Origin of the sequence: Akkermansia sp. BCRC 18949 (assembly GCF_045011645.1) — a bacterium.
GTDB classification, from domain to species: Bacteria; Verrucomicrobiota; Verrucomicrobiia; order Verrucomicrobiales; family Akkermansiaceae; genus Akkermansia; species Akkermansia massiliensis.
Window position 1 is genome coordinate 2817593 of the sequence record NZ_CP123619.1, and the last position, 113559, is coordinate 2931151.

Annotated in this window: 107 protein-coding genes and 1 tRNA gene (2 of these 108 only partly in view); 42 read left to right on the forward strand and 66 right to left on the reverse strand. The window is 58.5% G+C overall.

The window, feature by feature from the left end; all coding sequences use genetic code 11:
* The 8 genes from P8A25_RS11820 to P8A25_RS11855 form a co-directional block, all read left to right on the forward strand.
* A protein-coding gene (locus tag P8A25_RS11820; protein WP_102737141.1) for a hypothetical protein crosses the window boundary here: on the forward strand, positions 1-323 show its 3' portion. It extends 247 nt beyond the left edge of the window; 323 of the gene's 570 nt are visible here — the last part of the coding sequence; the start codon falls outside the window, past its left edge; the stop codon is at positions 321-323.
* Positions 320-1378: a hypothetical protein gene (locus P8A25_RS11825; protein WP_215442378.1), complete on the forward strand. Its 1059-nt coding sequence runs from the start codon at positions 320-322 to the stop codon at positions 1376-1378. The genes P8A25_RS11820 and P8A25_RS11825 overlap by 4 nt, the downstream gene beginning before the upstream one ends.
* The gene (locus tag P8A25_RS11830; RefSeq protein ID WP_215442379.1) at positions 1375-2340 is read left to right on the forward strand and encodes a GDSL-type esterase/lipase family protein; all 966 of its coding nucleotides are present in this window, start codon (positions 1375-1377) and stop codon (positions 2338-2340) included. The genes P8A25_RS11825 and P8A25_RS11830 overlap by 4 nt, the downstream gene beginning before the upstream one ends.
* 67 nt (positions 2341-2407) lie before the next feature.
* Positions 2408-2815, forward strand: a complete 408-nt coding sequence (locus P8A25_RS11835; protein ID WP_102721163.1) for a hypothetical protein — start codon at positions 2408-2410, stop codon at positions 2813-2815.
* Positions 2816-3017: 202 nt separating this feature from the next.
* Positions 3018-3158, forward strand: a complete 141-nt coding sequence (locus tag P8A25_RS11840; protein ID WP_022397897.1) for a hypothetical protein — start codon at positions 3018-3020, stop codon at positions 3156-3158.
* 36 nt (positions 3159-3194) lie between these two features.
* Positions 3195-3800 carry a MarC family protein gene (locus P8A25_RS11845; RefSeq protein WP_022397896.1) on the forward strand — a complete coding sequence of 202 codons (606 nt, stop codon included), beginning with the start codon at positions 3195-3197 and terminating at the stop codon, positions 3798-3800.
* A gap of 15 nt (positions 3801-3815) precedes the next feature.
* Positions 3816-4520 (forward strand): alpha/beta fold hydrolase, encoded by a 705-nt coding sequence (locus P8A25_RS11850; protein ID WP_102737143.1) that lies wholly within the window; start codon positions 3816-3818, stop codon positions 4518-4520.
* Positions 4517-4837 (forward strand): DUF3820 family protein, encoded by a 321-nt coding sequence (locus tag P8A25_RS11855; protein WP_102721160.1) that lies wholly within the window; start codon positions 4517-4519, stop codon positions 4835-4837. Before P8A25_RS11850 ends, P8A25_RS11855 begins: the two co-directional genes overlap by 4 nt.
* Positions 4838-4873: 36 nt before the next feature.
* On the opposite strand, the gene P8A25_RS11860 is transcribed toward P8A25_RS11855, so the two are convergent.
* The 16 genes from P8A25_RS11860 to P8A25_RS11935 form a co-directional block, all read right to left on the reverse strand.
* Entirely contained in the window at positions 4874-5227 is a 354-nt protein-coding gene (locus P8A25_RS11860; RefSeq protein ID WP_215442380.1) for a hypothetical protein, read from the reverse strand.
* The gene (locus P8A25_RS11865) at positions 5224-5454 is read right to left on the reverse strand and encodes a hypothetical protein (protein WP_022397892.1); all 231 of its coding nucleotides are present in this window, start codon (positions 5452-5454) and stop codon (positions 5224-5226) included. The genes P8A25_RS11860 and P8A25_RS11865 overlap by 4 nt, the downstream gene beginning before the upstream one ends.
* 15 nt (positions 5455-5469) lie before the next feature.
* A complete protein-coding gene (locus tag P8A25_RS11870) occupies positions 5470-6063 on the reverse strand; it encodes a DUF2589 domain-containing protein (RefSeq protein WP_215442381.1) in 594 nt (197 codons plus the stop codon).
* 10 nt (positions 6064-6073) lie between these two features.
* Entirely contained in the window at positions 6074-6880 is an 807-nt protein-coding gene (locus P8A25_RS11875; RefSeq protein ID WP_022397890.1) for a hypothetical protein, read from the reverse strand.
* A gap of 35 nt (positions 6881-6915) precedes the next feature.
* Positions 6916-7767: a DUF2589 domain-containing protein gene (locus tag P8A25_RS11880; RefSeq protein WP_022397889.1), complete on the reverse strand. Its 852-nt coding sequence runs from the start codon at positions 7765-7767 to the stop codon at positions 6916-6918.
* A gap of 146 nt (positions 7768-7913) precedes the next feature.
* A complete protein-coding gene (locus tag P8A25_RS11885) occupies positions 7914-8399 on the reverse strand; it encodes a LytR/AlgR family response regulator transcription factor (RefSeq protein WP_404838709.1) in 486 nt (161 codons plus the stop codon).
* Positions 8400-8582: 183 nt separating this feature from the next.
* On the reverse strand, positions 8583-9554 hold the full coding sequence (locus P8A25_RS11890) for an extracellular solute-binding protein (RefSeq protein WP_215442382.1): 972 nt from the start codon (positions 9552-9554) through the stop codon (positions 8583-8585).
* 9 nt (positions 9555-9563) lie between these two features.
* Complete coding sequence (locus P8A25_RS11895; protein ID WP_215442383.1) at positions 9564-11189, reverse strand: ABC transporter permease subunit; 1626 nt, start codon at positions 11187-11189, stop codon at positions 9564-9566.
* Positions 11182-11934: an ABC transporter ATP-binding protein gene (locus P8A25_RS11900; protein WP_215442384.1), complete on the reverse strand. Its 753-nt coding sequence runs from the start codon at positions 11932-11934 to the stop codon at positions 11182-11184. Before P8A25_RS11900 ends, P8A25_RS11895 begins: the two co-directional genes overlap by 8 nt.
* 54 nt (positions 11935-11988) lie before the next feature.
* Positions 11989-13080: a 2-aminoethylphosphonate--pyruvate transaminase gene (gene phnW / locus P8A25_RS11905; RefSeq protein WP_215442385.1), complete on the reverse strand. Its 1092-nt coding sequence runs from the start codon at positions 13078-13080 to the stop codon at positions 11989-11991.
* A gap of 21 nt (positions 13081-13101) precedes the next feature.
* Complete coding sequence (phnX, locus tag P8A25_RS11910; protein WP_215442386.1) at positions 13102-13893, reverse strand: phosphonoacetaldehyde hydrolase; 792 nt, start codon at positions 13891-13893, stop codon at positions 13102-13104.
* A 136-nt stretch (positions 13894-14029) separates the two neighbouring features.
* Positions 14030-15298, reverse strand: a complete 1269-nt coding sequence (locus P8A25_RS11915) for a hypothetical protein (RefSeq protein ID WP_215442387.1) — start codon at positions 15296-15298, stop codon at positions 14030-14032.
* Positions 15299-15491: 193 nt separating this feature from the next.
* Positions 15492-16922, reverse strand: coding sequence for a hypothetical protein (locus tag P8A25_RS11920; protein WP_215442388.1), 1431 nt, complete (start codon positions 16920-16922; stop codon positions 15492-15494).
* Positions 16923-16933: 11 nt separating this feature from the next.
* Entirely contained in the window at positions 16934-18244 is a 1311-nt protein-coding gene (locus P8A25_RS11925) for a 4Fe-4S binding protein (protein WP_215442389.1), read from the reverse strand.
* 288 nt (positions 18245-18532) lie between these two features.
* On the reverse strand, positions 18533-22468 hold the full coding sequence (locus P8A25_RS11930) for a TIM-barrel domain-containing protein (RefSeq protein ID WP_215442390.1): 3936 nt from the start codon (positions 22466-22468) through the stop codon (positions 18533-18535).
* Positions 22469-22788: 320 nt separating this feature from the next.
* Positions 22789-22865 (reverse strand) — tRNA-Met (locus P8A25_RS11935).
* Positions 22866-23216: 351 nt separating this feature from the next.
* On the opposite strand from P8A25_RS11935, the gene hpf reads away from it, so the two are divergent.
* Together hpf and P8A25_RS11945 are read left to right on the forward strand one after the other, a co-directional pair.
* Positions 23217-23810 (forward strand): ribosome hibernation-promoting factor, HPF/YfiA family, encoded by a 594-nt coding sequence (hpf, locus tag P8A25_RS11940; RefSeq protein WP_022397875.1) that lies wholly within the window; start codon positions 23217-23219, stop codon positions 23808-23810.
* 213 nt (positions 23811-24023) lie between these two features.
* A complete protein-coding gene (locus P8A25_RS11945; RefSeq protein ID WP_012420041.1) occupies positions 24024-24152 on the forward strand; it encodes a hypothetical protein in 129 nt (42 codons plus the stop codon).
* Between the two features lie 248 nt (positions 24153-24400).
* Here P8A25_RS11945 and P8A25_RS11950 read toward each other — a convergent pair whose 3' ends face one another.
* Positions 24401-25162 (reverse strand): hypothetical protein, encoded by a 762-nt coding sequence (locus P8A25_RS11950; RefSeq protein WP_102749281.1) that lies wholly within the window; start codon positions 25160-25162, stop codon positions 24401-24403.
* A 122-nt stretch (positions 25163-25284) separates the two neighbouring features.
* Here P8A25_RS11950 and P8A25_RS11955 point away from each other — a divergent pair, with 122 nt between their 5' ends.
* From P8A25_RS11955 to P8A25_RS11975, 5 genes are all read left to right on the forward strand, one after another.
* Positions 25285-26895 carry an ABC-F family ATP-binding cassette domain-containing protein gene (locus tag P8A25_RS11955; protein WP_102721317.1) on the forward strand — a complete coding sequence of 537 codons (1611 nt, stop codon included), beginning with the start codon at positions 25285-25287 and terminating at the stop codon, positions 26893-26895.
* A gap of 67 nt (positions 26896-26962) precedes the next feature.
* Complete coding sequence (locus tag P8A25_RS11960; protein ID WP_215442391.1) at positions 26963-27520, forward strand: hypothetical protein; 558 nt, start codon at positions 26963-26965, stop codon at positions 27518-27520.
* A gap of 106 nt (positions 27521-27626) precedes the next feature.
* Entirely contained in the window at positions 27627-28373 is a 747-nt protein-coding gene (gene fabG / locus P8A25_RS11965) for a 3-oxoacyl-[acyl-carrier-protein] reductase (RefSeq protein WP_102721145.1), read from the forward strand.
* A gap of 24 nt (positions 28374-28397) precedes the next feature.
* On the forward strand, positions 28398-29600 hold the full coding sequence (locus P8A25_RS11970) for an SUMF1/EgtB/PvdO family nonheme iron enzyme (protein WP_022397870.1): 1203 nt from the start codon (positions 28398-28400) through the stop codon (positions 29598-29600).
* Between the two features lie 13 nt (positions 29601-29613).
* A complete protein-coding gene (locus P8A25_RS11975) occupies positions 29614-30270 on the forward strand; it encodes a GNAT family N-acetyltransferase (protein ID WP_102721144.1) in 657 nt (218 codons plus the stop codon).
* A gap of 142 nt (positions 30271-30412) precedes the next feature.
* Here the strand turns inward: P8A25_RS11975 and P8A25_RS11980 are convergent, their stop codons facing one another.
* Complete coding sequence (locus P8A25_RS11980; RefSeq protein WP_022397868.1) at positions 30413-31159, reverse strand: PEP-CTERM sorting domain-containing protein; 747 nt, start codon at positions 31157-31159, stop codon at positions 30413-30415.
* Between the two features lie 287 nt (positions 31160-31446).
* Here P8A25_RS11980 and P8A25_RS11985 point away from each other — a divergent pair, with 287 nt between their 5' ends.
* Both P8A25_RS11985 and P8A25_RS11990 read left to right on the forward strand, forming a co-directional pair.
* The gene (locus tag P8A25_RS11985; protein WP_404838710.1) at positions 31447-32160 is read left to right on the forward strand and encodes a PEP-CTERM sorting domain-containing protein; all 714 of its coding nucleotides are present in this window, start codon (positions 31447-31449) and stop codon (positions 32158-32160) included.
* Positions 32161-32585: 425 nt separating this feature from the next.
* Positions 32586-32819 carry a YkvA family protein gene (locus P8A25_RS11990; RefSeq protein ID WP_022395926.1) on the forward strand — a complete coding sequence of 78 codons (234 nt, stop codon included), beginning with the start codon at positions 32586-32588 and terminating at the stop codon, positions 32817-32819.
* A 22-nt stretch (positions 32820-32841) separates the two neighbouring features.
* Here the strand turns inward: P8A25_RS11990 and P8A25_RS11995 are convergent, their stop codons facing one another.
* Together P8A25_RS11995 and P8A25_RS12000 are read right to left on the reverse strand one after the other, a co-directional pair.
* Complete coding sequence (locus P8A25_RS11995) at positions 32842-33654, reverse strand: TatD family hydrolase (RefSeq protein ID WP_180973007.1); 813 nt, start codon at positions 33652-33654, stop codon at positions 32842-32844.
* Positions 33655-33659: 5 nt separating this feature from the next.
* A complete protein-coding gene (locus P8A25_RS12000; protein WP_022395924.1) occupies positions 33660-33932 on the reverse strand; it encodes a hypothetical protein in 273 nt (90 codons plus the stop codon).
* 200 nt (positions 33933-34132) lie between these two features.
* Here P8A25_RS12000 and P8A25_RS12005 point away from each other — a divergent pair, with 200 nt between their 5' ends.
* From P8A25_RS12005 to P8A25_RS12015, 3 genes are read left to right on the forward strand one after another with little or no spacing between them, the layout of a single operon-like run.
* The gene (locus tag P8A25_RS12005; protein ID WP_102721140.1) at positions 34133-34834 is read left to right on the forward strand and encodes a succinate dehydrogenase cytochrome b subunit; all 702 of its coding nucleotides are present in this window, start codon (positions 34133-34135) and stop codon (positions 34832-34834) included.
* Between the two features lie 21 nt (positions 34835-34855).
* Positions 34856-36814, forward strand: coding sequence for a fumarate reductase/succinate dehydrogenase flavoprotein subunit (locus tag P8A25_RS12010; protein WP_215442394.1), 1959 nt, complete (start codon positions 34856-34858; stop codon positions 36812-36814).
* A gap of 40 nt (positions 36815-36854) precedes the next feature.
* Positions 36855-37622, forward strand: coding sequence for a succinate dehydrogenase/fumarate reductase iron-sulfur subunit (locus P8A25_RS12015; protein WP_022395921.1), 768 nt, complete (start codon positions 36855-36857; stop codon positions 37620-37622).
* A 543-nt stretch (positions 37623-38165) separates the two neighbouring features.
* Here P8A25_RS12015 and dtd read toward each other — a convergent pair.
* The 6 genes from dtd to P8A25_RS12045 all read right to left on the reverse strand — a co-directional run bounded on the left by dtd (position 38166) and on the right by P8A25_RS12045 (position 42222).
* A complete protein-coding gene (dtd, locus tag P8A25_RS12020; protein ID WP_102728607.1) occupies positions 38166-38618 on the reverse strand; it encodes a D-aminoacyl-tRNA deacylase in 453 nt (150 codons plus the stop codon).
* Complete coding sequence (locus tag P8A25_RS12025; RefSeq protein WP_102721137.1) at positions 38615-39376, reverse strand: LysM domain-containing protein; 762 nt, start codon at positions 39374-39376, stop codon at positions 38615-38617. Before P8A25_RS12025 ends, dtd begins: the two co-directional genes overlap by 4 nt.
* Entirely contained in the window at positions 39348-39890 is a 543-nt protein-coding gene (locus P8A25_RS12030) for a hypothetical protein (protein WP_022396892.1), read from the reverse strand. Before P8A25_RS12030 ends, P8A25_RS12025 begins: the two co-directional genes overlap by 29 nt.
* Before the next feature lie 94 nt (positions 39891-39984).
* The gene (locus P8A25_RS12035) at positions 39985-40227 is read right to left on the reverse strand and encodes an acyl carrier protein (RefSeq protein WP_022396893.1); all 243 of its coding nucleotides are present in this window, start codon (positions 40225-40227) and stop codon (positions 39985-39987) included.
* Positions 40228-40360: 133 nt separating this feature from the next.
* A complete protein-coding gene (locus tag P8A25_RS12040; RefSeq protein ID WP_022396894.1) occupies positions 40361-41089 on the reverse strand; it encodes a type III pantothenate kinase in 729 nt (242 codons plus the stop codon).
* 5 nt (positions 41090-41094) lie between these two features.
* The gene (locus P8A25_RS12045; RefSeq protein WP_215442395.1) at positions 41095-42222 is read right to left on the reverse strand and encodes an MGDG synthase family glycosyltransferase; all 1128 of its coding nucleotides are present in this window, start codon (positions 42220-42222) and stop codon (positions 41095-41097) included.
* Positions 42223-42544: 322 nt separating this feature from the next.
* On the opposite strand from P8A25_RS12045, the gene fmt reads away from it, so the two are divergent.
* Positions 42545-43564: a methionyl-tRNA formyltransferase gene (gene fmt, locus P8A25_RS12050; RefSeq protein WP_240454377.1), complete on the forward strand. Its 1020-nt coding sequence runs from the start codon at positions 42545-42547 to the stop codon at positions 43562-43564.
* Entirely contained in the window at positions 43565-45571 is a 2007-nt protein-coding gene (locus P8A25_RS12055) for an ATP-dependent helicase (protein ID WP_022396897.1), read from the forward strand.
* 62 nt (positions 45572-45633) lie between these two features.
* On the opposite strand, the gene P8A25_RS12060 is transcribed toward P8A25_RS12055, so the two are convergent.
* The 4 genes from P8A25_RS12060 to P8A25_RS12075 form a co-directional block, all read right to left on the reverse strand.
* Positions 45634-46320, reverse strand: a complete 687-nt coding sequence (locus tag P8A25_RS12060; RefSeq protein WP_180973005.1) for a PEP-CTERM sorting domain-containing protein — start codon at positions 46318-46320, stop codon at positions 45634-45636.
* A gap of 477 nt (positions 46321-46797) precedes the next feature.
* Entirely contained in the window at positions 46798-49092 is a 2295-nt protein-coding gene (locus P8A25_RS12065) for a sodium:solute symporter family transporter (protein ID WP_022396899.1), read from the reverse strand.
* A gap of 12 nt (positions 49093-49104) precedes the next feature.
* Positions 49105-50247 (reverse strand): galactokinase, encoded by a 1143-nt coding sequence (gene galK, locus P8A25_RS12070; RefSeq protein ID WP_180971117.1) that lies wholly within the window; start codon positions 50245-50247, stop codon positions 49105-49107.
* A 266-nt stretch (positions 50248-50513) separates the two neighbouring features.
* Positions 50514-51890, reverse strand: coding sequence for a sugar transferase (locus P8A25_RS12075; protein WP_102721131.1), 1377 nt, complete (start codon positions 51888-51890; stop codon positions 50514-50516).
* A gap of 402 nt (positions 51891-52292) precedes the next feature.
* Between P8A25_RS12075 and P8A25_RS12080 the strand changes: the two genes are divergently transcribed.
* Entirely contained in the window at positions 52293-52958 is a 666-nt protein-coding gene (locus P8A25_RS12080; protein ID WP_022396903.1) for an RNA-binding protein, read from the forward strand.
* A 258-nt stretch (positions 52959-53216) separates the two neighbouring features.
* Here the strand turns inward: P8A25_RS12080 and P8A25_RS12085 are convergent, their stop codons facing one another.
* From P8A25_RS12085 to P8A25_RS12100, 4 genes are all read right to left on the reverse strand, one after another.
* Positions 53217-53951, reverse strand: a complete 735-nt coding sequence (locus P8A25_RS12085) for a L,D-transpeptidase family protein (RefSeq protein WP_215442396.1) — start codon at positions 53949-53951, stop codon at positions 53217-53219.
* Between the two features lie 81 nt (positions 53952-54032).
* Positions 54033-55928: a hypothetical protein gene (locus P8A25_RS12090; protein WP_146019374.1), complete on the reverse strand. Its 1896-nt coding sequence runs from the start codon at positions 55926-55928 to the stop codon at positions 54033-54035.
* Positions 55929-55945: 17 nt separating this feature from the next.
* Positions 55946-56377 (reverse strand): hypothetical protein, encoded by a 432-nt coding sequence (locus tag P8A25_RS12095; RefSeq protein WP_146018274.1) that lies wholly within the window; start codon positions 56375-56377, stop codon positions 55946-55948.
* Positions 56378-56430: 53 nt separating this feature from the next.
* Entirely contained in the window at positions 56431-58260 is a 1830-nt protein-coding gene (locus P8A25_RS12100; RefSeq protein WP_215442397.1) for an ATP-binding cassette domain-containing protein, read from the reverse strand.
* A gap of 132 nt (positions 58261-58392) precedes the next feature.
* Between P8A25_RS12100 and P8A25_RS12105 the strand changes: the two genes are divergently transcribed.
* Both P8A25_RS12105 and P8A25_RS12110 read left to right on the forward strand, forming a co-directional pair.
* On the forward strand, positions 58393-60054 hold the full coding sequence (locus P8A25_RS12105) for a hypothetical protein (RefSeq protein ID WP_215442398.1): 1662 nt from the start codon (positions 58393-58395) through the stop codon (positions 60052-60054).
* 52 nt (positions 60055-60106) lie between these two features.
* Complete coding sequence (locus P8A25_RS12110; protein WP_180971116.1) at positions 60107-60559, forward strand: GNAT family N-acetyltransferase; 453 nt, start codon at positions 60107-60109, stop codon at positions 60557-60559.
* Between the two features lie 15 nt (positions 60560-60574).
* Here the strand turns inward: P8A25_RS12110 and P8A25_RS12115 are convergent, their stop codons facing one another.
* The 3 genes from P8A25_RS12115 to P8A25_RS12125 form a co-directional block, all read right to left on the reverse strand.
* Complete coding sequence (locus P8A25_RS12115; RefSeq protein ID WP_215442399.1) at positions 60575-60811, reverse strand: hypothetical protein; 237 nt, start codon at positions 60809-60811, stop codon at positions 60575-60577.
* 217 nt (positions 60812-61028) lie between these two features.
* Complete coding sequence (locus P8A25_RS12120) at positions 61029-62786, reverse strand: 4Fe-4S binding protein (RefSeq protein ID WP_215442400.1); 1758 nt, start codon at positions 62784-62786, stop codon at positions 61029-61031.
* A gap of 69 nt (positions 62787-62855) precedes the next feature.
* On the reverse strand, positions 62856-63770 hold the full coding sequence (locus tag P8A25_RS12125; RefSeq protein WP_022396912.1) for a DUF362 domain-containing protein: 915 nt from the start codon (positions 63768-63770) through the stop codon (positions 62856-62858).
* Positions 63771-63934: 164 nt separating this feature from the next.
* Between P8A25_RS12125 and P8A25_RS12130 the strand changes: the two genes are divergently transcribed.
* A complete protein-coding gene (locus tag P8A25_RS12130; protein ID WP_102728599.1) occupies positions 63935-64510 on the forward strand; it encodes a class I SAM-dependent methyltransferase in 576 nt (191 codons plus the stop codon).
* 59 nt (positions 64511-64569) lie between these two features.
* On the opposite strand, the gene P8A25_RS12135 is transcribed toward P8A25_RS12130, so the two are convergent.
* Together P8A25_RS12135 and P8A25_RS12140 are read right to left on the reverse strand one after the other, a co-directional pair.
* Positions 64570-65190: a non-canonical purine NTP pyrophosphatase gene (locus P8A25_RS12135; protein ID WP_215442401.1), complete on the reverse strand. Its 621-nt coding sequence runs from the start codon at positions 65188-65190 to the stop codon at positions 64570-64572.
* 38 nt (positions 65191-65228) lie between these two features.
* A complete protein-coding gene (locus P8A25_RS12140; RefSeq protein ID WP_022396915.1) occupies positions 65229-65990 on the reverse strand; it encodes an exodeoxyribonuclease III in 762 nt (253 codons plus the stop codon).
* Between the two features lie 254 nt (positions 65991-66244).
* Here P8A25_RS12140 and nusA point away from each other — a divergent pair, with 254 nt between their 5' ends.
* The 3 genes from nusA to rbfA all read left to right on the forward strand — a co-directional run bounded on the left by nusA (position 66245) and on the right by rbfA (position 70162).
* The gene (gene nusA / locus P8A25_RS12145) at positions 66245-67540 is read left to right on the forward strand and encodes a transcription termination factor NusA (protein WP_022396916.1); all 1296 of its coding nucleotides are present in this window, start codon (positions 66245-66247) and stop codon (positions 67538-67540) included.
* Between the two features lie 42 nt (positions 67541-67582).
* Positions 67583-69640: a translation initiation factor IF-2 gene (gene infB, locus P8A25_RS12150; RefSeq protein WP_102729692.1), complete on the forward strand. Its 2058-nt coding sequence runs from the start codon at positions 67583-67585 to the stop codon at positions 69638-69640.
* 144 nt (positions 69641-69784) lie between these two features.
* Entirely contained in the window at positions 69785-70162 is a 378-nt protein-coding gene (gene rbfA / locus P8A25_RS12155; RefSeq protein WP_102721122.1) for a 30S ribosome-binding factor RbfA, read from the forward strand.
* Between the two features lie 233 nt (positions 70163-70395).
* Here rbfA and P8A25_RS12160 read toward each other — a convergent pair whose 3' ends face one another.
* From P8A25_RS12160 to P8A25_RS12170, 3 genes are all read right to left on the reverse strand, one after another.
* The gene (locus tag P8A25_RS12160; RefSeq protein ID WP_215442402.1) at positions 70396-74433 is read right to left on the reverse strand and encodes a sulfatase-like hydrolase/transferase; all 4038 of its coding nucleotides are present in this window, start codon (positions 74431-74433) and stop codon (positions 70396-70398) included.
* 396 nt (positions 74434-74829) lie between these two features.
* Entirely contained in the window at positions 74830-75591 is a 762-nt protein-coding gene (locus P8A25_RS12165) for a PEP-CTERM sorting domain-containing protein (protein ID WP_022396919.1), read from the reverse strand.
* Between the two features lie 29 nt (positions 75592-75620).
* A complete protein-coding gene (locus P8A25_RS12170; protein ID WP_404838711.1) occupies positions 75621-75923 on the reverse strand; it encodes a hypothetical protein in 303 nt (100 codons plus the stop codon).
* On the opposite strand from P8A25_RS12170, the gene P8A25_RS12175 reads away from it, so the two are divergent.
* The 7 genes from P8A25_RS12175 to P8A25_RS12205 all read left to right on the forward strand — a co-directional run bounded on the left by P8A25_RS12175 (position 75922) and on the right by P8A25_RS12205 (position 82726).
* Positions 75922-77394, forward strand: coding sequence for a carbon starvation CstA family protein (locus P8A25_RS12175; RefSeq protein ID WP_215442403.1), 1473 nt, complete (start codon positions 75922-75924; stop codon positions 77392-77394). The genes P8A25_RS12170 and P8A25_RS12175 overlap by 2 nt on opposite strands.
* Before the next feature lie 4 nt (positions 77395-77398).
* Positions 77399-78742, forward strand: a complete 1344-nt coding sequence (locus tag P8A25_RS12180) for an MFS transporter (RefSeq protein ID WP_180975213.1) — start codon at positions 77399-77401, stop codon at positions 78740-78742.
* A gap of 158 nt (positions 78743-78900) precedes the next feature.
* Positions 78901-79494 carry a peptidylprolyl isomerase gene (locus P8A25_RS12185; protein WP_022396922.1) on the forward strand — a complete coding sequence of 198 codons (594 nt, stop codon included), beginning with the start codon at positions 78901-78903 and terminating at the stop codon, positions 79492-79494.
* A 19-nt stretch (positions 79495-79513) separates the two neighbouring features.
* Complete coding sequence (locus P8A25_RS12190; RefSeq protein WP_102721118.1) at positions 79514-79762, forward strand: hypothetical protein; 249 nt, start codon at positions 79514-79516, stop codon at positions 79760-79762.
* A gap of 60 nt (positions 79763-79822) precedes the next feature.
* Positions 79823-80971 (forward strand): N-acetylglucosamine-6-phosphate deacetylase, encoded by a 1149-nt coding sequence (gene nagA / locus P8A25_RS12195; protein WP_102721117.1) that lies wholly within the window; start codon positions 79823-79825, stop codon positions 80969-80971.
* An 87-nt stretch (positions 80972-81058) separates the two neighbouring features.
* On the forward strand, positions 81059-82099 hold the full coding sequence (locus tag P8A25_RS12200) for a biotin/lipoyl-containing protein (protein WP_102721116.1): 1041 nt from the start codon (positions 81059-81061) through the stop codon (positions 82097-82099).
* A 63-nt stretch (positions 82100-82162) separates the two neighbouring features.
* The gene (locus P8A25_RS12205; RefSeq protein ID WP_102721115.1) at positions 82163-82726 is read left to right on the forward strand and encodes a DJ-1 family glyoxalase III; all 564 of its coding nucleotides are present in this window, start codon (positions 82163-82165) and stop codon (positions 82724-82726) included.
* A 75-nt stretch (positions 82727-82801) separates the two neighbouring features.
* Here P8A25_RS12205 and P8A25_RS12210 read toward each other — a convergent pair whose 3' ends face one another.
* From P8A25_RS12210 to P8A25_RS12225, 4 genes are all read right to left on the reverse strand, one after another.
* Entirely contained in the window at positions 82802-83878 is a 1077-nt protein-coding gene (locus P8A25_RS12210; protein ID WP_215442404.1) for a glycosyltransferase, read from the reverse strand.
* Positions 83875-84960, reverse strand: coding sequence for a glycosyltransferase (locus P8A25_RS12215; RefSeq protein ID WP_180973307.1), 1086 nt, complete (start codon positions 84958-84960; stop codon positions 83875-83877). Before P8A25_RS12215 ends, P8A25_RS12210 begins: the two co-directional genes overlap by 4 nt.
* Positions 84961-85122: 162 nt before the next feature.
* A complete protein-coding gene (locus P8A25_RS12220; RefSeq protein WP_102721112.1) occupies positions 85123-86211 on the reverse strand; it encodes a glycosyltransferase family 2 protein in 1089 nt (362 codons plus the stop codon).
* 6 nt (positions 86212-86217) lie between these two features.
* Complete coding sequence (locus P8A25_RS12225) at positions 86218-87318, reverse strand: glycosyltransferase (RefSeq protein WP_102721111.1); 1101 nt, start codon at positions 87316-87318, stop codon at positions 86218-86220.
* Between the two features lie 584 nt (positions 87319-87902).
* Between P8A25_RS12225 and P8A25_RS12230 the strand changes: the two genes are divergently transcribed.
* Together P8A25_RS12230 and P8A25_RS12235 are read left to right on the forward strand one after the other, a co-directional pair.
* On the forward strand, positions 87903-88964 hold the full coding sequence (locus P8A25_RS12230; protein WP_180973654.1) for a glycosyltransferase family 8 protein: 1062 nt from the start codon (positions 87903-87905) through the stop codon (positions 88962-88964).
* 22 nt (positions 88965-88986) lie between these two features.
* Complete coding sequence (locus tag P8A25_RS12235; RefSeq protein ID WP_215442406.1) at positions 88987-90087, forward strand: glycosyltransferase family 8 protein; 1101 nt, start codon at positions 88987-88989, stop codon at positions 90085-90087.
* Between the two features lie 45 nt (positions 90088-90132).
* Here P8A25_RS12235 and P8A25_RS12240 read toward each other — a convergent pair whose 3' ends face one another.
* From P8A25_RS12240 to P8A25_RS12325, 18 genes are all read right to left on the reverse strand, one after another.
* Positions 90133-93849 carry a VIT domain-containing protein gene (locus P8A25_RS12240; RefSeq protein WP_215442407.1) on the reverse strand — a complete coding sequence of 1239 codons (3717 nt, stop codon included), beginning with the start codon at positions 93847-93849 and terminating at the stop codon, positions 90133-90135.
* A gap of 163 nt (positions 93850-94012) precedes the next feature.
* A complete protein-coding gene (locus P8A25_RS12245; RefSeq protein WP_404838712.1) occupies positions 94013-95308 on the reverse strand; it encodes a hypothetical protein in 1296 nt (431 codons plus the stop codon).
* Between the two features lie 87 nt (positions 95309-95395).
* Positions 95396-97483 carry a polyphosphate kinase 1 gene (gene ppk1, locus P8A25_RS12250; RefSeq protein ID WP_046434442.1) on the reverse strand — a complete coding sequence of 696 codons (2088 nt, stop codon included), beginning with the start codon at positions 97481-97483 and terminating at the stop codon, positions 95396-95398.
* A 35-nt stretch (positions 97484-97518) separates the two neighbouring features.
* On the reverse strand, positions 97519-99081 hold the full coding sequence (locus P8A25_RS12255) for an HD domain-containing protein (protein WP_102721107.1): 1563 nt from the start codon (positions 99079-99081) through the stop codon (positions 97519-97521).
* 159 nt (positions 99082-99240) lie between these two features.
* Positions 99241-100314: an acyltransferase gene (locus P8A25_RS12260; protein ID WP_102729677.1), complete on the reverse strand. Its 1074-nt coding sequence runs from the start codon at positions 100312-100314 to the stop codon at positions 99241-99243.
* An 18-nt stretch (positions 100315-100332) separates the two neighbouring features.
* A complete protein-coding gene (map, locus tag P8A25_RS12265) occupies positions 100333-101130 on the reverse strand; it encodes a type I methionyl aminopeptidase (protein WP_022396882.1) in 798 nt (265 codons plus the stop codon).
* A 13-nt stretch (positions 101131-101143) separates the two neighbouring features.
* On the reverse strand, positions 101144-101794 hold the full coding sequence (locus tag P8A25_RS12270) for a nucleoside monophosphate kinase (RefSeq protein WP_022396881.1): 651 nt from the start codon (positions 101792-101794) through the stop codon (positions 101144-101146).
* Between the two features lie 32 nt (positions 101795-101826).
* Complete coding sequence (gene secY, locus P8A25_RS12275; protein WP_102721105.1) at positions 101827-103329, reverse strand: preprotein translocase subunit SecY; 1503 nt, start codon at positions 103327-103329, stop codon at positions 101827-101829.
* Positions 103330-103469: 140 nt separating this feature from the next.
* Positions 103470-103928, reverse strand: coding sequence for a 50S ribosomal protein L15 (gene rplO, locus P8A25_RS12280; protein WP_022396878.1), 459 nt, complete (start codon positions 103926-103928; stop codon positions 103470-103472).
* Between the two features lie 62 nt (positions 103929-103990).
* Complete coding sequence (gene rpsE / locus P8A25_RS12285; protein ID WP_102721104.1) at positions 103991-104662, reverse strand: 30S ribosomal protein S5; 672 nt, start codon at positions 104660-104662, stop codon at positions 103991-103993.
* Positions 104663-104678: 16 nt separating this feature from the next.
* On the reverse strand, positions 104679-105041 hold the full coding sequence (rplR, locus tag P8A25_RS12290; protein WP_102728585.1) for a 50S ribosomal protein L18: 363 nt from the start codon (positions 105039-105041) through the stop codon (positions 104679-104681).
* Positions 105042-105076: 35 nt separating this feature from the next.
* Positions 105077-105616, reverse strand: a complete 540-nt coding sequence (gene rplF / locus P8A25_RS12295; RefSeq protein WP_102721103.1) for a 50S ribosomal protein L6 — start codon at positions 105614-105616, stop codon at positions 105077-105079.
* Between the two features lie 21 nt (positions 105617-105637).
* On the reverse strand, positions 105638-106039 hold the full coding sequence (rpsH, locus tag P8A25_RS12300) for a 30S ribosomal protein S8 (RefSeq protein ID WP_215428584.1): 402 nt from the start codon (positions 106037-106039) through the stop codon (positions 105638-105640).
* Between the two features lie 12 nt (positions 106040-106051).
* On the reverse strand, positions 106052-106633 hold the full coding sequence (rplE, locus tag P8A25_RS12305; RefSeq protein ID WP_022396873.1) for a 50S ribosomal protein L5: 582 nt from the start codon (positions 106631-106633) through the stop codon (positions 106052-106054).
* A 65-nt stretch (positions 106634-106698) separates the two neighbouring features.
* The gene (gene rplX, locus P8A25_RS12310; protein ID WP_022396872.1) at positions 106699-106926 is read right to left on the reverse strand and encodes a 50S ribosomal protein L24; all 228 of its coding nucleotides are present in this window, start codon (positions 106924-106926) and stop codon (positions 106699-106701) included.
* A gap of 210 nt (positions 106927-107136) precedes the next feature.
* The gene (locus tag P8A25_RS12315) at positions 107137-108009 is read right to left on the reverse strand and encodes an NAD(+)/NADH kinase (RefSeq protein WP_404838713.1); all 873 of its coding nucleotides are present in this window, start codon (positions 108007-108009) and stop codon (positions 107137-107139) included.
* Positions 108010-108319: 310 nt separating this feature from the next.
* The gene (locus P8A25_RS12320) at positions 108320-109114 is read right to left on the reverse strand and encodes a hypothetical protein (RefSeq protein ID WP_215442241.1); all 795 of its coding nucleotides are present in this window, start codon (positions 109112-109114) and stop codon (positions 108320-108322) included.
* Positions 109115-109126: 12 nt separating this feature from the next.
* Positions 109127-109696: a hypothetical protein gene (locus P8A25_RS12325; protein ID WP_154301762.1), complete on the reverse strand. Its 570-nt coding sequence runs from the start codon at positions 109694-109696 to the stop codon at positions 109127-109129.
* A 236-nt stretch (positions 109697-109932) separates the two neighbouring features.
* Between P8A25_RS12325 and P8A25_RS12330 the strand changes: the two genes are divergently transcribed.
* Complete coding sequence (locus P8A25_RS12330; RefSeq protein ID WP_215442314.1) at positions 109933-110856, forward strand: IS1595 family transposase; 924 nt, start codon at positions 109933-109935, stop codon at positions 110854-110856.
* A 255-nt stretch (positions 110857-111111) separates the two neighbouring features.
* Here the strand turns inward: P8A25_RS12330 and P8A25_RS12335 are convergent, their stop codons facing one another.
* On the reverse strand, positions 111112-111378 hold the full coding sequence (locus P8A25_RS12335; protein WP_215442242.1) for a hypothetical protein: 267 nt from the start codon (positions 111376-111378) through the stop codon (positions 111112-111114).
* Positions 111379-111640: 262 nt separating this feature from the next.
* A complete protein-coding gene (locus P8A25_RS12340; RefSeq protein ID WP_287159448.1) occupies positions 111641-111883 on the reverse strand; it encodes a helix-turn-helix domain-containing protein in 243 nt (80 codons plus the stop codon).
* Positions 111884-112006: 123 nt separating this feature from the next.
* Between P8A25_RS12340 and P8A25_RS12345 the strand changes: the two genes are divergently transcribed.
* The 3 genes from P8A25_RS12345 to P8A25_RS12355 all read left to right on the forward strand — a co-directional run.
* Complete coding sequence (locus tag P8A25_RS12345; RefSeq protein ID WP_215442244.1) at positions 112007-112450, forward strand: hypothetical protein; 444 nt, start codon at positions 112007-112009, stop codon at positions 112448-112450.
* 183 nt (positions 112451-112633) lie between these two features.
* On the forward strand, positions 112634-112984 hold the full coding sequence (locus P8A25_RS12350) for a septal ring lytic transglycosylase RlpA family protein (RefSeq protein WP_257229053.1): 351 nt from the start codon (positions 112634-112636) through the stop codon (positions 112982-112984).
* A gap of 39 nt (positions 112985-113023) precedes the next feature.
* On the forward strand, positions 113024-113559 hold the 5' end (the start) of the coding sequence (locus P8A25_RS12355) for a bifunctional metallophosphatase/5'-nucleotidase (RefSeq protein ID WP_404838714.1). 922 nt of this gene lie beyond the right edge of the window; only the first 536 of its 1458 coding nucleotides appear in the window; it begins with the start codon at positions 113024-113026; its stop codon lies beyond the right edge, outside the window.

The following is a 113559-nucleotide window of genomic DNA, read 5'->3' on the forward strand; positions in this document are numbered from 1 at the left end:
TGGACGAAGCCGGCTTCCCCAACCACCAGGGCCCGCTGGACCCCCAGTGGCTCCTGATTCTGGTACTGGACGTGCGGACGGACACGGCCTGCTTCATGTGGGGGTATGAACTGGATCCCTACGTAGAGCCGGACCTGATCAACAAATCCATCATGAAGGCCCGCATCCCCCTGCGGGAAAGCATGCTGCTCCAGGCCGTGGGCTCTATCATGAAAGACGCCGTCCAGCTCGTGGCCCGGAAGGCGCGCTCCAAGGTCAGGCACCCCATGCGCTACGGGTTGACGCCCCCTCCCCCCGCAAACCGGAAAGGAGGCGGCCTATGAGATTCCTGCTGTTCCCCTTCATGCTGGCGGCGGCCATGTGCGTGGCCCCGGCGCAGGAACTCCCCGCCCTTAAATGGAACGCCCGTGACCAGCAATCCCTGATGAAGGGCACCTGGTGGGAAGCCAACGCACCCCTTCTGCCCCCTGTGGATGCGGCTGTGGCCTCTTCCGCCTCCGTCCCGGAACCCTCCGCCAATGCAGACTCCCCCGCTGTGGACCCTGTTCCGGAGGATTTCACGGACGTCAACGAATACTTCCTTCCAGACTACATCCGCACCTCCACGGGCCTGATCGACCCCCAGAAGCTTCTCACGGAAGTGGAGAGCAATGACGTCATTGAACTCATCAAGCTCATCAAATCCCGTTACAACGTCAACCTGTTCGTCAGCATCTTCGCGGCCGGGCAGAAAGTCCCCCCTTCCGTCAACGCCCCCACAATCGCCCGCCAGATATTCAAAAACAAGGAACGGAACCTGCTCCTCCACTTCCACATGGGGGACATTAAAAGCGCCCAGATCGCGCTGGATCCGGAGTTGAGCGCCCAGCTCGGGGATGCGGGGCGGCGGGACCTCCTGTACCAGGTGAAGCAGGACGCCTCCCGGTTCACCAACCCGCAGGACGAGCTTGTTGAAGCCATGATTTCCCTGGCGCGGAGGACAGAGGCGGACATGGCCTCCGCCCCCAAGCCTTCCCTGCCCGCGCTGGACCCGGACAACCCCGCCAGCATCCCGGAAGCCAACATCACCATCCAGGAACCGGAGGAAGCGCGTGAATCCCATCTGCACGCCATGATGAAGGCCTGGATGTCCTTTGCCCTGGCCAATGTGGCCGGCATCATCCTGCACGCCTCCGCACTGGTGGCCGTAGTGGCGCTCTGGCTGGTCTGGAAAAACAAAAGAGTGGTGCGTCTGCTGCCGTCGGAACCGGACAAGCGCCTGGGCGCTCCGCACGGCGCCTCCCAGAGCCGTCCCGTAAACTACTGCATGCAGGACGGCCGGGGACCGGACTCCATCGGCCGCAGGCAGATGCGCCAGCACATGCGCGACGTCTCATGACAGAACCATCTCCAACCCCCGGCATCCGCGCCTCCCTGAACGGCGCAGGAGAACTGGAACTCACCATGGTGAACGCCCCTGCGGGAGCCGTCATCCGGATGGACGTTAATGCGACTTCCCCCCGCATGCTCTGCACGCAGGGCCGCTACCTGGCTCCGGTGCAGGCCCCGCCCGGCACGCGCATCCGCTTCCGCCTGTTCCAGGGGAAGCGCGGTCTGACGGCCCCGGAAACCTTCATCATGCCCGGAGCTCCTCCCGCCCAGCCCGTTCCTTCCACGCTGATTCCCTGCACCCAGAACAGGGACTTCATGATTTACGACTGGGCGGCCCGGCACGAAGCCGCTTGCCGCGCGGTGAGGAAAACGCATCCGGACCTCCTCTTCATCGGAGACTCCATCACGCATTTCTGGGGAGGGCCTCCCGTGGACGAACCGCACCGGGACATCCTCCAGAAATCTCCGGAAACCTGGAGCCTGTGCACGGAGGGAATGAGGGCGGTCAATCTGGGCTTCGGCTATGACCGGGTGGAAAACGCCCTGTGGCGGCTCCGCCACGGCGAACTGGACGGAGCGGCGGGCGATGCCGTCTGCGTGGTGCTCCTCGGCACGAACAACCTCGCGGAAAACACGGACGGGGAAATACTCCAGGGCATCCGCGCCGTTTGCGGGGAAATTACCGGAAGGCTGAAAAAGGCCGTCATCATCCTCCAGGGCTTCTACCCGCGCAACAGCGCCCGTAAAGATACCGCGGAACGCATTGCCGCCATCAATCTCCTCCTGAACCGTCTGGCCGCAGAACAGGGCTTCCTGTACACGGAACCGGGCCGCGTCATGGCGGACGCCGCAGGACACGTTCCGGAAAAACTCTCCAGCGACGGGCTGCATCCCTCCGCGGCCGGCTATGAGCGCATCGCCGCCGTGCTGGCCCCCGTCATCAGGCAGGCGGCGGAACGGAAAAAATGACGCCGCCAAGAAACCGGACCCGCTTTCCGGTGTTTTTATTCATGGAAACCTCAGCAGAAACACCACAATGAACGAACAGGACGATACAAAGCTCTGGCAGATTCTGGGCCATGCCTCCCAGCCTGCGCCGGGGGATGATTTTGCCCGCAGGGTCATGATGCGTATTGCCGGGGAAGAACACGCCACCGCCGTTCCGGCGGAATCCATCCACCACTTCAAGCGGAACTCCTTCCGCATCTGGGGCGCCGCGGCGGCGGCCCTGGTGGCTGCCGTCATCGGCATTGCAGCCCTGATGGAACCCTCTGCTCCGCAAACGCCCCCCCTCTCCATCGCCACCCTGAACATTGACGATGTGCTGGTGGAAGAAGCCGGTCTGGCTCTGGGCCAGGAAAACCTGGTGGACGCTCTCTGCGTGCTGTCCTCCACGGAAACGGGCGTCATCTCCTCAGACAACATCCAGGACCTCCTTCTGTAACTCCGGAAACGGAAGCATTCTTCGTTCCCGGCCCAGGGAGCGGAAACTCTTCGCCGGGCAAACCGGATTTCTTTCCTCCCCGTCCCGAATCCGCCTTCCTGAAAACCGGTTTTCTCCGCAAACGGGAACATCGGACACCGGAACCGTAGGAACGCCGCGCTGCCCCGGCCCCCACTGTTATAAAGCCTTTTCTCTTCCGGCCATGGCTGTGCCTCCCCCGGTCTTTCCAGTCTCCATCCGGAACGGAAGGCAGAGTTTCCAAACCTTCTACCTGGCCCCGGAACTGGTGGAGAAAACGGCCATCCGGACGGGGAAAATTTCCGCTGCCGACGGTTCCCTTTGACGTGCACGCCCGTATCGTTTACAACGGGCTTACTCCATGCAGGACTTCCTTTCCACCGTTATTCTCCTGTTCATCGTCATTGATCCCGTGGGACTGGCCCCGATGATTCAGGGAATGCTGAAGAAATATTCGCCCGCCCAGCAGAAGGCCATTCTGATGCGGGAGCTTGTGTTTGCCCTGAGCCTGCTGCTCCTGTTCTTCTTCTCCGGGAAATTCCTGCTGGACCTGCTGGGGCTGGAACCGTCCACCCTGAATATTTCCGGGGGCATCCTGCTGTTCCTCGTGGCGCTGGGCATGGTCTTTCCCGCCAAGGACATGCTCTCTTCCGCCGGACGCACGACCGGACAGGACGAACCTTTCATCGTTCCCATCGCCATGCCCCTGATGGCCGGCCCCTCCTCCCTGGCCATCATCATGCTGCACGCCTCCCAGAGCCCGGACAGCATTTCCCAGATGACCTATGCCGGCGCCATCGTGACTGCCTGGTTCCTCTCCGGACTGGTGCTTTTCATCGCGCAGAAGTTCCTGCGCCTGCTGGGGGAAAAAGGGACGATCGCCCTGGAACGGATGATGGGCATGGTGCTTATCATGATTTCCGTCCAGATGTTTATGAACGGACTCGCCGGGTACGGCGTGAAATAGGAAGTTGCGCCGACCATGCTTTGGCTCCTGCACGGTAACCTGGGCTCTCCGGCGGACTGGAAACCCGTGATGGAAGTCCTGCGCGCCGGGGGAGTGGAAGCCCGCGCCCTGAACCTCTGGAAGTACCTGGAATGCTGCCCCAAGAGCCTGAAGGACATGGGGCGCGTGCTGTGCTCTGAAATAGCCGCCCAGGACAAGCACCCCTGGCTCTGCGGTTATTCCCTGGGAGGCAGGCTGGCCATGCAGGCCGTTCTGGCCCATCCCCCCCTCTGGAAAGGCGCCGTATTCGTCAGCGCCAATCCCGGCATGGAGGATGAAACGGCAAAAGCGGCGCGGCGCGCGAAGGACGCAGAATGGGCCGTCAAGTGCCTCTCCGCGCCATGGGAGGATTTTTTGAAGGAATGGGACGCGCAGGGCGTATTTGAAGGCGGCCCGCCGCCTCCGGACCGTTCTTCCCTGAAACCGTGGCGCAAATCCATCTCCCGCGCTTTCATCGACTGGTCCGTGGGCGCCCAGGAAAACCTGGCCCCGCTCCTGAAGCAGTCCCCTGTTCCCCAGTTATGGATAGCCGGGGAGCGTGATCCCAAATTCACTGCCCTGGCCCGCCGGGCGGCGGGGGAACAAGCCGTCATCATCCCCCGCGCCGGCCACCGCCTCCCCCTGGAAGCTCCGGCGCGGCTGGCGGAAAGCCTTCAACAATTCATCCTGCAAAACCCATGAACGATCCCAAAATACCGGATGCGGAAGATTTGAGAAAACTGGTGGAGGAAATCGCGCAGACGCACGTCCCCTTCGGCATGTACGGCCCCGCCAAGTACCCTCCCAAGGGCTGCCCGCTGATGGACGTGCCCCAGGAATATCTGGCGTGGTTCCAGGCCAAGGGCTTTCCCAAGGGAAAACTTGGCCGCCTGATGGAACAGTGCCTGCTGCTGAAAGGTAACGGGCTGGACCCGCTTTTTGACCCCTTCCGCAAAGCCAACGGCGGACGGACGAAGAAAAACGCCCGCCGCCGCGTGTGGGATTTTGAGAGCGAATAACCTTCCCCCCGGAAGGAACGCATTCTTCCCGCGTCATCAGGAGGAGGGAACGAGCTTCACTTCCCGCCTTGTCCCGTCCTCTTCCGTAACGGCCAGCACATAAAACACCCGGTCCTCCTTCTTCCCGCGCGTGACGGTAATGGTCAGGCTGCCGCGGGACAGCTTCACGCCATCCTCCGGAACGGAGAAAACGCCCAGCTCTTCCAGCAGTTCAAGCGCCCTGGCGCCGTCCCTCACACGGATGGACTGGCCGTCGCCTGAAATTTGCTTCTTCACCTCCTGCCATGCGGCGGCCAGCTGGCGCGGTTCCCGCTGCTGCATCTCCGCCTGGGAAAGAGGGGGCAGAGCCATGCAGAGCACGGCGGACAGCATGATCAATAGTCTCTTCATGACAGGGAGGCGGCGGGAAGTTGCTTGTTAATGGTGGCCTGGAACTTTTCCAGGGCCTGCATGGCGTGGTCGGAAGCCTTCCGGTCAATGGAAAGCTTCAGCCCGCAGTGGGGGCATTCAATGCCGCCGGACAACAGGTCCGGAATGGTCGTGGGGAAATACACTCCGCATTTGGGACAGTCAAGCCCCGGAGTGCGCTGGTAGGAATAAGTGGTTTTCTGGTCCATGTTTTTTTCTTTCAATTAGTTATTTTTTTCCCGGGAGGGAGAATCTTCATAATGCGGCCTGGAGGTCAGCTGGAGGAATTGGGACAAGCCGGAAGGCATGTCCGCCTGCTGCATGGTGACATGGATTTTCATGTTCGCCTGCAGGGAGGAAGAGGAGGAACCCCTCCCGGACTGGGGCGCCAGGGAAGCGCGGAAGTTCAGGCCGTCATCCTGCCCCTTTCCGGCGGAGGAATCCACCTCGCCCTTGTTCAGGGAAAAGCGTTCATCCGGAGCGGAGGCGACCGCGTCAATGATGTTGATGTCAAAGTCAAAGTCCGCCTGCTTGATTTGCAGCAGAGGCAGCGTCACCAGGCTGATGAGCGGCACGCTGACTTTCTTCTCCGCTCCGCCGGAAGCGTCGCTGTCCGTAAAATTGAAGCTGATGAGCCTCAGCGCCCCCGTGGAACCGTCCGCAGGATTGTAGGACTCGAAAGCCAGGGACATGAAATGCTTCATGTAGCGTTCCGTGGACATCGCGTCCGCATCAATCGTCGCGACCAGCGGGGCCGAGATCAATTGCTGCAGGCTCATGATGTGCCCGTTCACCTTGTTGTTTGTAGAATCACTCATAATATAATCACTATTGTGCGGCCAGTCCGGAAACGTCGTTCTGCTCCGCCAGGACGGCGGGAACGGCGGCGGGCGCGATGTTGAGGTGAAGCGTCTGGATGGAATTCTCCGGCATCTTTTTGAGCTTCTCCGTCTCCACCTCCACGTCCACCACCACATTGCTTACCTGCCGGGTGAACGCATACTTTTCCGCAAGCACGTCAATGAAGGAGGAGAGGCCTTCCCGGAGGTTCGTGCGGCACTCCTGCCTGAGGGCGTCCCCCTGGGCACCCTGGAACAGGTCGGCCAGATCGGGATTGTCCATGAATTCCTTCTCCGCCACATCCGCCAGAAGCTCCGCCAGCAATCCCTTGTCCAGTCCGGAGTCCGCCCGCAGGAGGGCCCCCTCATGGCCGGAAACAGCCGCAGTGATCTTCTTCCCCAGGTAGAGGCAGAAATTCCTTTTCCACTGTTCCTCCCTGGCAAGCAGGGAGGAAAAATCACTTCTCGCCTCATCCGCCGGGAGATTGGAGTGCACCACGGCCATCACAATGGAACGGATGGCATACGCAGGCACCCGCTCCGCCAGTTCCTGCTGGAACAGGCTGCACTGCTCCGCATCCAGCACCTGCCTCTCCTCCACCCCGGAGGTTCCCGTCACCGCATACTTCAAATCGAATTCCAGGGACCCTATCTGGGCGCTGGGAAGCTGGAAGCCACGCACACCACCGTGCTTCCCGTACTGGCGCGCCAGCCCCGCCGCATGGCAGTTCGCCGCGTGCTGCGCTTCGATAATGTCCCTAAGCAGGGATTCGACAATCAGATTCAGACGAGACATGGCTCTGGGATGGAAGAGAAATCGTTATGCTCCGGTTATTGTGCAGGCGTGGCGGCCACGGCCACCTTCCTCTTGAGCTCTCCGGCGCTCACCGTGCAGTTCCTGGCGTCTTCCTTGGAAATCGTGTATTCCTTGCCGGAATCCGTTTTCACAATCTTGGCTTCATTCCCCGCACCGTTATCAAACGGGTCCGTGGCGTCCCCTATCCGGAGAGTGATAGCATCCGGCTCAAACAGGCCTTCCTTGTTCTTGTAGGAGGTCATCAGCTTCACGCTTCCATCGTCCTGGATGGCATGCTGAACCTCCAGGGAACCGGTGGGAGATACCACGGAAATGCTGTTGTTCAGCATTTCCAGCACCTTGGCCATCCCGGCGGGCATGCTGTCCTGTCCGGCATGAACGGCCACGTCCATCGTGTACTCCACGCTGTACTTGGAGTCCTTCGTGGCGGAGGAGTCCTTCTTGCTGGAATAGCTGGCGTTCATGCTGCCGCGCGCCCAGAAGCATCTTGCAGAGGCGGAAACACTGGTATCTACGGAGCTGGAGGAATTCTCCGTCTCCGTACTGGCGGCGGAAGCGCTGATATTCGCCTTGAAGTTGATGTCAATGGAGTTGATGGCGATGTAGGGAATGGGAACGATGGTCAGAAGGGGAACCGTAATCTGGGCCATGTGGCCGTCCTTGATGAACTGGAAGGAGACATTCACCGTCTTCTTCTCTTCTCCTTCCGTGTACAGACCCACATTTTGGATGAATTCCCAGGAGGTCCGGGCCGCCTGGGCCTGGGCTTCCACACAGGCGACCAGGGGACCGCCGATGATGTTGCCGAAAGGCAGCGACTTGAGGGAGGAGGTCGCCACATCTGCTGCTGATTTGTCAATTGCCATATTATTTTATTTTCTGGTTGAGGTTAATATGAGGTGCCGCCTTTTGGCGACGTTGTGATCATGGGGTCATTCCGGCGCTTTTTCCATCCCGCCTGTCCGGAAGAACTGTTCCGCTTTCCCGCGGCGCCGGCGGCCATGGCCGGGGTCTATTTGGAAAACGACAGCATGTTCAGGCTTCCCAGCACTTTCTTTTTCATGAACTTGCTGACGGGGATGGAAACATTCCCCACCTGAAGGAAATTACCCGCAATGGACTCTATGTGTAATTTATTAACCAGATAGGAACGGTGCACGCGGATGAAATATTCCCCGTCCAGGTGCTCGGCCACCCGCGCCAGCGGGGCGGATACCAGAATGGACGACATGCCGTGCACGTGCAGCGTGCAGTAGCTTCCCCCCGCCTCCACATACAGGATATGCTTCATCAGGACGCGCTGGAACCCGTCGTTCATTTTGACGAACACCATGGGGTTTCTGGACAGGGAAAATCCGGCGGGCCTCCCCAACAGCGGCGTAAGGGAGTCATCCTTCATTTCCATGATTTCCAGCTTGTCTCCGTGCTCCACCGGTTCCGGCGCCGGGGCATAACAGATCCTATCTTTTTTAGTGACTTTAATAAATTTAATGGTCATTCAAAAATCATAGCAAAAACTTTAAATACTCAATAAATTCATCAATGAACAGCAGAAATGACCTTCTGAAACCAAATTTATCTCTTCTGAACGGCCATTGGAAACCGTGCCTTACCAACGCATTCAGGCCGCGGAAACCGTATTCCGCGGCCTGAATGGCACCCGTCTCTGCCGGGAAAAAACCTAATTCATCAGCGCCTGGTGCCTTTTCAGCAAGTCTACCGTCAGCGGTTCGGGAAAGGCCTTCACGTTGGACGATCTGGCATCCTCCCTAAAGTTTTCCCCCTCATACAGCGGCACGGGGTAGACCTTGAGGATGCCGGGGCGGGCGGTCCGGACAAGCGTCTCCGCCATCTTCATCGCCAGGGGATTGCCCCCCGCGCCCTTGTCCGTCACGCAGACGGACTCCGTTAGCATGAAGTTGCCTTCCGCCGGGTCCACGTAATCAATGGGGAGGCCGGCCTTCCTGTCCGCTACGGCCTGGTGGCGCAGGCCGAAGGCAATCGCCACCTCCCCGGCGCGCACCTTTTTCAGCGGTCCGGAACCGGAATTTTCCAGATGGGGCCCCGCGTTCTCCATCATGCCGTGCAGCAGGCACCCCGCCTCCTGTTCTCCGTACGCGCTGACCAGGGCCTGGACCATCAGCCATGCCGTGGAGGAACTGCGGATATTGGGAATGGAGATGAATCCCTTGTACGCCGGGCTTGCAAGGTCTTTCAGGGAGGCGGGCCGGGGCAGCCCGTTCTCCTGAAGCGCCCTCGTATTGATGAAAATGGCCCCTTCCTGCGCCGTAAGGGGCGCGCAGAAACCGGGCGTCTTTTCCAGGGCATGGAACGTGAAGGAGAGGGGGGCGAACATCCGGTGGGCCTGCTGGGCGCTTTCCAGGTAGTAGGTGGAGGCGGTAATCACGTCCGCCTCAATGTTGCTGCCCTCCGCCATGATCTTTCCGCCCAGCTCCGAGGTGCTGAAGGAGGAAAAAATGTACTGTCCGGAAAATCCGGCCCTGTCCAGGGCGTCCTGCATGGCTAGCCGGGATTCTTCGTCCGCGTTGGAGTAAATCACTACCTCCGGGCTCTGATTGCAGCCGCCCAGGCACAGAAGGACTCCGGAAACGACGGCAAGCGCGCAGGCAATCATGGTGGACTGTTTTTTCATGACGGTATTTTATTGTTTTTTGGTGCATCGGGCGGCAATGCCGCCCAGAATGACCCGGACCAGGATATTCGTGGCCAGAATCAGGAGGGACATCACAAAGATGGAATCAAACTGCGCGTAATGCTGCAATTCCTTGATCTTGGTGGTCAGCACGGCCGTTCTGGCGCCCACCAGGAAGATGACGGCGCTGATCGTGATCATGCTGTTGATGAAATAATAGCTGAACATTTCCAGCACGGTTCCCAGCGAATTGGGCACCACAACCCGGCACAGGGTTTTCAGCCAGGAATCACCCATCAGGGCGGCTGTGGCCTCCCAGCCCTTGTTCATTTTCTCCAGGGAGCTCTTGCCCATCAGGTAGGGCGTGGTGAAGAAATGGACCACGTTGCAGAGCACCAGAATCAGGAAGGTGTTTTGCAGGCTGGTTCCCGTGAAGGCGAACAGGAATGCCAGGCCGAGCACCATGCCCGGAATGGTGTTGGTCACCACGGCTATCCCATCAATCGCGCCGCGGGCCACCCGCCCCAGCCCGGAGCGCGCGGATGCCAGCGCGGCGCCGTAGGAAAGCAGGGTGCCCAGCAGCGCGGTCAGCAGCGCCACCCACAGGGAATTGCCGTAAATGGAAAGCAGGCCGCGGGAAGAGAGGATGCGCATGAAGCGTTCCAGGGAAAATTCCACCTCATAAGGCCAGTTTCTGACGAAAGGCACCACGAACATGACCGCAAAAACCGCCGCAATGGTTCCGATGACGGCCAGGGACCCGGCGCCGCACACGGCGTCCCTCAGGCGGCTTTTGACGATGTCCTGGCGGCAAATCCTGTTGTACCGGAAATTGTACCGTTCCAGGTAATTGATCAGCAGGATGCTGATGATGGACGGCAGCAGCATGGAAACGGCGACCGCCGCGCCGCCGCCGAAGTTCGGGATGGCCCCCAGCATTTCATTGTACAAATGGATGGCCACCACGTCAAAACTGCCTCCGATGGAGGCGGGAATGCCGAAGTCCGTAAAACTCAGCGTGAACGACTGGATCAGCGCCGCCCCCAGCGTACCCACCAGCGGCCTCACGGCCGTTCCCAGGAAGGTGCGAACGGGGCCGTCCCCCATCACCTTGGAAACGATGGCGAAGTTCTTGTCTACATATTTGAAGGTATTGTTGATCAGCAGGAAGGCGACCGGCAGCGTGTAAATGGTGTAGCCCAGCAGCATTCCCTGGAACCCGTAAATGTCCAGCACCTGGAACCCCAGCAGCCGCGTCAGCAGCCCTTCCCTGCCAAAGGAATAGATGATGACAAAGCCGTACGTGATGGTGGGCAGGAACATGGGCGCCACCGTCATTCCGGCAATGAACTTGCGGAACAAGGGCGGCAGCCCCGTATTGTTCACGGCATACGCCAGGAAAAAGGCCAGCGCGGTGGTCAGCGCCGCGGAAACCCCGGAAATCAGAAAACTGTTCCGGAAGGATTCCAGGAATGCCGGGCTGGCCAGCATGGCCGTGTAATTCCCCAGGCCGGATTCCCCGCCTACCAGGAAGGATTTGCCCAGCAGCAGCGCCATGGGCAGGACCAGGAAGACGGAGAACACCAGGGCAACCGCCCAGAAAACGCCCCTGATTTCTATCTGGGTTTTATGCATAGGAGCCCTCAAAGAGGGAAAGAATGTTATTCCTCTTGATCTCCAGCTGATTCAGGATGAACTGCTTCACAAAGCTGTTGCTGGGGCTGGAAATGATTTCCCGCGGCGTGGAATACTGGGAAATGCCTCCTTCGTTCAGGATCAGCACCCGGTCGGACAGGGTAAGGGCCTCCTCCGGGTCATGCGTCACGATGATCGTGGTCAGGTTGTACTCCCGGGCAATCGTCTTGATGCGGGACTTGATGGACTCCTTGATGACGCCGTCCAGGGCGCTCAGCGGTTCGTCCAGCAGCAGGATGCGGGGCTTCATCACCAGCGTGCGGGCCAGGGCCACGCGCTGCTTCTGGCCGCCGGAAAGCTGGTCGATGCGCTTGTCCAGATGTTCGCTCAGGCCCAGCAGCTCCACCAGCTCCCGCACCTCACGGGGGGAGCTGACCCCCGGCTTGTTCTTCAGGCCGTACGTGATGTTCCGGTAGGCGTTCAGGTTGGGAAACAGGGCGTAATCCTGGAACACGATGTTGAAGCCGCGCCGCTGCATGGGCGTGCCGCTCACGTCCTCCCCGTCAAAGAGGATCTGGCCGCCGTCCAGTTCCGCCAGCCCCAGGATGACGTTCAGCAGCGTGGTCTTTCCGCTGCCGGACGGCCCCAGGATGGAGACGATCTCCCCTTTCCGGATGTCCAGGCTGATGCCGTTCAGAATGGGAACTCCGTTATAGACTTTCTTGATATTTTTCAACTGTAGCATGGTAAACTCCTGGCCGCCGCAGCGGCCCGCTGGGATTGATGGATGGGAAGGGAACTATTTGTTCCGGCGGATATCCGCCACGGCCTCCGCCAGGCGGCGGAAATCGTCCGGGAATACGTCCCCGATATTGCCGATGCGGAAGGTAGGGGCTTCCGAAATCTTGCCGGGGTAAATGACGAAGCCCCGTTCCTTCAAGGCCTCATAAAACTTCTGGAAATCAAAATCCTCCTCCGGGTACAGGAAGGACGTGATGATGGGGGACTGGAGCTCGTCCGGCAGCAGGGTCCGGAACCCGCTCCGGCGCATCCCCTCCACCAGCTCCGCATGGTTTTCCCGGTACCGGTCATGGCGGGCTTCCACGCCGCCCTCATCTTCCAGCTCCTTCACGGCCTGGAAGAAGGCGCGCACCACATGGGTGGGGGAGGTAAAGCGCCACTTGCCGCGGCCTTTTTCCATCTCCGCCCACTGGTCGTACAAATCCAGGGACAGGGAACGGGAGACCCCCTCGCACCGGGACAGGGAGGAGCGTCTGGCAATGACGAAGCCGAAGCCCGGAACGCCCTGGATGCACTTGTTCGCGCTGCTGACCAGGAAGTCGATTCCCAGCTTGCGGATGTCAATGGGAATGCCGCCGAAGCTGCTCATGGCGTCCACGATGAACGTCAGGCCGCGGCCGCGGATCGCCCTGGCGACGGCCTCCACCGGATTCAGAATGCCGGTGGTGGTCTCGCAGTGCACCATGGCCAGGTGGGAGATGTCCGGGTGTTCCTCCAGCGCGCGCCGCACGGCCTCCGGCGTCACGGGCGCCGTCTCCTTCAGGGAAACGAGGACGTGATTCAGGCCATGGCGGCGGGCGATGTCCCCCATGCGCTTGCCGTACGCACCGTTGGCGACGATCAGCAGCTTGTCCTGCGGCCTGACGGCGCAGCTCAGCGTGGCTTCCACGGCATAAGTGCCGCTTCCCTGTAAAAGAACGGTGGTGTATTCGCCGTCCAGCCCGGCCAGCTTCAAAAGCTGTTCCCGGATGACGGTGACCACGCCCTCGTTGTAATCCTTGTCCCAGGTGCACCAGTCCTGAAGCATGGCCTGGCGGACGGATTCGGAAGTGCTCAGCGGGCCGGGGGTAAGAAGAAGGTAATTTCTCATGGTTAATGGATGGTTGAAAGGCTAGCGGTTCATGGAGGCGTTGATCTCCTCAATGCAGGCGGGCAGTTCACGAATGGAATCCAGCACGTAATGCGCTCCCGCGTCCAGCATGCGGCGGCGCACTTCCTCCTTCATTCTGTTCAATTCTGCGGCGGGCATGGCCTCATATTCCTCCTCGCTCAGGCCCAGTTCATTGCTGCCCGTGATGATGCCCACGGTGTGCACTTTCGCACTCAATCCTTCCCGGATATCCGCCATCGTATCGCCCACCTTCACCACCTGGTCCACGGAGGGGATCTCCAGGTCAATCATGTTCCGGTAAACCATGTACGGCGCGGGACGGCCCGCGGGCACTTCGTCCGGCGTCACCAGGTTGTCCACCACGTAACCCCGGGCGGCGGCTCCGGGGCGCACGATGTCCATCATCTCCGCCGTGTAGCCCGTGGTGGACCCGACTTTGATGCCCCGGGCCTTCAGGCCCTCCAGCGTTTCCACCACGCCGGGAATGGGTGTGGTGAAATCCTTCAGGGAGGCGAACAGGTGCGTTTCAAAACCGGCGTAAAGCTCCTGCACGTCGGCCTCATTCCAGGAACGGCCGTACTTCCTCTCAAACTGTTCGCGAACCGGATCCATTTCCAGAATGGCGCGGATGTGGTCCACTTTCAGCAACCCCATGGGTTCCCGCGCCTGCCTGTAGGTGATATCCAGGCCCTTTTCCCTGAACACGCTCAAAAAAACGTTCAAAGGGGCGAAACAGCCGAAGTCCACGGCCGTACCGGCCCAATCCATGATGATGCAACTGACTTTATTCATAATCTGTAATGTCTGGTCGTTGAAGGAGCAGCAGCGGCGGCTTTCCTCCGGGAACGGAGCCAACCTAAAACCTTCCCCGCCGCCGGACAAGAGCCGCCTGGTTGCAATGTTGTCACATAAACGGCGCTGGACACGGTCAGAAATTCGTGTACGCGCCGCAGATAAACGTCCACCCCGTAAACCCGGCGGAACGGCCTCCGCGGGAATGCCCGTACTCCGCCATCGTCATGATCTTCAGCCGCGCGGGATCGTCCCGGTACACAAAGAAATTCAACCCGGCGGCCACGGCCTGGTAGCAATCCACGCGGTTCCCTCCCCTTTCCGCCAGGGAGGCATAGCGCTTGTTCGGCTTCACGGCGTCCGGACCGAATGCGAGCTGGTAGCGGGCGACCGCCTGCACATGCCCCGTCAGGTTGAAGGACGGCATGACGGTCAGCCCCGCCAGGCCGGACGGAGCTATCACGCCGCCGCCGGAGGAATACTCCCGCAGCCGGGAAGCCCAAACCGCCTGGGCCATCAGCTCAAATGCGCCCTGTTTCCCGTAATAATACACGGCCAGCACGTTCCGCGCCCCGGTGCCCGTGTAATTGCCGTCGTAGGGGCGGTCCTTCATGTCGCCCCAATTGTAAATCCAGTCGCAGTACAGCCGCCCTTCCTTCAGCAGCAGGCCGTCCGCGCGCGCGGACAGGCCCAGGCTCATGTTCACGGACTCCCAAGTGCCCCAGGTTCCGCGGCTTCTCTCGTCCGTGTTGGACCACAGGCCCGCGTAATACCCCAGCGGCTCCTTCTTTTCGTCATTATAGCTCCAGACGCCGAAGGAACTGTCGCTGACCAGCATGTTCTCCACGGCGGAAATCTCCGGCAGTTTGTACTTGGAACTGGAAATGCGGTTCTCCGCCAGAATGACGGGAAGCACCTTCCCCGCACCCACAACAGCGCCCGGCAGGGAATATTCCAGATTGGCCTCATAAAGGTTGCCGCGGGTCATTTTGTGGTCGTTCCAGCGTCCGCCCTTGTAATAGCCCAGACTGTCCACGCCGCCCATGTTCCAGATATTAGCCACTTTCAAGTCCCGGAGCACCCTGGCGTTCCAGCCCAGCCTCAGCCGCCGCCATTCCTCCGTGCGCCCGTGGGAGCCGGGGTACGTCCCGGAACCGCTGGGGGACACGGCCGCCGCCTGGTACTGGGCCCGCAGGGACACGTTGAACTCCTGAAGCCACGGATTCGCGTCATTCCTGTACAAATGCACGTTGCCGGGACGGTCTCCGTAGCTTTGCGCCCAGAGTCCGGACAGGGAGGACACGCCGGCCGCCGTTCCGTTCCAGGAGGAAAAACCTTCCGCGCCACACGCAAAGCCGGCGGCGCAGCCAAAACAGGCGGCATAGAAAAAAGAGGCCAGGGACATGATTCCCCACCATATCCGTTCCGGAACCCGCCTGAACCATTTTCAGGTCAAAAAATCGCCACACAACAACATACCGGAAAAAGGAAAAACGCGGCTTTCATCTTCGCGCCTCCTAATGCATGCCCATGAAAAAACAGGGAGGTCCCGGCGCGCCCCCTGAAGCTTCCCGTGGAATTCACGGACGGTGCAGCCGTCACGGCTCTGTCTCTCCGGAAAGCAGGCGGTCAAAGACCCACTCCCCGAACGTCCACTCCTCATTCTCCCCTTTGGCAAGGGCGAACTGCCGGAAGAGTTCCCGGAACAGCTCCCTCACTTCGCCAAGGGGAACGGCGCGGCGCAGCAGGAACGCCGTCCTGTCGCCCTGGGCGCGCCCTCCGGCAAAAACATCGTAAACGCCCTCGCTGCGGCCCACCATGGCCAGCTCTGCAAACAAGGGGCGGGAGCAGCCGTTGGGACAGCCGGAAATCCGGAACACCACGGGTTCGTCATCCAGCCCGAATTCATGCAGAATTTCTTCCAGCCATCCGTTGAGCTCCCGGTGGACCAGGGAAGAAGCGGCGCGGGCGCGGCGGCAGCCCGGCAAGCCGCGGCAGGAGCAGGATTCAATGGAGAGCGGGGGAAAATGCCTGGACCCGCGCAGCAGTACCTTGATGCGTTCCGCCACGCACCTGTCCGCCGGATGAAGCCTCAAATTGCCCCGCGGCGTGATGCGCACCGGAGAAGTCAAAAAAGGGACCACGCGCCGCCATGCCGACGCCACGGCATATTCCGGCGTATCCTCCAGACTGCCGGAAGGGAGCGCCACCAGCAGCCCGTTATAGAAATCATTGCGGCTCCACTCCCCGGAAGAGGAAAACTCAGGTTGCTCCCCCTCTCCCGGGTACAAGCCGGCGTTTTTCAATTCATTCAGAACCCAGTCCAGGCTGCGGGAGGCGAACAGCGACTTCAATCTCCTCTTGCGCGGATTGTCCGGTTCCCCGAACTGTTCATTCAGGGCCGTCAGCACCCCCGCCGCCTTCACGGCCTCCGGCAGGGAATACCGCCCCAGCCAGGATGCCGCCCGCGGCGCCAGGGCCGCACTGCCCCCCTGAATGCCGCCCCCGCCTCCGGCAAACAAATGCACGCCGCCCTCCGGATGGCCGCCCTTGGGAACCACAAAGCCCAGGTCACAGGAAAACAGCCCGAATTCATGGTGCGGAGCCTCTTCCAGACAAATACGGGCGCGCTTGTGCAGGGCGGAAAAACGTTCTTCAGGCTGCGGGTCCGAGGAAAAAAGACGTTCGCGGTTTTTGCGTATTTCATACGCGGGGAAGGAAACGGGAGCGGAAAACCTGTTCAACTTTCCGGCGAACTCCAGCCATGCGTCCCGGTTTTCCCCCCAGCAGAGGGAGGAACCTACATCCACGGCCTGTTCCGTATAGGGAACCAGGCGGGAAAGCTTTTCCGCCAGGGCAATGCCCTTCTCCACGCATTCCCGCTCATCCACCCCGTCCAGAGGAATGGACAGGGTGGAAAAGGAAACAAGGCGGCATCCCCCGTCCACGGCGTCCAGAACGGCCTGCCACTGGGCGGGTTTCATCCATCCTCCGCAAAACGGATATTCCAGGGTGTAGGTATTTCTCATGATGAATAAAATCAGACTCGCGCCGTCGCCAGGAACACCACGTGCATGACGGAAACCAGCGTTACAAAATACATGTCCGCCCGCGCGGACGGCACAGAGGAGAAGGGACCGGCCATGCCGAGGCCCAGAGCGCCGTGGGAACACCGGGAAATGCAGTCCCGGCAAAGGGTGCAGCGCCTGGAAATGCGGCAGGCCCCGCCCTCGCGCGAGATGGCGAGGTCACGGCAGGCGGCGGCGCACTGCATGCACCCGGTGCACGTCTCCTTCACGCGCATGCGCCAGGGGGACAGCCTGCCCAGCAAACCGGCGGCCAGCCCCATGGGGCAAAACCTGCTGCAATATTCCCTCACGCCGCCCGCGGCGCTCATTCTCCAGGCCAGGGGAGCCAGGAAAGCCGCGGCAAGCGCAACCGCCAGGGCGTATTCCACCGGGAGTCCCCACAGGGACAGGAGCAGCGGCGTTCCCACCGCTGCGGCGAGGGCCGCCCATCTCCAGTCCCGGAGGCCCTTGCCTCCCTTCACCGGACGCCCCTTTCTGCGGGAGGAGGCGGCGGACAGGCAGTCCCACACCCCGAAGTAGCACAGATGGCTGCACCACGCGCTCCCGACCAGAAGGACGGATACGCTGAACAGCGCCAGCATGAAGATGCCTTCTCCCCGGTAAACCGGGCCGGAAATCATCATGAACGGCACGGGAACATGCAGCCTGCCCGTCATCAGCAGGGAGGAAGCCACCGTCACGCCCAGCAGAAACTGAAGAAAAAACACGGAGGCGAATACGGTCCACATCAGCCGCCGCCTGCGGGGAGACGCCTGCGGATTCAGCAGCCCCTCCGCACAATAGCCTCCCCACCAGGCCAGAAGAAGAATCACGAATCCGTTGACGCCCTGCCACGGCAGAACACGCTCTCCCAGCAGCAGGCGGAAAGGGGCCAGCGCATCCAGCAGAAACAGAAATAGCACGGAGGCGGAAAACACGCGGCTGCGCGCCAGCTCCGGAACAGGCAAATCCTTCTCCCCGCGCCTGCGCCACAGGATGGCCGCCGCATGAAGCAGCAGTACGCCCGCCAGAATGGCGGCCAGCCGCAGAAACGGCAGTCCCTCCATCATCCGCAGCCTGGCCAGATGCCAGGTTTCCGCCCCCCAGAAAAGCAGGGAGGCCAGCAGCAGGAACGTGACGCTCCTGCGGAGCCAGCCGCGCCGGGAAAACGAAAGCGCCGCCAGCCCCATGCACAAAATGACGCCCGCATGCATCCCGCCGCGCAAAAAATGGGCGGCCGTCATCAGAAAGCAGAACAAGGAGATGAGTCCGGGGCCGGTCATGGCATCGTGGGCGCCTGTCTGGCACCCCCAACATAAGTGAAAAGACCGGGCGCTCCAGAAAAAAACGGTTCATCCGCCCGTGAAGGGAGCCTCATTGCGTCACCCCTCCGCCGGAACAGCAACGCAGGGAAATATTTCCCCTCCGCCGCTCCGTCCGGAAGCCTCCGGAACATGCGGAAGGGCGCCGTTCCACGGCGGCGAAAGCCGCGGGGGCGCCCTGCCGGAAACGGCGGCCTCCATGCGTGGACGCTGTCCAGCCGCGCATGGAGCCGCATCAGGATGTTAAAATTACAATTTCCTGGTGTTCAGCTTTTTATCCACCACCATGCCGTCCGTGAGCTTCGGCTGGAACTTCACGTCGCGACGGGCCTTGAACTTCAGCACAAACAGCTCGGAGGTTCCCTCCACAGGTTCCTTGTCCCCGATATTGACGAAGGTGGGATACAGGGCCTTGGTTCCGTTCGTATGAAGCCTGTCGTTCGTCAGGTTCTCCATCTTCTTCATGTTCTTAACCTCCACGCCCACGAATTCCAAATCCTTGGGATCGTACGGGAGGGCAAAGCTCAGGGCATTCACCAGCCGGAGGTTCCGGCCCTTCACGGTCACCTTGACGGCGTCTCCCTTGGCGTACCTCTTCTTATCGGCGCTGAGCAGGAGCTTTCCGTCCAAGCGGGCTTTCTTCTTTGCCTCCTCGGCGGCTTTCTTCTTCTCGCCGTCCCCTTCCTTCTTATCCCCTTCCTCGTCCTTCCTGGCGGCTTCTTCCTGCGGCTGGTCGGCTTCGTCTTCCAGCTGGGTGGCTACCACGGAAATATCGTAAGCGTCAATAAGGCCATTCTTGTTGATGTCTCCGTTGCTGATGTAGCCTTCAAAGTCGGAATCGCCTTTCCGCAGGCCCGTGTAGTTGATGTAGGAGGTCAGGTCGTTCCGGTCGATCTTGCCGTCATTATTGATGTCGCCCGGCAGATAGCTTTCCGTGCCCGGCACCTTGAAGACGTAGATTTCCCTGCCGGAGCCGTAGTCGCCCACGCCTTCCGTGACATTCAGCTTGATGTAGCGCGCCGTGGGGGCGTCCTTGAAGTTGAAGATCTTCACGTCGCCATTCTTGTCCCACTGGAACGTTCCGGCCTTCGTCCAGTTTTCCCGGTCCATGCTGTAGGAAACGGAGCCCTTCAGGAGCGTTCCGTTGCCGCCGTCCTCACGCGGAACGTAATGGAACTTCTCAAGCTTGTTGATGGTCTTCAGGTCCAGAACCAGGTCAAACGGCACGGCCTTCTCGTTGTACTTCGTGTGCCACGCGTCCTTTTCCTTGAAGTCAAAGAGTTTCGTCAGGGAATTGCCCTGGTTTTCCACGCTCGTTTCACCTTCGATTCCCGGAATGGCGAACTCAAGCGGGTTGGCCTTGGTCTTCGCGCTGATGGCCGTCCAGGCGGAATGGCCGTCCTTGTTGACGGCGCGTACATTGAAGGAATAGGGCGTTTCCGCCTCCAAATCCTCAAACAGGAACTCCGTCCCCTTGATGGTGGTATACAGCATTCCGCCGAATTCGATTTCATAAAAATCAGCGTTCGGAACAGCATCCCATGAAGGAGTCAAGGTATATGCGGCCGCGTTTTCCTCCGTCACCCTGGCATTAGCGGGAGCGGTCAGGGCGCCGGAAGAGACACGGTATTTTTCCGCGGGTTCAAAGCGGAAGCCTTCCACGGAAAGCACGGTGGGGACAGCCGTAATATCCGCCGGGGCCAGCTTCACCAGCAGCTGCGGGTTTTTGGCAATCACCTTCTTCTCAAAATCGCTTCCCTTGGTCGCAAACCTGTTCAGGTTGGGAGTCTGGTCATAGAAATACACGTTCTCCCGGGACTTGAAATCCTCCATGGAATTCGTTTCCGCCAGGTTGACGCTGTTTTCCCCGACTTTGGCGGAAACGCTGGACGGCTTCTGCGTCACATTGATGCGGAACTCCGTGGCCTTCTTCTTCTGGAAGCCGTTGAAATCCCCCACCGCCGGATGAACGGTGACGGTCACGTTGTTCTTGTCGTCCGCCCGGGATTCAACCAGGGTGCGGACACCCTTGCCGGCCCTGTATTCCTCCGTCACGCCGTCGTCGTCATACGCGGTAAAGGAAGTGCTGCCGTGCGGGTAAAGCTCGTAAATGCGCAGGTTAGGATTGATTTCCGAGACATTGTTGCTCGGATTGGCCATGGGAATGATCGCGCCGTTCTTGACAAACACGGGCAGTTTCCACAGGGGAGCGTCAACGTCATTGTAAATCTTGCCGCCTTCATACAAATCCCCGGTGAAATAATCGATCCATTGTCCTTCCGGCAGGTAAATGCCGTGGCGCACGTCATTCCCCTCCTTGTCCGCCCTGGTTTCCTGGTAAACGGGCGCCACCAGAAAATAGGGGCCGTACAGGAACTGGTACTGCGTGGCCTTCCCCAGCGTGTAGGGATTGGGGTATTCCAGGAACATGGCCCGGATCATGGGCAGGCCGGAAACGGATTCCTCCGCGATGCTGTAGGCGTACGGAAGCAATTCCGACTTGAGCTTGAGGTACCACCGGTTGATGGAGGTATAGGGTTCCCCGAAGGCGTGGGGATACTTTTCATTGGCTCCCCAGCCGTCCATGTTCAGCTCCATGGGAGTGAAGGTCTTCCACTGGAAATCGCGGACGTTCACCAGCGGATTCTTCCCGCCGAAAATGCCGTCCATGTCCGAACAGATGTTGGGCTGGCCGGAGAGGCCGGAGCCGATGTAGGTGGGAATATGGAAACGGATGTACTCCCAGACGCCGCCCGTCTGGTCGCCCGACCAGATGCCGGCATAACGCTGGGTTCCGGCCCAGCCGTCCAGGGAAATGATGAACGGTCGGCTGTTGTTACCGTAATAGGTCATGATCTGGGCCACGTCCGTAATGCCGTTCAGGCCGAAGGAATAGCCGGCGCCCACCCAGGCGACGTCCGTCTTCAGCACGCGCACTCCGGCGTCCCTCACCTCTTTCACGATGTCGCGCTGGAGCAGGGCGCTGATTTCCGGCTTGGGATGCAGGTCGGACTGGGTCCACAGGCCTATTTCCACGCCGTTCTTCCTGGCGTAGTCCGCCAGGCTCTTCAAATTCGCGATATTGCCGTCCAGGGTATCCGTCTGGCCGTAGCCGGCTCCGTAGCCGTCGTTCGGCAGGAGCCATCCCAGCGGCATGTCATGGGCCTTGTAGCGGTCCACCACGGCGCGGCCGGAAAACTGGTAATTGTTCAACTCCCCGTTCAGGGATTCCTTAATGCCTCCGTTATCCTTCTGGCTTTCCTTGTACCGTTTTCCGTCCTCAAACAGGATGCCCTTCTCGTCTTCCTTCCAGTAATCCCGGTTGTAGGCGTTCAGGTGGCCCTGGTAAAAGGCGAACTTGGGCAGCAGGACGGGGGCGCCGGTAAGCTGGTAGAAATCCCCCAGCAGGCTGACGGGCCCGTCGTTGACCATGAAAAAGACGTCCAGGTAATTTTCATCATGCGAAAGGCTGACCAGGTTCTTCTCCCTGGAGCCGAAATCATACTGGCCCTTCTTGAAGGTATGCCACATGACGCCGTAGCCGCCGGTGGACCAGTAGAAGGGAGTGGGGGAAGCCACGCCGCCATCCGTCCAGCTGTTCTGGTTCTCAATGGAAATCACCTTCCCCTTGTGGGAAAAACGGCCGTTCTGCACGCCGCCGCCGTAAAAATATTCATCCGGCTTCGCTTTCAGGGAAAAGCTGGTCCTGCCCTTTTCAAAAAGGACGGGGGCCGCCTGTTCCACCACCACGGAATTGTCCTTCAGGTTGATGATCTTGAGAAGAGAGGTCTTTTTGTCTATTTCAATCCTGATCTTCCCTGTGGTGATGGTGACCACATCTCCCTGCTGGTCCACGTCCAGGCGGGAAACCGGCTTCCGGGGGTTGTCCGCCAGGATGCGGGCTTCCGGCTCCGCCTTGGGGTCGCGGATAATGCCGCCCTTGTCATCCCGGAAAATCCGGAAAACGTTGTCCCCGTAAAAATCGAATGTCATCCGGTGGTTCTTGCCAAGCAGCACTTCCACGGCGGCAGGGTTGATTTTCCTGGCGCCTTCAACGGGCTGGACCTGTTGTTCCGGGGTCAGTTCTCCCGATGCGGCAACGGCGAGACCGGAGAAGGAAAAAGACAATCCGAAAGCCAGCAGGACGGACTTCCGGAACATGCCATGGTCAATTGAGTTTCCCATTATTGTAGTGTTTTATATTATTCAGCCGGAGCGGCGCCACGGAAGGGATGCAAACGATCGTTTCCGGCCGGGCAACGGGCCGTTTTCCTTCGTCATGCCGTCCAGTGGCGCAGATTATCTTGCTGCACCATACCCTTTGTCCGTAATCGCCACAAGGCCAAAGACGGCAGTAACGGCGCACCATTGCTCCACACGGCCATAAAATACTCGTTCACCGCCACTTCCCTTTCAAGGATGACCTTCTTAAAAGAATTACTTCCGCCCCATGGCGCAGGGGCACGAAAAAGCCCTGCAAGCTTTTGACTTGCAGGGCTTTCAAATGGTTACGGGAGCAGGATTTGAACCTGCGACCTTCAGGTTATGAGCCTGACGAGCTACCTGGCTGCTCCATCCCGCGATTTAAAGAGCATCCGTAGAGGAGTGCGGAATTGTTATAACCTACTTCCGCAGCATGTCAAGTACTTTCAAATAAAAATTTTCATGGCTGCGACCGTATGACAGAGGTCCGGAAACGCTTTCCGGGGGCGGCGGAAGGGAAAGGAAAAACGCAGGCCCCTTCCGGCGGCTTGGCTCACAACAGGTAGGAGAGTTGCCCGGCCCCGGCATGAGGGAACAAGAGCGGAAAAATCCCCTTCCCCGCACACGGAAAAAAAGAAAGGATTCCTCGACAAACATTGTCAAATCTGTATATCTTGAAAGGTGCGGACTGGGTTCCGCGCATTAACATCAACTAGAAAGAGGTACGACAATGCAAAAGGTAAACGTAAACACACCCATTACGATCACGGGGCGCCACGTGGAAGTCACAGACGCGATTCGGGAATTCGTAACGAAAAAGATTGAGGGGATCCGCCTGGACTTCCCACGCATTATGGAGGTTAAAGTATTGCTTGATGTGCAACGCGACCGCAAGATTTCCCAGGTGATTCTGTTCTGCTCGGACCACATCACCATTGACGCTTCCACGGAAGGGACGGACATGTACGCCTGCATCGACGAAACGATCACCAAAATCATGCGCCGCATGCGCAAGCACAAGACGCGCCTGATGAAAAATTTCCGCCCCCATCACCAGGAAACCATCCGCAAGCTGGATGAAACGGTATATGACGATTCCGTACTGGATTACCCCGGAGATTCCAAGGAAGACCCGGAACCCCTCCTCATTCACAGAGAAAGCTACAATCTCAAGAAGCTTTACAAGGAGGAAGCCATCATGGAACTGGAACTTTCCGACAAGCCCTTCGTGCTCTACAGGAATGCGCGACGCGACGTGCTCCAGATCGTGTACCGGAGGCCGGACGGGGACTACTCCATTATTGAACTAGGCACCAGCCTGTGACCGTAAAAAACGGTTTTGAAACAAACCGTTTTCCATAACGCATCAAAAAGAGCAGGACTCCTGAAACCGGGGGTCCTGCTCTTTTCTGTAATGCCGTGACATGGAACAAGAAAATCTCTTGATTTCTACTTGCCACCATTTACATTGGTCCCAGCAAACCTCCGTGGATGCGGAGGTTCCAGTAGTTAACAAACACTGTATTTAATTCGAATTATGAAGAACATCGCTATCCTCGCCATCGCCGGCGCCGCTTGCCTGGTCGCTTCTTGCTCCCAGCAGCAGCAGCAACAGCAAACCACCGCTCCTGCTCCCGCTCCGGTTGTGCAGGCCAAGGGCAAGTAAGTTTGCAGCAGGGCCTCGCCCTGCAACATTAGCAAATCATCCAATTAATCCGCACTCGGTGTACGCACTGAGTGCGTTTTTATTTGCCCGGAACCCGGTTTTCAGCCGTCATTTGCCGGTTCACCGGGATTTTCCTTAAAAACGGCGGACGCCGTAGCAAACGCAGGCATTCCCCGCACATGCAGGCGTCACCCGCCATCAAGCAGGGACGTGCACAAGCTCCGGCCTCGTTAAACGGCCTTTTACATTCAGGCAGCCTTGGAAGCTCCGCCGCCGGAAGCGCCAGCTTCTTTATGGACAGCAGCGGAACCGCTTGCCTTCGCCTCCTCCTGCTGACCGGACTGGAATATCCTCTGGATCAGCAGGGGGCGTTTCCTGGCCCATCCGGGCCAGACCAGGTGATGGTCCATTCCGTAGGAATGCCCTTCAGGAAAGGCCTTGGACACGAACGGTTCCCGCCAGTCCTCCTCCCATTTGCCCCCTTCCCGGTCCTTCTGGGTCAGCACCACCAGATGCCCGCAGTTCTTCCAGGCGTCCAGGACGATGGAACCCTGCAATCCCCCTCCGGCAGCGTTCACGTACACGCAGCTGTGCTCCCTGCCCGTTCCATGGTCGCGGATGGTCAACCCCACACGGAAAAACTTCACGGGGCGGCGGCGCATGTCACGGTACAAATCCTGCTGCACCTGCCAGCAGAGCCCCCTGTCGCGCAGGTTGGAATTGACCAGGATGTTGTTCAGCCAGCCGAACAGCACAATCCTGTTATTCCGGGCAATCGCCGCGGACTGGACTACCGCCGTGTCCGCCAGCCACTTGGCTTCCGCCCTGGCGGCGGGAAGAGCGGCCTTCTCCGGCGGCAGCAGCCCCAGGAAAGCATTCGCCAATCCGGACATCTGCTGCTGCACGTAAGGTCTCTGTATATAATCCTCAGCCGGAGGAGTGCAGCAGGAACTCCATCCGCACAGGAGGGCGGCAGCAAGCAAAAGCCTGAATGTCTGCATGGTCGGCATGGCGCGCCAAGGCTAGCAGATTACGCGTAAAAATCCAGTAAAGCTTTCAAAAATGACCGTCCCTGCCCTGACGGCTCTTGCCTTCCCCCTCCCTCCCCGGTAGAATGCCGCCCCTCTTCACCATGCTGACGATCAAAAACCTCACGAAATCCCACGCCGGACGCACCCTGTTCCGGGAAACGGAAATGACCATTAACTGGGGGGAACGGGTTGCCCTGGTAGGCCCCAACGGCGCGGGCAAGTCCACCCTGTTCCGCATGATTCTGGGAGAAGATACGCCGGACGAAGGCTCTATCAACATGGATGAATACGCCATGGTGGGCTATCTTCCGCAGGAAGCCAGCGAACCGAAGGATGAAACCGTGCTGGAAATAGCCATGGGCATCACGCCGGAAATGGAACGCGCCATCCACGTCATCCGGACGGCGGAAAACGCCAACAAGACGGATACGCCGGAGTATGCGGAGGCCATTGACACCTTTAACGCCGCCAACGGCTACCAGCTGGAACCCAAGGCCAAGAAAATCCTCAAGGGGCTGGCCTTCCGGGAAAGCGACTTCCACCGCCCCGCTCGGGAAATGTCCGGCGGCTGGATCATGCGCGCGTACCTGGCCAAACTGCTCGTCCTGGAACCGGACCTCCTGATGCTGGACGAACCCACCAACCACCTGGACCTCCTTTCCCTGCTGTGGCTCCAGCGCTACCTGAAAAACTACCCCGGCGCCATCCTGATGATTTCCCACGACCGGGATTTCATGGACGAACTGGTGGAAAGCGTGTACGACATCGACAACGAGGAACTGGTGGAATACCGCGGCAACTACTCGGATTTCCTGAAACAAAGGGACATGCGCTTTGAACAGCTTCAGGCCGCCTACCGCAACCAGCAGAAGGAAATCGCGCACATCCAGGAATTCATCGACCGCTTCCGCTCCATCAACTCCAAGGCCGGGCAGGTCCAGAGCCGCATCAAGCAACTGGAAAAGATGAAGCTCATCCAAAAACCCGTGGCCCGCAGGAAGGTGTTCAAATTCAACTTTCCCCAGCCTCCGCGCAGCACCCAGAAGGTCATTGAGCTGGAAAAAATCTGCCAGTCCTACGGCGACCACAAGGTTTATGAAAACCTGGACCTGCTGGTGGAACGGGGAGAACGCACCGTGCTGGTGGGCCCCAACGGCGCGGGCAAGTCCACCCTGCTGAAAATCCTGGCGGGCATCATCCCCATTGACTCGGGAAAACGCACTCCCGGCACCACCACGCGCATCGGCTACTTCTCCCAGGCACGCACGGAAAACCTGAATACGGAAAACACCGTCCTGGAGGAAATCATGAAGTGCAACGCTGAAATCCGGGAGGAGGAGGCCCGATCCATCCTGGGCTCCTTCCTGTTCCGGAGGCTGGATGTGGAAAAACGCGTCAGCGTGCTTTCCGGCGGAGAAAAATCACGGCTCAGCCTGGTCAAGTTCCTGGTGGACCCGCCCAACCTCCTGCTGATGGACGAACCGACCACCCACCTGGACCTCCTGTCCGTGGAAGCCCTGGTGCAGGCCCTGAAACATTATGAGGGGACCCTGGTCTTCATCTCCCACGACGTGCACTTCATCCGCTCCCTGGCGGAAAAAACCCTGCACGTGAACCGGGGAACCATCACCACCTATGCGGGCGGGTACGATTATTACCTGGAAAAGTCAGGCATTCTGGACGACGAAAAAGGCGGCATCACGGCGGAATAACCGTCCTCCCCTTTTCAGCTGCCCTTTTCTCCTTGCCTTGGGTCTCATCCTGCCTTAGAAAGACAGGATGAAGACTTTCCTCGTCCCCGTCCTGGCCTCCGCCCTGGTGGCCGGAGTTCCGCTCGCCTTTGGTGAAACGGCTGCCCCGGCGGCTTCACCCGCGCCGGCAGCCCCGGCGGAAAAAACTCCGTCCGCGGATTCCCTCCTCAACCAGGCCTTTTCCGTAGCCATTGATGTCCAGCAGACGCTGGCGGCAGTACAGGACAAGGAAAGCGGGGACAAGGCCGTCAAGAAATTGCAGGGCATTCAGAAGGACATTCAGCGTCTCATGGGCTTCCGGGAGAAATTGAGCGATGCGGAAAAGGAAAAAATGGACGCCCTGTCAGAAAAAATGGAGGAACGGATGGACATGCTGAGCGAACGCTGTGAAAAGGAGGGCCAGCGGCTGCTGGAAGCCCGCTATTACGGCTCCTCCGCCCTGAAGGACATCCTGGAAAACTCGGATGAATTCAGCGATCTCGTCGAGCCGGATGAAGATGTGGCGGAACCGGAGGAGGATAATACGCCAGCCACAGCCGGAAACGTTCTTTCTCCCAACCCTGAAGACCTCCTCCCGCCGAATTGACCGGAAAAAGGCGCCCATACAGGAAAAGCCGTGGAGAACAACCGCCCTTTCCCGCTTCCATTTCAAGCTTGCCGGAACCATGAAAAACGGGTTTACTGTGGGCAGCATGCAAAAGTTAGCAGGTAAAACAGCCATCGTTACCGGGGCAGGCCGCGGCATCGGCAATGCCATCGCCCGCCGCTTCGCTTCAGAAGGAGCCAAAGTCATCCTGATCAGCCGCAGCCCGTCAAGCTGTGGAGGAGCCGCAGAAGAGATTAACAAGGAATTCCCGGACTCCTGCAAGGCCTATCCCTGCGACGTGGCGGATTACGCCGCCGTTCAGGAAACCGTCTCCGCCATCCTGAAGGACTTTCCGCAGATCGACATTCTGGTGAACAACGCCGGCATTACCCGTGACTCCCTGATGCTTCGCATGAAGGAGGAAGACTGGGACGCCGTCATGGATACCAACCTGAAAAGCGCGTTCAATACGGTGAAAGCCCTGCAGCGCGTGCTGATGAAGTCCCCTGCCGGACGCATCATTAACATGAGTTCCGTCATCGGCCTCGTGGGCAACATCGGGCAGGCCAACTACGCCGCCTCCAAGGCGGGCCTCATCGGTTTCACCAAATCCCTGGCCCTGGAATTCGCCCCGCGCAAGGTGACGTGCAACGCCATTGCCCCCGGCTTCATTTCCACGGAAATGTCCAACGCCATTCCGGACAACCTCAAGGAAGAAATCGTCAAGAAAATTCCCCTGAAGGAACAGGGCTCCGTGGAAGACATCGCCGCCCTGACGGCCTTCCTCGCCTCTGACGATGCCCGTTACATCACCGGACAGGTCATCGCCTGTGACGGGGGCATGACGATGTAAGGCTTTCCCGGTCTTCACCATCCCATGCGCGGCATTTTCCTTGTTTCCTGCTTTCTGGGAGGAAGCGCCCTGCTGGCCGGGTGCCGGGACGACGGCTCCCCCCGCCCGGCCACGGAGGATGCCGCGCGCATTACCGGCGCGCGCCAGTGGGGAGAGAGCCGCTCCGCACTGCAAAAACGGGAGCTGGACCGCGCCGCCGGACCCGCCCTCCCTATTCCGGACGATCTGCCCGCCAGGGAGCTGGTCGGCACCACACGCCAAATCCACCAGCTCATTGAAGCTTCCGGGATCCCCTCACGTTTTGAATCCTATACGGAAGCGGTGCCCGCAGCGGGGGCATCCCTGCGCATGGCCGCCATTCCCGGCGGAACCTTTCTCATGGGGAGCCCTGCGGAGGAGCCGGGCCGCAAGCCGGACGAAGGCCCGCGGCATGAAGTGAACGTCTCTCCGTTCTGGATCTCGGAAACGGAAATTCCCTGGGAGCTCTATACGGCCTTCATGGAAAATGGACGTCCGCGCGCCAAGGACGGCCAGCTTCTGGAGGAACAGCCGGACGATGAACTGTGGGACTCCGTCACGCAGCCCACAGCCCCCTACACCGCCATGAACCTGGGCATGGGCCACGGCTATGAACACGGCCTGCCGGCCATCTCCATGTCCCATCACGCCGCCAGCAAATTCTGCGAATGGCTGAGCGCCCAGACCGGGCATTACTACCGCCTGCCGACGGAAGCGGAATGGGAATACGCCTGCCGTGCCGGGAACCCCGGAGCCTACTCTTACGGAAACGGGGAGGAAGCCCTGGACCAGTACGCCTGGTACTGGGACAATTCCAACGACCGCTACCAAAAAACAGGCTCCAAAAAGCCGAATAAGTGGGGCCTCCGGGACATGCACGGAAACGTGGCGGAATGGGTTCTGGATTCCTACCTTCCGGATGCCTACGGCAAGCGGGACGGCCAGCCCGCCAAAGACCCCCTGGTCATCGCGCCCAAGGCTCCCCACGTCGTTCGCGGCGGCTCCTGGGAAGACGATCCGGACCGCCTGCGGAGCGCCGCGCGCCGCGCCAGCTCCCCCGCCTGGAACCGGCAGGATCCCCAGAACCCCAAAAGCATCTGGTACCTGACGGACGGCGGCATGATCGGCTTCCGCGTGGTACGCCCCATGAACATTCCGGACGTCATCACCATGCACCGCCTCTGGAACTTCTCCAAGGGGGAGCCGTGAAGAGAGACCTTCTATGACCATCAAATTAAGAACGGAACAGCCCGCAGACTATGCCGAAACGGAACATGTCACGCGGGAAGCGTTCTGGAACCATTATTCCCCCGGCTGCAATGAGCATTACCTGCTCCATATCATGCGCGGCAGCCCCTCCTTCATCCCGGAACTGGATGTGGTCGCCGTCCACGGCGGCCGCATTGTCGGGAACATCGTTTATGCAAAATCCGTCATCAGGACAGATGACGGGAAGGAATGCGAGGTGCTGGGCATGGGGCCCATTTCCGTTCTTCCGGAATACCAGCGCCGGGGAATTGGACGGCAAATGATCGAACATACCAAAATGAAGGCCCGTGAAATGGGGTTCCGGGCCATTCTGCTGTACGGCGACCCGGACTACTATTCACGCCACGGGTTCGTGGCCGCGGAAACGCTGGGCATCAGAACGGCGGATGACATGTACGCGGCAGCCCTCCAGGTCTGCGAACTGCAGGAAGAGGCCTTATCCGGCATGAAAGGCCGTTACGTGGAAGCTGCCGTGTATGATCTTGATGAAAAGTGCGCCGCCGAATTTGACCTGCATTTTCCGGCAAAGGAGATGGTCTCCGGAACTCCGTCGCAAAAGCGCTTTGAGAAAATTGCCGCCATGCGGAGAAAAGCGGATACGGGAACCTGAAACCGGAAATCCTTGCACCCTCCGGATGTCATGAATCCCGCATCCGGATACGTTACATTCGCAGCCCTTTTTTCCAGGGGTAAAAAATAAGGGCCGTTCCATGAGAACAGCCCTTATCCGTCAAAAGCCTGTCATCAAGGGCTCAGGCCCTGCGGCGGCGCATCATCAGGGCAGCCAGCCCCAGCAGGCTCAGCGTGGCCGTAGCGGGTTCCGGAACCACTTCCCCGCGGATCTCCGTAAAAATGGGGGATAATTGAGCGAAGGTATTGGTTCCATTGGCTCCTGTAATGACAATGGAATCATCGGGCGCTCCCGCGCTGTCATGATGGCCGCGAATGCCGGGAGCAGTCAATCCGTTGCTGATGGTTACCGTATCTCCATCCGTGGAAGAAGTAGGCGCGCCTGTCCCTCCCGCAGCATACAAGTACGTTTTTGACGTATCTCCGTTGATCATGTCCATCACGGCCTGGCTTACGGTCAGGTAGCGGTACGTCGTGCCGGCGTCAAGAATCAGGGAAGAACCGTCCACAGCTGAGAAATTGAACGTCAGATTGACCCCGTTGCCGGAGGTTCCCATATTGGTGCTCAGGCCGATGACCGAATTGTCGGAAGCGTTCAGCACCAGAAAACCGTAAGTGACGTTAGCGCCCGTATTGCCGCTGGGCCCGCGCAGAGTAAAACTGTCCAGCCGGATATCTCCGGACAGGGAGGCGGGAGAGCCGGAACCAGAGACGGGGGCCAGGGCGGAAGAATCCAGCCCCAGATAGAACCCATGAATGGTACTGTTGTAATTGTCTGCTCCAGGAGTGTAATAATTAAAAACAGTCGCGGCTTCTGAGGAAACGGCGAAGGTTCCAAGTGCGGCTAAAATTGTTAGTGTTTTCTTCATGTCTATTGTCCTGTTCCTTTTAGGCTTTGTAGCGGATTTGGAATCCGCAAACAATTAAAAATATTAAAGGTTAATATATTGCATTCATAATTCGTTGGAAATAATGATTTTTTGATGCCTCTGGTTCTTTTATTAACGTGGTGGAGCGGTCTTTGTTATTCATTGATTTCCCTATTGCTTTGGTCTCTTTTTCATACTTGCCGGATTCCAAATCCGTTATTTAGTTATTTACGCAGAAGCCCTGCTTGTGCATGCGCATGCGTACCGTTCACCCCAGAACATTGATCATGAAGAAAATACTATACGCCTTAATGCTTGCAGCCGGCATGAGCCTGAGCGCCACCGCGGCGACCACGCTTCTGGACAGCTCCATCGTAGGGTATTCCGACTTCGCCTCCCGTCTGGCGGATTTCGGCACCCGGAAGGATTCCGTTGCCATCACGACCGATGGCGGCAATCTGGTGTTGTCCGGCACGACCTTTAGCCAGCCCGTTTCCGGGGGAAACACGCGCAACAACATGACCGTGACCATGGTTCTGGATCTGTCCAAAATCAACACTCCGGAAGCCTATACCGCCCTGTTTAACGCCAAGGGAGGAAGTACCAGCTGGGGTGCGGGCCTGAATACGGACCGTACTCTCCAGGGATTATGGAATAATGCCGCATACAGCGGCGGCCCTACCACCTCCGCTCTGGGCACGGAAGGCACCCTGACCATTTCCGTGGTCACCGGGGAACTCGGCACCCGCATCTACCTGGGCGACAGTGCCACGTACCATACTGCCAGCGGCCTGAAATTCGGCAGCGTGGATATCACCCAAATTCTGATGGACGCGGGACTGGCTGACGCCGTTGAACAGCTCTACGTTCATGACTCCGCTCTTTCCCAGGAGCAGATCGGCCAGTTGATGAGTGAAATCGCCAGCGTTCCGGAACCCGCAACGGCAACCCTGGGCCTGCTGGGACTGGCCGCGCTGATGATGCGCCGCCGCAGGGCATAAAACCGCACCGGTTCTCCGTTTTTCTTTCAGGGCTGCCTCGCGACTCCGTGAGGCGGCCCTTTCTGCATCCGCACAACGCGCCTACCCTACCGGAGGCAGATACTTCTTCCTTCCCTCCCCTGAAAAACGATGTTCAAGGCAGCCTCCGGCTGAAACGCTTCACGGGGCGTCCGCGTCACCCCACCTTACGCACAAATCCTTTTCCCCCACGCCGGAACAGCCGGAACCGGATACGGAAAAAACCGTCTTCCTTCTGCGGGCGGCGCGCCTCATCCTTGCAGCCGTCCTACCCCTGCGCAGACCGGCCATTCAGGCTCTGCCGGGAGCAGCACACCCCCACGTTCCGGGAAGGGCGCCTGTTTCAAGCTGCTCCTTCCGCCTGAAAGGGGGAAACGTTTTTAACCTGCATACCCCACATCCTGATCATGAATCTCCAGAAACAGCAATTGCTCCTGCGCCTTTTCCGGTATTTCAAAAGCAAAAAAGGAGAACCGCGGTTTTTCAACAAGCGGAATATATGGCTGCTCGCCATTGCCGCCGCCTACATCCTGACTCCTGACGAATTCCTGTTTGACGGAATCGGCAAGCTGGGTCTCCTGGATGACGCCGCAGTCATCCTGGGAGCCGTCTTCACCGTCTTCTTTCCGGACGGGGACTAGCGGCCCGCGGCCAGGGATGCGGCTAGACGGACGATACCTTCCGGAACTTCGGGGACTGTCCCATGAACGTCTCCGGATTGCCTAAAAGAAGCTTCTCCGCCTCCTGCCGGGAAAAACCGCGCTTGTAAAGCTCGCAGGCTAGGGCCGTAAGCGCCAGGGGGTCGGAATCTCCCCAGTCCGCCGCGGAATTGGCCCAGACGCGATCCATTCCGTACAGCTCCAGAATATCCGCCGCCCGCTTGGGGTTCAGCTTGCTGGTGGGGTAAAGGGTCAGCCCGGCCCAGTAGCCGGCCTCCTTCACCAGCGGGAAGGTGTGCTCCTCGCAATGGTCCACCAGCACCCGGCCGGGGTCCAGCTCCGGACGGTTTTTCAGGGCGGAAAGAATCATTCTGGTCCCTTTCAGCTTGTCTTCCAGATGGGGGGTGTGAATCAGGACAAGCTGGTTCAGGCGTATTGCCATGTCCAGATGCTCTTCAAAAATAGTCATTTCATGGGAGGTATTCCGGTTCAGCCCGATCTCCCCGATGCCGAGGACATTCGGACGGTCAATGAATTCCGGGATGAGCTTCATCACTTCCCGGGCAAAGGCCACGTCCTGCGCCTCCTTGGGGTTGATGCACAGCCACGTGTAATGGTCCATGCCGAACTTGGCCGCCCTGGCCGGTTCGCATTCCGTAAGCTGCACGAAGTAATCCCGGAAACCGTCCGCGGAGGAACGGTCATAGCCGGCCCAGAACGCCGGTTCTCCTACCGCCAGGCAGCCTGCCTGCGCCATGGCCCGGTATTCGTCCGTGGTGCGGCACACCATGTGTATATGAGGTTCTATGAAAGCCATGATTCTTATTTGCTGAAGTTCGGGGCTCCGCAGGCCGCCTTGGCGGCGGCGGTTTCCGGCACGGCGTCATCCCGGTAGGAAAGGGCTTCCAGAATGGCCCGTACGCGCCCGGCGCCGGAGGCGGACAGGAGGGGGAGCGCTTCCATCAGGGCGCGGTAGCGGAAATCCGCCTCCCCTTCCCCCCGGTCCACCCGGTCCAGAAACGCGGCTATATCCAGCACCCCGGCGCGCGCCGCCGCAAAATCGGCGTCCAATACCTCTTTTTTACTCCTTTTCATACGCAGACGATACGCCCATGCGGAAAGCCTCGTCAAGCCGGAACAGGTAACAAAATTATAACTATTCCAAACTAGTGAACTGCAATGCCTTTCCGCGTCTTTTCAAAAATCCAAAAAGCGCCGGGAATTCAAGAAGAGGCTTGCCATCCGGTTTTGAACCGGGCATCCTGTGGAGACGCATTTATTTCATTAGAGCGCCTATGAATGCACTAGTAAAAACCATATGTACATTCGTGACATCCTCCATCGGCCGCAAAATCATTGTGGCTCTGACGGGGTTATGTTTGGTCTTGTTCCTCGCGGGACACCTGGCAGGCAACCTTCTTATCTTCGGAGGCCCTGAATGGATCAACACCTACGCCCACGGCCTGCACTCCATGCCGGAAGCAGCCCTCTGGGGCATCCGCGCGGGGCTTGCGGTGATCTTCATCATCCACATCTGGCTGACCATCCAGCTGAAGCTGGAAAACCACGCCGCCCGCGAACCCTACGTGTTCAAGAACACGATCAAGGCAACGCTCTCCTCCCGCTACATGATCTACACCGGCCTGACTATCCTGGTGTTCCTGATCTACCACCTGTACCAGTACACCCTGCGCGTGGGCTACGATCCCGCCCAGTACACCGCCTTCATTTCCGACGGCAAGGTGGAAACCTTTGACGTGTACAAGATGATCGTGGCCGGATTCTCCAACGTATGGTGCTCCGCCTTCTACATCCTGGCCATCCTGATGCTGTTCAGCCACCTGCGCCACGGCGTGCAGTCCATCTTCCAGACGGTGGGCGCTGATTCCCGCAAAATCCGGCCCTTCTACAACTTTGTCGCCATCGCCTACGGCGCAGTGATCTGCCTGGGCTTCATTTCCGTGCCGGTCTCGGTTCTTCTGGGTATCATCAAATAACCATCAACTCCTCTCAAAGTCATGATTAATTTTCCCGTAAGCGACTGGATGCCGGATGCCAAGATTCCTTCCGGCCCGATTCAGGACAAATGGTCCAAGTACAAGCTTGAGTCCAAACTGATCAACCCGAACAACAAGCGCAAGTACACCGTGCTCGTGGTAGGGTCCGGCCTGGCCGGCGCCTCCGCCGCCGCCACGCTTGCCGAGCTTGGCTACAACGTCAAGTGCTTCTGCTACCAGGACAGCCCCCGCCGCGCCCACTCCATTGCGGCCCAGGGCGGCATCAACGCGGCCAAGAACTACCAGAACGACGGCGACTCCGTCTACCGCCTGTTCTATGACACCGTGAAGGGCGGCGACTTCCGCGCCCGTGAAGCCAACGTCTACCGCCTGGCGGAAGTTTCCTCCAACATCATTGACCAGTGCGTGGCCCAGGGCGTTCCCTTCGGCCGTGAATACGGCGGCCTGCTGGACAACCGCTCCTTCGGCGGCGCCCAGCTCAAGCGCACCTTCTACGCACGCGGCCAGACGGGCCAGCAGCTCCTGCTGGGCGCCTACCAGGCCCTGGAAAAGGAAGTGGCCAAGGGACACATTGAAATGTTCTCCCGCCATGAAATGATGGACCTGGTGCTGGTGGACGGCGAAGCCAGGGGCATCGTCACCCGCAACCTGATCACCGGTGAAATCCAGTCCTACGCAGGGGACACCGTCCTGCTCTGCACGGGCGGCTACGGCAACGTCTTCTTCCTGTCCACCAACGCGATGGGCTGCAACGTCACCGCCGCCTACAAGGCCTACAAGCGCGGCGCCTTCTTCGCCAACCCCTGCTTCACGCAGATTCACCCCACCTGCATTCCGGTCAAGGGCGACTACCAGTCCAAGCTGACGCTGATGTCGGAATCCCTCCGCAACAGCGGCCGCATCTGGGTGCCCAAGTCCCGTGAAACCGCGGAAAAAATCCGCAAGAAGGAAATCAAGCCTTCCGACGTTCCCGAAGAAGAACGCGACTACTACCTGGAACGCAAGTACCCCTCCTTCGGCAACCTGGCTCCGCGCGACATCTCCTCCCGCGCCGCCAAGGAAGCCTGCGACGACGGCCGCGGCGTAGCCATCACCGGCAAGGGCGTCTTCCTGGACTTTGCGGATGAAATCAAGCGCATGGGCCGCGAATGGATTGACGGCCAGTACGGCAACCTGTTCGACATGTACGAGGAAATCACGGACGACGATCCCCATGAAACGCCCATGATGATCTATCCCGCATCCCACTACACGATGGGCGGCCTGTGGGTGGACTACAACCTCATGTCCAGCGTGAAGGGCCTGCACGTCCTCGGTGAAGCCAACTTCTCCGACCACGGCGCCAACCGCCTGGGCGCTTCCGCCCTGATGCAGGGCCTGTCCGACGGCTACTTCGTCATTCCCGCCACGCTGCCCGCCTACCTCACGACCATCAAGCCCGGCTCCGTCACCACCGCCTCCCCGGAATTCAAGGCCGCGGAAGACGAAGTGAAGGAACGCATCAACAAGCTCCTGAACGTGAAGGGCACCAAGACGGTGGACTCCTTCCACCGGGAACTGGGCCTCATCATGTGGGAAGACTGCGGCATGGCCCGTACGGAAGAAAGCCTCATGAACGCCATCGAACGCATTCCCCAGCTCCGCAAGGAATTCTGGGAAAACGTGCGTGTGACCGGAACGGCGAACGGCATCAATGCGGAACTGGAAAAAGCCTGCCGCGTGGCGGACTTCCTGGAATTCGCCCAGCTGCTCTGCTATGACGCCCTGAACCGCCAGGAATCCTGCGGCGCCCACTTCCGCGTGGAATACCAGCTGCCGGACGGCGAAGCCAAGCGCAACGACGAAGAATACGCCTACGTGGCCGCCTGGGAATACACCGGCGTGGACAGCCTGCCCATTCTTCACAAGGAACCGCTGACCTTCGAGAACGTGCACCTTGCCATCCGCAGCTACAAGTAAAGATAGCCAATACATTAACACTTAAAAGAAAGATTATAACATGGCTAAAACACTCAATCTCACTCTCAAGGTCTGGCGCCAGGAAAACCGGGAAGCCAAGGGCCGCATTGAGACCTATGCCGCCAAGGACATTCCGGTGGACGCCTCCTTCCTGGAAATGCTGGACATCGTCAATGAAGGCCTGGTCAAGGAAGGCAAGGATCCGATCCACTTTGACCACGACTGCCGGGAAGGCATCTGCGGCATGTGCTCCCTGACCATCAACGGCATCCCACACGGCCCGGAACGCCAGGTGACCACTTGCCAGCTCCACATGCGCAAGTTCAAGGACGGCGATACCATCTGGATCGAACCCTTCCGCGCGAAAGCCTTCCCGATCCTGCGGGACCTGATGGTGGACCGCTCCGCCCTGGACCGCATCATCGCCTCCGGCGGCTACATCGACGTGCGCACCGGCTCCGCGCCGAATGCCAACAACATCGCCGTGGAAAAAGTGAAGGCGGAAGCCGCCTTTGACGCCGCCGCCTGCATCGGCTGCGGCGCCTGCGTGGCCTCCTGCAAAAATGCCTCTGCCATGCTGTTCACGTCCGCCAAGATCGCCCACCTCAATCTGCTGCCGCAGGGCCAGCCGGAACGCACCAAGCGCGTCCTGGCCATGATGAAGCAGATGGAAGCGGAAGGCTTCGGCAACTGCACGAACCAGTATGAATGTGAGGCCGCCTGCCCGAAGGGCATCAGCGTGGACAACATTGCCCGCCTCAACCGCGACTTCATCGTGGCCAACACCAAGGAAGGCCTCGCCTACTAAGGCGGGCCCCCTTTTCAAAACGTTAATCAGAACTCCCGGCGGCGCTCGTGCCCGCCGGGAGTTTTTTATTGCTCCGGGAAACGCCGCAAACCTGTGCAACAGACAGAAACCGGGGCAAGTGAAGCATTCCCGCTTTCCGCAAGACGGCGCTGCAACCAACCATAAATGGACGGAAGAATAGGCCCTTAAATGGCTGAAAAGATCAGGAAGGGGAAAGAAAAGGGTGAAGTGTCCCCAATGGGACAAATGCCCCTTTCAATTATTCAAGACGGCCCCTTTCAGGCATTTATTTCTTCAATTGCCCCGTGGCCCTTCCATTCCGGAGCGGAAGCCTGTATTTTCAAGCTTCCTCAACCAACTTCAACCCTTTTCAAGTATTCATGGCTGGTCACAGCGCGCCTTATACGCGCCAAACGCAAAAGCGGTACGGCTTCCCTTTATTGGCCCTGTCACTTCCGGATGGAGGCAGTCCCCATTCCGCAAGGCCGCTCCACTCTCCACTCTCCACTCTCCACTCTCCACTCTCCACTCTCACCCCTCCCGTCACTCCCTGTTACGGGAATCCATGAAAATGGTCACCGGGCCGTCGTTGACCAGGGAAACCTGCATATCCGCGCCGAATTCGCCGCTTTCCACCCTGCCTTCCAGCAAGGACGCCAGTTCCCTCTTGAACAGTTCATACAGGGGAACGGCCTGCTCCGGCCTTGCGGCGCGGATGAAGGAGGGCCTGTTGCCCTTCCTGGTGGAGGCGTGCAGCGTAAACTGGCTCACCACCAGGGCACTCCCCCCCATTTCCTTCACGGAAAGATTCATCTTCCCCTCCGCATCGGAAAAAATACGCATGTCCGCCGCCTTTTTGGCAAGCCAGCGCACATCCTCTTCCGTATCCGCCTCTTCAATGCCCGCCAGAATCATCAGTCCCGGACCCGTGCTTCCCGCACAGACGCCGCCGATGTGCACGGCAGCCTCCGTGACGCGTTGAATGACCAGCCTCACTGCGCCGCTCCCTTCTCCCTCAGAATGGTCACCTTCGTGCCCGCACGGGTCAGCATGGCCAGCTCATTGCAGTCCTGCCGGCTCAAATAAAAGCCCGGTGAACGGGGAGCTCCGCGGGAAACGTCAATGACATAGCCCCCCGCCGCCAGCACCAGCGTTTTGTCCGCAGAGGGAAACTGCTTGCTGTAAATGGAAACAGGGGCCTGCTCGTCCTTGACGGACGTCTCCAAATTCTTTTTTCCTCCGTCCTTCATGGAGAGAATGGGATAGCCCTTCACAAAATTCGTCCCGTCGTACAGGCAGACTTCCTTCTCCGGCACGTTCACCACTACATGAAAATCCAGGGGACGGTACTTGAGCACATCCCCCGCATGCAGAACGGGAATGTCCATCAGGCCGTTGAGGTGCATCACCATGGCCTGGGAGCAGTCCAGCTTCCTGACCATGCGTATCCAGGAATCCCCTCTCCGTACGGTGTATTTCTTCACATCCGGCCCGTTGGGGTCCAGCAATTGCCGGATGCGCAGGCTGCCGATGAGATCCTTCGCTTCCCTCCCCACCACGCCGCCCTGCTCCACCAGGGGCTGCAACAGCTCCAGAGCCTGCGGCAGGCTCCCCCGGTCCATCAGGCGCCGGGCTTCCGCCAGGGCTTCCGGACGGCGCGGCCAGAGGGAATAGTTCTCCCCGTCCGCAAAAACTCCCTGGGCGCAGCAGGCCGCCGCCAGAAGGCTAAAGAAGACCCTTGCGCTTGAAGTCAAAGATATTGATCTCATGGGATTTTTGTATCATTTCCACGGTGAATTTCAAGAGGGAGACCTCCCATGCGTCATCCACCCCTTCAATGAGGGCCATGAACGTATCCTCTCCGTTGCGCACCTGGTCCAGCAGACGGCCGCGCACGGCATCAAGGGGTTCATGCAGAATTTCCTCATTCACTTCCGACCTCTTGAACCTGAAGCCGTATTCCAGCAGCGTCAAAAAGCCCGGTCCGTTCTTGGAAAGCCAGTCAAAGAAGCGCTTGGCCTCTCCGGAAAAGCCCTCCGTACTGACTTCATTGTAAACGGAAGGGCGTATGATCTTCGGCTTTTCCGCCTCCACCCAGCCGCTGCGCACGCGCACCACGCCCGCTTCATCCATCAGCTCGCTGAGGAGAAGGAAATTGAACCTGGTATCGCCAAAGGTATCAATGCGGCGGTCCGGTTCATAAACCACCCGGGTCATTTCCGCCGCATAGCGGATATCGTCACGGGAGAAGGAGGGCAGATCACTCATGGAAGAAGAAGCCGGGAGCTTTCCATGAAAAAGCGGCTTCCTTGCCTTGGACAGGGAAGCCGCTTTTGTAATAAAGGATTTTTAGCAGTTCAACTTAACCCTGAACCTTTTCGATGTAAGCAACGACATCGGCAACGGACTGAAGCTTTTCAGCTTCTTCGTCGGGTACTTCGATGTCAAAGTTTTCTTCGAAAGCCATCACGAGTTCAACGGTATCCAGCGAATCAGCACCGAGATCCTCGATGAATTTCGCATCAGCAGTCACTTTATCGGATTCAACGCCAAGTTGCTCAACGATGATACTTCTTACTTTTTCTTCGATGCTGTTGTCAGACATGATATTTATTGTTAAGGTTCATGGATACTACATGGGGTATACGCAATTTGCAACACCTATTTATGAGTTTTTACGTGTCATCCGGCCCCCTCGCCGGAAGTAACAAGCTCCCGGCCAGGCCGTTGCCCGTTCTTCAAAGATTAAGCACGGCAGCTATCCGCAAACCGTTCAGCGTAATATCCGGGTCCACATGGTCGATGCGCTCCACGCCCCTGGCGATCAGCGCGGCGTCCCCGCCCGTAGCCACCACGGCCGGGCGCGTGCCCAGCTCCTCCTCCAGCCGGGCCAGGATTTCCTTCACCAGCCCCCGGTAGCCGTACACGGCGCCGGACTGCATGGCCTCCACCGTGCTGGTTCCAATGGCATGGGCGGGCTCCTGCGGGTCGATGGCGGGAAGAAGGGCGGTATTGCGCTCCAGGTAATCCCCCATGCTGGCAAGCCCTGGAGCAATGACGCCGCCCAGATAGGTGCATTGGGGGCCGATCACGTCAAAGGTCACCGCAGTGCCGAAGTCCACCACGACGCACGGGCAGCCGTAATAGGCCGCGGCGCCCACGGCGTTCGCCAGCCTGTCGGCTCCTATCTGGCGCGGGTGGGGGTAGTCGATGCCCACGCCCAGCCGGGAATCGCAGGAAAGGAAATGGCACGGCTTGCCTATCCAGTTTTTCAGCACCTCCCCCACGCGCGGCACTACGGAGCACACCACGGCGGCATCGTAATGGACGCCGGCCAGCACTTCATCCAGCCGTTCCTCGCTCACCTCCCGGGTGGGAATCATGTACCGTTCCGGCAGCAGGGCGTCCGGCGTGGAAAGCACGAACTTGGTGCGCGTATTGGAATTGTCGATCAGCAGATAAGTCACGGAAATCAGTTAGTACGTTCCTCCGCCAGTTTCAAGACCAAATCCGCTATCTTGCCGCTTCCCCCGGTCATCTCCGCCTTCACCAAATTTTCATGCATGCGCCTCCACGGCGCACCGCCTTCCTCAACCATCTCCCGCAAGGCGGCAGCCAGGGCACGGGCGTCCGGCACATGGCGGCCGCCGCCCAGTTTTTCCAGCAGGCGGGCGTTGCCCTCCTCCTGGCCCGGAAGAAGAAAGTTTACCAGCATGGGCCGTGCAGACGCCAGCACCTCGTGCACGGTGGCCCCTCCCGCTTTCCCAACCACCACATGGCTGGCGGCGAGATAGGAGGGCACGCGGCGCGTCCAGCCGCGCACGGCCAGCCTATGCCCGTATCTGGCGCGCAAATCCCGGATATGGGGGTAAATGCGCCTGAACCGGCGGCCCAGGATGCAAGTGACGCGTATGGAGGGGTCCGCCTCCAGCATGGCCTCCAGCTCCGCGCGCGCATGCCGTGCGGAACGCTGGGCAAAATAAAGCACCCGGAACGGCTCGCCCGCCTTCCAGGAAACGGGGCGCTCCCGCGCCAGCGCCCCCAGGCCGGGATTGACGGGGAATCCCGTGACGCGCACCCTGTCCGGAGGAAGCCCCTTCTCCACCATGATTTCCCGCGTCCAGGGGTCCGTCACGGCCCACAGGGGGGACTCCGAACACAGCCAGGACTTGTTGATGACGAAGGAATCCGTCACAACGGTCAAGTACGGCACCGCGTTCCCCGTGCGGGCCGCCAGGGAATCCAGCATGTAGGGATACACCATGTACGTGCAGACCACGGCGTCCGGCTTCCAATCCCGCAGCAGCCGTTCCAGAAAACGCTCCACGGGAGCGAGCCCCTTGACGGGTTTTTCCGCCAGGTTGCGCTTGTCGCTCACCTCGTACATCAGCTTCCAGAGGCGGGGCAGGCGGGAAATAATCCACAGGTAGGCGGCGCGCGTCAGGCGGAACATCCGGGGCATCGCCTCCGCGCACAGGTCCGTCACGCGGACTTCCGCGCGCCCTGCGAGGGCATCCCGCACACCCCTGGCGGCGGAATTGTGCCCTTCCCCGTATCCCGCAGTCACGATCAGAATTCGCGGCAGCCTTCTCTTCTCCATGGGACAGGATATACCAGTATTCCAGTCAATCGGAAAGAACTTCTTGCAGGAAGACGGGCACGCCCGCAGAGCTTCTTCCGGCAGATCCGGCGCAGCGCCTGCCTTGACGGCAGGGGCCGGAAGAGCCTTGTTCCCGGCGGGACAGCCAGCGGGAAACACGGAAAAACACCTTCCCGCGGACTGCGTGAAAACGCCCTGCCGGGAATGAAGGCCTCCCGGCCTTCATCATTGGATCCAATCCGGAATGAATCGAAGGGGTTTTGTCTGCAAGGGCCGAAAGGCCCCTGCAGCCCGCGGACGGAAAAGGACCGCAAAACAGCATTTGCACACCATTATTCCCCTCCCGAATCCGGATTTAACATTGACCTGCGCAGGCCGTCAGGGCAAGCTTTCAGCCATGCGCATCGTCTTCATGGGCACAGGCGACATTGCCATTCCCGCCTTCCGCAGCCTGGTCCGTAACTCGGACCTGGTAGGCCTGGTCACGCAGCCTGACCGCCCCGTCGGCAGGCACCAGGTGCTTACGGCTCCCGCTATCAAGAACATTGCCAGAGAAGCGGGCATTCCCGTGCTCCAGCCGCACTCCCTGCGGACTCCGGACGCGCTGATCAACCTTAAAAGGCTGAATCCGGACCTGATCGCGGTCATGGCGTACGGGCAGATCCTGAGCCAGGAAGTGATTGACATGGCGCCCATGGGCTGCATCAACGCCCATGCCTCCCTGCTGCCGCGCCACCGCGGAGCGGCCTGCATCCAGTCCGCCATCAAGTCCGGCGATTCCGAGACGGGAATCACCATCATGCACATCGTCAAAAAGCTGGACGCCGGGGACATCATCGCCCAGATCAGCACCCCGCTGGAAGGCACGGAAACCGGCGGCTCCCTGCACGACAAGCTGGCCCAGATGACGCCGGACGTATTGCTCCCAGCCATCCACGCCATTGAAAAGGGAACCGCCACACGCGTCCCCCAGAAGGAATTCCTGGCGACGTACGCTCCCAAGCTCCTGCGTGCGGACGGAAAGATTGACTGGACGCGCCCCGCAGAGGAAATCGGACGCATGATCCGGGCGTATGACCCGTGGCCCGGCACCTTCACCAATTACTGGAACCGCAAGAAGCGTATCCGCAACATGAAAATCTTCCCCGGCTTCTCCATCGTTCCGGAGGCGGAAGGGAAACCGGGCCAGGTGCTTTCCGCCGGAGAACAGGGGCTGCTGATCGCCTGCGGAAGCGGCGGCCTGCTGGTGACGAACGTCCAGCTTGAAGGAAGTACGCGCATGAACATCTCCCAGCTCATCGCCGGCCACCCGAATTTGAAAGACATCCATTTTGACGTGTAAATGGCCAAGTCCTTTTCCATGGAGAGCCTGAACGCGGCCCAGAGGAAGGCCGTACAGACCCTGCAGGGGCCCGTGCTGATCCTGGCCGGGGCCGGAACGGGCAAGACGCGCACCGTCACCTGCCGCATCGCCCACATGGTGGACCGCGGCATCAGCCCTAAAAGCATCCTGGCCGTGACGTTCACGAACAAGGCCGCCCTGGAAATGAGGGAGCGCGTAGGCCAGATGGTGGAACGGAAGGCGGCGCGCCAGATCATGGTGAGCACCTTCCATTCCCTCTGCGTGCGCATCCTGCGGGAGGACATAGGCCGGCTGGGGTACAAGACCAATTTCACCATTTACAGCGGTTCCGAGCAGAGCGGACTGATCCGGCGCCTGATCGTACGCCACGGCGGCATCACGGAAAAAATCACCCCCAAGGACGTGCTGTCCGCCATGAGCCGGATGAAGAATAGCGGCCTGGGCCTGGATTCCATTGAAGACAACCTGACGGCCAACATCGCCGCCTCCTACCAGCGGGAGCTTCAGGCGCAGAATTCCGTGGATTTTGACGACCTGCTGATTCTGGCGGACAAGCTGCTGAAGGAGCACCGGGACGTCAGGGAGGCGTGGCAGCAGCGCTTCCGCTATATCACCGTGGATGAGTTCCAGGATACCAACAGCCTCCAGATGAGCCTGCTGGGACATTTGGTGGGTCCCGCGCACAACGTCTGCGTGGTGGGCGACGACGACCAGTCCATCTACGGCTGGCGCGGCGCCCAGATCAGCAACATCCTGGAGTTCGAACGCTTTTTCCCAAACCCCGCCGTCATCAAGCTGGAGGAGAATTACCGCTGCACCGCCCCCATCCTGGACGCGGCCAACGCCCTGATCCGCCACAACCTGGGCCGGAGGGACAAGACGCTGCGCGCCCACAAGGGCGGCGGAGAAGCAGTGAGGCTGATTTCCATGCCCGGAGATGCGGAGGAAGCGGAGTTCATCATCACGGACATTGAAAACGTCCGCAGGCAGGAGGAGCGCCCCTGGGAGGATTTCGCCATCCTGTTCCGGGCCAACACCCAGAGCCGCATTATTGAACAGACGCTCCGGGAGCACAAGATTCCCTACCGCATGGTGGGGGCGCAGAGCTTCTTTGACCGCAAGGAGGTGAAGGACCTCATTTCCTACCTGGCGACCATCGAAAACCCGCAGGCTGACGAATACCTGCTGCGCATCCTCAATACGCCCCCGCGCGGCATCAGCGAGCTGACCAGCCACCTGGCCATCGACTGGAGCCGGGAACACGGCAACAGCGTATGGGCCGCCCTGCAGGACGACGAATTCCTGGCCACACTCTCCACCCGCGCCCGCAACAGCGTGCTGGAGTTCAACGACCTGATTGCCAGATACATCGACCTTTTCCAGGATAAGGAGACCGATTTTGGAGACGCCCTGGAACAGCTCATTGAAGAAACCGGATTCAGCGAGTACGTCACGCGCCTGTGCAAGACGGAGGCAGAAATCCAGAAGCGGCTGGTATCCATCGGGGACGTGAAAGCCTCCCTCCGCAACTTCTGGCAGCCCGGAAAAACCCTCCGGGATTATCTGGCCCAGGTCACTCTGGACAAGGAGGACAATGACGACGACGTGGAGAACAAGCCCGGCGTGTGCCTGATTACCATGCACGCCGCCAAGGGGCTGGAATTCCCGGTGGTGTACCTCGTGGGGCTGGAAGAAGGCATCCTGCCCCACAAGCGTTCCCTGGAAGACGGCAACTGTGACGAAGAACGCCGCCTGCTTTACGTGGGCATCACGCGCGCCCAGGAAAAGCTCATGCTGACCTATTGCGCCACGCGCCTGCGCTACGGGGACCGCATGCCCTGCCAGCGTTCCTCCTTCCTGAGTGAAATTCCTCCCCACCTGATGGATTATTCCAAATGGGAGGATCTCATGAATGCGGAAGCGACGGAAGAGGAGTCCGGAAACTTTTTCGACTCCCTCCGCAGCATGCTTCTGGAAGATGAATAAAAGGCAGCCGGGTGTTTCACCGGCTGCCTTTAAACCATGAGTTATTTTTTACCGGGACAGGTTTAACGGGAACGGCGGCGGCGCATCAGCAGGGCTGCCAGTCCAAAAAGGCTGAGGGAAGCCGTGGCCGGTTCCGGAACAGCCAGGCTCGGCATTCCGTCCCTGACTGCCAGGGCGGACATTCCGTAGTCGCCGGCCAGGGAAAGCAGGCTGTCGGAGAAGTCCATCGTGACCGAAGAGCTGGGATTGAAAGAAGAATTGGTTTCAAACTGCCAGGTCAGCATGAACGTACCGCTGGAAAGCAGGGTAGCCAGGCTGCCGCCGCTGATGTGAAGCAGATCCACTACCTGCCCGTTGGAGCCGGCCAGATAGATATTCTTGACGTTGATACCAGTACCGGTCAGGTTCACGGGGCTGTTCGTTCCCCACGTGGCCACATTTGCCAAGCCGCTTATGGTGAACACGGAAGACATCGTATAGGAACTATTGGCCTGAAATCCGGTGACGCTAACGTCACCGGGGGCGACGAGGCCTCCCACCCCAAGAACCAGGGTCTCATTCCACCCGCGGGTGGTCTTGGCGGCATCCAGGTCATAGCCGTAAGCCTGCTTCCACATGTTCAGGCCGCCGGTCCCGATCGTGTGCGTACCGTACATGTTGCTGTTGGTAGCCTGCACTCCTCCGAGCAGACCGCCGGAGATGTTATACGTAACCTGAATCGCGGACGCCGTACCGTCCGTAGCTTTCATGGAATTGCCGGTCGTGCGGTTGCCACTTGTCATTGTACCGCTTGCCAAATTCCACGGAGCGGAATAGGTGTTCGAACTTTCGCCGAACGAAACCATTGTCGTTTTCCCCCATCCCGGTGCGGAGCACAGGAGAGCAAGGAGCGACATTATACATAAACGCATTTTCATATCATCAACAGAGATGGAGTTTTTCCGTTTGCTTATATCCTGTTGACGTCTTTCCTTTGATTGACGATCAACAAGGGATTTGACTCGAACCCGCCTCCCAGGTTCACACGATAGATGAAAAAAAAGTCCCATTTTTTCAATTTCATACGCAATTCGTTTAGATACAACAAGAAAGCATTTGTCATCCGTTTTGACATCCTTTTCCGCTCCAAGGGCTTCAGGGCAGGTTCATCCTCCTTTCCGGGCACAAAAAATCCCCCCGGCCTGGACCGGAGGGATTGAAAAACACAGGCTTAACGCCCCTGCCCGTTACCAGAAGATGATGTACAGGGCAACCGTCGCGGCAATCACGAACCAGCCGAATATCTTGGCGCGTGAAGAGGACTGGAGGGCCACCACGCCTCTATCGGGCAGCACGATGGACTGTCCGCCGCGGGCGGCGTTCACTGCCGTGAAGATGAAGCCGATGATCACCACCGTAATAAAGCACACGGCCATGCGGTTCAGGAAGGCCATTTCCGGCTGCCATATCTTCAAGGCTCCGTACAGGAGGGCATTGATGACAATACCCAGCCAGCCGAAGATGCGCGGGCACTTGGGCACGAAGAAGCCGAAGAGGAACACGCACAGGGCGCCAGGACTCAGGAAGCCCTGGAATTCCTGGATGAAGTTGAAGATTCCTCCGAAAGCCGGGCTGTCCAGGAACGGCGCAATGCACAGCGCAATCACGGCGCACACCAGGAGGCCGATCTTGCCAACAGTAACAAGCTCCGTGGGCTTCGCGTTCCTGCGCAGCTTGTTGTAAATGTCCATCGTAAAGATGGTGGAGGCGGAGTTCAGCATGGACGCCAGGGAAGACACCACCGCGCCGAAGAGTGCGGCAAGCACAAACCACGTCCAGCCCGTGCCGGGCAGCAGCTTCCTGATCAGCGTGCCGAAGGCGGAGTCATAGTCAAAGCCCACCAGGGTATCCGTCAGATAATAGTTGTCCGAGTTGTCTACGGCCGGCTTGATGATCTTGCTGTTAAGCGAGGCGATCTTTTCCACGAACGGAGCGCGTTCCGCCAGAGTAGTCTGGTCATTGGCGGCATCCGCCTTCAGATCGGCGCAGGCCTGTTTCAATTCGGCCATGACCTCGCCGCCAACCTTCATCACTTCCGCATTATGCAGGGCGTGGGCGCAGCCTTCTTCCACGTTTTCCACCAGGAAGCTGTCCGTAAGCTTGTAGATGACGGGACGGCCCTTGACGGCCTCGGGATTTTCCGCCTTGCGGATTTCCGCCGCATACTTCACTTCTGCCTGTTCCTTCAGGTCATTGCGGTACAGGTTGTAGGCCAGAATGCCGGGAACCACCACCACAAACGGAATGATGAGCTTGAGGAACGCGGCGAACACGATGCCCATCTGGCCTTCCGCCAGGGACTTGGAAGCCAGCGTACGCTGCATGATGTACTGGTTCAGGCCCCAGTAGAAGAAGTTGGGAATCCAGAGACCCAGGCAAAGGGCCGTCCACGGGATTTCCGCATCGTCAGCAGGGCGGATCATGTGGAGCTTGCCGCCCACGGTATTCACGCCGCTGGCCGCATCGCCGGAGTTGAGTTCAAAGAAGCGCGTCACCCCGTGCCAGAGGCTGTCCGAGGGATTTCCCAGGGAAGCGACCGTTGCGCCGGAATTGGCGGCGGCAGACTGCACCAGATGGTTCGGGTCCGCACCGCTCAGCGCCATCAGGGCAAAATATGCCACCACGCCGCCGCCTACAATCAGGGCGGCACCCCAGAACAGGTCCGTCCAGGCGCAGGCTTTCAAACCGCCCACGAACACGTATACCGTAGCACAGAAGGCAATGATGATGCAGCCCACGGTGATGTTGCCGAAGTCAATGCCCATGGCAGTGTACCCCGTAAAGAACACGGAGATAACCTTGGCGCCGGCGTAAATCACGCCCGCAGTCGGCACGCCCACCAGAATCAGCAGCGTAGCAATGGCCATGAGGGAACGCGCCAGCGTATTATAGCGGTATTCCAGGAATTCGGGAATGGTGTATACACCGCCCTTCAGCAGCTTGGGAAGGAAGCAGAAGGCCACGACTACCAGCGTGATGGCGGCCAGCCATTCATACCCGGCGATCGCCATGCCAACCCAGTTGGCGGCCTTGCCGGACATCCCCACAAACTGTTCCGTGGAAATGTTGGCGGCGATCAGGGAGAAGCCTACCAGCCACCAGGTCAGGCCGCGGCCGGCCAGGAAGTAGTCTGAAGCGCCTTTGGTCTTCTTTTCTTCCTCCGTTTCCTCAGGATCACGGCTTTTCCAGATGCCCAGGGCGATTACGCCCACCACAACCACACAGAACAGGATGACTTCCGTTATGGAAAGGGGGGCTGTCTTGGGTTCAGCGGAGGCTTCCGGAGCTGTCTGGGAGGCGACGGCGGCGGGGGCCGCCGGCTGAAGTTCCGCAGCCGGCTGTGCTTCCGCAGCGGGGGTCACGGCCGGAGCGGCCAGGGCGGGCTGCGCATCAGCCGCCGGTGCGGGCACGGAGCCCTCCTGGGCGGAAACGCCCCACGTCATCAGGGCCAGAGCCCCGAATATGGTTGCTAGTGTTCTCATAATCAGTATGGATTAAGCTTGGTACAGGACACGGGCGCCTTCTCCGGCACAGGTCACAAGGTAAGTGGTTTCAATGCCCGTTTCCTGACAGTAGCCGTCCAGAAGCTCGCGGGCCACCTTGTCCACGTCTTCCGTCTTCACCAGGGCCACGATGCACCCGCCGAAGCCGCCGCCCGTCATGCGCGCGCCGTAAATGGAGGATGCGGAAGGAATGCGGTCGCAGAGGGAAACCAGGGTATCCACTTCCGCGCAGGAAACTTCATAATCGTCACGCAGGGAGGCGTGGCTGCCGCGCATGGCTACGCCGGCTTCATCCCAGTCGCCGCGGGCAAGGGCGTTCGCAAAGGCGTTTACGCGGGCGTTTTCACCAATGACGTGGCGGGCGCGGCGGTAGCGCACGTCGCCAAGCTGTTCCTTGAAGGATTCCAGCAGCTCCAGCGTGGCTTCCCGCAGGGAGGGCACGCCCATGATGGCGGAGGCTTCCTCGCACTGCTTGCGGCGCTGGCCGTAGGCTCCGTCCGCCAGGGAGTGCTTCACGGCGCTGTCCAGCACCAGCACGGAGACGGACTCGTTGTTCATCGGCACCAGTTCATATTCCAGCGTGGCGCAGTCCAGCTTGAGGGCCATGCCCTTCTTTCCGTTGGCGGAAATAAACTGGTCCATGATGCCGCAGGGAACGTTCACGAATTCATGTTCCACGGCCTGGCCGATCAAGGCCACTTCCTTGGGATCAATTTCAACCCCGGCGAAGGCGGCAAGCGCCGTGCAGACGGAAACTTCAAGAGCGGCGCTGGAGGAAAGGCCGCCGCCGCGGGGCACGTTGCTGTCAATCAGCATGTCCACCGGCCCGATTTCTATGCCGCGCCTGTGCAGGTTGGCCAGGACGCCGCGGACGTAGTTGGACCAGAACGGATCGCCGGGAACCAGGGCGTCCTCCACCGCAATTTCATGGATCTGGTCGCCCAGGGAGCCGCAGAAGCGGTGCTTGCCCACGGGGGAGGGAGCCACAGCCACAACACAGTGGTTATCAAGCGCCATGGGCATCACAAAGCCATTATTATAATCCGTGTGCTCACCGATGAGGTTCACACGCCCCGGCGCCGCAGCCACGTGAGTCGGCTCCTGACCGAAATACTCGATGAAATACGGAGTCACCGTTTCTTTAGAGATTTCTCGCTGAACTAAATCCATAGTGGGCTGATTCTGCCCCATCCCTTTCCGCACCTCAAGGTTAAAGTCTCCGCCCCGCAACAATTTTCTTCATTTTCAACCAAATATTCCAAGCACCCGTTGCCAGCCGTCCGCATTCCTTTCAAAAACGGGCCTGCACCGGCCTGCCACGAGGCGCCAGCCCCCTCCAAATCCCGTTGCAAACGACGGCCTCCGGCTTGCATTTCAGGGATGCGGGGAAAGGCGGAGCGTCACTTCGCCCCGCGGGCGAACAGCACCGCCGGGACAGTTTTCAGGAGCAGTTTGACATCCAGCCACAGGGACCAGTTGTCAATGTACTCCATGTCCAGCTCCACCAGTTTTTCAAATTCCCGGATGTTGCTGCGCCCGGCTATCTGCCAGTACCCCGTCACCCCGGGCAAAACGCTCAGCCTGCGGCGGTGGGCGTCACTGGTAAAGGCCTCCGTCTCATAAACGGGGAGCGGCCGCGGCCCCACCAGGCTCATTTCCCCTTTCAGCACGTTGATGAGCTGGGGAAGTTCGTCTATGCTGAATTTGCGCAGGAAGCGGCCGAAGGGGAAGATGCGAGGGTCATGCTCCAGTTTGAAGATGGGGCCGTTCATGTCGTTGCCGTAACTGGCCTTCACCTCATCCAGCCTCTTGTCCGCATCCCGGTACATGGTGCGGAATTTCCACATGCCGAATTCCCGGCCATACAGGCCGGAACGCTTCTGGCGGTAGAAGACGGGACCGCGGTCAGACAGCTTGATGCCTACGGCCGCCAGCACCCACAGGGGGAACGTGCCCACCAGAAGCAGGAGCGCGCCCACCCAGTCCAGTATCTTTTTCAACTGCCAGGAGGTGGTGTAGGGAATGGGGGTGGACTTGTACACCAGCATTCTGGTTCCTCCCAGCACGCCAAAATAGGTTTTATGCACGTCGGGCATGCTCACTACCATGCTCGCGTAAAAATCCACTCCCATCTTGCCGCACAGCTCCACCAGGCACCGCGCCACGGCGGAGTCCACCTCCTCCGGAAGAAACACCACCTTGCTGATGCAGCCCTTGATCAGCAAATTCCTGACCTCCGCGCGGTCCACCTCTTCCGGAGCCATCACCAGCAGTTCATCCTTGAAGTCCACATGGTCGCTTTCCAGCATCTTGCGGAACTCCTTCACATGGTCCGGAATGCCCACCACCAGCGTGGGGGCCTCCTCCACCAGCCTCTTTTCCGCCCGGAACCGGCTGATGCGCAGCCAGAGGGCGCCCAGGAACGTGAGCAGATAGGCCAGGGTCTGGACAATAATGTTCGCGGAAAAGGGAACAAAGTACTTCCACGTCACTACGCTCAACACCACAAAACAGGCGTACGCCATGACAAACCGCCGGATGCTTCCGCCCAGCGTCATGCACCGGTAGTAAACGCCCAGCTGGTCACAGCAGACATACAGCAGCAGGGACATCGTCAGCGGCGTCAGCACCAGTGTGCGCAGCCGCCACGGTTCCGGAGCCACCCCCATCCATTGCCACGAAACGAACCCGACAACGAAGAAGATGACGAATGCGAGGATGGAAACGACAATTTTATTGATCCCGTAGGTAGTACGGTCTGCATTTTGAATCAGCATCGAGAGAGAGTGTAAGTTAGTCGGCACTTAAAGTGCGCTGTCCCGGTCTTTTTGTCAAGTTGCATGCTCACCCTGCCGCTTTCCGCCCGGAATAATGCGCCCTTCCGGACGGTCTTCCTGTCTCCGGACGGGCGGAAAGCCCAAAATGACGGTATACCGGCTTGCAAGAATCCGGCTCCCTGTGCATTGGTATACGCGTCAATCGACCGGACTGGTACCGCACCTAGCCTGATCGCCCCCCTATCAGACCACGCATGGACCGTTGATCGGGGCACGGGGCATCCTTACTCCTGGCTTTTCTCATGGTAGCGGAACGTCCCGGCGATTTTCCGGATGGAACTTACTGCGTACAGCGATAAATCCGGCATGACACCAACATAATCATCAACTTAGAATATAAGTATGTCACAGCACAACACACAGGGAAGACAGGGCCAGGGAGCCCGTCGCCGCTATAACAAGGGCGGACGCTCCTATGGCAATGACCGCCGGGATTCCAGCGGCTACCGTCCCAAGTATAAAAAAGAAGCACCTGCCAAACTCTCCTTGTGGCAGCGTTTCCTGGGCCTCTTCGGCATCCGCCCGGCCAAGAACAACAAACCCGCCGCCAGGGATAAAGCCGCCGCCAAAACCAATACCCGCGTGGCCCGCAACAGGCAGGAGCGCGTTTCCGCTCCCAAGCAGCCCGTCTCCAACCGCAGGCTTTACGTGGGCAACCTTTCCTATGAAGCGACGGAAAGCGACCTTGAAGACGTATTCAAGGGCATCGGGGAAGTCAGCTCCGTGGAAATCATTTACAACCCCCGCACCCACAAGTCCAAGGGCTATGCCTTTGTGGAAATGAAGAAGATGGAAGATGCCGTCCGTTCCGTGGACATCCTCCACAACCAGCCCTTCATGGGCAGGAACCTGCTGGTCAGCGGCGCCAATGAACGCCAGGAACAGTCCCGGCAGCCCCGCGAAACCCGCGAGCCCCAGGAAGAACAGGTTTCCATGGAGGAAGTGAAGGAAACCTCCACTCCCCTGCTCCAGCCGGAAGCTTCCGCTCCCCAGGCCCAGGAACAATAACCGTTTTATCATGCAGAAGCCGGCCTTTGGAAAAAGGCCGGCTTCTTGCGTTTACAGGACGACGCGTTTTATCCCTCTTTCACAAAATCCTCTTTCGCCCTCCGCCTTCTCTTTCCGGAAAACCTTCGGCCTCGCCCCGGTCAAAAACGTGCAAAACCATGCAGCCCATACGCTTGCGCCTATGCCGCCACGGACTGGAAAAACTTGAAGCCCCGTGTCCCCCTTCCCGGCGACGGAATGAGAAGAGGACCATGACCGTCACGGCAATCCCCAGGCTCCGCGCAGGCGCAGGTATTCCTTGGCGGGCAACAGGATGTAAAGGGGATGCTGGGAGGGGTCCAGCCATGCGATCATGGCTCTCAAATTTTCCTCGCTCATGGCGGTGCACCCCGCCGTGGGAGCTCCCCCATCCCTGCGCCAGATATGGAAAAAGATGGAGGAACCGGCTCCCGGCACGGGTTTTTCCCGTCCGGATGCGGCATTATGCCGGATGAACAGTTTCAGGCTGTGGGCGTAATCGTTCAGCTTCATCTGCTGCTTGAACTCCCACGGCGTGACGGGGTCATGCTTCAGCACGAAGTGCTGGTTGTACAGCGGAGAAGCGGGATCATCCACCCACATGTCCCGCGGCGTGATGCGGCGGTACGGCATGGAACGCTTCTTCTGCGGAACGGGAACGGTGCCATACACGCCCCCCAGCTCAAAGATGCCGGCGGGAGAGCGCAAGTCCCCCTCCTTCTTCACCGGACCGCCGGAGGGAGGCATGCTGACGCCCCTGCCCCACACCAGACCGGACTTTCCCAGACGCGCCGGAAACGGACCTTTCACCATCACCCAGCCGCGCGGCCCCTTCTCCAGAAGGCTCAATTGCACATGGGAGCTGTTCCAGCCGTCCGCGGAACCCACAATCACCTGGCTGCAATCCGCGGGAAGAGCCGCGGCCGAAAAACAGAACGCCGCCAGCATGCACAAACACAGGTATACTGCCTTCATGGTCCGTAGCATAACGGCGCCGCTCCGGAAAAAAAGCAAATACTCCGTCTCCGCAGCCGCACCGCTGAACGGAAAACTTCCCTAGTTCAGCGGAAGAACCTCGTTCAACAGGGATTCGATGCCTTCCTTGGCAAAGCGGGAATACAGGTACAGCTTTTTGGCCTCCATGTACTTGCCCAGGGCGGAACCCACTTCTCCCGCGTTCCTGCACTTTTCCGCATCATTCAGCAGGTTCACCAGGGTACTCGCCTTCGTCGTCAGGTCCAGATACTGGGCGTTCAATTCCTGGTCATTGATGAACAGCTCCTGGTCCTTGGAACGGAGCTGCTGGAGTTCCTCCCAGGCGCCGTACACGTCCTGCATGGCTTCGCGCTGGCGCGCCGCGCCCAGAGCCCGTTCAATAACGGCCATCTTGCCAAGGTCCTCCACAAACTGCTTCTGGAGTTCCGGATCATCCTTCACCAGAACGGCGAATTCATGCTGGTTGTCAAAGATGCGGCGGTAATTCTTATTCTTGTGAAAGCGCTTGAAGTCCTCCAGCGCGTGGGACTGCTGACCGGCGGCCATCATGGCGTTCCGCAGCGGAAGAAGGCGGGGGTTCTTGGGCCAGATTTCAATGGCGCTCTTCAGGCATTCCTCCAGCTTGGCCCGGTCACCTCTGGCGAGGGCTTCCTGGCCCTGGGCAATATAGGCGTCACTGGCGAACACGGCGGCGCTGATGGCGGATTCCGCACGGCCCGTGCTGAAATCCCGGGAGGTCTTCTTGAGGTTTTCCACCAGGGTGAGGGCTTCCTCGTAATCCTTGCCGTTCATCAGCTCAAACAGCTTTTCCACGTCCCGCTTGAAGGCGTACAGCTTCTGCTTCTTTTCATACGGGAACGTGTTCACGGCGGGCATGAACTCCCCGATCAGCAGCGCCTCATTCAACCGTTCCAGGGCATCCACGTAATGATGGGAATCAACCAGGTTGTTCACGGCCTTCATGTGGCGGTCGGAATCACGGGCCAGCTCCCGGGAAAGGTTGTCCAGAATGGCGACGGTGGGCGGGGTGCCGAGCGTGCCGCTGAACATCTTGGCGGCGTCCGAATTCTTGTCCAGCCGCAGCTTGGTATCCCCGTCATTGAACAGGCGGCTGTAAATGCCGCAGCCTATGGAAACATGGTCAAAGCGCCGCTGAGCGAATAACTGAACCAGCGTGGACTGGAAAACGATCTTCGCTTCCGTCACCGTCAGCACCTGTTCACTCTCCAGCTTCAGCTTGCGGGCCTCCATTTCCACCATGCGCTTTTCCAGGTACTTGTAGCGTGGGTTGTTCTTGGCCGGATTATTGGCAGAAGTGCCCTTTTTCCCGCCCTTCTGGTTGGAGGGAGAGCCGGAGCTGGTGGTCACGCCGCTCTCCATGAGGCTCATTTTCTGGGCATTGCTGCGTATTTCCCTCTCCATCGCTTCAAGCATCTTCCCTTTGTTCTTTCCATTGCTCTTGGCCTGCCATGCGGTGTAGATAGCCTGGCAGAGGGCATCGGAAACGCCACCGTCCAGCGGATTGCTGGAAGCGGCGGTCAGCAGGTCCACCACCTGCCGCACCACGTTGTCCGCCATCAGCTTTTCCTTGCGCATGGAAAGCGTCTCATGAAGCTTTTCAAAAATCTTCTGGTATTCCTTCGCATCCTCCGTGCTTTCCTCCGGCTGGCTCAGGTACTTATTGAAGCGCGCCTCAATTTCCCGGAAACTGCCCATGTTCAGCGTTGTTCCGTTGATGGTCACGGTGCCGTCCTGGGGATTCAAGAAAGGAATTTCATTGCCGTACAGGGACTTGGCATCTCCCTGCCGGGAAGGCTGGTAGGCATTCGGCTGCGCGGCAGGCGGGGAGGAAGGGGGCGCGGCAGGCGCACCGCCGCCGGAAGCGGGGGGATTGTACATCATCTGCCCCAATGCGGGAACCGCGCAGGCCAGGGTCAGGAGAAAACAGCTTTTCATGGGGCGGGGAAGGTTGTTCATTTAGGCTGAATGGATGTGGCTACGCATACGCCGCGCACCTTCGGATTGACGTCTTCCACCCGGAACTCTATTCTGTATTGCTGGTCCCGGTTGATGTTCAGTCCGTTCCTGGCTTCCGCAGAAACACAGACGGGAATAATGTACTCACGACCGGAAGCGTCCCTGTACAAAAAGGAAATCAGCTCGGACTCGCCGCGCGGAAAACGGTCGATCACCGTTCCGTCCAGCGCATAGTTGTTATTGGAAAGCTGGGAGGCGTTCGCCGCCAGGATATCCAGCGGAATATCCGACCCCGCCTGCGGCTTCTCCCTGGCACGGAACACGACAAACCCCACGATGACGGCCAGCACAAGAACAGCCGCGCCGGCCATCAGCATCGGCGTGGATGATGAGGAACTCTTCTTTTTTGCTGCACGTCGTCTCGCCATAACTTTTGATGGAAAAAGTATATAACGAACTCCGTGCAAGTGCACGCATTAAATTACAGCTCCCAGCGCGAGCGGCGGATTCCCGCGTAGGAAGCCGCGATGCCGCAGGCAACATGCACGCCCAGAACAATGTAACAGGTCAGCGCGGGCGTCAGGTCCGTATCCAGCACATTCTTGACGGCGTTGTACACGTCCGATTTCAGGGCGGAGATGCTGCCGGACCACGCCCAGTATGCGGAAATGAAGGGCCGTATGAAGCCCTCCACCTGTTCCGGAAGGGCCAGCACCGCTCCGGAAAGGGGAAGCTGGAAGCCCACCAGGTAAATGCTCAGAAGGGAGGCCTGGTCCGCACTCCGGGCCACGGAGGAAATGCCCAGGCATACAAAGGTCATGGCGGCATCCGCCAGAATCAGGAACAGCAGGTGCGTCAGGCCCCCGCCGCGGTCCCAGAAGAAGTCCACAAAGGCGAACATCCAGACGGACTGCACCAGCACCAGAACGCTCAAGTAGGCCAGCTTGCTCCCCAGGTACGCGGAGGGCCTCATTCCCGCGTATTTCTCCTTTTCCATGATGGCCCGTTCTCCGGCCACCTCCCGGGCGGCGTTGTTGGAACCCATCAGGCCCAGCAGAATCACCTCAAACATGATGATGCCGGAGACGGCGGAACCCGTCTTCATATTCAACTGCTGGGCTTCCATGTCCTTCTGGATGGTCTGGACGTCCTGCGTGGCGGAAAGGCCCACGATCTGCCCGGTCCCCTTGTCCGTGAACATGGCTACCAGCACCGGGAACAGCAGCACCATCACCAGTTGAAGAACCAACTGGGAACGGTCGCGGAAAAAGATGCGCCAGCGCCGTCCCAGCAGGCAGAAGAACTGCGTGAAGAATCCCGGAACTTCCGGAATGGCTTCCGCCGCGGCCTCCGGGGAATTCCCGTTCCCTTCCGCAGGCGCAGTTTCCCCGGAATCGCTCCGCACGGCGTCCCCCTTTTCCGTTCCGGGTTCCTCGGGAGCCTTCTCCGCCTCCACGTTGCTGCGGACGGCATCAGGGTCCGGCAATTCTCCGGAAAGAATCTTCTTCTCCCTTTCCTGTTCCAGGCGGGAATAATAGGAATCCCGGTGCTTGCCCCACGAACGGCACCAGGAGGGGCCTTCACGGTCCTGGAGCTTCGGATAAATCTCTTCCAGCGAGGAAACGCCGAAGTAATGCAGCATCGTCTTCGGAGAACCGTGATAGGCCACGCAGCCCTGGTGCATGACCAGGATGGAATCATACATGTCCAGGTGGGAAAGGCTGTGCGTGACGGAAATGACGATGCGGCCTTCCGAACGGGAGATTTCATGCAGGAGGTCCACAATATCGTGCTCGGACCTCGGGTCCAGGCCGGACGTCACCTCATCGCAAATCAGCAGGCGCGGATTGGACACCAGCTCCATGGCCAGCGCCAGGCGGCGCTTCTGGCCGCCGGAAAGAATCTTCACATCCCGGTCCGCAATCCCCTCCATCCCCGTTACCTCCAGGGCATTGTCAATGCTGTCGTCCAAATCGTCCACGGAATCGAACCGGCAGCGGAGCCTGGCGGCGCTCTCCACGTTCTCATCCACGCTCAACTGGTCATAGGCAATGCTGAACTGGGGAACGAACCCGATTTCCGACGGCTCGAAGTCCTCTTCCGCCAAATCATGGCCGTTCCAGAAAAAACGTCCGTCCGTTTCCGCAATCATGCCCGCAATCGCCTTTAACAAGGTGGTCTTTCCACAACCGGAAGGGCCAACAACAGCCATAAAATGCCCGCGAGGCACATTAAAACTAACATTGTCCAATAATTTCAAAGGACCATCCGGTGTTTCTATTTCATATGTAATGCCGTCCGCCTGCAACATGGTTCTTTTACTCTAGCGTATCAACTTCCGCATCATCAAGGAAAATCGGGCATCAGTGTTTTATCTTGCCGTAAACGAAGAATATGTTATTCAAAAACTTTCCCTTTAAGGCATTTCCCCAATTAAAATCAAATGGTTTTCCCCCGCATTCTTGCTTTAGCCGCTTTGCTGGCCCCCCTGGCGGCCGCCGCCCGGCCTCCATCCGCGGACCAACCCCGTTTTACCGCCGTCCTGGATGATTGGCGCATTTCCTATATGGACGAACCCGGCCATGTCCATCTCGGAATCTCCATCATGCTGCAAGGCAAAGGAACCTTCGTCATTCCTTCTTCCGGGGAAGGGCAGCTCACGCGCCTGGTCATGCAGGATTCCACCGGAAAAGAAATACCCTGCAATCCCTATCAGCCATGGGGAACGCCCGGCAAGCTCAATCCTTCCCATGTCACCGGGTCCCACTCATCATCCTCTCCCGGTTCACCCTACAAAACCCTGCAATTCTCCTGCGGATTCAGGGAGCTTCCGGCCCCTCAATCGGAATGGCTGCGCATCCGCGGGACCTGGACCGTCCAGTTCTGCCCGGAACCGCAGCGGCTGATGCTGAAGCAAACGGTCAAACCGGCGGAAGAACCCCAGACTTTTTATCTGGACCTTCCGGAACCGAACGTCCGGGAGGACAGCGACATCGCCCGGGCCGATTCCGCCAGCAACACTGCTTCCATTCAGCTGAAAACCAACGAAGAGCGGACCGCCCTCTCATGCGAGGCGGAATTCCCCTCTTCCGCTTCCATTCAAGGCTTTGCCATTCTGGATTCCTCCGGACGCCCCATACCGGGCCTGCGGCGCGCCCATACGCCGGAAATCACAGAACATAAAGATGGTAAAACCAGCATTTCCTGCCTGCATGAAATGGAAGAAGGTGCGGGAAAACCATCCCCTTCCCTTCCCCGTGAATTGAATCTCGGCGTCGTTTACCTTCCCCGCAAACATTCACTGGATGTTCCCATTGACCTGGCCGTGAACCCTTCCCTCTCTCCGCCTTCCACTCCCCGGGAAGCGGTGAACAACCATGAATCCGGCCTCTCCGCACAACCGTCACCGGCTCTTCAGGTAAAATTATACAATTGGGTTTTCCATAAAGAAGGCCATGAACCCGTCTTCCTCGGCATTTACATTCATACGGATAAAAACCACGCTCTGCTTAATGATATGGAACAGCAGGGCGCCAGTTACATCAACCTTTCCACCCCCGGCGGAAAAACAGCCGTTCACTGCCGGGTTCATCCCCCCACATGGGGCACTTCCACCTACAATATGCTCTTTTTCCCTCTTCCCCGTTCACTGCCTCCCGGCGACAAGGGATGGCTGCTGACCGGGGAGCTCCGCGTGCCGGCCGGAGAGGTCCGGACAACTCCGGCCCGGACGGTTCCCGCAGAACCGGGCAAACAATGGGCGATCGACGTTCCGGGGGCATCCGGAGATTATCCTCCCTTCCAGGTTCAGGCCACCCTCCTCAGCATCAAGCCCTCAGCAAAGGAATTCCGGGCCACCTTCAAGTTGAAGGGTCACCATGGAAATCCGCATTTCAGCGGCTTCCATGTGGAAGGGGGCATGCAGATCATGTCCAACAAGGACCCGGAGGATGAAACCGCGCAGCTCATCACCTATTCCTTTCCGCACTCTCCCGCTACTTTAAGCTGCTGTGTAAAATACATCGGCCGCCCAACCGTCATACGCCACCCCCTGAACATGCGCATCGGACTGGGAGGCATCATCCCGGACCCTCCGGAAAAATGACATTCCGCTTTTTTTCATGGCTTCCGTCCTGCTACGGAACCATGATGGAGGCATGATCCGGCAAGCGTCCCGGGAAGATTTTCCGGCAATCCTGAAGCTTCAATTACTCGCCTTCGGAGAAGTGGCGGAGCGGCTTGGACTCGCCAGCATCCCGCCTCTGGAACAAACCCTGGAACATTTGCGGGAAGAGGCGCGGAACAGCGTCTTCTTCAAGTATACGGAAAACAGCCGCATCGTCGGCTCCGTCAGGGGCTGTCTGGACGGCAAAAACGTCTGCCATGTCGGCAAGCTGGTTGTGGACCCGGCCCGCCGGAACAGGGGAATCGGCCAGCAACTCATGCTTGCCCTGGAAGAACACTTCCGCGGACAGGCCGCCGCCTACCTTCTGTTCACTTCGGCAGATACTCCTGAAACCCTGTATCTGTACCTCAAACTGGGCTATACGGAACTGTACCGGAAAGAGGCCGGAGGGATGACCACGGTGTTTCTGGAAAAGAAGGCGTGAGGCCGCCGGAAGCCCTCATTTCATCAGCTTCCACACCGCCAGCCGGGTGATGGAGCCTATCAGCAGAAGAGCCGCCGCAATCAGGAAGGGAGACCATCCCAGCACCCCCGCAGCCAGCAGAAACGCCACGGCGCACACCAATAGAAAAGCATTGATGAACCGCATCAGGCTCCATTCCTCCGGATAGAGGGGCGATAGGCTGAAGGCATCCGCCACCCTGTCCATCACGAATTCAAGAATTTCACTTTCCATCCATTCCCACATAGACTTAACTTTTTTACCGCAATTTGACCATCAATGATTTACCTGCACATGCAAGTAAAAGAATGGTCGGAGTTTTTCATGATGAAAGGGTTTTTCAAGGGCCCGGAGGCCCTTGTTCCCGGCAGCGCGGGCATCAGGCAACACAGGGGAATGGGGCCGCCCATGGCGTGGACAAAACAGGCATCCCGGCCTTCACGGACCCTATTCAGAACGGGAAGTCCGCATCGCCCACCGGGTCCACGGCCTTTTCCTCAAACTTCTTCACGGCTTTCTGCTGGGGATTCACGGCGCGGACGACGAGCGCGCGGGGCGGCATTTCCCGGCGCTTTTTGAACTCGCACTTTTCCTCGCACAGGTTGCAGGTATTCAGGCGCGCGCGTTCCTCAGGCCGTTCCGTGGTGACGGGGCAGGCATGTTCGCACGCGCCGCAGCCGATGCACAGGGAGGGGTCCAGCCTGGGCAGGCGGTGTTCCTGGCCGTCCCGCCCGATGTAGGGCACCGTATAAAGGGCCTTGGTGGGGCAATGCTCCGTACAGGCGCCGCAGTCCATGTCCTCCCGGGCAACCAGGCAGCGGCAGACGTAAAACCGGGCTACGGCGATGCGCGTGGTATCCTTCGTAATTTCCGCGGTATCCCTCTCCGCAGTAATGGGCAGCCTGCGAATGGCTCCTGTGGGGCAGACTTCCGCGCAGCGGTGGCAGTCGTACAGACAATACTTGGTGGAAAAATCCATCCGGGGCTTCATGAACCCTTTCAGCCCAAGCTGCAAATAGGCGGGCTGGAGCACATGGGTAGGGCAGTTGGCAATGCACATCTGGCAGCCGGTGCAAACATCCAGAAAACGTTCCAGGGAACCGGCTCCGGGAGGAAGAACGCACTGGGTGGGGTCCAGCCTCTGGGCGGCGTCGCCCCGGCATCCGGAAAGAGCCGCCGTAGCCAGGCCGGCCGCCGTAGCCCCCAGGAACTGGCGGCGGGAGCTCCCGGCAATGAAGGGAACCGCGGCAGAAGAAGCGGGGGTGGGCGCCGGAGCGGTTTTTTTCTTCCTGGCGGGAATCAGGCGGCGGGTTTTGGCAAACCAGCGGTAGCGTATCCCCCCCTCGCTGCACGAACGCACGCAGTCATAGCATGCTACGCAGCGGGAGGAGTCTATTTTGTATTCCTTGAGGTTCAGGCACTGGGCCTTGCATGATTTGACGCATTTGCCGCATTTCTTGCAGGAGGCGGGATCAAAGCCCAGCCGGAAGAGGGAAACGCGGGAAAGCAGCCCCAGCAGAGTACCGACGGGGCATACCGTATTACAGTACAACCGCCCTTTCCAGGCGCTCATGGCGACCACCAGGCCGAGCATGCCGGCAGAAGCCAGCAGAGCCGGGAGAGCCACGGGAAAATAATTCATCCGGACCAGGTCCGCGGAAGAACTGTCAGCCGCCAGCAGGTTATTGCTCCAGATGGCGGCAGGCCACGCCAGCACATACATGATGCGCCCGAAAATGCTGTACGGGTCCAGCCAGTTCAGGGAGAGTCCGGCCAGTCCCGTCACGCAGCAGGCGGCCAGCAAAACCAGAACCACATACCGCACCCACGGCACGGGGCGCGCAAACTTCAAGAAGCGCTTCGGCGCAATCCAGCGGCGGATTCTGAAAACGATGTCCTGGAGAATCCCCAGCGGACAGAGGAAGGAGCAGTACACCCTCCCGAACAGCAGCGTAAGCAGCAGCAGAACCGCCAGAATCACGGCGGAAACGGCCACCCCGTCCAGAGCCCCGAGCACGGATGGAATGAATTGCCACTGCGCCAGGGAAAAGGAGTCTTCCATGCCCTCTCCGCCGCCCGTCATGTTCGGCACGTTCCACGCGGGGATATGGTGCAGGAAAGCGTACGCAATCCCGAGGAAGAAGATGACGGCCACCGTCACGCGGAGCCACTTCAGCGGACTGACGAAAAAGGCTTTGATGACTGACATATTTATTTTAAACCCGCCGGAGGCGGAAAGTTGGCCCCCTTCGCGTCATCCGCAGGAGGGGGCGCCGCGTCAGGCCATGCTGATGCGGCGGATATTGAGCTTGGAAAGGTCGGCGGTGCCCAGCCCCATTTCTTCCCCAAGCTGCACGTGGCGGATCTTTCCGGCCTTGTTCAGCAGGGCCGCGCCTGCGGCGTCAATGGCTACGATGTCACGGGAAGCCAGAAGGGTTTTGCGCTCCACCAGGTCATTCGTGTCCTTCCCCACGGGGCCGTTGCGCACCATGGGCATGTAGGCGTCCAGCACGCACAGGTCCGGCTTGCGGAAATACACGGCGTCCGCGATGCACTGGTGCAGGTCGTTCTTATGCATGGCTCCACGGTCCCAGACGGTGCCCATCACGTTTTTCATGCAGGCGGTCATCTCGGAACCGCTGTGGTGCTTGAGCGGGGGGCAGGTGATATAAACGTCCGCTTCCAGCACGGCCTTGTGCACCTTGGCGGAGGTGAATTTTTTGGCCTTCGGGTTTTCCGTCTGCACGTACTGCCCTTCATTGCCGCCGTCCACCATCACGCCCCCGGCTTTTTCCACGGCCTCTTTCACGCCGCTGCCTTCATAGGCGCCGTTGTGGCAGCAGTGGTCGAACACCCTGACTTCCTTCGCCCCCGCCTGCTTGCACAGCTCCACCAGCGTGGCGACGGTTTCAGGATGGGTGTTGGAGCCGAATTCCGGAGCCTTGTTCCAGCCGATGTTGGGCTTGATCACGACGGTCTGGCCCGGCTTGACGAATGCCTTCATGCCTCCCAGCGTATCCACGGCCTTCCTGACCATTTCCGCACGGGTTCCGTTGCGGACGGCCACCAGGTCCGGAATGCCGGAAGCTGCCGAAGCTCCGGCCTCCTGGGCGAACAGGGAATCCATGTCCGATATGGCTGCCAGCGCCCCTACGGCGGCAGTCCCTTTTAGAAAAGTGCGTCTGTCAGTCATCTTCGTTGCAAAGTCAGTGGTTTATCCCCGCATGCAAAGGCATGTACAAGGTTTTATGCCTCTTCCTAACATACGCCTTGCTGAAAAACAACCTGTCATCATTCCTGCACGGGAATTTTTACAAACGAATTGTCATACAGGGGCGGCTCCTATAAAACCCGGTCATGAAATGTTCCCTGCTCAGCCGTCCCATGACCTGCACGCATGACTGGATCAGCCGCGTCGTCCTGCCCGGGGATACGGTCGTGGACGCCACGGCAGGCAACGGACACGACACGGTTTTCCTGGCCCGTCTGGCCGGCCCTTCCGGCCAGGTGCACGCCTTTGACGTGCAGGAGGAAGCCATTCGCGCCACCAGGGAGCGTCTGGAGAAAGAAGGGCTGCTCACCTCCGCCGTCCACCTCCATCTGGCCAGCCATGACCGCCTGGCGGAACTGGTCACTGGTCCCGTGAAGGCCGTCGTCTTCAACCTGGGCTACCTGCCGGGCGGGGATAAAAAAACGATCACCAGAACGGGCTGCACCCTGGCGGCGCTGGAACAGGCCGCCGCCCTCATCGCCCCGAACGGCCTTCTCAGCGTCATGTGCTATCCCGGCCACGAAGGCGGGGATGCGGAAGCGGAAGCCGTGGAGGATTTCCTTTCCCGCCTGCCGCACCATTCCTGGCGCACCGGCAAATACCAGCTCCTGAATACCGGAACTCCGGCCCCCTTCCAGATCTGCGCGTTCAGGCTGGACTGACCTTCCCCGTAAAAATACGGGAACAAGGCCAGTTCACCATCAAATGCCCGGAAAAACCATCAGTCCCGGCATTTCTTCATCCATTCCACCACCTGCGCCAGAGCCCGGGCGCGGTGCGACATGGAATTCTTCACCGCCATGGGAAGCTGGGCAAAACTCAGTTCATGGCCTTCCGGGACAAACAGCGGATCATAGCCGAACCCCCCTTCCCCGGCCGGTTCCGTCAGCATGCGGCCTTCCACGGAACCGGAAAACTCCGCCAGCACGCTGCCATTCCTGGCAAGCACCATCACGCAGCGGAACCGTGCGGAGGGCTTGTCCCCCGGCTTGACTCCGGCGCGCCGCAGTTCCTCCATCATGCGGAGGTTGTTCCGCGCGTGGTTCCCTTCCTCCCCGCCGAAGGAGGAGGACCAGACGCCGGGACGGCCGTCCAGCACATCCACCTCCAGCCCGGAATCATCCGCCAGCAGGACGCCGGGAATGCACCTGGAGGCGGAAAGCGCCTTGAGCGTGGCGTTCTCCGTAAACGTGACTCCCGTTTCATCCACGGGCGGAGCCTGAGGGTAGTCGGCAAGGTCCTTCACTTCCCATTCTCCGGCCAGCATGGCGCGGATTTCCCCGGTCTTGTGGGCGTTGCGCGTGGCAACCACCAGCAGAGGCAATTCTTGTTCCATCATCATGAATTTTTTGCAGTTGAAAACCGTATGGAAGACCGCGTTCAGCAGTCAATTTCCAGGCTGACGGGGCAATGGTCGGACCCCGTCACGTCCGGATGGATGGCGGCGCCCTTCACCCTGGGAGCCAGCGGATTGGAAACGCAGAAGTAGTCAATGCGCCATCCGACGTTCCGGGCGCGGGCGCCTGCGCGGTAGGACCACCAGCTGTACCAGCCCGGTTCCTCCGGATGCAGGGCGCGGAAGGTATCCGTGAACCCGGCCTCAAGCAGCAGCGTGAACCCGGCGCGCTCCTGGTCGCTGAACCCGGCGGAAAAACGGTTCTCCCTAGGGCGGGCAATGTCGATCTCCTCATGGGCTACATTCAAATCCCCGCAGAAGACGACCGGCTTGGTTTCCGCCAAGGCCGCCACATACTTGCGGAACGCAGCATCCCACTGTTCCCGGTACGGAAGGCGCACCAGCTCGTTCTGGGAATTGGGGGTATAGCAGTTGACCAGGTAAAACTGTTCAAACTCCATCGTGCACACGCGCCCCTCCCGGTCATGCTCCGGCCAGCCGATTCCGGTGGACGTGGAAAGGGGCTGCACACGGCTGAGGATCAGTACGCCGGAATAACCGGCCTTTTCCGCCGGATTCCAGAGCTGGTGCGGCCAGGAGGAAATCCACAGGTCATTCACCTGTTCTGGACGCGCCTTGATCTCCTGAAGGCAGAGGACGTCCGGCTCCAGCGCCTCCACGGCGTCCCCCATTCCCTTGCCGAGGATCGCCCGCAATCCGTTCACATTCCATGAGACGAGTTTCATGCACGCATACTTCCCGTTTTTGCCGGCTTCGTCAAGCCCTCAAACACCCCCGCCCCGCACCCTTCCGGGGGACCGCTGAAAACCCTTCTTCCGGAATCATCCCCAGTCTTTTGCATGCCGCATAGAACAAGCGTTTTTTCTTGCCAGGACCGCCCCCTCATGCTTACTTAGATAGGCAAACACCCCGAGAGACACTCGAGAGTGGGTCTGTCGACCCGCTCTTTTTTGTCTATCCATCACACTCCTCCACACTCATGACAAACGATATCAAAGCTTTAATTGACTACTACGAGAGGGAAAAAGGGCTCTCCCGTGAAAAAATTCTTCTCGCTCTGGAATCCGCTTTTCTCTCCGCCTACCGCAAGATGGTTCCCGGCTCCGGCAGCATCAACTACCTGAGGGCTGAAATCAACGTGGACAAGGGGAAGGTGCGCATCTTTGCGGATCTGGAAGTGGTGCCGGATGAAGAATACTCCGACAAGTTCAACCAAATCCCCCTCTCCCTGGCCGTCAAGCTGGACCGGAACGCCGTCCTGCACGACCTGCTGCCCACCAACATCACGCCGAAGGGCTTTGGCCGCATCGCGGTGCAGACTGCCCGCCAGACCATGCTCCAGAAGCTGCTGGATGCGGAAAAGGAAATGCTTTACGACGAGTTCAAGGACCGCGCCGGCGATCTGGTGACGGGCACCATCCGCCGCTTTGAAAAGGGGGACATCTTTGTGGACCTCGGCAAATTCGAGGGCGTCATGACCTCCCGCGAACGCGTGCCGAATGAAGACTACAGCGTCGGCGACCGCATGCGCTTCTACGTGGTGGAAGTGCGCACGGAAGCCCGCGGACCGGAAGTCATCCTCTCCCGCAGCCATCCGAACCTGGTGCGCCGCCTCTTTGAATCGGAAGTGGTGGAAATAGGCGACCAGACCGTAGAAATCCACGGCATCGCCCGTGAAGCGGGCTACCGCACCAAGGTGGCCGTCATCAGCCATGACGACAAGGTGGACCCGGTGGGCGCATGCGTAGGCATGCGCGGAGCCCGCGTCAAGAACATCGTCCGGGAGCTCAACAACGAAAAAGTGGACATCCTGGAATGGACGGAGGACCCCGTCATCTTCGTCCGGGAGGCCCTCAGCCCCGTGGAACCGCGGGAAATCACCGTGGACGAGGAAGCCAAAAAAATCTTCGTCATCGTCCAGGACGACAAGGACCTCTCCAAGGCCATCGGCCGCAGGGGCCAGAACGCCCGCCTCACCTCCCGCCTGATGGGCTGGGACGTCCAGGTGCGCGTCTTTGACGTCCAGGAAGCGGAAAAACGCCAGAACCAGGCCGCGGCCGAGGAAGTGATGCGCCAATGCCAGGCCGCCGCAAAGACCCTCAGCGAACAACTGGAAATCCCGGAAGAAACCGCCATGGGCCTGGTGACCATGGGTGGGACGGACCTGGTGGCCCTCACCGGATTTGAAGCTTCCGACATCGCGGAAAGCATGGGCATTCCCGCAGAGGAAGCCGCCCAGATTCTGGACAAGGCCCGGGACCTCATCTCCCAATAACCGTTGAGCGCGGCGCTCAATATCTAACAAACTTAAATTAAGATGCCTAATAAACAAGAAGAGAACGAACCCAAAAAGGAAGTGTTGGATCTGATCGGCGGATCTCCCAAAAAGAAACGCGCACCCCAGCCGGAACCCGCACCGGCGCCATCCCGTCCTGCCCCGGTCAAGAAAGAAGCTCTCGACTTGCTTTCCGGCCCCAAGAAAAAAGCGCCCGCCTCCGCTCCCTCCGAGCCGGCTACCGCCCCTGCCCAGGCCGCACCCGCCGCAGAATCTGCCGCGCCTGCCCCCCAGGAAACGGACTCCGCAGACGATAAAATCATCAACCTCAAGCCGCCCGTCTCCGTCTCCGAGCTGGCAGGCATGCTGCAAGCCAAGCCCTTCCAGATCATCAAGGACCTGATGGGCATGGGCATCTTCGCCAACCCGAATACGCCGCTGGACGCGGACGCCGTCAGCGCCATCTGCGACCTGCACGGCTACACCTTCGCCCGTGAAAAACGGGAAAAGGGCGGCGGCGTCAAGGCCCAGCAGGAACCGGTCAAGGAACCGGAACCCGTGCCGGTGGTGGAAGAACCCAAGGCCACCCTCATCCTGCGCACGCCCATCATCACCGTCATGGGCCATGTGGACCACGGCAAAACCTCCCTGCTGGACTACATCCGCAAGGCGCGCGTAGCCAAGGGGGAAGCCGGGGGCATCACCCAGCACATCGGCGCCTATACGGTGGAATACAACGGCAGCACCCTCACCTTCCTGGATACCCCGGGACACGCCATCTTCACGGAAATGCGCGCCCGCGGCGCGGACGTGACGGACATCGTGGTATTGGTAGTGGCCGCCAATGACGGCATCATGCCCCAGACGAGGGAAGCCATCGCCCACTCCAAGGCGGCCGGCAAAACCATCATCGTGGCCATCAACAAATGCGACCTTCCGGCCGCAGACCCCGTCAAGACCAAGAGCGGCCTGATGGAGGAAGGACTGGTTCCCACGGACTTCGGCGGCAACGTGGAATGCGTGGAAGTCTCCGCCCTGACCGGCGACGGCATCGACGACCTTCTCGGCCTTCTCGTCCTTCAGTCGGAAGTGCTCGAACTCCAGGCCAACCCCAAGGCCAACTGCCGCGCCTCCATCATTGAGGCCCGCGTGGAACCCGGCACGGGCAGCTCCGCCACGGCCATCGTGGAAAGCGGCACCATTCGCGTAGGCATGCCCTTCATCTGCGGCCCGTACGCCGGCAAGGTGCGCGCCCTGGTCAACGACCACGGCGAACGCGTCAAAAAGGTGGGGCCCGGCATGCCCGTGGAAATTACCGGCTTTTCCGAAACTCCGAACGTGGGCGACGAACTGGTGGAAATGGAAAACGAACGCGCCGCCAAGAAGCTGGGCGAAGAACGCCAGGAGGAACTGCGCAAGCAGCGCCTGGCCCAGCCCCGCAAGGCCCGCATGGAAGAACTGCTCGCCATGATGGGCGACGGCACCCAGAAAGCCCAGCTCAAGATCCTTCTCAAGGGGGACGTGCAGGGCTCCGTGGAAGCCATCAAGAAGGCCATTATGGACATCCAGTCGGACAAGGTGGAATGCGTCTTCCTGAACGCCTCCGCCGGCCCCATCTCGGAATCGGACGTGCTGCTGGCCTCCTCCTCGGACGCCGTCATCCTGGGCTTCAACGTCAAGGTGGAAGCCAACGCCGTGAAACTGCTCAAGCGGGAAGGCGTGCAGGTGAAGCTTTACTCCATCGTTTACGAACTCATCGACCAGGTGAGGGATGCCATGCTGGGTCTTCTGGAACCGGAAACGCGTGAAACCATCATCGGCCACGCCAAAGTGCTCCAGGTCTTCAAACTCAACAAGGGCCGCGCGGCGGGCTGCATGGTGGAGGACGGCAAAATCCTCCGCAGCTGTGAAGCGCGCGTCATCCGCGACAAGACTCCCGTCTTTGACGGTAAAATGTCCACCCTGCGCCGCTTCCAGGATGAAGTGGAAGAAGTCAAGGCCGGCCTGGAATGCGGCATCCGCCTGGGCGACTTCAACGAATACGAGGCAGGCGACATCATCGAATGCTACACGCTGGAAAAAATCCAGCAAACGCTGTAACCCCAAGCAGGAATCATATAACAGGGATGGACGCCCCTTTCACGCCTCTCCGGGCGTTCAAAGAAGCTCCATCCCTGTCCTTTCTCCCCCATTCTTCCTTCTCCGATTGAACCAATCGGTCCATCCATCACTCTATCCCTTCATATGAGCAGACGCACTGACAAGGTAAATGAACTCCTCCGCCGTGAAATAGGCACCACCATCCAGCGGGACTTTGAATTCCCCGGAACGATTGTCACCGTTATTGAAGTGGAAGTGACGGACGACTTGAAAGAAGGAAAAGTATGGGTAGGCGTCGTAGGAAAAATGTCCCCCGCCCAGGTGCTGGAAAAACTGAACTCCAGGCATGGCCTCATCCAGTCCGCCGTAGCCAAGCGCGTGGTGCTGCGCAACACGCCGCGCCTGTCGTTCCGGCTGGACGACTCCGCCCAGCGCGGCGTTGACCTGGTCAACCTCCTGGAAGACATTGATAAAAACCTTCCCAAAGCCCCTCCGGCCGATCCGGAAAACGGCGAGGAATAAAACCCTGCTGAACAGTAAAAAATCCTCCTTGTCTTTTTGCAAGACAAGGATTTCTTTTTCCGGCCAAAAGCACGGAGGCAATCGCCGTGCCGTGTTTACGGACCGGCAAAACGGCGAAGTGGAATTGGCAGGATGATTTTTTCAGGGGAAATTCTGTAACAGATACAAGGGCCGGGAGGCCCTTGTTCCCAGAGGAACCGTTACCGGGAAACGGGGTGGAATTTATTTCTTCCTTACCTCGTCACCTTCAACCTCAGGAACCGGCGTGCCGGGGCGCTTTCCTCCAGAGCCGCCGTATCACGGAATTCCCCGCGGACACCGGCCGGAGTGACGATTCCTTCATCGGACCATTCCTTCAAGTCGGACGAACTTTCCACACTGAACGCCACATCCGCCGCTTCCGGATTTACCGGCCAGGAAAGCACGAGGTATTTTTTGCCCCCTTCCTCCCGGATCGCCAGCCCCGTCACGCTTCCGCACGGTTTGTTGGGGTCCAGGCCCGTTGCATACTTCATCAGGTTGGTGACCCCGTCTCCGGCGGGACAGGCATCCGGAGCCATCTGGTCCTCCGGCGTTCCGTCCCCGAAGTTGTCCTTTTTCCACTTATCGTACCCTGCCGGGGCCGGAGCCGCGGATTGGGTCAGCGTGAACGTTCTTTCCTCGCCGCCGCACTGGACGGTGACCACGGCCACCCGTTCCGTTTGCTGGGCGTTGGCTTCCATTTGAATGTCCAGCGTGGCAGTTCCGGAGCCTGAAGCCGGCCGGACCGTGACGCAGGCCTGGTCACAGGAGGCCGCCCATGGAAGCTGCGTCTGCACGGTCAGCGTGGTGGAGGCAGCGGCAAACCCTACGGTTTCCTCCGTTTTGTCGATATTGACGGGGTTTACGTATTCATAGCTGAAGGCGCTGGCGGGAATCTCCTGCTTGCTTATTCCCGGCCCCTCCCATTGCATGGTGAGGGCAGAGCCGGAGGCGTGGCCCACATAACCGATGCGGATGGGATGCACCCCCGCCGCAAGCCGGACGGCCTGTACCGCATTGGGCGTGACTTCCGAACCCTGCCGGGCATTGGAGTTGGCTTCCGTGCCCGGCGTATAGGCGTAGTCCGCATCAATGAGCTGCATGCCGTGCAGGTGTACGAAGGCTTTGGATCCCGCGTTGGAATCCGTCTGAAGGTAGAATTTGTACTCCCCTGTAACGGGAACGGTAAGGTAGCCCGTGAGTTCCACCCCCTTTTGAGCGGCGGAACCGGCATTCACGCTGAGAGAAGCCACAGCGCCTGTGACAGAGGGCGCCTCTTCCATCTGGCGGAAGTCGGGCACCCAGTCAAAACCACGGTTCCAGCAGCGCATTTTCAGACCTTGCCGGAGATTGGCCGGAGCCGTCGCAGCGGGCACGTCACCGGCATTCAGAGTTCCATTCGTGGAAGGCAGGGAACGCCGCACAGACAAGGCCCGGGCCTTCATCTTCGCCTGCAAGTCCGGACGGGAGGAGGCGAGATTGGAAGCTTCCTGCGGGTCTTTTTCAGTATCATAAATCTGGAAGTCCTGATCCGTCCCGGAAATGTTGAAACGCACGCCTTTAAGGCCATCCACAAACACGACCTGCTGCAAACCACGGGGAGAGCTTTTGTGGTGCGACAGGAAGTCCTGATAGGAGGCGCCATTGCCGCCATAGTTATATTCGGAATAAATCAGGCTCTCCTTCTGGCGTTCCGGCACGCCGGCCAGCGTCGGCAGCAGGGAAACGCCGTCGCAGCGCGCAGGAACCGCCACGCCCGCCGCATCCGCAAAGGTAGCCATCCAGTCATGGAACTGGCAGGCATTCAGGCTGATGCCGTTGGCAGGAATCACGCCGGGCCAGCGCACCAGGGTGGGCACGCGCATGCCGCCCTCCCAGCAGTCGCGCTTGATGCCGTCCATCATGCCGTAGCTTTGGAAGAAGGCGGGATTCTGCGCGCCTCGCTGGTGCTGCCCGTCCGAACCGCTTTCATTATGAGGTCCGTTGTCGGAGGTAAAGACGATCATCGTGTTGTCATCAATTCCCAAATCCTTGAGCGTTTGAATCAAATCCCCCATCACATCATCCACGCGCCTGATCATGGTGGCGTGGCGTTTCTCCGTCTGGTTGGGGGAAGCGTCATTGATTCCCTCATTGTCCGGATGGATGTAGGTATCCTTGGAGAAGGTTCCTTCCACCCCGGCCGCTGCCGCCCGCTGCGCCGTAGCCGTGTTGGAGGCTTCATACCCGTCCTCATTCCCGGCCACCCACTGCAAGCCTCCCTTGAGGCCCGGTTTGGGGGGATAGGCGCACGCGGGCACCGCCAGGGAACCGTGCGGAGCGGGGAAGGCCAGGTACAGGAAGAAGGGCTGGGTGGCCGATTTGGCATGGTGGTCCACGATCCACTGCTTGGCGCGCGCGCCGAACAGGTCCGTGTCATAAGCCGTATCCGGAACCTTGTTCGTCACATTGGCGAAGGCGGGGGAAGAGGCGCCGTCATTGTATTCGTAAATGTTCTTGGATTCCGTGATGTAGTGGTAGTGCCCCGTCAGGTGCTCCATAATCCCGTAAAAGTAATCGAATCCGCGTTCGTTGGGGCGGGCATACAAGCCGGACGGCCCCTGTCCGTAGCCGCCGATGCCCCATTTGCCGACAGCCGCCGTATGGTACCCGGCGCCTTTCAGCACCGTGGCCAGCGTGTGGGAGTTTTCTATGGGATAATCAAAGCTGTTGTTGCGGATAACGCGGGAATGGCCCTGGTGCACCCCCAGCAGCAGGGAGGCGCGGGCCGGAGCGCAAACGGGCGCCGCGCTGTAATGGCGCCGCAATTGCATCCCTTCCGTCGCCATGGAATTCAGCTGCGGCGTCTTGAAGCTGTTGCGCCTCGTTACCGTTCTTCCGTTCTTGTCCTGATGGTTCCAGTTTTCTTCCAGGTCGCCCCAGCCCATGTCATCCACCAGCACGAAGATGATATTGGGCCTGGCCCCGGAAACATGCCCCGGCATGGCCGGCTTTTCCGCCACATCCGTCTGAAGCGTCAGCAATTTGGCCGCCTCATCATAATTCCATGAAACCGCCCCTTTCGGCAGTTCCTTCACGGTGATGGAGGCGGTCGTTTCCGGCTTGAACTGCACGCCCAGCGTATGCCTGCCCGGCCACGCAGCAATGAGATCTTCAAAAGAGGAATCAAACAGGACAACGTATTCCCGCGCCTGCAGGGAGGGGCTCTCCGGCTGTACGGCTGACTTTTGCGGCACGCCGTCCAGCACGGATACATGGATGCGCCCCAGCGTCAGGGAAGAGCTGGGCAGGGAAATGTCCCCCTCCACGGAAAGAGCGCCTCCGGGCGCATAAGTGATCGTCCCCGGAAACGTGCCGCTGCCGCCCAGCGTGCAGCTCCCCTGCACCACCAGGTCCACCGCCGGAATCTCCCCGTCAAAATGGATGGAGGAGTTGTTCAGCGTAATCGTTACATTCTTGCCCACGTTCCGGATTTCCCCCGCCTTGACGTGCCGGTCCGTATAAGTCACCCGGGCGTCATCCAGAATCGTCTGTTTCAGCGTCCCCTTGTCACCGGTAATGCCGGATGAGCCGGAAAGCGTCACATTCCCGTCCACTCCAGTTTCCGCCAGGTCCAGCGTGGAATTTTCCAGCGCAAATTCCGTGTTCGCGCCGATGTTCCATTGGCCGGACGCCTTGACAGAGGTTCCGGAAAAAGTCACGGCGGCCTTCTCCTGCGTCACCAGGGAGCCCTGGTACAGGGACATGCCCTCCAGCCGCCCGGCGTCTTCCACCGTAATCGTATTGCTCATGCCCCGGTCCGCCAGATCCAGCGTGGGCATTCCCTTCCCGGCACTCATTACAAAACCGATGAGGCCGGAAATATTATTCAGCAGCATTCCTTCTCCAATGCGCACGGCTCCCCCTCCCGTCACCGTCACGCGCCGCGGAGCATCGTTTTCAGAAGTCAGGGAATACAATCCTCCGGAGGGAGCTCCATCGTCCTGCCCCACATAAAAACAGCGGCCTTCCGCCACATTCCACTCCTGGTCGGCGGCTACGCGCAGCTGTGCAATCCCGAAATCCGCATTATAACCGCCCGTGCTCGTGTTTTCCACGGTAATGCCGCCCGTCTCCACGCGCAGATATACGCCGGAAGAAGTATTCAACACGAAGAGCTGGATCTTTCCTCCCGGCTGATTGTTAACTCCCGCCACCCGGATTCCTTTCAAATACCGTCCTCCGGACCCCAACCCGCCTATATTGGTCATGCCAGCCGAATCCGTCCCGTTCGTGACCATCCAATGCGTGTAGGCGGAGGCCGACGCGCCGGGAGCAGCCGACGGCGCGCTTCCGTTCAGAGCCCAGTTTGACAAGTTCGACCAGGGAGACGCCGCCCCTTTCCAGACATATTCATCGGCGGCAGACCTGGCTGGCGCGAGAAATAATAAAGAAGGAACAAGAACAGATAAGAAACGGTACAAGAACATGGCAAGCTGGCGGAAAAGTGATTCAAAAGGCATCAGGCTAAAGAACAAACTGCCTGAGGAATCATGTTGATTACTGATATTAAATATTAAAAAGTGTTAGATTCTGCTAACTGAAAATAAAAAAGCCGCCAATTTCAAAAAACGGACGGCTTGATCAAATGTTTCAGGAGCATGGACTTAAAGTCTGCGGCGGCGCATCATCAGCGCAGCCAGCCCCAGAAGACCCAGGGAGGCCGTGGCAGGTTCGGGAACCACCAAATCACCGTTAATCTGAATTCCCGAAAGCCCGGCAAAGCAGCCCTTGTTATAAGCGCTGTTATTGGAAGCCGTGATGGTGATGGTCAGGGATTCCCCGGCTTTCAGCAGAAAATCATCGTACGTGTGGCTTCCCGTATGAATGCCGGTCCATGCGCCGGTGGAACCATTGGCGGCGGTGGAACCGTTATAGGTCAGCGTCTGGTCCGGCTGCCCGTCAATGGAGAGAGTCATATCGACAGGTTTGTTGAAATTGCCTTCATATCCGCCCACATAACCATTATTGGCTATACCGCCACCGCCATTCTGGGCAGCCCCCGCACCCGTGAACCCGACCATGGACAAGTCAATGGAAGATATCAGCATGTCGTGGGAACCGGTATTGGTGAATGTGAAGGAAACGCTCCATGTATTGTTTCCGGCGCCTCCCACATTGGCATTGGGAGAAAACACGGAGGCCGGAATGGAACCTGAGGCCAGGAGGTCATTGCCCGAGGTGCTCTTGCTGAAATCGTCAGAACTGATCGAGGTGGAGGAAGTGAGCCCTACATCGGATGTCGTGTTCACCGTGACGGTATCCAGGGAAGTGCCGGTCCGGTTAAAAGTAGTGGAACACAACACCGCAGCCTGGGAAACTGCTGTTCCAAAAGTCAGGGAGGCAATGATTATCAATGATTTCTTCATAACTAGGAGAGGTTGGATGAAAGCAACCTTTATCCCTTAGCGGATTGCCAATCCGAAAAAGAAATCCGATGTGCCATTTTTATGCATAAAAATCTGGCATTAGGAATTTTACAACGATTTAAAATTCCCAAAAAAGAAACTCTCATCAGAAAACGCCCCTGGGCGTTTATCTTCCTAAACATCTTGTTTTTATCATTTATTGTTGACTTCGGATTGGCAATCCGTTCCGTATTTTTTTCTCTTTCACTAACGGCTTGCCAGAAGAGAGGAGAACAGTTAAGTTCCCCGAACGGACAGCCTGTCCATGAGATGGCTGGACCTTTTTCCAACATGAACGGTTACTGCTACTTCATTCTGGGGATATTGATCCTGGCGGCCGGTTATTTCACCTACGGGCGGGTGCTGGAAAAGATTTTCCGGCCGGACGCCTCGCGGCAGACTCCCGCCGTGGCCTGCACGGACGGCGTGGATTACGTGGTGATGCCGCGCTGGCGCGTGTTCCTGATTCAGTTGCTGAACATTGCGGGGCTGGGCCCTATCTTCGGCGCCGTCATGGGCGTGCTGTACGGGCCGGCCGCGCTCCTGTGGATCGTCATCGGCTGCATCTTCGGCGGAATGGTGCACGATTACTTTTCCGGCATGATTTCCCTGCGCCACAAGGGGGAAAACCTGCCGGAAATCCTGGGCCGCTACCTGGGCAGCCAGGCCCAGTGGATCAGCCGCGCCGTCTGCATCGTGTTCAGCGTGCTGGTGGGCGTCGTCTTCGCCGTGGGCCCCGCCGCCATCCTGGCCCCCATGACGGGCTGGAGCGTTTCTGCATGGGTGTGGATCATCTTCGGCTACTACTTTCTGGCGACCATCCTTCCCATCCAAGCCATCATGGGAAAGGTGTATCCCCTTTTCTCCGTCGCCCTGATCATCATGGTCGTGGGCATTCTGGGCGTGATGCTCCTGGCTCCCTTTGCGGAATTCATGCCGTACTGGATGCACATTCCTTCTATGGAAGTGCTCCCGGACCTGGACTTCTTCCATAACCGCCACCCGGCGGATTTCCCGCTCTTCCCCGTGATGTTCATCACCATCGCCTGCGGAGCGGTGAGCGGCTTCCACGCCACGCAGTCCCCGCTGATGGCGCGCTGCCTGAAAACGGAGCAGGAAGGACTGCCCGTCTTCGGCGGAGCCATGATTACGGAAGGAATCATCGCCTTCATATGGGCGGCCGCCGCGCTGACCTTCTACGGCACCCCGGAAGCCCTGGGAGCGGCTACCGCCAACGGAAAGGCCCCGGCGCTGGCCATCCAGATGATTTCCGAATCCTGGATGGGCCACGTCGGCTCCATCCTGGTCATGGTCGGCGTGGTCATCCTCCCCATCAGCACGGGGGACGGCGCCCTGCGGGTCACGCGCCTGATGATTGCGGATTGCTTCAAGCTGAACCAGGAGCAACTGAGCCGCCGCCTGATGATCGCCATCCCCCTCTTTGCCGCAGCCATTGCCGTAAGCAGCATAGACTACGCCATCATCTGGCAGTACTTCGGCTGGGCCAACCAGCTCCTGGCCGCCGCCACCCTCTGGGCCGTCTCCATTTACCTGCGCAGCAAAAACCGCTGCTGCTGGACGGCCGCCGTTCCCGCCGCCTTCCTGAGCCTGGTGGTGCTCCAGTACCTGTTCTCCAGCCCGGAAATGTGCGGGTTCAGTTATGAAGCTTCCCTGGTCTGCAGCGTCCTGCTCGTGGCCGTCATCGGCGTGCTGTGCCTGTTCCGCGGCTCCGGACTGGAAAAAGCGGAGGAGCCCAACCTGTAATTTCATGAACCCCAGCCCCCATACGCCCGGAAACGCCGGCAAGGTTCCATGGGGAGCCTTCTGGCGACTCGTGCTGATCCAGGCGCAGAATTCCTTTAATGAAAAGGGGGCGCAATTCCTGCTCATTCCCCTGGGCGTCTGGCTGTACGGCACGCAGGGAGACCTGGAATACCCGCTTGGGGCCATCATCGTGCTGCCCTTCATCCTGTTTTCCCCGTTCGTCGGCTGGCTCTCGGACCGTTTCTGCAAGGCGCGCATCATCCAGTCCATGGCGCTGCTCCAGATCTGCGTGCTGGCGGGCATGTACTGGAGCCTGCGTACCCATAACCTGGACGGGGCCATCCTGTGGTTCTGCGTCTTTGCCGTGCAGGCCACCATCTTCAGCCCGTCCAAGAAGGGCATCGTCAAGGACATCGTGGGCACCTCCCGCATGGGGTTCGCCAGCGGCATTGTGGAAATGGCTTCCATCCTCAGCCTGCTCATCGGCCAGATCGGCGTTTTCGTCTGGTTCCGCTACCTGCTGGAGCCTTCCACGGATACCGTCTGGCACCACTGGCTGGGGGAAGGCTTCTTCCAGTGGTTTGACGCCTGGCTGAAACCCTCCGGCCTCAACGACGGCTGGTATGCCGCCTCCTTCCCCTGCCTGGTGTTCCTGCTGATGGCCGTTCCCGTGGCGATTTCCAGCTTCTACCTGCCCCGGTACGCTCCGGAGGGTTTCCGGCCCTTCTCCTGGTCCCTGTTTTACGAACACTTCCACCAACTGGGCAAGCTGTGGAAAAACCGCAACCTGCGCGTCAGCGAGATGGGCATCGGCTACTTCTGGTTCTTCGGCGGCACGATCATGCTGATGACCATCCAGATGGCCAAGGAAATCTCCGGCGGCAGCGACGATTTCAGCTCCGTGGGAGCCGTGCTGATGGCCTGGATGAGCGGAGGAACCGTGCTGGGGGGCATCCTGGCCTCCCTGATCTGCCGCCGCCACATCCGGATGAACGTCTCCGTGGCGGGAGGCGCGCTGATGGCGCTGAGCTGCGTGGCCCTCTCTACGGTCTCCATGACTTCCACGGTCTTTTATGCCCTGCTGATGGCGGCGGGCATCTCCGCCGCACTGTTCCTGGTGCCGCTGAACGCCTTCTTCCAGGACCGGGCGGACAACGACAAGCGCGGGGACATGATTGCCGCCGGCAACCTGGTGGACTGCGTGCTGGGACTGATGGCCGTCGGATTCCAATACGCCATGATGCTGGTGATTCCCCCCTCCTGGCAATTCGTCGTCATGGGAATCCTGAGCCTCGGCATGGCGTGGGTGATCTTCCGTTTTTCCCGCGTGGCGCCGGGCGCAAGATAAAATGTACTGGCAATCAGGCAGTAATCTTTAAAAATCCTCCTTTTAAAGAAAAACCTTTCCCTCCTTCCGCGCACCCTGCGCCATTCTCCCGTCAGGGCGCGCGATTTACTTGCAAACCCGCTTTTATTCGGGCAACATAGGGGGGAAAACAAGAAGCCATGAAAAAGTATCTTACCCTTCTGTTGTGCTCCCTGTGCGCCCTGGCGGGCTTCACCGCCTCTGCAGCATCCACCGCCAGCCTCAAAGACGTCAATATCGTCATCTCCACCACCAAGGGGGACATTGAACTGGCCCTTTACCCCTCCAAGGCGCCCGTCACCGTAGCCAATTTCCTGAACCTCATCAACAGGGGCTACTACAAGGGAATCTCCTTCCACCGCGTGATTCCGGACTTCATGATCCAGGGCGGCGACCCCACCGGCACGGGCATGGGAGGCCCCGGCTACAGCTTTGAAGACGAGTTTTCCCCGGACCTCAAGCATGATGGCCCCGGCGTGCTTTCCATGGCGAACGCGGGACCCGGCACCAACGGCTCCCAATTCTTCATCACCCACGTTGCCACGCCTCATCTGGACGGCCGCCATACGGTCTTCGGGAAGGTGCTGAAAGGCCAGGCCATCGTCAACTCCATCGTCCGGGGAGACAAGATCAAGGACATCCGCATTCTGGACAAGAACGCCGCGGCCGCCGTGCTGAAGGCGGAAGCCGCCCGCGTGGCCCAGTGGAACAAGGCGCTGGACGCCGCCAAATAAACCGGGAGCAATCAACGGCATGAATATTCTCAGGCGGTTCATCAACCAGGTCTTCACTCCGCAGAAAGTGGAGGCCACGCCGGAGAACGTCGCCAAATGGGAAAAAAAAGCGCCCGGATGGACCATCCGCTGCAACCGCTGCGGCCTGGAGGAACCCTTCGGGAAATACGGCATCCTTTACAAATCGGCAGGCAGGAAAAGGAACTTTGCCCGCTGTCCCCGCTGCCGCAAATGGTCGTGGCTCGTCATTTCCAGAAAAACGGCGTGAAACAACCCCGTATTCATCATCAAGCGACTCTAAAAATCCATCCACCAACCATTCATTTTTATGAAAACACTCATTAAAAACGCACGCATCATCTCCCCCGGCATTGACCTGCCCGGGGCTGCCGTGGAAATCGAAGGCAAGACCATCACCGCCGTCTATCCCGCCGGGAGCGAACTCCCCGCCGCAGACAAGGTGGTGGATGCGGAAGGCCGCATGCTCCTTCCCGGTTTCATTGACATCCACAGCCACGGCGCCGGCGGCTGCGACACCTGCGACGCCAAGCTGGAAAGCCTCCGCACCATTGCGGAATGCAAGATGAAGGAAGGCGTCACCTCCTGGCTGCCGACCACCCTCACCCTGTCTCCCAAGGTGCTGGAAGACGTGTGCGCCTCCGTGGCGGAATACATGAAGAACCAGGAATTCGCCAAGACGCCCGGCATCCATCTGGAAGGGCCGTTCATCAATCCCAAGTGCTGCGGCGCGCAGAATCCCGCCTTTGTCCGCCAGCCGGACTATGATGAAGTAGCCAACCTGAACTCCATCGCCAAGGTTCTGCTGGTCTCCCTGGCGCCGGAAATGCCCGGAGCCGTGGAATTCATTGAAAAAGCTACGGCCAGCGGCATCCGCTGCTCCGCCGGGCACAGCGCGGCCACCCATGCGGACTTCAACAAGGCGAAATCCGCGGGCCTGGTGCACCTGACCCACTACTGCAACCAGATGTCCCCCCTGCACCACCGTGAAATCGGCCTGGTGGGCTCCGGCCTGCTGGACAGGGAAATCAAGATTGAAATCATCTGCGACACCATCCACCTCTGCGCGGACATGCTCAAGACCGTGTTCAAGAACAAGGAAACGGACCAGATGATGATGATTACGGATTCCCTGGCCTGCTCCTGGATGCCGGACGGCCCCGGAGACCTGGGCGGCCTGCCCATCATCGTGAAGGACGGCGTGGCGCGCCTGCAGGAATCCGGCGCGCTGGCCGGCAGCACCCTCAAATACGCCCACGGCCTGAAAAACGTGCACCGCCTGACCGGCAAGCCCCTCAGCGACCTGGTGAAGGCCACCTCCTGGAACCAGGCGCAGTCCCTGGGCCTGGAAGACCTGGGCAAAATCGCCCCCGGCTTCACGGCGGACATGGTTCTGCTGGACGATGACTTCAACACCTGCAAGGTGTTCATCGACGGCGTGGAAAAATACAGCGCGTAACCGCGCGCCCGCGCGCCGGACGGGACGGAAACCCTTCCGGCGCGCCATCCCCCTCTTACCGTATTCCAACGTTCAACATTCACCTCCATGGCTATTACCATTGAAATGCCCCGCCTGTCCGACTCCATGCACGAAGGAATCGTCCTGAGATGGGTCAAAAAGATAGGAGACTTCGTAGAAGTCGGCGACCATCTGGCCGACATCGAGACGGACAAGGCCCACGTGGAACTCCAGGCATGCGAGGACGGAACCCTGATGGAAATCCTGGTGCCGGAAGGCGGTTCCGCCGCGGTGGGCGCTCCCATTGCGCTGCTTCAGTCGGAATTCGGCGCCGCCTCCTGTGACTGCCCTCCTTGCCCGCCCGTCAAATGCAGCCCGCTGGCCGCCAGGCTGGCCGCGGAAGCCGGGCTGAACGCCGGAACCCTGCGCGGCACCGGACCACGCGGCAAGATCATGGCCGCGGACGTGCGCGCCTCCATACGCCCCGCAGACGGCCCCGCCCGCCGGGTGCAGACCCCGCTGGCGCCCCGGGACACGCGCCACGCCACGCGCGTGGATAATTTCTACCTGTACTCCCTGGAGGCGAACATGGCCTACCTGGCCGCCATCAGCACGCCCATCGCCGTCCAGTGCGAAAAACTCATCGGCGGCCGCTACAGCCTCTTTGACTACGTGGTGCGCGCCGCGGTGAAAGCGTGCATCAGCGAGCCGGAATGGCTGGCGGGAGACTCCGCCGCAGAACTGCTCATGGTGCTGGACAAGGGGGAAAAATACGTCTTTATTGAAAACGCCTCCGGCAAGACGATTTACAACATCGCCATGGAACGGCTGGCCGCCCCCGCGGCAGGGCCGCCCCCCGCGGGCAGCATCACGCCCAACATCCTGCTGTGCGACAGCGGCGTGAACGTGGAAGCCCAGCGCACCGTGCTCCCGGAAATGCCCCACAGCATCATCAGCATCGGCGGCACCACGCCGAAAACGGGCATAGAAGCGGGACGCCCCGTGTCCAAGCTCATCCTGCCCGTCACCCTGTACGTGAACGCCAACATCCTGCCGGAATGCAAGGCGTCCAGAATTGCCGCCGAATTCAAGACGCTGCTGGAAAATCCGGTCCTGCTTCTCCTGTAGGGCTGCCGGCATCCTGCCCCCTTTTCCTTGAACGTTCCATTCCCTCCCCTTGTCTCATTAACCATGAAAAAAGTCGCCATTCTTGCCGCCCCCGGATTTGAAGAAATAGAACTCATGGCCCCGCTGGACATCCTGCGCCGCCTGAACTTTGACGTGCAGCTGGCCGGCGTGCAGTCTGACAAGGTGGTCAGCACCCATGACGTGACCGTCACCACGGACACCATGCTGGACAAGCTCCATGCGGACAAGCTGGACGCCCTGATCCTGCCCGGCGGCGCAGGCGCCTGGGTGCTCCGTGATACGCCGGAAGTCATCCATCTGGTCAAGAAGATGCATGCCGCGGGCAAGCTGGTGGCCGCCATCTGCGCCGCCCCCATCGTCCTGGCGAAAGCCGGCCTGGTCAAGGACAAGAATGTCACGGCCTACCCGGCCCAGGACGTCTACCGGGAACTCAACGAAGCCGGAGCCCACATCGTCAAGGATGAAAACGTGGTTCTGGACGGCAACATGCTCACCGCCAACGGCCCCGGAGCCGCCATGCTCTTCGGCTACTGCATCGGGGAATACCTGGGAGAAGACCTCCAGGTAGCCCAGCTCAAGGAGCAGATGTGCTACACGGGCCTGTAGGATTCCGGAAAGCATTCCGGCTCCTTCACGGTCTCATACCATACCAAAAAACCGAGGGAAGAAGGGTTTTCCATCTCACCTCGCCAGGTGCCTTTTCAGGGTATAATAAGCCCCCCGGCGTCCTTTGCGGGATGACATCAGGCGGGCACGCAGGGAAGAAAAGAAATTGCCCTGGAGGGGGTAGTCCAGCAGAAGGCGGCAGAACGCCTGGTCCCACCGGTCCAGCCGGGAGAGGGCTTTCTCCGCGCCCACCAGTTCCAGCCATTTTTTCCACCCGGACAGGAGGGTTTCCCGGTCTTCCGGCGACGCCTTGAAGAAGGCCCCTTCTTTCATGATGAAGTGCCTGCGGATGAATTCCATGTAGTAGTCCACCAGCCCGAAGACGGCGGGGGAATCCAGCAGGCCGTGCCGCTGCCAGAAACGGGCCACCCGGTCCATGCCCAGCAGGTCCATGCGGAAGTCGCCCAGCAGCAAGTCCCGTCCATACGTGGCGGAGCCGGGACGTTCCCTGCGGTAATGGTAAAAACGGTCCGACAGGGTCCGGAGCCGGGGTGCGAAGGGCAGCAGCATCAGCAGGAAGGCCAGATCCTCCCCTTCCTTCAAGCCCACCACAAAACGGAGGGAATGTTCTTCCACCAGGCTTCTGCGAACCAGTTTGTTGTACACGGGACCCACGCACCGGCACCAGGCGGAACCGCGGCGGAATTGCTCCACCCGTTCCTCCGGATAAAATTCATCATCCGGGGACCAGCCGCCCTCATGGACGGCCACACCGTCTTTTTCCACGAATTCCCGGCAACCGCACACCACGACGTCCGCATCATTCTTTTCAGCGGCGCCAAGCAGGCGCGAGAACATCCTCCGGTCCACCCGGTCATCCGGGTCCACAAAGCCCACGTATTTTCCCTCCGCGGCATCCAGCCCGGCATTCCGGGCCGCGGACACTCCGGCGTTGGACTGGCTGATAACCCGGAGGCGATTGTCTTTTTCCCGCCACCTGTACAGAAGCTCCAGCGTCCCGTCCGTGGAGCCGTCATCCACGCAGATGATTTCCATGGGATCCAGCGTCTGCTCCGCCAGGCCGGACATGCATTCGTCCACGTAGGGCGCTACGTTGTAACAGGGGACAATGACGGAAACGGCGGTTTTCATGATAATCCGGATAACAGGAGCTTAAGACGGTGGTACCGCCCTTTTCTTCCGCTGCATGCCGACATCAGGGTACTGTGAAGACGAGCGCCGGGACCGAGCTTTACCGGTTCCGCACCCAGCAGGCGGCAGAACGCGCGGTCCCACTTGTTCAGGCCTGCAAAGCCGGGCCCGATTTCCACGCCTTTCAACCATTTGCGGTAACGCGCCGCCAGTTCCCTGCGTTCCTCTTCATCCAGCCGCCGGAAGATTTCCTCTGCAGAGGTGACGTGAGCCAGCAGATAACGCTTCATGATATGGGCCAGCCAGCCCTGCCTGACGGCAGATTCCAGCCAGCCGATTTTTTCCCAGTAGGCCGTCACATATTCCAGACGGTCCATGTTCATGGAGTAAAACCATCCGTCCCGGTCCCAAACGTCGGAAAGGGATCCGGCCCTTTTCCTGCGGTAAAAGTATAATTGATCCGGAATGACCGCCAGACGAGAGGCGTGGGGAAGCGCCGTCAGCCAGAAAATGTCATCTTCCCCGCCGCGAAACCCCGGTTTCATGCGCAGGCCGTTTTCTTCAAAAAAGGAACGCCTGTACACCTTGTTCCATACCACCACGTCCATCCGGAGCCACACGGACTCACCGCTGAAACAGGATTTTTTGGCATCAGGTTCAAATCCGGGTTCCGGCGCGTGCCCGGCGTCTTCCATCACCGTGCCGTCTTCTTCGGAAAAGGAGGTATATCCGCAGGCCGCCACCTCCGCACCATGCCGCTGCGCGGTTTCCACCAGCCGGGCATACATGGAGGTATCCACGTAATCATCCGGATCCACAAAGCCGATGTATTCACCCGCCGCCGCATCCAGCCCCGCATTGCGCGCGGAAAAGGCGCCCTCGTTTTCCTGGTGAATCACCCGGATGCGGGCGTCCTTTTCAGCCCATCCGCGCAGCACGTCCGGCGTATCGTCCGTGGAGCCGTCGTTGACGCAGATGATTTCCAGGTCTTCCCAGGTCTGCCGGACCAGGCTTTCCAGGCATTCATCCAGATAAGGAGCAACGTTGTAGCAGGGCAAAATAATGGAAACAGTACCATCCATAGAGAAATCGGGAGTATCATTCAGTTTTTCATGGGAAAAACCAGCGGAAACCATGATTCATGATGCCCGCGCCTTTTCCCGCAACGGCTACCTTACTTCAACACGGGCGTTCCCGCAAGCCCCAACGATGCGCAGAATGTTAAGAACCAGTCCGCCGGGAAGCTATTTCCCACCGCCGCAAGAGGAAAGCTTCCCTTTAAGCCTGTAGTAACGTCCCCGCCGTCCGCGGCAGCGGGAGAGAAGCTTCCACCACGCACGGGACAGGAAGCCGGGATGTTCCGGCGGAGAAGCCAGCATCCGGCACAGCGCAAAGTCCCATTTGCCGAGAGTCCGGAACGCCTCCGCTTCCCCCGCCAGGGCAAACCATTCCCGGCATTTGCCGCGCAGGCGCCCCCATTCCTCTTCACTCAACTGCGGCAGGGGCTGCCCCGGATTCAGCAGCCGGACCAGAAGATAATGCCTCAGAGCCCGGAGTACCCAGCCGCGCTCCAGGCCGGATTCCAGCCAGCCGCATTTTTTCCAGTACGCCGTGGCATGCAGCAGGCGTTCCGCCACCAGCAGAAGGGGGCGGTCCTGTTCTTCCAGCATCTGGGAGACGGAACCGCGCCTCCGGCGGCGGTACCAGTACAGACGGTCCGGAATGACGGCCAGGCAGGAGGCATGAGCCAGCGCCATCAGCCATAACACGTCGTCCTCCATGGACCGGAACGAGGTTTCAAAACGCAGGCCGTGCCGGTTCAGAAAATCCCTCCGGTACAGTTTGTTGCACGTCACCACGTCCATCCGCTCCCAAACGGAACCCGCGCGGGCCATACTTGACTGCACTTCCTTTTCCACGCCCGCAGCGGGGGACCAGCTCAATTCCTCCAGCACGGAACCGTCACCGTCGGAAAAACTGGTGTAACCGCAAGCCGTGACGTCCGCGCCATGCCTGCGGGATTCCTCCACCAGACGGGCATACATGGCATGCTCCACATAGTCGTCCGGGTCCACAAAGCCCACATATTCACCCGCAGCCGTATCCATCCCGACGTTGCGCGCGGAGGCCTGCCCTCCATTTTCACGGTGAATGACGCGGATGCGGCCATCCCTCCGCGCCCACGCATCCAGAAGCGCCGGGGTAGCGTCCGTGGAACCGTCGTTCACACAGATGATTTCAAGGTCCTGCAAGCTCTGGTTCACCAGGCTTTCCAGGCACTCCTCCACATACGGAGCTACGTTATAACAGGGAACGACGATGGAAACGGACATGGGGCGTCAGGAATGGTTTTTTTCTCCGGCGGAAGCCAGGAGCAAGCGAAGAGCGGAATAGCGCCCTCGGCGCCCCCTGCGGAGGGAAAGACGCTTCCACCAGCGGCGGCGCAGCCAGCCGGGACGTTCCGCAGGCTGTTCCAGCAGGCGGCAGAAGGACGTTTCCCATTTGTCCAGGCCCCGCAACCGGTCCGCCCCTCCCACCAGGGAGAACCATTCCCGGAATTTTCCGTGCAGCCGGGTCCATTCCTCCGCATTCAGGCGCGGAAGCGGCTTGTGCGCCGGCACCAGATGCACCAGCAGGTAGTACCACAGGGCGTGCAGAACCCAGCCGCGTTCCAGGCCGGATTCCAGCCAGCCGCATTTTTTCCAGTACGCCGTGGCATATAGAAGGCGGTCCGCCACAAGAGGCAGCGGACAACCTTCTTCCTCCCATGGCAGGGAAATAGCCCCTTCTCTCTGGCGGCGGTACCAATAGAGCCGGTCCGGAATGACCGCCAGACGGGAGGCGTGGGCCAGCACCATCAGCCAGAAGGCATCGTCCTCCCCCTGCCTGAAGCGGGGCTCAAAGCGGAGGCCGTTCCTTTCCAGGAATTCCCTCTTGTAAAGCTTGTTCCATGCCACGGCGGCCATCCTTCTCCATACGGCATTTTCCTGAAAAACGCATGCCTGTACATTCTCTTCCACTCCTTCTTCCGGTGACAGGCTCCATTTTTCCAGTATGGAACCGTCACGGTCGGAAAAACCGGTATAGCCGCAGGCCGTCACATCCGCATCACTCCTGCGGGCTTTTTCCAGCAGGCGCCCATACATGGAGTGTTCTACGTAATCATCCGGGTCCACAAAGCCGATATATTCCCCGCCAGCCAGGGCCATGCCGGTATTGCGCGCCGCAGAAAGACCGCCGTTTTCCCGGTCCACCACCCGGATGCGGCCATCCCTTTCAGCCCATGCGCGCAGGATGGCTGGGGTATCGTCCCCGGAACCGTCATTCACGCAAATGATCTCAAGGTCCCCCAGCGTCTGGAGAGTTAGGCTTTCCATGCATTTATCCAGATAAGGAGCTACATTATAACAGGGGACGATGATGGAAACAGCCGCGCTCATACCAAGAAAACCCTATGTAAACGGATTTCAAATCCGTCATGGATTAATATGGAATGATTCCCGTACCGTTTGGAGTGCCGTAAACGCTTGCGGCTTCCGGAAGCCAAACCGTGAGGCAGCGAACTCTCTTTCCTGAAAGCCAGTGCGTCCTGACGGAATGCATGCATTTCAACGGCTGAGAGGCTTGCCGCGGTCCAGGTTTCCGTTGCGTAATTCCGGAAGGCTTTTTCCGGGGGAAAACGGTTTCCCCTCGAGGAAGGGCCACGCAACGTAAGCTCCTTGGTATGAAAATCGGCCCTTGACCCCGGATTTGAAATTCGTATGATGCCCAAACAAAATATGAGCGTTTTCACCGCCGGGAATGTCCCATGCAGAGAATAACGGAACGCCGGAACAGGGATGCCCGTTTTCCCTGTTTCAACAGCTCTTCCGGTATTCATCTCCGCCATGAAAAACAAGACCTTTCTCCCAACTACCTTTATACCGGAATTCCCGGCAGGCACCGGAAACGCTTTCAGCTTTTCCCATTCTTCTTCATGACCTGTTGAATTCCTTTTATGCCGACTATCTCTCCCTTATCCGGCATGGCGGAACCTCCCGTTTCCGTCATGTTCGCCGTCACTTCCTCCTGGCTCATCCCGCTGGCCGTGGCGATACGCTCCCTTTGCGTGCATTCCGATCCGCGGCGGAATTATGAACTCCATATCGTTCATCATGGATTGGAGGAAGAGCAGATGAAGGAACTGGGAAAAGCCGTTTCCGGCTATCCCCGCGTCTCGCTGGGGTTTTGCAGGCTTCCGGAGAGGCTGCTTCGCATTCTGCAGCACAGGGATTGCGGACGGTTCTCCCCTCTCACATATGGACGCCTGCTGGCCGCCGCCCTGTTCCCCCGGCACGACAGGGTGGTTTACCTGGACGTGGACGTGCTGCTGAATGGAGACGTGGCCGAACTTTACGATGCGGACCTGCACGGCGCGCCGATAGGCGCCGTCCGGGACTGCGCCGTCCTGCAAAGCATCAGTACGGGCCGCCTTCCCGACCATCTGGAATACATCAGCGGCATGGGGGTAACGAATCCGCGCCTGTACTGCAATACCGGGGTCATGGTCATGGACCTGGTCCAGATGAGGGAGCAGGAAACGGAAGACAGGCTGCTGAGGCTGCTTGAGGCCCATCCGGATTCCTTTCCGTACGTGGACCAGGACATCATCAACATTGTCTTTCACGGCCGCATTGCTCCGCTGCCCCTCCGCTGGAATTACCACTTCCAGTTTGAGCTGCACCATGCGGGAATGGCGGACCTCATCTCCGGCACCGAGTTTGAAGAAGCCCCGGCCCTGTTTGAAAGCCGTTCCTGGAAGCTTTTCCACCTGGTGGGTGATTACAAGCCGTGGCTGCCGCCGGATATGGAAAAAATCTACCACCGCCTGTATCTCGCCCTCTGGTGGCCCCTTGCCCGGCAAACTCCGGCTTTCCGCAGGGAGCTGCGCGCCCTGTACCGGCAATTCACGCGCGCCTTCCGTTCCCGGCTGCGCCACCACCAATGGAGCCTCCCCGTCTCTCCGGGCCGGAATTTCCGGAAACGCCGGGAGAAAATCAAAACCCTTCAACGCCAACTGGCCGTGTTTGACGGCTCATGGCCCTGATTCCATCCCATCCTTTAACATCATGCCCTCCTCCCTTTCCGCCGCACCGCCCGCAGCCTTCCATGCTGCCGCTGCGCCTCCTGCCATAGACGTCATGTTTGCCGTCACCTCCGCCTGGACCGTGTGCCTGGCCGTCACCCTGCATTCCCTGGCACGCCATTCCAACCCGGAACGGAACTACAGGCTGTGGGTGGTCCATGACGGGCTGGAAGAAGAAAACATGCAGGAACTGGACAAGGCCGTTTCCGGTTATCCGAACGCAACCCTTCAGTTCATGACCATTCCCGGCAAGCTGGAACAGATGCTGCGCCGGAGGGACGTGAAACGCTTTTCCGCCCTGGCCTACGCGCGCCTGCTGGCACCCAGCCTGTTCCCCCAGCATTCCCGGATTGTCTATCTGGATGCGGATACGGTCCTGTATGCGGACGTAGCGGAGCTTTACGATACGGACCTCTGCGGGGCGGCCGTGGGCGCCGTACGGGATACGGCGGTGCTGAGCAGCCTGGTAGCGGGGTATCCGCGGCGCCAGCTCCGGAAACTTCAACCTTTGGGCCTGCACGATCCCTTCCACTATTTCAACTCCGGCGTGCTGGTCCTGGACCTGGACCGAATGAGGGAGGAGGATGCGGAAGTCCGCCTGCTCCACGTCATTGAAGAACACAATGAGCTCCTGGAACATCCGGATCAGGACGCGCTGAATATCGTCTTCCACCGGCAGATTTTTCCGCTGCCTGTTGAATGGAACTACCATTTCCAATTTGAACTGGGGAAAAACGGACTGGAAGAGGCCTGCGCAGGCACGGAATTCGCCGGGGTTTCCAACATCCACGCCACCTGCTCCTGGAAGCTTTTCCACATGATCGGCTCCAAAAAGCCCTGGCTGTTCCCGGAAAAATCAGAGGAATACATCGTGTCTGCGGCCGTCTGGTGGAAGCCGGCCATGGAAACGGCCTCCCTTCGGCCCCATCTGTCCCAATTGCTGGAGGAATTCACGCAATGGACGCGACGGCAATTGCGCCACAATCAATGGCACCTGCCGTTCTCCTTCGGGAACGGCTTCCGGAAACGCAAGGCCAGAATCAACCTGCTGAAACGCCTGCTGCGCGTCTTTGAAGGCGTATAGCCCCGCCGGCGGCAACAGGCGTTCGAGAAGAGCCGCAGTCTCCAATCACTCCGGCAGTTTGATGATTTCCCCCGTTTTAGGTTCCCGGTCTTTCAGAACCGGATTCAGGCGGATAATTTCCCCGGCGCGCTTTCCGTCCTTCAACCGGCTTTCAGCGATGGACGCCCGGGTTTCCCCGGCCTTCACCTGGTAATCCCGAGCTCCTTCTGCCGGGCACGCCTGTACGTACGCCACTTTTCCCACATCCACCACCTGGTCCCGGCCATTCAGGCGGAATACCAGCGTTTTCCGCTTTTCCTGCGGACGGCCGTAATCCGTGTACACTTCCGCGTACAGGGTAACGGGAGCCAGCATTTTCTGCGACCGGGTGCCGTAATAATGCGTCTGGACCAGATAGGGACCGGGAAGAGCCTTGCGCACCAGGTATTCTTCCGGCCCGTAGCCCTGCGTCACGTCACGGGACAAATGGCCGCCATGAGTGGTCAGCCGATGGGAGTAATAGCATTTTTCTCCGGTGATGTCCGTGACCCAAAGGTCCATGTCAGACGCATCCGTGTCCCAGTTGATGACCACGCGCAAATCAGCCTCCACCGGCTGGAGAAAGGCAGGGTTCAGCCCCCCGGTATCCAGCTTCACTCCCGCCGCCCTGCTCCGGGAAACAAGCCGGTTCAGTTCCACCAGCACAATCTGCTCCACGCCGGTGAAGCGGCGGGGCATCGGGCGTTCCAGCACCTCCCGGTACATGTCGAACGCCTTTTGGGCTTCCCCCAGTTCATCCAGCACCAGCGCCAGATCCCGGTAGGACTGGGGTTCTTCCGGAAACAGCGTTTTTACGGTTTCAAAAATGAACCTGGCTTGCCGGAGTTCTCCCATATAACGCAGCTTGTAGCCCAGCATGCGCAGCAGGGAACGGTTTTCCAGTTCCAGCTCCGCCAGGTTGGACAGAATCTGGACAGCCAGCGCCTTGTCCCCCTTCCCGGCAAACCAGTCAGAGCAGTCCATGTAAAAACCGGGGCTGTCCCCATACTTTTCCTTGAGTTTCATATAGACCGCAAAAGGCCGGTCAGCCGCATCCAGAGCCGCCAGATACGGAGCCTTGGAGTCCCACGCCTTCATGTTCATGACGGGGGAAGAACCGGCATCCTGTTCCCGCGCCTTTAGTCCATTTAATGTTTCTCCCCCTCCCAGGAACAGGGACCCTACCACCTTTTGATTTTCCGGAGCGGAATTCTCGTTCCCCAGCAGATCCGGGGAGGCGGAGTCCGGAGAACTCCCGGCTTCTGCATTAAAACTTCCGGACGCCCTGATGACAGCACCGGAATCTCCGGATATATTGTTACCTTGAACTATAACAGGCGCCGGAGCGGATTCCCCCGAATTTTCATCCTCCGGAGAGGATCCGGCCGGACGCTCCCAGAGAGAATCCACTTCCGCCAGCATGGCGCTCCTTCTTTCATCATAAGCGGCGGAGTAATAGGCAGTTTTTCTGCGGGCCATAGTCTCCGCACCCCTTCTTGCCGAAACATTTTCCGGAGCCTTTTCCAATATCCTGTTAAACAGGGAAAGGGCCTTATCGTAATCCCCAAGGTCATAAAAGCCGTAGGCCAGGCGGAGGCTTCCCGCTATGTCCGCAGGCTCCCTGTCCAGTTCCCTGTTCAAGTTTGCTCTTGCCTCAGCCAGCTCCCTGTCACGGGCAGCGTTTTCCCCAGAGGCTTTTTCAGCCTGTGCTTCTTTTTCCCGGAGGCGCCTTTCCATGACCGTGACGCCCTTCAAGGCCGTCCGGTTATTACGCCCATCCTTCAATACTTTCCGGTAGATTTCCAGCGCCTCCCGGTCATTGCCCCGGCACGTATGAATCAAGGCCTGTTTCAACCGGTCATCTTTCAAAACGCTTTCCATCTCTTCCGGATTGAAAAATTCCTTTGCGTACCATTTCTGCATTTCTTTCCAGGAAGCAAGGCACGCTTTCAAGCGGTTTAATCTTGCGGTCTCTTCAGCCATGTCCTCCTTCCGTTCGCGTTTCAGCATCCTCTTGTCATATTCCGCCCGCAATTCTGAAGCGGAAGCGGGAGGACGCACACCATATTTCAGGTATTGCTCCAGGGAGTCCAGCACCAGCAGAGAGGTACCGGGCGTCACGATTCCATATTCCATTCCCAGGTTCCCCACAGCTTCATCCCTAACGGCAGAGGGTGGACGGCAGAGAAGTTCCTGGAGCCTTGCCTGGGCATACAAGGCCCTCAGCATGGTTCCGGGCGTCCCCGCGGAGGCATCAGCCGCCACGGGAATTTCCACTCCGGCAACCTCCACCGTCCCGCGGTAGGAACCCGGCTCCAGTTCCGCCAGCAAAAGGACGGAATCCGATGGCATTCCAGGAATTTCATACCTTGAAAACGTCCTCCAGGGCATATTCCCCCTGTCAATAATGTAACGGATGGAAATTTCCCCCCTGACGAGGCGCTCCATCGCCTGCTCCGCCGTTTGACTGGCCAGGTCGATCACAGGAATGCCCATCCGGATGAACGTATTCGCATCCTTGCGCGGTGTCACCATCAGGGCGAAGGTTTTACCGGAGCTAGTCCCCCGCTTTTCCGGCACGGGGCTGAAATTGATAAATCCATCACTGACAACCAGGCAGTCCGACGCCCCGGAACAAGCGCTCAGCTTTTCCCGAACAGCGCTCCAGTCACACGTGGCCCCGTCATAGCCCAGAGCCAGCAGTTCGCGGGCCAGCTCGTCCAGATTGTCCGGAGCGACCTCGAACGTTTTTGAAGGCATGATCCGGTCCCGGAAGACAGTCAGGTTGATGCGGGTTTGCCGCCCCTGCGTTCTGCCGCAAGCAAGATATCGTTTCAGAAAATCCAGGAATTTCCGGACATCCGCTCCTTTCATGGAACCAGAAGCGTCCCAAAGCAGCTCTATCGTGGGCGCAGCTTCCACGCCGCTCTTTCCGTCCGTCCGCTCAGGCCGGGGAATAATCACGGCGGCATAGTCTCTGCCGTCAAAGGACTCCACAAATACCTTCGCTCTCCCCGCATCTTTTCCCTGCGCACGCGGCAGGGAGATGAACAGGTCTTCCGTCAGGGACAGACCCTTCCATTCCTTTTCCGCCAGGAAGGCGCTGCGCCAATCCTTGAATTCCACGTTGTCCAGCGGGGAGGAAACGACAACGGGCTTCCGGCCGGCGAACACTTCCACCCTCAGCTTGAGGGAATCCAGTTTCTCCTTGAAATTCATCGGAAGCTGCAGGGACGGCGCTCCTGCGGCATCCACGGGAAGAACCGTGGAATAGCGCAGCCGCACAGTGCGGGTTCCTCCCGCAGGAATGGGATATACGCGCGTCTTGAACATGTTGCCGCCGGACCATTCCACCAGTCCGGGATCAACCTGTTTGCGCACCTCTTCTTCAAACGCCACGCGCGCCTTTTGCCTGGGTACCGGCACGCCATCCACCATGCGGCCGTTGATGTCCAGTGCATACCCCTGTACGATGGCTCCAGCCGGGAGAGGGTACACCAATTCCCCTTCCATCACACGCGTGTTGGGGTTGTGAAAAACCAGCGTCACTTCCGTTTCCGCCAGGAAATCCATCACGCGAGACTTGATTTCCGCCCGGGAAATGGAAACGGGGCTCTCATCCGCGCGGCATTCCACTTTCATGGAAGGAGGAGGGAGAACAACGGAACGCAAGGAAGCCGTCTGGGCCAGAGAAACGCAGCAGGCAAGAATGCACAGGCAGAGAGAATATGTAAATTTCATCATTCTAGGGGGGTGGGGAGAGATGGGAAAAGGCGGGCTTTCCCATCTCCCTCCCTTCCTACCACAAGGCACAGTCCAGGGCAAACTATTTGTTGTAAACGGCTCCCGCATGATTGCCCGCAAAAGGGCCAATCCCCCGGGAGGAAAGGAATCTGCCCTTCCCCGTTCAAAAGTGGAACCTGACGGCGGCAAACCAGGTCCATCCACTGAAGCACCTGGCGCCTTCCGGCGCTCCGCTGGTCGTCGTATATTCCCCCCCTGCCATCAATTTCAGCATGTCCGGGTCTTCCGGGAAAAAATAATAATTCAGGCCGAAGTAAAAGGAGTTCATCGTGCTGACCCATTTGGGATAGGTGGTCACCGCGGGAACATAGCGGGCGTACATTTTCACGGCGTCCCGCCCATGGGAGAGCTGGTAGCGGAACACGCCTTCCAGATGCGGGGAAAACCTGTAGGAAGGCAATACCGCCAGGCCGTAAACATTCTCTCCCAGAGAGGTCCCCACCACGCGGAAGCCGGACATGAGTTCCGTCACCATGGAAAATTTCCCCCGGGACATGACCCAGTCCACCGCCGCCACATCCCGGGCGCCAAGCCCGGAGTAATAGGAATCCTCCGGCAGGGAGCGTCCCGCGTAATGGGTGAAGTTGTGGGCATACGTCAGCCAGACGCGGCTTTTCTCCCCCGGCAGAAAGCCGCGGGCGTCCAGATGGACGGAGGCCTTGGCAAAGGCATTGTCCGCCGTATTAAACCTGATTTCATGCGCCAGGCTGTCGCTGGTGTCGTTCAGGAAGACGGAAGCCTCCCACCCCACGGGCACGTCCTGCCGCGGGTTTTCCAGCACAACGCCCCAACTGGAGATGGTCCCGAGCTGGTTGACCAGGTCGGACCGTTCCAGGGTCTTGAGTTCACTGGCCGTCTCCCGGAATCCCGCCGTCATCTTGGAGGTGATTTTCCCGACGCGCGCAAAGAAGGAGGGATTGACCTTGTATTTCAGGTAGAGTTCAAAGATGCTCCAGTCCGTCTTCGTCCTTCTCCAGCGGCCATCCTCCACCTTGTACATGCCGTCCAGCTCCCCCATGTTGGTCAAACTGTGCAGCGTCAGGCGGTTTTTGAAGAAAACGGCTTCAAACCCTATCTGGAGCCTCCGCCATTCGTTTTCCCTGCCATGAGAGCCCTTGCGGAACCGGTTGGCTCCGGAAGGGGAGACCTGAGCCCCCTGGTACTGCCCCGTCAGCAGCAGCTTGAACTGGTTCAGGAACTCCGCGTCCTTGTTGTCATAGAGATAGGGCATCTTCTTCAGACGGGAGTACAGGCCATCCTCCGCCGGATGGGAAGGAGCCCTTACGGAGGCTCCGAGGCCCGCAGGCCCGGACGCCTGCCATGCCGAACCTTCCGCCCATACAGAGCCGTACCCCCCAGCCAGCGCGATCAGGAAAAAACAGCATACGCGGGCAAACATGTCTCATGAAAAGACATGTTCCGGACCCCTACGTGTTGAAGGTATGCCGGAGGATGCCACGCATGCGGCCCAATGCTCCGGACCGGGTTAATGCGGCGTGTGGGGCTCCAGCATCTGCTGGCGTTCCCGTTCCTTGTCCTTGGCCAGGCGGCGGGCCTCCTTGGTCAGGTACTGTTGCAAACGGAAGGCTTTCTGGCCCTTTTTCCGAACGACGTGCTCGGAAGTGCCGTCAGGCAAAATATTGCAGGCCTGCACGTTGTCCCTGAAACAGGCGTCCAGGATGGATTTGAGGCGGCGCGCCAGCTTCCCGTTGGTGACGGGCACCATGAGCTCCACCCTCTTGTCCAGATTGCGGGTCATCCAGTCCGCGCTGGCGATGAAAAGCTGGTGATTGCCGCCGTGGTGGAAGAAGAAGATGCGCGCGTGCTCCAGATAGCGGTCCACAATGCTGACCACGCGGATCACCTTGCCGTTGGGCCGGGGGCCCGTTTTCAGGCAGCAGATGCCGCGCACGTTCAGTTCAATGTCCACCCCGGCGTCCGCGGCCCTGTACAGGGCGTCAATGATTTCCACATCCTGAAGGCTGTTCATCTTGGCGGAGATGCGAGCCGGTTCCCCCTGCCGCGCGCGCTCCGCCTCCCCTTCAATGAGTTCAATGAGGCGCGCCTTCATCAACACCGGGGAGGGGTACAGCTTGCGGAAGCGCATGAGCTTGGTGCGTCCCGTTACGGAGTTGAAGAACTGGGAGGCGTCCGCCCCCAACTGGTCGTCGCAGGTAAGGTAGGAAATGTCCGTGTAAATCTTGGCGGTTGTTTCATTGTAGTTCCCCGTGCCGAAGTGGCAGTAACGCCGCAGCATGCCCTGCTCCCGGCGCACCACCAGGCATATCTTGGCATGGGTTTTCAGGCCCTTGACGCCGTAGACCACCTGCACGCCGGAACGCTGCAGTTCCTCCGCCTTTTCCAGGTTGCGGGCTTCGTCAAACCGGGCTTTCAGTTCCACCAGCGCCGTCACTTGCTTGCCGCTTTCCGCCGCCTTTTTCAAGGCGGCTACGATGCGGGAGTTTTTGGCGGTCCGGTACAGGACCTGCTTGATGGCGATGACGTCCGGGTCTTCCGCGGCTTCCTCCACCAGGCGCAGGACGGGTTCAAAGCTTTCATAGGGATGGTTGAGCAGGATGTCTCCGTTGGCGATGTTTTCAAAGATGCTGACGGCAGGGTCCACGGAGGGTGACGGCTGCGGGGACCATTGCTCCACTTTCAATTGGTCATTGCCGGGGGCAAAGGCCATTTCCATGAAGTCGGAAAGCATCAGGGGGCCCTTGAGGTCATACGTTTCCTCCTTCCCCGCGCCGACGATCTGCATGATCCTGTCATGCAGGGGGACGGGAGCGGAGGATTCTATTTCCAGCCTCACGCATTCGGAGAATTTGCGGGCCACAAGCACTTCCTCCATTTCATCCGCCAGGTCCAGGGCGTCCTCCTCCTGCACGGCAATGTCCCCATTGCGCGTGACGCGGAATACCGCGGCGGAGAGAACGGTTTCACCGGGAAAAACGGTGCCGATGCATTCCCGGACCAGGTCCTCCAGCATCACGTAGCGTTCCGTTTCCGCGGAAGGGACGGGCACGCGCCGCGGCAGGCCGTCCGGCAGGGCCACCACGCTGGCGCGGACCTCCCCGGTTTCATTGTCCCGCAGTTCCACGCCCATCAGCAGCTTGAGGGACGGCAGCGCGGGAGCCTCCGGCGCATCCATGTCCAGCGGCGTCAGCAGCGGGAATATCTGGTTGTTGAAGTATTGCTCCAGCGTCAGCTTCTGGGAAGTGCTGAGGTCCTCCATGGCCAGCGGATTGATGCCGTTGATTTCCATCCACGGCAGGATTTCTTCATGAAACAGGCGGTACTGGTCCTCAATCATGCGGCCCACGCGGGTGCGGATGTCCTTGAGCTGGCGGGTTGGGGTCAGCCCGGAAATGTCCTTCACGCGGGAGCCGGAATGCCGCAGCATCTGGAGGCCGCCCACGCGCACCATGAAGAACTCGTCCAGGTTGGAGGCGGTAATAGCCAGGAACTTCAGGCGTTCCAGCAGGGGAAGGTCCGTTCTCACGGCTTGGTCCAGCACGCGCTGGTTGAATTCCAGCCAGGAGAGCTCTCTGTTGATGTATTCGTTAGACATGGAGAAAATAAGGGATGGAAGTTTCTTGAATCAGCCTACCGCTGGGGCACCAGCACGACGTCATAACCGAAGATGTCCGCAAACAGGTCGCCCTTCAGCCGCAGCGCCAGGTCTTCCACGGCGGTTTCACGCACGCCCTGGAGCTCCAGCTCCAGCATCCGGCCCCGGATGCGCGCCCGGACGCCGTTCACGCGCTGGGCATGGCCGCGTTCCAGGGCGTCCGCCACGCGCAGGATGGCAGCCATCTTGGCTACGCGCATGCGGTCCGTCAGCTCCAGCTCCCCGTACATGGGGTCGGAATTGGCGGGCACCTCATGCCGATGGTAGCGGGCCAACAGGGCGATCGTTTCCACGTCGTCCCGGGAAAGGCCGAAGATTTCACTGTTCAGGATGATGTACTGGGAATGGAGCTGGTGGTCCTGCTGGCTGATGAAAGACCCCACCTCATGCAGGATGGAGGCCACCTCCAGCAGCAGCCGGTCGTGCTCGGAAAGGCGGTGCAGGTCCTGGAGCTGGTCAAACATTTCCATGCACAGGCGCGCCACATGCTCGCGGTGCCCCTTGTCCGCCTTGTACCTGTCCGCCAGAATCCCGGCGAAGTGGAGCACCTCCGCCTCCAGGTCCCCCGGATGCTGTTCCGCCCGGATCAGGCTGCTTGAGAATTCCTCGTCATAGCCGCTTCCGGGGATGATCACGTCATTCAGGTTCAGGCTGCGGGCAATCATCTCCGTCATCAGCACGGCGGGCAGAAGGGAATCCACCCCGGCAAAGTCCGCCCCGTAAACGTTCATGCGCTGCTCCAGGGTGGTGCGGGACATCCGTTCCGCTTCCGCCACCAGGGCGGAACACGCCACCTTGCCTTCCGGCGTGGGGTCCAGGCGGTCACGGAGCTGCTGCATCTCCTGGCCGATGACGATGAGCCCAGCGAGGCCCTTGACGCCGCCGTAATCCAGGCAAATCTGGTCTACCTGCCCGCGCATGTGCTCCCGCAGCAGGGAAAGTTCCGCCACATCGTCCCCGTATTCTATTTCTCCGACGGCCTCGCCCGTGCGGTGCGTCCCCAGCCGGTAGCAGGAATAGCGCACGATGCGCCCCTTCTGGAACAGGAGCACGCGGGTATTGCCCGGCCCCGTATGGACCACGAGCACCTTTTTCTTGCTGAATCCCGGGTATTGCGCCAGCGTTTCCTGCACCTTCACGTAAATGAGGCGCGTCATTTTGCCGTCGTCAATCCGGCGTCCCCGCAGGCCGTGGGCCACGTGCATGCGGTTGACGAACACGTCCACATTGTCCGCCTCGGAAATGATGTTGGAGATCATGAGCCGGACGGAAAGCCTGCTGCCGGTTCCGTATTCCTTGAGAATTTCCAGATAGTCTCCGATGATTTGCACGCAACGGTCCATGGTATGCCGGGAAATGCGGTGGAAACGGAAGATGTCCCGCGCCATGGGCACGGGCTGCTGGAGGAAGTCCAGCAGGCGAATCCTGTCCTGAACCACCTCAGCCACCATCAGGCTCATGGAGCTCGGCCCCAGGTAGATCACCGCCTGCGTTGATAATTCCGAATCCTGAACCTGCTCGCCTTGAATCATTGCCATACCATGTATTGTTTCCCAGCCGTGGAGCAAGAATGGCGGCGTGACAAAAGCGCCATCCCCACCCGTTCCAGCAAGGGGCAGAATAAGGAATTTGCCTTTTGACGGCAAGAGATAAGCGCGGCTCCTTTTCCGGTCCGGAGGAACGGCCCTGCAGGGCGGCTATTTCCCGTAGGCTCCCAGCAGGGGAACCAGGCGCGGGGCAAACCTTTTCATGCAGAAGAAGAGCCCCGCCAGCACGGCGAAGATGACCGGAACCAGGCAGAGCCACAGGACGTCCCAGGCCTCCCCCTTCCACGTAATCCAGCCGCTTTCACGCAGCAGGATGATGACGATGTAGTGCGTGCCGAAGATGAAGAAGCACGCCGGGGCCAGCCCCGCCACCCATCTGGCCGCGCGCGGAAACCATTCCGTGAACAGAATGGCCAGGGACATCAGCCCCAGCATTCCCAGCGCAATAAGCATGGAGTTGTGCTGGTCCCGGTGGCCCACCAGCCACCAAGTGAGCGCGAGCGTGGCAAGCAGGAACGGCACCGCATACCGTCGCACGGATTCCGTCAGGAACGGAAGGGAGTAACGGGATACGTACATCCCCACCAGGAAAAAGCCCAGGCTGTTGGCGATAGGATAGTCATGATCCGCCAGGTCCAGCGCAAAGTAGTTCAGGGAGAGCATGATGATTCCCACCCAGAGCATGTAGTTCCCCATGCGGTGCAGGAGGGGCGCTACAGCGGTATAAATGATGATGTCGCGCAGAAACCACATGGGGGCGTCCACCGGGTGCCCGGCAATGCCCAGGCAGCGGCCGAACGCCGCGAGGGCGGACCAGAAGCCGCTGCCCGCCTCCCCCTTCAGCCATGCATACATGGGCTGGTAGGAGACGTAGTATTCATGAAGGGGGGACCAGCCGATCAGAACGGCCGCCGCCAGCCCCCACACCAGGTACGGGCGGAGAAGAAACCAGCTCCGCTTCCACAGGAAAAAGCTCCCCCCGTCCAGCGGACCGAACGAACCGCGCCCCACAAAGTAACCCGCCGCCAGCAGGAAAAAGGGAGTGCGCGCCGCCAGAAATTCCGCCCATATCCACCGGTAGAGCTCCGCCGAATAGAAGGCCATGTGGTTTGCAATAATCAGGATGCAGGCAATCACACGGGCCACATCCACCCACACCATCCGGTGCGTGGCCGTCCTCTCCAGAATTACGGGAGCGGGAATCTGGGCGTCCGGCGGCGTCATTCCCTTGCGGGGCTGGAGTTACAAAGGGGCGATGCCGAGCTGCTCCGGCAACGCGATGCGGGGGCGCTCCGTCACAATCAGGGGAGCCCCGTCCGTCACGATGACCGTGTGTTCAAAGTGGGCGGATGGCTTGCCGTCCGCCGTGACGACCGTCCAGCCGTCATCCAGAATCTTGACGGAAGGCCTGCCGGCGTTCACCATCGGTTCGATAGCCAGCGCCATGCCCTTTTTCAGGCGCGGAAGCTTGTAATGGGGGCGGTAGTTGGGAACCTGGGGCTCTTCATGCAGATGGCGGCCTATGCCATGGCCTACAAAGTCCCTGACCACGGTGTACCCGCGGGGACGCACAAAGCCCTCCACAGCCGCGCAGACGTCCGCCAGCAGCGCGCCGGGCCTCACCAGTTCAATGGCACGGAACAGGGATTCCTCCGTCACGGCCAGCAGGCGCAGCTTTTCCGGGTCCACCATGCCCACGGGCACGGTCATGGCGTTGTCTCCATGCCAGCCGTCCACAATGGCACCCACGTCCAGGCTCACGATGTCCCCGTTCTGGATGCGGCGCGGACCGCCGCTGCCGTGCACCACTTCCTCATTGATGGAAATGCAGAGCTGGCCGGGGAACCCGCGGTACTGGTAGAAGGAGTTGCCTACCTTGTGCTTCTTGAAGATTTCACGCGCGATGTCGTCTATTTCCCGCGTGGTGCGGCCCGCCTGGACCTCGGCTCCGATCTCCATCAAGATTTCCGCCGTTACAGCTCCGGCCTTTTGCATTTTGGCAACCTCGCCGGGAGACTTGATGTGGATTCGTTCTGCCATGGAATTCGTCTTTCTATTGCCGGTATTCTTCCAGCTTGCGGGCCAGGTCGCGGGAAACCTCGGCAGGTTCCCGTTCCTCGGTTACCGTCATTTTAACCACCAGGCCGCGGGCTTCGTAGTACCTGGCTACGGGCAGCGTCATGGCTTCAAAGTCTTTCCAGCGGCGGGCGAAGGCCTCCATGTTGTCATCCTTGCGGGAGACCATTTTGCCTCCGCATTTGGAGCATTCCTCTTCCGATGTCTGCACCACATGGCCGCACGTGGAGCATTCCCGGCGGTGCATGATGCGCTGTTCAATGAGTTCCCGGGCTACGTCCATCCAGACGACCACGTCCACGGAGGTTCCGCGCTGGGTCAGGAAATGGTCCAGGGCTTCCGCCTGCGCAACCGTGCGGGGATAGCCGTCCAGCAGCCATGCGTCATTGTCCATTTCCGAAAGCCAGCCGCGCACCATGTCGTTGACGATCTCGTCCGGAACCAGCATGGCCTTGTCCATATAGCCCAGGGCTTTCCGTCCCAGCTCCGTGCAGGATTCCACTTCCCGCCGCAGCAGGGAGCCGGTGCTCAGGGAGTTCAGGTTGAAAGTATCAGCCAGAAACCGGCCCTGGGTTCCTTTGCCGGATGCGGGAGGCCCAACCAGGATGAAATGCTTGAGATCCTTCATGTCTTTACTTTCGGAAGAGGGAATGGCGTTCCTTACTGCATGGCATTGTAGGCGATGGCACCAGCCAGCACCAGCAGGGCGATGACGACCCACATGACGGTGACCGTGCGGCTGCCTGCGGCGGCTCCGGTACCCTGGATGTGACCGTATTTGCCCTTGAGCTTGCCCTTTTTCAGGAAGCCGTCGTAGTTGCGGGAGAGAAGAGTGGTTTCCACCTGGCGCATCATGTCAAGCAGCACGCCGACCAGAATCAGAAGGCTGGTGCCCCCGAAGAATTGGGTGACCAGGTAGGGGATGCTGCCCCCGATGTTCAGCAGGGAAGGCAGGAAGTAGATGAGGGTCAGGAATGCGGAACCGGCAAAGGTCAGCCTCTGCATGGTCTGGTCCAGGAAAAGGGCGGTGGGAGGTCCGGGGCGGATGCCGGGGATGTAGCCGCCGTTGCGCTTCAGGTCTTCCGCGATCTGGGAGGGCTGGAACATGGTAGCCACCCAGAAGTAGGAGAAGAAGAAGATCATGAGGCCGGAAATGATGTAGTAGCCGGAGGAAGCGGGGTTCATCCAGTCATTCATCTTGGTGGCGATCCACTGCAGCGTGGTGTTGTAGTGGGCGATCTGGGAGAAGAGCACCTGCGGAAGGGACAGGATGGCCGTGGCGAAGATGACGGGCATCACGCCGGAGTAGTTGAGCTTGAGCGGCAGGTACTGAGTGGCGCCGTTGAACATTTTATTGCCCATGACCCGTTTGGCGTATTGCACGGGTATGCGCCGCTGGGCCTGCGTTACCGTGACGACGAGCGCCACCACGATAATCAGGAAGGCGATCAGGGCCACGAGCAGCATGGCGCCCATCGGGACGACCGCGCCGTCCTTGTACACCAGCGTTTTCCAGGCCAGGGTCACCGCGCCCGGAAGGGCATGGATAATGTTGACGGAAATAATGAGGGAGACGCCGTTGCCGACGCCGCGCTCCGTAATCTGGTCGCCTATCCACATCAGGAACATGGTGCCCGCCACCATGATGAGCACCGTCATCAGGGCAAACTGCATGCCTGGGTCAATGACGAGCTGGCAGTCCGGAGGGATGTTGAGGCCCACGGCTTTCAAACGGTCCGGATGTTCCAATGTACCGACCAGGAACCAGCCCTGCACAATGGCGATGACGATGGCAATGGCGCGCGTCCATTTGGTCATCTTCTGGCGGCCTCCCTCTTCCCGCACCATCTTGGCCCACTGGGGAACCACCGCGGAAAGGAGCTGGGTCATGATGGAAGCGGAGATGTAGGGCATGATGCCCAGCGCAAAAATGCCGCACTGCTGCAGGCCGCCGCCGGAAAAGATGGTCAGCACGGTAGCCAGGCCCGCACCGGGGCCGCTGGCATTCGCGGAGGCTTCAATCACTTTCTGCAGCTCCATGACGTCAATGCCCGGCAGGGGTATCTGTACCCCCAGGCGGACGACGACGATCATCGCCAGTGTGAACAAAATCCGGTGCCTGAGCTCCGGTACTTTCATGGAGTTTGCAAATGCGGATATCATGGTCCTGTAATATAGAAGTTGTCGCGCAGCTTGGCTTGCATGTCACGGCGGCTTGTACCCGGGGCATCCATGGGGACCGCAACAGTAAACACAATGATGCGAACCGGGTCAAGCTGCATGACCCGGTTCGCCAAATGTGATTAGGCTTCGCTGAGCACGGTGACGGTGCCACCGGCCTGAGTCACCTTTTCGCGGGCGCTGGCGCTCACGAAGTCCACGACTACGTTCAGGCTTTTGGTCAGGGTGCCGTTGCCGAGAAGTTTCACGGCGTCACAGGGACCTTGAACGAGCTTGGCTGCACGCAGGGTGTTTTCATCAACCGTAGCGCCGGCTTCAAACACGCGTTCGAGCTGGGAGAGGTTGACGATGAGGATTTTGTCCTGGAAGCGGGTGTTGTTGAACCCCTTCTTGGGCAGACGGCGGTGAAGGGGCATCTGGCCGCCTTCAAATCCCGGGCGGATGGAGCCGCCGGAACGGGCCTTCTGGCCCTTGTTGCCTTTGCCGCAGGTCTTGCCGAGACCGGAGCTTTCCCCGTTGCCGAGGCGCTTCCTGCGGTGCTTGGCTCCCGGATTGGGCTTAATCGTATGAAGCTGTAACATGTTATTTACAATGGTTGGATTTCGTGGAGGCGGCGGCACGGGGCGGCCGCCTCCTGGTCAGATTAGATGGCCTTTTCCTTCTTCTTGCCGCGGTCGGCAAGGACCTGGTCGCTCGTGCGCAGGGAAGCGAGAGCCTGCAGGGTAGCCTTCACCACGTTGGCATGGTTGGAGGAACCGAGGGATTTGGCAACGATGTCACGCACGCCGGCTGCTTCCAGCACGGCACGGATGGTGTTGCCGGCAATGAGGCCGGTACCGGGGGAGGCGGGCTTCAGGAGCACCTTGCCGCCGCCGAATTCGGAGTAGACTTCATGCGGAATCGTGCCGTTGGCGATGGAGACCGGGCGAAGCTGGCGCTTGGCGGCTTCCGTAGCCTTGCGGATGGCGTCTGCCACTTCATTGGCCTTGCCGAAGCCGAAGCCTACGCGGCCTTCCATGTCGCCGCTCACGACGAGGGCGGAGAAGGAGAAGCGGCGGCCGCCCTTGACGACCTTGGCGCAACGGTTGATGAACACAACCTTTTCAGCGAGCTGGGGGCCTTCTTCCACGGGAGCTTCAGCCTGGGGGCCACGGCGTCCGTCACGGCGGGGACCACGGGGTCCGCGGCCATTCTGGCCGTCACGGCGGGGTCCGCGGGGACCGCGGAAGTCGCGGCCGCCCTGTGCGGGTTGCTGCGCTTGAGCGGGAGCGGCGGCTTCCGTAGCAGGAGCAGTGTTTTCCGTTTCGTTATTCATTTAGGGAATCTTTCAATTAGAATTTCAAACCAGTTTCGCGGGCGGCATCGGCCAGAGCCTTCACCTTGCCGCAGAACTTGAAGCCACCGCGGTCGAAGACGACTTCAGTGACATTGGCGGCCTTCGCACGTTCACCAATCAGGTTGCCTACCTTGGTGGCAGAGGCGCGGTTGGCGAGCTTGGAAGGATCGGCGATGGATGCATCGGCCGTGGAAGCGGAGCAGATGGTCTTGCCCACCGTGTCGTCGATGATCTGGGCATAGACGTGACGGTTGGAGAAATAGACAGCCAGGCGGGGGCGGGAAGCCGTTCCGGAGAGCTTTCTGCGGATGCGGCGGCGAACCTTGGCGCGGATGGCTTTGCGATTGATAGTACTCATCGTGTATAAATATGTTGTAATAGTTATTACCTGAATTACTTACCGACGCTCTTGCCTTCCTTGCGGCGGATAACTTCACCGGCAAAGCGCACGCCCTTGCCCTTGTAGGGTTCCGGGGGATAGTACGCACGGACTTCAGCGGCAAACTGGCCTACGACCTGCTTGTCGATGCCTTCGACCGTCACTTTCGTGTTTTCGGTCACGGTCACCTTGAGGCCTTCGGGAATTACCTGGTTGATCGGATGGGACTTGCCCAGGTTCAGATCCAGGATGTTGCCCTTCACGGCGGCGCGGAAACCGACGCCGACGATTTCAAGGTTTTTGACGAAGCCTTCGGAAACGCCGATGACCATGTTGTTCAACAGGGAACGGTTCGTGCCGTGCAGGGCGCGAAGCTGGCGGCTTTCGCCAGCGCGGTCAACGGAAAGCTGATTGCCTTCAACGGAGGCGGTGATGCCTTCCGGAAGCGTCCAGGAAAGCTTGCCTTTGGGGCCTTCCACCTGAACGGAAGAGCCGTTAACCTTTACCGTTACCTTGTCCGGCAATGTGATGGATTTTTTACCAACTCGGGACATATGTTTAGGAAATGTTAATGGTTACCATACAAGGGCGAGAAGTTCGCCGCCGATGCTCTGCTTGCGCGCCTGCGCACCGGTCATCACACCACGGGAGGTGGAGACGATGGCAATGCCAAGCCCACTGAGAACGCGGGGAATGTCCTCGGAAGAAACGTACTGGCGGCGGCCCGGCTTGGAGCTGCGCTTCACGTCGGTGACGACCGGCTTGCCCTGGGAGGTAAATTTGGTCTTCACCTTGATTTGCTTCTTGGTTCCTTCACCGGTCACTTCATAGTTCCAGATGTAGCCTTCTTCCTGCAGAATCCGGGCGATTTCCACCTTGATGTTGGAGCAGGGAGCGGTAAATTCCTCATTGCCGGCCAGGCTGGCGTTTTTCAGGCGGGTGAGGAAGTCGGAAATGGGGTCACTTAATACGGCCATGGTAAGAAATAGTTAGGCGTTAGCGGTTTGAGTTTCTTCGGCCTTCTTCGGTTCACGCATGGGAACGCCCAGACCGCGAAGCAGGTCGCGGCCTTCATCGTCCGTAGGAGCGGAAGTCACGAAAATGATGTCGAAGCCGATCTGACGCTTGATCTGGTCAAGTTCGATTTCGGGGAAGATGGACTGGTCGGAGATACCGATGGCATAGTTCCCGTTGCCGTCAAAGGACTTGTAGGGAAGGCCGCGGAAGTCGCGGATGTTCGGAGCCGTCACGTTGATGAAGCGGTCCAGGAATTCCCACATGCGGGCGCCGCGCAGCGTTACGCGGGCTCCCAGAGGTTCGCCTTCACGCACCTTGAAGTTGGCCACGCTCTTGCGGGCGAAGGTGACGGACGGCTTTTGTCCGGTAATTTTAGCGATTTCATTGACGGCATCTTCCACGGCCTGTTTGCGGTCCGGGTGCTTGCCCATGCAGGAGGTGACAACGATCTTCTCCAGGCGGGGAATCTGATGCACGTTCTTGTATGCATGCTTCGCTTGAAGGCCGGGAACGACCTTTTCACGGTAGTATGTTTGCAGTGTTGGTGTACTCATTGTTTTAGCGGGTCAGCTCTTTATTAATGATTTATGTGGCTTAAGCGCAGGGTCAGGCCGGAGGCCTAGCCTACTTTTTTCACGTTGGAGATGTGAATCGGGCCGTTAATCTCCTGAATGCCGCCTTCCGGGTTCTGTTCCGTCGGGCGCACAGCCTTTTTCAGGGTGCGGACGCCTTCTACGATGACAGTACCTTTGGAAGCATTCACGGCGAGAACGGTGCCGCGCTTGCCCTTGTGGTTACGTCCGGCGATGATTTCTACTTCATCACCTTTTTTCACGTGGGTCTTCATATATGACTATTTCTTACGCGTTTATGCGATTAAGATCTACCACCCCCTTGGTGGTAGGGCAGGAAGAGTATTATAGGATAGGCCTTTTCGTCAAGCCCGCATCCTAAAAAAATCGTTTTACCGCCCCTGCGCCAATGTGGAACGATCAATGGAGAAGCGCCCCGGCCTGCAAAAGACACCGGGCCCGGTTTCCGAACCGCCGGAACGGTTTTATTCATCATCCGTAGGAATCTCCGCTCCCTGCCAGCGCAGCTTGGCCCTCAAGAGAGCGCCGAAGTTCTGTTTGCGGAGATGAACCAGGGAGAGGGTTTCCGGAGCTTTCCGGATCACGAGGCTTTCTCCCACTTCAATGGGATAGGCGGAACGGCCGTCCAGGGAATAAACCATGGAATCAAAGCGGCCGCGGCGCTCGCGGGGCCGCAGGCGTATGGTCATGGTGTCCGGAAGCACCACGGAACGGTTGGTCAGGCTGTGCGGGCAGATGGGGGTGACGCACACCACGCGGGACATGGGCCATACCAGCGGCCCTCCGGCGGAAAGGGAGTACGCCGTGGAGCCGGTGGGGGTGGAGACCAGAACGCCGTCCGCATGGTAGCGGTTCAGCAGTTCTCCGTCTATCTCGGCATCCAGGTCCACCATCTTGCCGGACTGGGCGCGGATGAGGGAGACTTCATTCAGCGCCAGCTTGCGGGGAGGGACTGCGACACCGTCCACGCCCATCCGGACCACCTCCAGCATGGAGCGCTCGTCCGTCAGGAAAGAACCCTCCTGGAGGGCGTACGCCAGCAGCGGCAGCTCCTGTACGGAACAGGTGGTCATGAATCCCAGGCGCCCCAGGTTCACGCCCGCCAGGGGCACGTGGTGCGCAGCCGCCAGAGAGGAGACGGTCAGCATGGTGCCGTCCCCGCCGAAGGTTACCAGCATGCTGCACCGGACGATGGCCTGTTCCAGGGCATCCGGCGTCTCAATGACGCAGGACCCCAGCCCGTGGCGGGAAAGCTCGCGGCGCATGATGCGCAGCGCTTCCCCCAGTCCCAGTTTTTCCGCCAACGCGACCAGGCCGATTACCTTGGAAGGATTCATGCGGGCAAGCATACTGCATTTTCCCGCGCCGCTCAACTGGTAAACCACGGCAGGGGGAAAGATTCCTTCCGGGCATCCCTATCCATTAAATTTCAATTCCTGTTTCTTTTTTGTTATACAAGATTATAAACATGTGTTAAAGATAAAAAGCGTGAATTGGTCCCTCCCCGTCCTGCTGCTTTTTCTGATGCCGGGCTGCTCCACTACGGAGAAGTGCGGCCAGAAAACGGCCCCGGCCGTACAGGCGACAGAGGCGCATGTAAAAAATGGGGACCTACATACTTGACTAACCATCCAACTAGATGACCTTCTATTCAATTTGCATGCAAGTATTTTGTCGTAAATACTGCATAATATCTGGACGATGCTTGGCAAGTATTTCATCTAATGCCTCTTGAACAAAAGGAGCAACCCAATATTGAGAATTTTCTGGAGGTTGCATGCCACATTCCAGATAATCAATATAGTCACTTGAAGACATATAGTGTTCTTTTATGGAAAACATATACGATATATGTAAACAAAATAGATCCTTTAAATCAAAAGAAAAAACATTCAATTTTTTTACTCTATTTGGAAGATGTATTTCATTATCATTCAATATAATATTTGAAAAAAAGTTATAGTGCATATTATTATTGCATCTATCTCTTATTTTCTTATATCTGTCATCTTTTTCAAATACAAGTGACCGGAGATTTTCTAAAGATTTAACGTCTCGAATATAGCGAGACATTATTCTGAATTCTGGCAAAGAATCTTTACCATTTAACCAATTATCAATTTGTTGAACAACTAGATTTTCAATATTAAAATTATTTTTTAAATACAAATTTGAATATATGTTAATTATGATGGAATCATGATATTTTCTCATTAATGCCCAGGCATCATTTATTCGTCCATTTTTAAGAGTATTTTTTATTGATTCCAAGGTTCCTTTCAATGATGAGTATACATAACTATCTATATTACATATAGACTTTGTTCCTTGTGTCATATAAGAAAATACATTTGTAGATAAGGAATTGTAAAAATCTATATATTGATCCAATTCTTTAAAAATTGCATGGTTTTGATACTCAATATCATCCTCTATCATCATAAAAACACAAATTTAATATGAACAATTATTATTCAAAATCTTCTTATACTTCTTATACATGGAATGAGATTCAGCAATTTTCAAGGCATGTATATCAATGTTACATTGATTCTCTGGGTCAGACAAATGAAGCATCCAAACAACACAAAAATTATTCCATTTATCTGTCAGAGCGGATATTATTCTACAAACTAAATCAGAAAAGGAGATCGGAGCTTTACTTAAAAAAGTCAATCCCGAAAGAGGATCGATGGAAGTTTGGACCGTATTATGTTGCTCATCCAGAAGCCAAGATAAGAATTGAGTCCTTAACAATAGGGGAACTCGAAGATCAGTTAAAACGGTCGGGTATTCCTCAGTCACGTTGGTCTCAATGGACAAATAGGCATAAGCAAATTTAGCAATTTTCTCATTTAGGCAACGATCGGCAAAGTTTTGTAGAGTCAAAGTAGAAGGAAGATATGGTAAAATATTATCGCTTCTATCTTTTTCAATAGATGATTTTACTGAAAATTCAATATTATCACGAAAATTAATACAAAATTCAATTTGTTCATCATAAGATAATTTCTTATCATTCATACAACCATAAAAATACACAAAAATGAGAATATGTCAATTAGACAATCATCATTAAACCCAATAATGGTTAATTTAATCCTTATTAATTTTTATATCATTCAATTTTAAGGACAATTTTCTACTCGCCCAATATGGGTAAGAAAATTGTAATACAAAATAATTCTCAATACGCTGAAAATAAACGCGTACGAACCAATCAAAACACGACAAAATTTCCCTATCAACCAAGCGATGATATGGGAAAAACTAAGCTCAAATACACTTCTCTCTATGACTTCTTCTCCAAATTTCCTAATGAGGAATCCGCTCGGAAGTATTTTGAGTTAAAAAGATGGAATGGTCATGTCCGTTGTCCTCATTGTGGTTCCAATTATATCACCGAATGTAAGGATCAAAAACCGATGCCTTATCGCTGTAAGGATTGTAGAAAGTTCTTCAGCGTCAGATTTGGTACAATTTTAGAGGAATCCAAATTGCCTCTTCACAAATGGTTGATGTGCATGTACCTGTTGGCGACTTCCAGAAAAGGCATTTCCTCCATCCAGATTTCAAAAGAACTTGGAATCACTCAGAAGACTGCCTGGTTCCTATGTCACAGAATAAGGGAAGTTTGGATGAAGGATAAAAAGGAGAAGTTGGACGGTATCGTGGAAGTAGATGAAACCTTCATCGGAGGAAAAGAATCCAACAAGCATTTTTCCAAGAAGCTAAATCAGGGAAGAGGTTCCGTAGGTAAACTGATTGTCATTGGAGCAAAACAGAGAAATGGTAATGTTATTGTGAAGCACATTGACAATACGTCTGCTTACAATTTACAAGGTTTTATCAATAAACATGTTGAGAAAAAATCCAATGTGTTTACCGATGAATTCAAATCCTACAAAGGATTGACTGGTTTTGTCCATGAGTTTGTCAATCACTCAGGGAAGCAATACGTCAATGGAGAGGTTCATACTAATTCCATTGAAAGTTTCTGGTCTCTACTAAAAAGAGGTTACTATGGAGTTTACCATTACATGTCTCCTAAACATTTGAAGAGGTATATCCATGAGTTTTCCTACAGGCACAATACCTCTAAGGTAGAGACAATGGATTTTATAGGAGATACGATTGCCAAGATGGTTGGTAAGAGGTTGATGTATCGTGATTTAGTGAATTGATTTTGAAAATAGAGAGTAAATAGTTTTATGGAAGAAAAAAATCAAAATTGCTTAGTTGGTCCATCTAATGAAATTTTTCGTATTTCGGAAATACCAATATCCCGATGGAGAAAATTATTATTTCTTTTAATTTCTAAACTATTGAATGTGAGGGAAGAATTTCCATATAGATGGCGATATAGAGGCAAGAAAATTGATAAAAATGGTTGTAAAATAAATTACAACCATGAATTTTGCTATCATCAATTATCAATTTTATGACCGTTTTTTAATCCAATCACATGCTGATTGTGCTAACCATCCTCTATGATTAGAATTCAATTCAGATATGAGAATACGATCGTTTTGATCTAAACAGATACTCAATTTATCATAAATTTGACCTGCAGTTGAACTTGTATAAACAAGGTAATGAGATTTCATAATCTTGCAGCTATCATAACTTTCGATTGCAGCATACAAGTCATCATATTTTTGACCTGGTGTATTCAAATCATAGGAAATACTATAAATTTTGCTCATTTAATTTTCCTCCTTTCTACTCAATAAGAAGTTCGCGTTGAGAAACGACCATATGGTCTATCAATTTCTCAACCTCATATCTTATAGAGCAAATATCATGCCAGTTTTTATAAAATTATATAACTCATTTGTATTCTATAGAAATAAATTGTTTTCCAACAATTTAAATAAATAAAACGAGTGTGTCAAAATGTCACAATATTAGACAAATTGACGCGGTTAATGTGACATAATGACCGAGGAACCCATATGTCAGGCGACTTTACTCGGCAGAATCTTTCATCACATCATCCAGAAGACTATGCACATCTATCTGTAGATTTTTACAAATGTTGATGACCTCCGTGAATGTAAGATACCGTTCTCCTACTTCATATTTGTTGATGAAGGTATGAGGTGTATTCAGGAGTTCTCCCAAGTCCCGTTGAGTCATATTCAACTCTAAACGTTTTTCTTTTAATATTTTACGAAGATTTTTCTCTTCATTACTATTCCTGTTCCTCATTTTGGAACAATAACAGAGAATGAGGTTGTACCAAATTCAGGTACAAAAGTGTTTACAAGTCATTTGGAATTCGGTAATAGGTCTTCAATGTTCCTAAAATAGGAACAAACCTAGATAAGAACTATGAAGACATTATTACTTGGAACAGTCCTAGCATCCTTGGCTCTGCTTACCTCATGCAGTAAGTCATCGTCCAATGGAGATGGAAACAATTCAGAAGCTCCATTGACACTGGAAGGAAAAACTCTTACAGGAGGCATGTATGTAGACTATCAGGAAGGTGATGGTTGGGAATTGGAAGCAAAGGATTTTGTTTTCAGTACCGGAACCGTTACATTTGATGCAGTCGAATATGATGCTAATGACCATGAAACAACCAGAACGATTACAGGAAGCTATGTTTTTGAAAAGACCGGAACCAATGTAGGAATTTTGCAGATTGAGTCAAATTGGGTAGGATTTCATCTTAATTTGACGTTTAATGGTAATAATGTTGCTGCTGAAGGTACAATGAAAGAGAATATGGGAAAGGAATTACCTGCAAAGGGTACATTTGATAAGATGTAATTTATTTATTACAAATATATTATGAAAAACGTTGACTAGAATACCTAGTCAGCGTTTTTGTCTAAGTTATTCACCTTCAGATGAAAAGGGAATGACGAAAATATTATAAAATAGTTTGGTTAGTCAAGTATATAGGTCCCAAAAAATGCGCCCTACCGGGTGAGGGGGAAAAGATATACTCCCATGAGCGTCGCAGACGCCCTGCAATACAGTGAAACCGGCTATGCCTCCTGGTATGGCGGGAAAGGACGCAGCATGAAGACATCCTCCGGAGAGTACATCAATCCCCAGCGGTCCATGACGGCGGCCCACAAAACCCTGCCGATGCCGTGCAAGGTGAAAGTCACCTGCCTGGCCACGGGCAAATCAGCCGTCGTCAGGATCAACAACCGAGGCCCCTTTCACAGCAACCGCCTGATAGACCTGACCGCGTCCGCCGCAAGCCGCATCGGCCTGCACAGCCGCGGCGTATCCAAGGTCCGTCTGGAAGTCATTTCAGTGGGTGACGGCCCGTACGAGGTTTTCGCCCGTTAATCCCTTTTATCATTTCCCGTATCTCTACTTTCTCCATCCATGATTCCGCCCCGCATTCTCCTTGCCGGCCTGGCATGCCTGTGCCCGTTCACCCTGGCTCAGAAGCTCAAATCGGATCCCCACAAAACGCTGATCATCATTTCCACCAGCGATATGCACGGCAATCTGGAAAAATTCCCCAAACTGGCCACGCTGGTAAAACAGTACCGCGCCAAATACCCGCACGTGCTGCTGGTGGATTCCGGAGATTATTTCATGGGCAACCCCTATGTGGACGACTGGGAAAAACGGGGCGAACCCCTGACTGTCCTGATGAACAAGCTTAAGTACGACATCGTGACCATCGGGAACCATGACCTGGATTACGGGCAGGAAGCCCTGCGGGACCACATTAAGGGGATGCCCGGCACCAAGTTTGTCGTTACCAACGTCAATCCCTCCCCCACGCTGGAAAATTGTTTTTCCCCGTATGCCAGCATCCCCATCAAGGGCACGCCGATTTCCATAGGGTTCATCGGCCTGGTGGACCTGCAGACCACGGACGTCCGCAGGATGAGCGGCATTTCATGGAAACT

Excerpts from the sequence above, each read along its gene's own strand:
- P8A25_RS11825 (WP_215442378.1), top strand. The coding sequence starts at position 320 with ATGAGATTCCTGCTGTTCCCCTTCATGCTGGCGGCGGCCATGTGCGTG.
- P8A25_RS11830 (WP_215442379.1), top strand. The coding sequence starts at position 1,375 with ATGACAGAACCATCTCCAACCCCCGGCATCCGCGCCTCCCTGAACGGC.
- P8A25_RS11835 (WP_102721163.1), top strand. The coding sequence starts at position 2,408 with ATGAACGAACAGGACGATACAAAGCTCTGGCAGATTCTGGGCCATGCC.
- P8A25_RS11840 (WP_022397897.1), top strand. The coding sequence starts at position 3,018 with ATGGCTGTGCCTCCCCCGGTCTTTCCAGTCTCCATCCGGAACGGAAGG.
- P8A25_RS11845 (WP_022397896.1), top strand. The coding sequence starts at position 3,195 with ATGCAGGACTTCCTTTCCACCGTTATTCTCCTGTTCATCGTCATTGAT.
- P8A25_RS11850 (WP_102737143.1), top strand. The coding sequence starts at position 3,816 with ATGCTTTGGCTCCTGCACGGTAACCTGGGCTCTCCGGCGGACTGGAAA.
- P8A25_RS11855 (WP_102721160.1), top strand. The coding sequence starts at position 4,517 with ATGAACGATCCCAAAATACCGGATGCGGAAGATTTGAGAAAACTGGTG.
- P8A25_RS11860 (WP_215442380.1), bottom strand. The coding sequence starts at position 5,227 with ATGAAGAGACTATTGATCATGCTGTCCGCCGTGCTCTGCATGGCTCTG.
- P8A25_RS11865 (WP_022397892.1), bottom strand. The coding sequence starts at position 5,454 with ATGGACCAGAAAACCACTTATTCCTACCAGCGCACTCCGGGGCTTGAC.
- P8A25_RS11870 (WP_215442381.1), bottom strand. The coding sequence starts at position 6,063 with ATGAGTGATTCTACAAACAACAAGGTGAACGGGCACATCATGAGCCTG.
- P8A25_RS11875 (WP_022397890.1), bottom strand. The coding sequence starts at position 6,880 with ATGTCTCGTCTGAATCTGATTGTCGAATCCCTGCTTAGGGACATTATC.
- P8A25_RS11880 (WP_022397889.1), bottom strand. The coding sequence starts at position 7,767 with ATGGCAATTGACAAATCAGCAGCAGATGTGGCGACCTCCTCCCTCAAG.
- P8A25_RS11885 (WP_404838709.1), bottom strand. The coding sequence starts at position 8,399 with ATGACCATTAAATTTATTAAAGTCACTAAAAAAGATAGGATCTGTTAT.
- P8A25_RS11890 (WP_215442382.1), bottom strand. The coding sequence starts at position 9,554 with ATGAAAAAACAGTCCACCATGATTGCCTGCGCGCTTGCCGTCGTTTCC.
- P8A25_RS11895 (WP_215442383.1), bottom strand. The coding sequence starts at position 11,189 with ATGCATAAAACCCAGATAGAAATCAGGGGCGTTTTCTGGGCGGTTGCC.
- P8A25_RS11900 (WP_215442384.1), bottom strand. The coding sequence starts at position 11,934 with ATGCTACAGTTGAAAAATATCAAGAAAGTCTATAACGGAGTTCCCATT.
- phnW (WP_215442385.1), bottom strand. The coding sequence starts at position 13,080 with ATGAGAAATTACCTTCTTCTTACCCCCGGCCCGCTGAGCACTTCCGAA.
- phnX (WP_215442386.1), bottom strand. The coding sequence starts at position 13,893 with ATGAATAAAGTCAGTTGCATCATCATGGATTGGGCCGGTACGGCCGTG.
- P8A25_RS11915 (WP_215442387.1), bottom strand. The coding sequence starts at position 15,298 with ATGTCCCTGGCCTCTTTTTTCTATGCCGCCTGTTTTGGCTGCGCCGCC.
- P8A25_RS11920 (WP_215442388.1), bottom strand. The coding sequence starts at position 16,922 with ATGAGAAATACCTACACCCTGGAATATCCGTTTTGCGGAGGATGGATG.
- P8A25_RS11925 (WP_215442389.1), bottom strand. The coding sequence starts at position 18,244 with ATGACCGGCCCCGGACTCATCTCCTTGTTCTGCTTTCTGATGACGGCC.
- P8A25_RS11930 (WP_215442390.1), bottom strand. The coding sequence starts at position 22,468 with ATGGGAAACTCAATTGACCATGGCATGTTCCGGAAGTCCGTCCTGCTG.
- hpf (WP_022397875.1), top strand. The coding sequence starts at position 23,217 with ATGCAAAAGGTAAACGTAAACACACCCATTACGATCACGGGGCGCCAC.
- P8A25_RS11945 (WP_012420041.1), top strand. The coding sequence starts at position 24,024 with ATGAAGAACATCGCTATCCTCGCCATCGCCGGCGCCGCTTGCCTGGTC.
- P8A25_RS11950 (WP_102749281.1), bottom strand. The coding sequence starts at position 25,162 with ATGCCGACCATGCAGACATTCAGGCTTTTGCTTGCTGCCGCCCTCCTG.
- P8A25_RS11955 (WP_102721317.1), top strand. The coding sequence starts at position 25,285 with ATGCTGACGATCAAAAACCTCACGAAATCCCACGCCGGACGCACCCTG.
- P8A25_RS11960 (WP_215442391.1), top strand. The coding sequence starts at position 26,963 with ATGAAGACTTTCCTCGTCCCCGTCCTGGCCTCCGCCCTGGTGGCCGGA.
- fabG (WP_102721145.1), top strand. The coding sequence starts at position 27,627 with ATGCAAAAGTTAGCAGGTAAAACAGCCATCGTTACCGGGGCAGGCCGC.
- P8A25_RS11970 (WP_022397870.1), top strand. The coding sequence starts at position 28,398 with ATGCGCGGCATTTTCCTTGTTTCCTGCTTTCTGGGAGGAAGCGCCCTG.
- P8A25_RS11975 (WP_102721144.1), top strand. The coding sequence starts at position 29,614 with ATGACCATCAAATTAAGAACGGAACAGCCCGCAGACTATGCCGAAACG.
- P8A25_RS11980 (WP_022397868.1), bottom strand. The coding sequence starts at position 31,159 with ATGAAGAAAACACTAACAATTTTAGCCGCACTTGGAACCTTCGCCGTT.
- P8A25_RS11985 (WP_404838710.1), top strand. The coding sequence starts at position 31,447 with ATGAAGAAAATACTATACGCCTTAATGCTTGCAGCCGGCATGAGCCTG.
- P8A25_RS11990 (WP_022395926.1), top strand. The coding sequence starts at position 32,586 with ATGAATCTCCAGAAACAGCAATTGCTCCTGCGCCTTTTCCGGTATTTC.
- P8A25_RS11995 (WP_180973007.1), bottom strand. The coding sequence starts at position 33,654 with ATGGCTTTCATAGAACCTCATATACACATGGTGTGCCGCACCACGGAC.
- P8A25_RS12000 (WP_022395924.1), bottom strand. The coding sequence starts at position 33,932 with ATGAAAAGGAGTAAAAAAGAGGTATTGGACGCCGATTTTGCGGCGGCG.
- P8A25_RS12005 (WP_102721140.1), top strand. The coding sequence starts at position 34,133 with ATGAATGCACTAGTAAAAACCATATGTACATTCGTGACATCCTCCATC.
- P8A25_RS12010 (WP_215442394.1), top strand. The coding sequence starts at position 34,856 with ATGATTAATTTTCCCGTAAGCGACTGGATGCCGGATGCCAAGATTCCT.
- P8A25_RS12015 (WP_022395921.1), top strand. The coding sequence starts at position 36,855 with ATGGCTAAAACACTCAATCTCACTCTCAAGGTCTGGCGCCAGGAAAAC.
- P8A25_RS12030 (WP_022396892.1), bottom strand. The coding sequence starts at position 39,890 with ATGAGTGATCTGCCCTCCTTCTCCCGTGACGATATCCGCTATGCGGCG.
- P8A25_RS12035 (WP_022396893.1), bottom strand. The coding sequence starts at position 40,227 with ATGTCTGACAACAGCATCGAAGAAAAAGTAAGAAGTATCATCGTTGAG.
- P8A25_RS12045 (WP_215442395.1), bottom strand. The coding sequence starts at position 42,222 with ATGGAGAAGAGAAGGCTGCCGCGAATTCTGATCGTGACTGCGGGATAC.
- P8A25_RS12055 (WP_022396897.1), top strand. The coding sequence starts at position 43,565 with ATGGCCAAGTCCTTTTCCATGGAGAGCCTGAACGCGGCCCAGAGGAAG.
- P8A25_RS12060 (WP_180973005.1), bottom strand. The coding sequence starts at position 46,320 with ATGAAAGCTACGGACGGTACGGCGTCCGCGATTCAGGTTACGTATAAC.
- P8A25_RS12065 (WP_022396899.1), bottom strand. The coding sequence starts at position 49,092 with ATGAGAACACTAGCAACCATATTCGGGGCTCTGGCCCTGATGACGTGG.
- P8A25_RS12075 (WP_102721131.1), bottom strand. The coding sequence starts at position 51,890 with ATGCTGATTCAAAATGCAGACCGTACTACCTACGGGATCAATAAAATT.
- P8A25_RS12080 (WP_022396903.1), top strand. The coding sequence starts at position 52,293 with ATGTCACAGCACAACACACAGGGAAGACAGGGCCAGGGAGCCCGTCGC.
- P8A25_RS12085 (WP_215442396.1), bottom strand. The coding sequence starts at position 53,951 with ATGAAGGCAGTATACCTGTGTTTGTGCATGCTGGCGGCGTTCTGTTTT.
- P8A25_RS12090 (WP_146019374.1), bottom strand. The coding sequence starts at position 55,928 with ATGAAAAGCTGTTTTCTCCTGACCCTGGCCTGCGCGGTTCCCGCATTG.
- P8A25_RS12095 (WP_146018274.1), bottom strand. The coding sequence starts at position 56,377 with ATGGCGAGACGACGTGCAGCAAAAAAGAAGAGTTCCTCATCATCCACG.
- P8A25_RS12100 (WP_215442397.1), bottom strand. The coding sequence starts at position 58,260 with ATGTTGCAGGCGGACGGCATTACATATGAAATAGAAACACCGGATGGT.
- P8A25_RS12105 (WP_215442398.1), top strand. The coding sequence starts at position 58,393 with ATGGTTTTCCCCCGCATTCTTGCTTTAGCCGCTTTGCTGGCCCCCCTG.
- P8A25_RS12110 (WP_180971116.1), top strand. The coding sequence starts at position 60,107 with ATGATCCGGCAAGCGTCCCGGGAAGATTTTCCGGCAATCCTGAAGCTT.
- P8A25_RS12115 (WP_215442399.1), bottom strand. The coding sequence starts at position 60,811 with ATGGAAAGTGAAATTCTTGAATTCGTGATGGACAGGGTGGCGGATGCC.
- P8A25_RS12120 (WP_215442400.1), bottom strand. The coding sequence starts at position 62,786 with ATGTCAGTCATCAAAGCCTTTTTCGTCAGTCCGCTGAAGTGGCTCCGC.
- P8A25_RS12125 (WP_022396912.1), bottom strand. The coding sequence starts at position 63,770 with ATGACTGACAGACGCACTTTTCTAAAAGGGACTGCCGCCGTAGGGGCG.
- P8A25_RS12130 (WP_102728599.1), top strand. The coding sequence starts at position 63,935 with ATGAAATGTTCCCTGCTCAGCCGTCCCATGACCTGCACGCATGACTGG.
- P8A25_RS12135 (WP_215442401.1), bottom strand. The coding sequence starts at position 65,190 with ATGATGATGGAACAAGAATTGCCTCTGCTGGTGGTTGCCACGCGCAAC.
- P8A25_RS12140 (WP_022396915.1), bottom strand. The coding sequence starts at position 65,990 with ATGAAACTCGTCTCATGGAATGTGAACGGATTGCGGGCGATCCTCGGC.
- nusA (WP_022396916.1), top strand. The coding sequence starts at position 66,245 with ATGACAAACGATATCAAAGCTTTAATTGACTACTACGAGAGGGAAAAA.
- infB (WP_102729692.1), top strand. The coding sequence starts at position 67,583 with ATGCCTAATAAACAAGAAGAGAACGAACCCAAAAAGGAAGTGTTGGAT.
- rbfA (WP_102721122.1), top strand. The coding sequence starts at position 69,785 with ATGAGCAGACGCACTGACAAGGTAAATGAACTCCTCCGCCGTGAAATA.
- P8A25_RS12160 (WP_215442402.1), bottom strand. The coding sequence starts at position 74,433 with ATGACCAATATAGGCGGGTTGGGGTCCGGAGGACGGTATTTGAAAGGA.
- P8A25_RS12165 (WP_022396919.1), bottom strand. The coding sequence starts at position 75,591 with ATGAAGAAATCATTGATAATCATTGCCTCCCTGACTTTTGGAACAGCA.
- P8A25_RS12175 (WP_215442403.1), top strand. The coding sequence starts at position 75,922 with ATGAACGGTTACTGCTACTTCATTCTGGGGATATTGATCCTGGCGGCC.
- P8A25_RS12170 (WP_404838711.1), bottom strand. The coding sequence starts at position 75,923 with ATGTTGGAAAAAGGTCCAGCCATCTCATGGACAGGCTGTCCGTTCGGG.
- P8A25_RS12180 (WP_180975213.1), top strand. The coding sequence starts at position 77,399 with ATGAACCCCAGCCCCCATACGCCCGGAAACGCCGGCAAGGTTCCATGG.
- P8A25_RS12185 (WP_022396922.1), top strand. The coding sequence starts at position 78,901 with ATGAAAAAGTATCTTACCCTTCTGTTGTGCTCCCTGTGCGCCCTGGCG.
- P8A25_RS12190 (WP_102721118.1), top strand. The coding sequence starts at position 79,514 with ATGAATATTCTCAGGCGGTTCATCAACCAGGTCTTCACTCCGCAGAAA.
- nagA (WP_102721117.1), top strand. The coding sequence starts at position 79,823 with ATGAAAACACTCATTAAAAACGCACGCATCATCTCCCCCGGCATTGAC.
- P8A25_RS12200 (WP_102721116.1), top strand. The coding sequence starts at position 81,059 with ATGGCTATTACCATTGAAATGCCCCGCCTGTCCGACTCCATGCACGAA.
- P8A25_RS12205 (WP_102721115.1), top strand. The coding sequence starts at position 82,163 with ATGAAAAAAGTCGCCATTCTTGCCGCCCCCGGATTTGAAGAAATAGAA.
- P8A25_RS12210 (WP_215442404.1), bottom strand. The coding sequence starts at position 83,878 with ATGAAAACCGCCGTTTCCGTCATTGTCCCCTGTTACAACGTAGCGCCC.
- P8A25_RS12215 (WP_180973307.1), bottom strand. The coding sequence starts at position 84,960 with ATGGATGGTACTGTTTCCATTATTTTGCCCTGCTACAACGTTGCTCCT.
- P8A25_RS12220 (WP_102721112.1), bottom strand. The coding sequence starts at position 86,211 with ATGTCCGTTTCCATCGTCGTTCCCTGTTATAACGTAGCTCCGTATGTG.
- P8A25_RS12225 (WP_102721111.1), bottom strand. The coding sequence starts at position 87,318 with ATGAGCGCGGCTGTTTCCATCATCGTCCCCTGTTATAATGTAGCTCCT.
- P8A25_RS12230 (WP_180973654.1), top strand. The coding sequence starts at position 87,903 with ATGGCGGAACCTCCCGTTTCCGTCATGTTCGCCGTCACTTCCTCCTGG.
- P8A25_RS12235 (WP_215442406.1), top strand. The coding sequence starts at position 88,987 with ATGCCCTCCTCCCTTTCCGCCGCACCGCCCGCAGCCTTCCATGCTGCC.
- P8A25_RS12240 (WP_215442407.1), bottom strand. The coding sequence starts at position 93,849 with ATGATGAAATTTACATATTCTCTCTGCCTGTGCATTCTTGCCTGCTGC.
- P8A25_RS12245 (WP_404838712.1), bottom strand. The coding sequence starts at position 95,308 with ATGTTTGCCCGCGTATGCTGTTTTTTCCTGATCGCGCTGGCTGGGGGG.
- ppk1 (WP_046434442.1), bottom strand. The coding sequence starts at position 97,483 with ATGTCTAACGAATACATCAACAGAGAGCTCTCCTGGCTGGAATTCAAC.
- P8A25_RS12255 (WP_102721107.1), bottom strand. The coding sequence starts at position 99,081 with ATGGCAATGATTCAAGGCGAGCAGGTTCAGGATTCGGAATTATCAACG.
- P8A25_RS12260 (WP_102729677.1), bottom strand. The coding sequence starts at position 100,314 with ATGACGCCGCCGGACGCCCAGATTCCCGCTCCCGTAATTCTGGAGAGG.
- map (WP_022396882.1), bottom strand. The coding sequence starts at position 101,130 with ATGGCAGAACGAATCCACATCAAGTCTCCCGGCGAGGTTGCCAAAATG.
- P8A25_RS12270 (WP_022396881.1), bottom strand. The coding sequence starts at position 101,794 with ATGAAGGATCTCAAGCATTTCATCCTGGTTGGGCCTCCCGCATCCGGC.
- secY (WP_102721105.1), bottom strand. The coding sequence starts at position 103,329 with ATGATATCCGCATTTGCAAACTCCATGAAAGTACCGGAGCTCAGGCAC.
- rplO (WP_022396878.1), bottom strand. The coding sequence starts at position 103,928 with ATGTTACAGCTTCATACGATTAAGCCCAATCCGGGAGCCAAGCACCGC.
- rpsE (WP_102721104.1), bottom strand. The coding sequence starts at position 104,662 with ATGAATAACGAAACGGAAAACACTGCTCCTGCTACGGAAGCCGCCGCT.
- rplR (WP_102728585.1), bottom strand. The coding sequence starts at position 105,041 with ATGAGTACTATCAATCGCAAAGCCATCCGCGCCAAGGTTCGCCGCCGC.
- rplF (WP_102721103.1), bottom strand. The coding sequence starts at position 105,616 with ATGTCCCGAGTTGGTAAAAAATCCATCACATTGCCGGACAAGGTAACG.
- rpsH (WP_215428584.1), bottom strand. The coding sequence starts at position 106,039 with ATGGCCGTATTAAGTGACCCCATTTCCGACTTCCTCACCCGCCTGAAA.
- rplE (WP_022396873.1), bottom strand. The coding sequence starts at position 106,633 with ATGAGTACACCAACACTGCAAACATACTACCGTGAAAAGGTCGTTCCC.
- rplX (WP_022396872.1), bottom strand. The coding sequence starts at position 106,926 with ATGAAGACCCACGTGAAAAAAGGTGATGAAGTAGAAATCATCGCCGGA.
- P8A25_RS12315 (WP_404838713.1), bottom strand. The coding sequence starts at position 108,009 with ATGAATCCTTCCAAGGTAATCGGCCTGGTCGCGTTGGCGGAAAAACTG.
- P8A25_RS12320 (WP_215442241.1), bottom strand. The coding sequence starts at position 109,114 with ATGATGATAGAGGATGATATTGAGTATCAAAACCATGCAATTTTTAAA.
- P8A25_RS12325 (WP_154301762.1), bottom strand. The coding sequence starts at position 109,696 with ATGAATGATAAGAAATTATCTTATGATGAACAAATTGAATTTTGTATT.
- P8A25_RS12330 (WP_215442314.1), top strand. The coding sequence starts at position 109,933 with ATGGGAAAAACTAAGCTCAAATACACTTCTCTCTATGACTTCTTCTCC.
- P8A25_RS12335 (WP_215442242.1), bottom strand. The coding sequence starts at position 111,378 with ATGAGCAAAATTTATAGTATTTCCTATGATTTGAATACACCAGGTCAA.
- P8A25_RS12340 (WP_287159448.1), bottom strand. The coding sequence starts at position 111,883 with ATGAGGAACAGGAATAGTAATGAAGAGAAAAATCTTCGTAAAATATTA.
- P8A25_RS12345 (WP_215442244.1), top strand. The coding sequence starts at position 112,007 with ATGAAGACATTATTACTTGGAACAGTCCTAGCATCCTTGGCTCTGCTT.
- P8A25_RS12350 (WP_257229053.1), top strand. The coding sequence starts at position 112,634 with ATGAGCGTCGCAGACGCCCTGCAATACAGTGAAACCGGCTATGCCTCC.